Annotated in this window: 90 protein-coding genes and 2 pseudogenes (1 of these 92 only partly in view); 22 read left to right on the forward strand and 70 right to left on the reverse strand. The window is 72.6% G+C overall.

Annotated features, from left to right (window positions below; genetic code table 11):
* Positions 1-150: 150 nt before the first annotated feature.
* From ccrA to ACZ4EF_RS07205, 3 genes are all read right to left on the reverse strand, one after another.
* Entirely contained in the window at positions 151-1,491 is a 1,341-nt protein-coding gene (ccrA, locus tag ACZ4EF_RS07195; RefSeq protein WP_355332739.1) for a crotonyl-CoA carboxylase/reductase, read from the reverse strand.
* 28 nt (positions 1,492-1,519) lie between these two features.
* Entirely contained in the window at positions 1,520-4,333 is a 2,814-nt protein-coding gene (locus ACZ4EF_RS07200) for a helix-turn-helix transcriptional regulator (RefSeq protein ID WP_401721336.1), read from the reverse strand.
* A 267-nt stretch (positions 4,334-4,600) separates the two neighbouring features.
* A complete protein-coding gene (locus ACZ4EF_RS07205) occupies positions 4,601-5,410 on the reverse strand; it encodes a thioesterase II family protein (protein ID WP_467503211.1) in 810 nt (269 codons plus the stop codon).
* Between the two features lie 255 nt (positions 5,411-5,665).
* Between ACZ4EF_RS07205 and ACZ4EF_RS07210 the strand changes: the two genes are divergently transcribed.
* Together ACZ4EF_RS07210 and ACZ4EF_RS07215 are read left to right on the forward strand one after the other, a co-directional pair.
* Complete coding sequence (locus tag ACZ4EF_RS07210; RefSeq protein ID WP_401306940.1) at positions 5,666-7,297, forward strand: FAD-dependent monooxygenase; 1,632 nt, start codon at positions 5,666-5,668, stop codon at positions 7,295-7,297.
* A gap of 167 nt (positions 7,298-7,464) precedes the next feature.
* On the forward strand, positions 7,465-7,686 hold the full coding sequence (locus ACZ4EF_RS07215) for a DUF8129 domain-containing protein (protein WP_355332750.1): 222 nt from the start codon (positions 7,465-7,467) through the stop codon (positions 7,684-7,686).
* Between the two features lie 24 nt (positions 7,687-7,710).
* Here the strand turns inward: ACZ4EF_RS07215 and ACZ4EF_RS07220 are convergent, their stop codons facing one another.
* The 10 genes from ACZ4EF_RS07220 to ACZ4EF_RS07265 all read right to left on the reverse strand — a co-directional run bounded on the left by ACZ4EF_RS07220 (position 7,711) and on the right by ACZ4EF_RS07265 (position 22,931).
* Positions 7,711-9,993: an FAD-dependent oxidoreductase gene (locus ACZ4EF_RS07220; protein WP_467503213.1), complete on the reverse strand. Its 2,283-nt coding sequence runs from the start codon at positions 9,991-9,993 to the stop codon at positions 7,711-7,713.
* A gap of 138 nt (positions 9,994-10,131) precedes the next feature.
* Positions 10,132-11,823, reverse strand: a complete 1,692-nt coding sequence (locus ACZ4EF_RS07225; RefSeq protein WP_467503215.1) for a right-handed parallel beta-helix repeat-containing protein — start codon at positions 11,821-11,823, stop codon at positions 10,132-10,134.
* 317 nt (positions 11,824-12,140) lie between these two features.
* Positions 12,141-14,345, reverse strand: a complete 2,205-nt coding sequence (locus ACZ4EF_RS07230) for a glycoside hydrolase family 3 N-terminal domain-containing protein (protein ID WP_467503217.1) — start codon at positions 14,343-14,345, stop codon at positions 12,141-12,143.
* Positions 14,342-15,943 (reverse strand): FAD-dependent oxidoreductase, encoded by a 1,602-nt coding sequence (locus tag ACZ4EF_RS07235; RefSeq protein WP_467503219.1) that lies wholly within the window; start codon positions 15,941-15,943, stop codon positions 14,342-14,344. The genes ACZ4EF_RS07230 and ACZ4EF_RS07235 overlap by 4 nt, the downstream gene beginning before the upstream one ends.
* Positions 15,944-16,086: 143 nt before the next feature.
* On the reverse strand, positions 16,087-17,127 hold the full coding sequence (locus ACZ4EF_RS07240; protein WP_467503221.1) for a LacI family DNA-binding transcriptional regulator: 1,041 nt from the start codon (positions 17,125-17,127) through the stop codon (positions 16,087-16,089).
* Complete coding sequence (locus ACZ4EF_RS07245; protein ID WP_467503223.1) at positions 17,127-18,260, reverse strand: ABC transporter ATP-binding protein; 1,134 nt, start codon at positions 18,258-18,260, stop codon at positions 17,127-17,129. The genes ACZ4EF_RS07240 and ACZ4EF_RS07245 overlap by 1 nt, the downstream gene beginning before the upstream one ends.
* Complete coding sequence (locus ACZ4EF_RS07250) at positions 18,257-19,315, reverse strand: ABC transporter ATP-binding protein (protein WP_467503225.1); 1,059 nt, start codon at positions 19,313-19,315, stop codon at positions 18,257-18,259. The genes ACZ4EF_RS07245 and ACZ4EF_RS07250 overlap by 4 nt, the downstream gene beginning before the upstream one ends.
* Positions 19,315-20,214: an ABC transporter permease gene (locus ACZ4EF_RS07255; protein WP_355332771.1), complete on the reverse strand. Its 900-nt coding sequence runs from the start codon at positions 20,212-20,214 to the stop codon at positions 19,315-19,317. The genes ACZ4EF_RS07250 and ACZ4EF_RS07255 overlap by 1 nt, the downstream gene beginning before the upstream one ends.
* 6 nt (positions 20,215-20,220) lie before the next feature.
* Positions 20,221-21,264, reverse strand: coding sequence for an ABC transporter permease (locus ACZ4EF_RS07260; protein WP_391161381.1), 1,044 nt, complete (start codon positions 21,262-21,264; stop codon positions 20,221-20,223).
* A gap of 5 nt (positions 21,265-21,269) precedes the next feature.
* Complete coding sequence (locus tag ACZ4EF_RS07265; RefSeq protein ID WP_467503226.1) at positions 21,270-22,931, reverse strand: ABC transporter substrate-binding protein; 1,662 nt, start codon at positions 22,929-22,931, stop codon at positions 21,270-21,272.
* A 696-nt stretch (positions 22,932-23,627) separates the two neighbouring features.
* Between ACZ4EF_RS07265 and ACZ4EF_RS07270 the strand changes: the two genes are divergently transcribed.
* A complete protein-coding gene (locus ACZ4EF_RS07270) occupies positions 23,628-25,655 on the forward strand; it encodes a beta-galactosidase (protein ID WP_467503228.1) in 2,028 nt (675 codons plus the stop codon).
* A 163-nt stretch (positions 25,656-25,818) separates the two neighbouring features.
* Here ACZ4EF_RS07270 and ACZ4EF_RS07275 read toward each other — a convergent pair whose 3' ends face one another.
* The 8 genes from ACZ4EF_RS07275 to dnaK form a co-directional block, all read right to left on the reverse strand.
* Positions 25,819-27,495: an FAD-dependent oxidoreductase gene (locus ACZ4EF_RS07275; protein ID WP_467503230.1), complete on the reverse strand. Its 1,677-nt coding sequence runs from the start codon at positions 27,493-27,495 to the stop codon at positions 25,819-25,821.
* A 105-nt stretch (positions 27,496-27,600) separates the two neighbouring features.
* Positions 27,601-27,864, reverse strand: a complete 264-nt coding sequence (locus tag ACZ4EF_RS07280) for a UBP-type zinc finger domain-containing protein (protein WP_401306912.1) — start codon at positions 27,862-27,864, stop codon at positions 27,601-27,603.
* Entirely contained in the window at positions 27,864-28,391 is a 528-nt protein-coding gene (gene trxA, locus ACZ4EF_RS07285) for a thioredoxin (protein ID WP_467503233.1), read from the reverse strand. The genes ACZ4EF_RS07280 and trxA overlap by 1 nt, the downstream gene beginning before the upstream one ends.
* Positions 28,391-31,015 (reverse strand): ATP-dependent chaperone ClpB, encoded by a 2,625-nt coding sequence (clpB, locus tag ACZ4EF_RS07290; RefSeq protein ID WP_467503234.1) that lies wholly within the window; start codon positions 31,013-31,015, stop codon positions 28,391-28,393. The genes trxA and clpB overlap by 1 nt, the downstream gene beginning before the upstream one ends.
* Positions 31,006-31,395: a chaperone modulator CbpM gene (locus ACZ4EF_RS07295; protein WP_467348953.1), complete on the reverse strand. Its 390-nt coding sequence runs from the start codon at positions 31,393-31,395 to the stop codon at positions 31,006-31,008. The genes clpB and ACZ4EF_RS07295 overlap by 10 nt, the downstream gene beginning before the upstream one ends.
* Complete coding sequence (locus ACZ4EF_RS07300) at positions 31,392-32,369, reverse strand: J domain-containing protein (protein ID WP_355332789.1); 978 nt, start codon at positions 32,367-32,369, stop codon at positions 31,392-31,394. Before ACZ4EF_RS07300 ends, ACZ4EF_RS07295 begins: the two co-directional genes overlap by 4 nt.
* 7 nt (positions 32,370-32,376) lie before the next feature.
* Positions 32,377-33,006: a nucleotide exchange factor GrpE gene (locus tag ACZ4EF_RS07305; RefSeq protein WP_467503237.1), complete on the reverse strand. Its 630-nt coding sequence runs from the start codon at positions 33,004-33,006 to the stop codon at positions 32,377-32,379.
* 9 nt (positions 33,007-33,015) lie between these two features.
* On the reverse strand, positions 33,016-34,917 hold the full coding sequence (dnaK, locus tag ACZ4EF_RS07310) for a molecular chaperone DnaK (protein ID WP_467503239.1): 1,902 nt from the start codon (positions 34,915-34,917) through the stop codon (positions 33,016-33,018).
* Between the two features lie 238 nt (positions 34,918-35,155).
* On the opposite strand from dnaK, the gene ACZ4EF_RS07315 reads away from it, so the two are divergent.
* Positions 35,156-37,003 (forward strand): helix-turn-helix domain-containing protein, encoded by a 1,848-nt coding sequence (locus ACZ4EF_RS07315; protein ID WP_467503241.1) that lies wholly within the window; start codon positions 35,156-35,158, stop codon positions 37,001-37,003.
* A gap of 150 nt (positions 37,004-37,153) precedes the next feature.
* Here the strand turns inward: ACZ4EF_RS07315 and ACZ4EF_RS07320 are convergent, their stop codons facing one another.
* Positions 37,154-38,422, reverse strand: coding sequence for a glycoside hydrolase family 10-like protein (locus ACZ4EF_RS07320; RefSeq protein WP_391161382.1), 1,269 nt, complete (start codon positions 38,420-38,422; stop codon positions 37,154-37,156).
* Positions 38,423-38,681: 259 nt separating this feature from the next.
* Between ACZ4EF_RS07320 and ACZ4EF_RS07325 the strand changes: the two genes are divergently transcribed.
* The gene (locus ACZ4EF_RS07325) at positions 38,682-41,420 is read left to right on the forward strand and encodes a cellulose binding domain-containing protein (RefSeq protein ID WP_467503243.1); all 2,739 of its coding nucleotides are present in this window, start codon (positions 38,682-38,684) and stop codon (positions 41,418-41,420) included.
* 117 nt (positions 41,421-41,537) lie between these two features.
* Positions 41,538-42,395 (forward strand): 3-hydroxybutyryl-CoA dehydrogenase, encoded by an 858-nt coding sequence (locus ACZ4EF_RS07330; RefSeq protein ID WP_355332800.1) that lies wholly within the window; start codon positions 41,538-41,540, stop codon positions 42,393-42,395.
* 62 nt (positions 42,396-42,457) lie between these two features.
* On the opposite strand, the gene ACZ4EF_RS07335 is transcribed toward ACZ4EF_RS07330, so the two are convergent.
* On the reverse strand, positions 42,458-43,453 hold the full coding sequence (locus ACZ4EF_RS07335) for a hydroxymethylglutaryl-CoA lyase (protein ID WP_467503245.1): 996 nt from the start codon (positions 43,451-43,453) through the stop codon (positions 42,458-42,460).
* Positions 43,450-44,718, reverse strand: coding sequence for a hydroxymethylglutaryl-CoA reductase, degradative (locus ACZ4EF_RS07340; RefSeq protein ID WP_467503247.1), 1,269 nt, complete (start codon positions 44,716-44,718; stop codon positions 43,450-43,452). Before ACZ4EF_RS07340 ends, ACZ4EF_RS07335 begins: the two co-directional genes overlap by 4 nt.
* 211 nt (positions 44,719-44,929) lie before the next feature.
* On the opposite strand from ACZ4EF_RS07340, the gene ACZ4EF_RS07345 reads away from it, so the two are divergent.
* A complete protein-coding gene (locus tag ACZ4EF_RS07345) occupies positions 44,930-46,882 on the forward strand; it encodes a helix-turn-helix domain-containing protein (RefSeq protein ID WP_467503249.1) in 1,953 nt (650 codons plus the stop codon).
* 173 nt (positions 46,883-47,055) lie between these two features.
* On the opposite strand, the gene ACZ4EF_RS07350 is transcribed toward ACZ4EF_RS07345, so the two are convergent.
* The 3 genes from ACZ4EF_RS07350 to rocD all read right to left on the reverse strand — a co-directional run bounded on the left by ACZ4EF_RS07350 (position 47,056) and on the right by rocD (position 50,518).
* On the reverse strand, positions 47,056-47,880 hold the full coding sequence (locus ACZ4EF_RS07350; RefSeq protein ID WP_467503251.1) for an HTD2 family dehydratase: 825 nt from the start codon (positions 47,878-47,880) through the stop codon (positions 47,056-47,058).
* A 2-nt stretch (positions 47,881-47,882) separates the two neighbouring features.
* On the reverse strand, positions 47,883-49,121 hold the full coding sequence (locus ACZ4EF_RS07355; RefSeq protein ID WP_467503253.1) for a CaiB/BaiF CoA transferase family protein: 1,239 nt from the start codon (positions 49,119-49,121) through the stop codon (positions 47,883-47,885).
* Between the two features lie 188 nt (positions 49,122-49,309).
* The gene (gene rocD / locus ACZ4EF_RS07360) at positions 49,310-50,518 is read right to left on the reverse strand and encodes an ornithine--oxo-acid transaminase (protein WP_467503255.1); all 1,209 of its coding nucleotides are present in this window, start codon (positions 50,516-50,518) and stop codon (positions 49,310-49,312) included.
* Positions 50,519-50,528: 10 nt separating this feature from the next.
* Between rocD and ACZ4EF_RS07365 the strand changes: the two genes are divergently transcribed.
* Entirely contained in the window at positions 50,529-50,717 is a 189-nt protein-coding gene (locus tag ACZ4EF_RS07365) for an Lrp/AsnC ligand binding domain-containing protein (RefSeq protein WP_355332819.1), read from the forward strand.
* A 4-nt stretch (positions 50,718-50,721) separates the two neighbouring features.
* Here ACZ4EF_RS07365 and ACZ4EF_RS07370 read toward each other — a convergent pair whose 3' ends face one another.
* The 3 genes from ACZ4EF_RS07370 to ACZ4EF_RS07380 are packed head-to-tail and all read right to left on the reverse strand — an operon-like array spanning position 50,722 to position 54,595.
* The gene (locus ACZ4EF_RS07370) at positions 50,722-51,918 is read right to left on the reverse strand and encodes a M20 metallopeptidase family protein (RefSeq protein WP_391046365.1); all 1,197 of its coding nucleotides are present in this window, start codon (positions 51,916-51,918) and stop codon (positions 50,722-50,724) included.
* Positions 51,915-53,492 (reverse strand): hydantoinase/oxoprolinase N-terminal domain-containing protein, encoded by a 1,578-nt coding sequence (locus tag ACZ4EF_RS07375; protein ID WP_401721273.1) that lies wholly within the window; start codon positions 53,490-53,492, stop codon positions 51,915-51,917. The genes ACZ4EF_RS07370 and ACZ4EF_RS07375 overlap by 4 nt, the downstream gene beginning before the upstream one ends.
* The gene (locus ACZ4EF_RS07380) at positions 53,489-54,595 is read right to left on the reverse strand and encodes a DUF917 domain-containing protein (RefSeq protein WP_391046362.1); all 1,107 of its coding nucleotides are present in this window, start codon (positions 54,593-54,595) and stop codon (positions 53,489-53,491) included. The genes ACZ4EF_RS07375 and ACZ4EF_RS07380 overlap by 4 nt, the downstream gene beginning before the upstream one ends.
* A gap of 74 nt (positions 54,596-54,669) precedes the next feature.
* Here ACZ4EF_RS07380 and ACZ4EF_RS07385 point away from each other — a divergent pair, with 74 nt between their 5' ends.
* On the forward strand, positions 54,670-56,154 hold the full coding sequence (locus ACZ4EF_RS07385; protein WP_355332829.1) for a PucR family transcriptional regulator: 1,485 nt from the start codon (positions 54,670-54,672) through the stop codon (positions 56,152-56,154).
* A 24-nt stretch (positions 56,155-56,178) separates the two neighbouring features.
* On the opposite strand, the gene ACZ4EF_RS07390 is transcribed toward ACZ4EF_RS07385, so the two are convergent.
* The 9 genes from ACZ4EF_RS07390 to ACZ4EF_RS07430 all read right to left on the reverse strand — a co-directional run bounded on the left by ACZ4EF_RS07390 (position 56,179) and on the right by ACZ4EF_RS07430 (position 66,619).
* Positions 56,179-56,838, reverse strand: coding sequence for an FMN-binding negative transcriptional regulator (locus ACZ4EF_RS07390; RefSeq protein ID WP_355332832.1), 660 nt, complete (start codon positions 56,836-56,838; stop codon positions 56,179-56,181).
* Positions 56,831-57,697 (reverse strand): alpha/beta fold hydrolase, encoded by an 867-nt coding sequence (locus ACZ4EF_RS07395; RefSeq protein WP_355332835.1) that lies wholly within the window; start codon positions 57,695-57,697, stop codon positions 56,831-56,833. Before ACZ4EF_RS07395 ends, ACZ4EF_RS07390 begins: the two co-directional genes overlap by 8 nt.
* A gap of 8 nt (positions 57,698-57,705) precedes the next feature.
* The gene (locus tag ACZ4EF_RS07400) at positions 57,706-59,190 is read right to left on the reverse strand and encodes an amidohydrolase (protein ID WP_467503259.1); all 1,485 of its coding nucleotides are present in this window, start codon (positions 59,188-59,190) and stop codon (positions 57,706-57,708) included.
* A gap of 30 nt (positions 59,191-59,220) precedes the next feature.
* Positions 59,221-60,096, reverse strand: a complete 876-nt coding sequence (locus tag ACZ4EF_RS07405; RefSeq protein ID WP_467503261.1) for an ABC transporter ATP-binding protein — start codon at positions 60,094-60,096, stop codon at positions 59,221-59,223.
* Entirely contained in the window at positions 60,093-61,802 is a 1,710-nt protein-coding gene (locus ACZ4EF_RS07410; RefSeq protein ID WP_401306865.1) for a dipeptide/oligopeptide/nickel ABC transporter permease/ATP-binding protein, read from the reverse strand. The genes ACZ4EF_RS07405 and ACZ4EF_RS07410 overlap by 4 nt, the downstream gene beginning before the upstream one ends.
* Positions 61,803-61,804: 2 nt before the next feature.
* Positions 61,805-62,845, reverse strand: coding sequence for an ABC transporter permease (locus tag ACZ4EF_RS07415; RefSeq protein WP_355332846.1), 1,041 nt, complete (start codon positions 62,843-62,845; stop codon positions 61,805-61,807).
* Between the two features lie 4 nt (positions 62,846-62,849).
* Entirely contained in the window at positions 62,850-64,457 is a 1,608-nt protein-coding gene (locus ACZ4EF_RS07420) for an ABC transporter substrate-binding protein (protein WP_355332848.1), read from the reverse strand.
* A gap of 343 nt (positions 64,458-64,800) precedes the next feature.
* On the reverse strand, positions 64,801-65,556 hold the full coding sequence (locus tag ACZ4EF_RS07425) for an ABC transporter ATP-binding protein (RefSeq protein WP_391046702.1): 756 nt from the start codon (positions 65,554-65,556) through the stop codon (positions 64,801-64,803).
* Between the two features lie 136 nt (positions 65,557-65,692).
* Entirely contained in the window at positions 65,693-66,619 is a 927-nt protein-coding gene (locus ACZ4EF_RS07430; protein WP_355333572.1) for an ABC transporter permease, read from the reverse strand.
* 143 nt (positions 66,620-66,762) lie between these two features.
* Here ACZ4EF_RS07430 and ACZ4EF_RS07435 point away from each other — a divergent pair, with 143 nt between their 5' ends.
* Positions 66,763-67,401 carry a TetR/AcrR family transcriptional regulator gene (locus ACZ4EF_RS07435; protein ID WP_355332851.1) on the forward strand — a complete coding sequence of 213 codons (639 nt, stop codon included), beginning with the start codon at positions 66,763-66,765 and terminating at the stop codon, positions 67,399-67,401.
* A 587-nt stretch (positions 67,402-67,988) separates the two neighbouring features.
* On the opposite strand, the gene ACZ4EF_RS07440 is transcribed toward ACZ4EF_RS07435, so the two are convergent.
* From ACZ4EF_RS07440 to infC, 9 genes are all read right to left on the reverse strand, one after another.
* Positions 67,989-68,585: a hypothetical protein gene (locus ACZ4EF_RS07440; RefSeq protein ID WP_467503266.1), complete on the reverse strand. Its 597-nt coding sequence runs from the start codon at positions 68,583-68,585 to the stop codon at positions 67,989-67,991.
* A 60-nt stretch (positions 68,586-68,645) separates the two neighbouring features.
* Positions 68,646-69,800: a PP2C family protein-serine/threonine phosphatase gene (locus ACZ4EF_RS07445; RefSeq protein WP_467503268.1), complete on the reverse strand. Its 1,155-nt coding sequence runs from the start codon at positions 69,798-69,800 to the stop codon at positions 68,646-68,648.
* A 262-nt stretch (positions 69,801-70,062) separates the two neighbouring features.
* Complete coding sequence (gene pheT, locus ACZ4EF_RS07450) at positions 70,063-72,588, reverse strand: phenylalanine--tRNA ligase subunit beta (RefSeq protein WP_391046336.1); 2,526 nt, start codon at positions 72,586-72,588, stop codon at positions 70,063-70,065.
* The gene (gene pheS, locus ACZ4EF_RS07455; protein WP_391046334.1) at positions 72,588-73,718 is read right to left on the reverse strand and encodes a phenylalanine--tRNA ligase subunit alpha; all 1,131 of its coding nucleotides are present in this window, start codon (positions 73,716-73,718) and stop codon (positions 72,588-72,590) included. The genes pheT and pheS overlap by 1 nt, the downstream gene beginning before the upstream one ends.
* 186 nt (positions 73,719-73,904) lie before the next feature.
* A complete protein-coding gene (locus ACZ4EF_RS07460; RefSeq protein ID WP_467503389.1) occupies positions 73,905-74,960 on the reverse strand; it encodes a sensor histidine kinase in 1,056 nt (351 codons plus the stop codon).
* Between the two features lie 209 nt (positions 74,961-75,169).
* Positions 75,170-76,027, reverse strand: a complete 858-nt coding sequence (locus ACZ4EF_RS07465) for a TrmH family RNA methyltransferase (protein WP_401721246.1) — start codon at positions 76,025-76,027, stop codon at positions 75,170-75,172.
* A 106-nt stretch (positions 76,028-76,133) separates the two neighbouring features.
* Positions 76,134-76,517 (reverse strand): 50S ribosomal protein L20, encoded by a 384-nt coding sequence (gene rplT, locus ACZ4EF_RS07470; protein WP_018564305.1) that lies wholly within the window; start codon positions 76,515-76,517, stop codon positions 76,134-76,136.
* A gap of 98 nt (positions 76,518-76,615) precedes the next feature.
* A complete protein-coding gene (rpmI, locus tag ACZ4EF_RS07475) occupies positions 76,616-76,810 on the reverse strand; it encodes a 50S ribosomal protein L35 (protein ID WP_327291998.1) in 195 nt (64 codons plus the stop codon).
* Between the two features lie 110 nt (positions 76,811-76,920).
* Positions 76,921-77,586 carry a translation initiation factor IF-3 gene (gene infC / locus ACZ4EF_RS07480; RefSeq protein WP_355333576.1) on the reverse strand — a complete coding sequence of 222 codons (666 nt, stop codon included), beginning with the start codon at positions 77,584-77,586 and terminating at the stop codon, positions 76,921-76,923.
* Positions 77,587-77,946: 360 nt separating this feature from the next.
* Between infC and ACZ4EF_RS07485 the strand changes: the two genes are divergently transcribed.
* Complete coding sequence (locus tag ACZ4EF_RS07485; RefSeq protein WP_188281368.1) at positions 77,947-78,300, forward strand: DUF1844 domain-containing protein; 354 nt, start codon at positions 77,947-77,949, stop codon at positions 78,298-78,300.
* Between the two features lie 64 nt (positions 78,301-78,364).
* Here ACZ4EF_RS07485 and ACZ4EF_RS07490 read toward each other — a convergent pair whose 3' ends face one another.
* From ACZ4EF_RS07490 to ACZ4EF_RS07505, 4 genes are all read right to left on the reverse strand, one after another.
* Complete coding sequence (locus tag ACZ4EF_RS07490) at positions 78,365-79,123, reverse strand: MIP family channel protein (RefSeq protein ID WP_355332870.1); 759 nt, start codon at positions 79,121-79,123, stop codon at positions 78,365-78,367.
* A gap of 252 nt (positions 79,124-79,375) precedes the next feature.
* Positions 79,376-80,110: an SseB family protein gene (locus tag ACZ4EF_RS07495; RefSeq protein ID WP_401857778.1), complete on the reverse strand. Its 735-nt coding sequence runs from the start codon at positions 80,108-80,110 to the stop codon at positions 79,376-79,378.
* A 9-nt stretch (positions 80,111-80,119) separates the two neighbouring features.
* Positions 80,120-81,355, reverse strand: coding sequence for a type VII secretion-associated serine protease mycosin (mycP, locus tag ACZ4EF_RS07500; RefSeq protein WP_467503272.1), 1,236 nt, complete (start codon positions 81,353-81,355; stop codon positions 80,120-80,122).
* Positions 81,352-82,452, reverse strand: coding sequence for a hypothetical protein (locus ACZ4EF_RS07505; RefSeq protein ID WP_391160989.1), 1,101 nt, complete (start codon positions 82,450-82,452; stop codon positions 81,352-81,354). Before ACZ4EF_RS07505 ends, mycP begins: the two co-directional genes overlap by 4 nt.
* Positions 82,453-82,617: 165 nt before the next feature.
* Here ACZ4EF_RS07505 and ACZ4EF_RS07510 point away from each other — a divergent pair, with 165 nt between their 5' ends.
* Positions 82,618-83,820 carry an amino acid deaminase/aldolase gene (locus ACZ4EF_RS07510; protein ID WP_355332882.1) on the forward strand — a complete coding sequence of 401 codons (1,203 nt, stop codon included), beginning with the start codon at positions 82,618-82,620 and terminating at the stop codon, positions 83,818-83,820.
* Positions 83,821-83,898: 78 nt separating this feature from the next.
* Here ACZ4EF_RS07510 and ACZ4EF_RS07515 read toward each other — a convergent pair whose 3' ends face one another.
* Together ACZ4EF_RS07515 and ACZ4EF_RS07520 are read right to left on the reverse strand one after the other, a co-directional pair.
* A complete protein-coding gene (locus ACZ4EF_RS07515; RefSeq protein WP_355332884.1) occupies positions 83,899-84,891 on the reverse strand; it encodes a DUF2510 domain-containing protein in 993 nt (330 codons plus the stop codon).
* A gap of 141 nt (positions 84,892-85,032) precedes the next feature.
* Positions 85,033-85,992: a LysR family transcriptional regulator gene (locus tag ACZ4EF_RS07520; protein ID WP_467503275.1), complete on the reverse strand. Its 960-nt coding sequence runs from the start codon at positions 85,990-85,992 to the stop codon at positions 85,033-85,035.
* A 70-nt stretch (positions 85,993-86,062) separates the two neighbouring features.
* On the opposite strand from ACZ4EF_RS07520, the gene ACZ4EF_RS07525 reads away from it, so the two are divergent.
* Positions 86,063-87,184: a TDT family transporter gene (locus ACZ4EF_RS07525; RefSeq protein WP_391046319.1), complete on the forward strand. Its 1,122-nt coding sequence runs from the start codon at positions 86,063-86,065 to the stop codon at positions 87,182-87,184.
* A 15-nt stretch (positions 87,185-87,199) separates the two neighbouring features.
* Here the strand turns inward: ACZ4EF_RS07525 and ACZ4EF_RS07530 are convergent, their stop codons facing one another.
* Complete coding sequence (locus ACZ4EF_RS07530) at positions 87,200-87,949, reverse strand: helical backbone metal receptor (protein WP_401306835.1); 750 nt, start codon at positions 87,947-87,949, stop codon at positions 87,200-87,202.
* A 48-nt stretch (positions 87,950-87,997) separates the two neighbouring features.
* On the opposite strand from ACZ4EF_RS07530, the gene ACZ4EF_RS07535 reads away from it, so the two are divergent.
* Entirely contained in the window at positions 87,998-88,936 is a 939-nt protein-coding gene (locus ACZ4EF_RS07535; protein WP_467503277.1) for a 5'-3' exonuclease, read from the forward strand.
* A 75-nt stretch (positions 88,937-89,011) separates the two neighbouring features.
* Here ACZ4EF_RS07535 and ACZ4EF_RS07540 read toward each other — a convergent pair whose 3' ends face one another.
* From ACZ4EF_RS07540 to ACZ4EF_RS07565, 6 genes are read right to left on the reverse strand one after another with little or no spacing between them, the layout of a single operon-like run.
* Entirely contained in the window at positions 89,012-90,247 is a 1,236-nt protein-coding gene (locus tag ACZ4EF_RS07540; RefSeq protein ID WP_355332895.1) for a cytochrome P450 family protein, read from the reverse strand.
* A complete protein-coding gene (locus ACZ4EF_RS07545) occupies positions 90,244-91,545 on the reverse strand; it encodes a cytochrome P450 family protein (RefSeq protein WP_467503279.1) in 1,302 nt (433 codons plus the stop codon). Before ACZ4EF_RS07545 ends, ACZ4EF_RS07540 begins: the two co-directional genes overlap by 4 nt.
* Positions 91,545-92,171, reverse strand: a complete 627-nt coding sequence (locus ACZ4EF_RS07550; protein ID WP_355332899.1) for a GTP-binding protein — start codon at positions 92,169-92,171, stop codon at positions 91,545-91,547. The genes ACZ4EF_RS07545 and ACZ4EF_RS07550 overlap by 1 nt, the downstream gene beginning before the upstream one ends.
* On the reverse strand, positions 92,146-92,511 hold the full coding sequence (locus tag ACZ4EF_RS07555; RefSeq protein WP_355332902.1) for a DUF742 domain-containing protein: 366 nt from the start codon (positions 92,509-92,511) through the stop codon (positions 92,146-92,148). The genes ACZ4EF_RS07550 and ACZ4EF_RS07555 overlap by 26 nt, the downstream gene beginning before the upstream one ends.
* Positions 92,508-92,930 (reverse strand): roadblock/LC7 domain-containing protein, encoded by a 423-nt coding sequence (locus ACZ4EF_RS07560; protein WP_355332904.1) that lies wholly within the window; start codon positions 92,928-92,930, stop codon positions 92,508-92,510. The genes ACZ4EF_RS07555 and ACZ4EF_RS07560 overlap by 4 nt, the downstream gene beginning before the upstream one ends.
* Positions 92,927-94,552 carry an ATP-binding protein gene (locus ACZ4EF_RS07565; protein WP_467503282.1) on the reverse strand — a complete coding sequence of 542 codons (1,626 nt, stop codon included), beginning with the start codon at positions 94,550-94,552 and terminating at the stop codon, positions 92,927-92,929. Before ACZ4EF_RS07565 ends, ACZ4EF_RS07560 begins: the two co-directional genes overlap by 4 nt.
* Positions 94,553-94,981: 429 nt before the next feature.
* Here ACZ4EF_RS07565 and ACZ4EF_RS07570 point away from each other — a divergent pair, with 429 nt between their 5' ends.
* From ACZ4EF_RS07570 to ACZ4EF_RS07580, 3 genes are all read left to right on the forward strand, one after another.
* Positions 94,982-95,767, forward strand: coding sequence for a polysaccharide deacetylase family protein (locus tag ACZ4EF_RS07570; protein ID WP_467503284.1), 786 nt, complete (start codon positions 94,982-94,984; stop codon positions 95,765-95,767).
* Positions 95,768-95,934: 167 nt separating this feature from the next.
* On the forward strand, positions 95,935-96,636 hold the full coding sequence (locus ACZ4EF_RS07575) for a FadR/GntR family transcriptional regulator (protein ID WP_401721210.1): 702 nt from the start codon (positions 95,935-95,937) through the stop codon (positions 96,634-96,636).
* On the forward strand, positions 96,633-97,292 hold the full coding sequence (locus ACZ4EF_RS07580; RefSeq protein WP_467503287.1) for an alpha-ketoglutarate-dependent dioxygenase AlkB family protein: 660 nt from the start codon (positions 96,633-96,635) through the stop codon (positions 97,290-97,292). Before ACZ4EF_RS07575 ends, ACZ4EF_RS07580 begins: the two co-directional genes overlap by 4 nt.
* Positions 97,293-97,367: 75 nt before the next feature.
* Here the strand turns inward: ACZ4EF_RS07580 and ACZ4EF_RS07585 are convergent, their stop codons facing one another.
* From ACZ4EF_RS07585 to ACZ4EF_RS07600, 4 genes are all read right to left on the reverse strand, one after another.
* Positions 97,368-101,477, reverse strand: coding sequence for a carboxypeptidase regulatory-like domain-containing protein (locus tag ACZ4EF_RS07585; protein WP_467503391.1), 4,110 nt, complete (start codon positions 101,475-101,477; stop codon positions 97,368-97,370).
* Between the two features lie 240 nt (positions 101,478-101,717).
* On the reverse strand, positions 101,718-102,764 hold the full coding sequence (locus tag ACZ4EF_RS07590) for a helix-turn-helix transcriptional regulator (protein WP_391046297.1): 1,047 nt from the start codon (positions 102,762-102,764) through the stop codon (positions 101,718-101,720).
* Positions 102,765-102,959: 195 nt separating this feature from the next.
* On the reverse strand, positions 102,960-104,666 hold the full coding sequence (locus ACZ4EF_RS07595; protein ID WP_467503289.1) for an MFS transporter: 1,707 nt from the start codon (positions 104,664-104,666) through the stop codon (positions 102,960-102,962).
* A gap of 279 nt (positions 104,667-104,945) precedes the next feature.
* On the reverse strand, positions 104,946-106,631 hold the full coding sequence (locus ACZ4EF_RS07600; protein ID WP_467503393.1) for a cellulase family glycosylhydrolase: 1,686 nt from the start codon (positions 106,629-106,631) through the stop codon (positions 104,946-104,948).
* A gap of 362 nt (positions 106,632-106,993) precedes the next feature.
* Here ACZ4EF_RS07600 and ACZ4EF_RS07605 point away from each other — a divergent pair, with 362 nt between their 5' ends.
* Positions 106,994-107,932, forward strand: a complete 939-nt coding sequence (locus ACZ4EF_RS07605; RefSeq protein WP_467503292.1) for a siderophore-interacting protein — start codon at positions 106,994-106,996, stop codon at positions 107,930-107,932.
* Positions 107,933-108,214: 282 nt separating this feature from the next.
* Here ACZ4EF_RS07605 and ACZ4EF_RS07610 read toward each other — a convergent pair.
* Positions 108,215-108,484, reverse strand: a pseudogene (locus ACZ4EF_RS07610) (ABC transporter permease); the annotation flags it as partial.
* A pseudogene (locus ACZ4EF_RS07615) lies at positions 108,484-108,813 on the reverse strand (PadR family transcriptional regulator); the annotation flags it as partial. The pseudogenes ACZ4EF_RS07610 and ACZ4EF_RS07615, both read right to left, overlap by 1 nt.
* 154 nt (positions 108,814-108,967) lie before the next feature.
* Between ACZ4EF_RS07615 and ACZ4EF_RS07620 the strand changes: the two are divergent.
* Positions 108,968-110,560: an amino acid permease gene (locus ACZ4EF_RS07620; protein WP_467503294.1), complete on the forward strand. Its 1,593-nt coding sequence runs from the start codon at positions 108,968-108,970 to the stop codon at positions 110,558-110,560.
* A 96-nt stretch (positions 110,561-110,656) separates the two neighbouring features.
* On the opposite strand, the gene ACZ4EF_RS07625 is transcribed toward ACZ4EF_RS07620, so the two are convergent.
* A complete protein-coding gene (locus tag ACZ4EF_RS07625) occupies positions 110,657-110,845 on the reverse strand; it encodes a hypothetical protein (protein WP_402712379.1) in 189 nt (62 codons plus the stop codon).
* A 168-nt stretch (positions 110,846-111,013) separates the two neighbouring features.
* Between ACZ4EF_RS07625 and ACZ4EF_RS07630 the strand changes: the two genes are divergently transcribed.
* A complete protein-coding gene (locus tag ACZ4EF_RS07630; RefSeq protein WP_402712378.1) occupies positions 111,014-111,142 on the forward strand; it encodes a hypothetical protein in 129 nt (42 codons plus the stop codon).
* Between the two features lie 10 nt (positions 111,143-111,152).
* On the opposite strand, the gene ACZ4EF_RS07635 is transcribed toward ACZ4EF_RS07630, so the two are convergent.
* Positions 111,153-112,985 (reverse strand): sensor histidine kinase, encoded by a 1,833-nt coding sequence (locus ACZ4EF_RS07635; RefSeq protein ID WP_355332936.1) that lies wholly within the window; start codon positions 112,983-112,985, stop codon positions 111,153-111,155.
* A 49-nt stretch (positions 112,986-113,034) separates the two neighbouring features.
* Positions 113,035-113,763, reverse strand: a complete 729-nt coding sequence (locus ACZ4EF_RS07640; RefSeq protein ID WP_355332939.1) for a response regulator transcription factor — start codon at positions 113,761-113,763, stop codon at positions 113,035-113,037.
* A 111-nt stretch (positions 113,764-113,874) separates the two neighbouring features.
* On the opposite strand from ACZ4EF_RS07640, the gene ACZ4EF_RS07645 reads away from it, so the two are divergent.
* A complete protein-coding gene (locus tag ACZ4EF_RS07645) occupies positions 113,875-114,570 on the forward strand; it encodes a hypothetical protein (protein WP_467503297.1) in 696 nt (231 codons plus the stop codon).
* A 128-nt stretch (positions 114,571-114,698) separates the two neighbouring features.
* Positions 114,699-115,343 carry the 5' portion of a peptidoglycan-binding protein gene (locus ACZ4EF_RS07650; RefSeq protein ID WP_467503299.1) on the forward strand. It continues 813 nt past the right edge of the window, so the window shows 645 of its 1,458 coding nt (coding positions 1-645); it begins with the start codon at positions 114,699-114,701; the stop codon falls past the right edge of the window.

The raw sequence follows: 115,343 nt of genomic DNA on the forward strand, positions 1-115,343 counted from the left end.
GCCCCTGTTTACTTGCACGTATTGGTGCCAGATCACCCCCCCCCCCCCCCCCCCCCACCCCCCGCACCCCCCCCCCCCCCCCCCCCCCCCCCCCCCCCCCCCCCCCCCCCCCCCCCCCCCCCCCCCCCCCCCCCCCCCCCGCCGCCGTTGTCAGCCCACCGGGGTACGAAACCGGTTGATCTCCGGCAGGTGCCGCTCACGCGTCTCGGGGTCGGTCACGCCGAGCCCCTCCTGGGGCGCCAGGCACAGCACGCCCACCTTCCCGCTGTGCTCGTTGCGGTGGACGGCGCGGGTCGCCTCCCCGGTGGCCTCCAGCGGGTAGACCGTGGACAGCGTCGGGTGCACCATCGCCTTGGTGATGAGGCGGTTGGCCTCCCACGCCTCGCGGTAGTTGGCGAAGTGCGAGCCGACGATCCGCTTCAGCGACATCCACAGGTACCGGTTGTCGTACTCGTGCCGGAATCCGGAGGTGGACGCGCACGTGACGACGGTGCCGCCGCGGCGGGTGACGAAGACACTGGCGCCGAAGGTCTCCCGGCCGGGGTGCTCCAGCACGATGTCCGGGTCCTCGCCGCCGGTCAACTCCCGTATCCGGCCGCCGAACCGCTTCCACTCGCGCGGGTCGGGCGTCTGCGGGTCCTTCCAGAACCGGTAGCCCTCCGCGGCCCGGTCGATGACCAGCTCCGCGCCCATGGCCCGCACCAGCTCGGCCTTGCGCGGGTCGGAGACCACGCACACCGGCACCGCCCCGCCGTTCAGGGCCAGTTGGGTGGCGTACGAGCCGAGGCCGCCGCCCGCGCCCCAGATCAGGACCACGTCGCCCTGCTTGAGCGAGGCGCCGTTGCGCGAGACGAGCTGGCGGTAGGCCGTGGAGTTGACCAGCCCGGACGACGCGGCCTCCTCCCACGTCAGGTGCGCGGGTTTGGGCATCAACTGGTTGGACTTGACGAGCGTCAGCTCCGCGAGGCCGCCGAAGTTCGTCTCGAAGCCCCAGATCCGCTGCTCGGGGTCGAGCATCGTGTCGTCGTGCCCGTCGGCGGACTCCAGCTCCACGCTCAGGCAGTGCGCGACCACCCGGTCACCCGGCTTCCAGTTGCGCACACCGGGCCCCGTGCGCAGGACCACCCCGGCGACGTCGGAGCCGAGGACGTGGTACGGCTGCGCGTGGCGCGCCGCCTCGGGGCTGCTGCGCGCGTACCGGTCGAGGAAGGTGAACGTGGGCAGCGGTTCGAAGATCGCGCTCCAGACCGTGTTGTAGTTGATCGCGCTGGCCATCACGGCGATCAGTACCTCACCGGGGCCGGGTTCCGGGGTGGCGACGTCGATGGTGTGCAGGGACTTGGCGGGGTCCTTCTCGCGGGTTTCCAGCCCCTCGAACATGTCGGTCTCCTCGCGGAGCACGGCCGCGCCGCGGTAGCTCTCCGGCACCGGGAGCGCGAGGAAGTCCTCGGCTCCGGCACCCGCGCGCACGGCGTCGATGATCTGCTGCATGAGCGGTCCTCCCGTTGTGACCCGGCGGTCAGGCGATCTCGTTGGTCGGCATGTGCACTTCCAGCGGGAGTTGGTGGCGCCTGGTGATGTTGAGCTTGCGGTAGACCCGGGTCAGGTGCTGCTCGACGGTGCTGATCGTCACGAACAGCTTCGCCGAGATCTCCCGGTTGGTGTATCCGCAAGCCGCCAGGGCCGCGACCCGCTTCTCGGAATCGCTGAGCTTCGCCTCGGCCTCCGCGCCCAGCGCGTCGGCGGCGACCGGTTCGGCGAGCGCGGCGGCGGCCGGGGCGAGATCCTGGGCCCGTTCCCGCTCGCCCTCCCGCAGCCGCTGCCCGGACTCCGCGCACAGCGGTTCCGCGCCGCACTCGCGGGCCAGGTGCAGGGCCCGGCGGGTGACGGCGATCGACCGTGTGGTCTCTCCCAGTTCGCGGTACGTCTCGCCCAGCACGCCCACGGTGCGGGCCAGTTCAAGCCGGTCGCCCGACCGGTGCAGGTCCTCGACCGCCCGGGCCAGCAGCGACGGCCGGAGCTTGAGGTCGACGCTCTGCGCGCGCAGCCGCAGCGTGACGCCGCGCACCCGCGGGTGCACCGCGTCCGGCATCCGCAGCTGGTCCACGATCAACCGCTCGGCGCGGTCGGGCTGTTCGAGACGGCACAGCGCCTGCGCGGCGTCGGTGCGCCAGGGCAGCAGCACCGGTCGGTCGACGCCCCAGCGGACGGCGAAGCGGCCCGCGGTCTTGAAGTCGGTGAGCGCGGCCTCGGGTTGGCCGGTGGCCAGGTAGAAGTGGCCGCGTGCCCGCAGGTATCCGAGACCGTAGACGCTCTTGAGCAGGGCGTCGGGAATCGGCTGGTTGAGCCGCCGGGCCGCGGCCGTGTAGTCGCCCGCGGCCGTGTGCGTGAGGATCAGTACGGCCAGCGGACCGCCGACGAAGAAGCTCCCGTTGTGGGCGGAGACGCTGTTCAGCGACTCCTGCGCGTACTGCGCGGCGGCCTCCAGCCGTCCTCCGCGCAGCGCGATGTCGGCCCGCAGGCCGGCGAACACCGCCCGCCAGCCCGGCGCCCGCCGCCGGTCGGCCTCCTCCTGGAATCTGCGGCAGGCGTCGTCGGCGGCTTCCAGTCGGTCGCCGAAGTACAGCGACACCACGGCGTTGACGATCGGCGTCAGCGTCACGTCCATCAGCGGGGACACCCGCAGAAAGCGTTCGGCCGAGGTCTCCACGCCGGTGTCGGGCGACAGGACCGGGCAGCGCAGCGACCCGTCGGGGGACGGATGCGCCACCGCGTCCGCGGATATCGGGTGGTCCTGCAACCCGGGGTCGCCGCCCTCGCCGCACCACTGCCCGGCCAGGGGCGTCAGTTGACCGAGCGCCGCCTGCGCCGCGCCCCACTGGCCGGATGACGCCCTCGCCTTGAGGCCGCCGAGGATGGCGCGGGCCTCCTCGAAGCGGCCGTGGCTGATCAGCAGGTCGGCGAGACCGGCGGCGGTGTGGGCGGGCAGCCGGGTGGTGGCCGCGGAGGCGACCAGTTCCGGCAGGTGCCTGGCCTCGGCCGCGGCGGGGTTGATCCGCCACAGCACGGCGGCCAGCCGCAGCCTGATGTCCGTACGCACCCGCTCGTCGTCGCACCCCGCGCAGGCCAGCTCCAGGTAGTCGATGGCGAGCGGGGCGTCGTCCTCGTGCAGCGCGGCCTCCGCGGCCTCCCGCAGTACGGCCGCTCCCCAGGAGCCGGGCACCTCGCCCCCCGCGAGCAGGTGCGCGGCCACCGCCGAGGGGCGGGCGCCCTGGTCCCTGAGCAGACCGGCGACCTCGCGGTGCAACCGGCCGCTCTCGGCCGCGTCCAGGCTGTCGCGGACCACGGCCCGCGCCACCGGGTCGCGGAAGCGCGGGCCGTCCACGATGCCCGCGGACTCCAGTGCCTGCAACGCCTCGTCGACGCTCCAGGAGGTGGCCTCGGAGACGCGCCCGACGGACTCGGTGTCGGCCGCCTCGCCGAGCACCGCGACGGCGGCGGCCACCTCCCAGGTGTCCTCGCCTCCGCGGCGCAGGCAGGTCAGCAGCGCCTGTCCGAACAGTTCCCCGGCGAGCGGCGGGGCGATGCCCGGCGGCCAGTGGGCCACCGCGCGGTGGCAGTCCTCGAGACACGCGCGCAGCAGCAGCGGATTGCCGCCGGTCAGCCGGTACAGCTCCGCGGCGTTGACCGCTCCGGCGGGCAGGTCGGTATACGCGGCCAGGATCTGGGCCACGCCGTCCTGGTCCAGGGGCAGCAGCCGCAGCCGGTGCACCTCTGGCTGACGCAGCAGCTCGACGGCGAACTGCGGGTCCCGCGGTCCGCCGTGCAGCGGCTGGGTGAGCACCATCAGGACACGTCCGCGCCGGGTCAGCCGGGCGAGCTGGAGCAGACACCGCAGCGACTCGGCGTCGACGTGCTGGAGGTCGTCGACGGCGATGACCACCGGTGCCTGCTCGGCCATGTCCTTCACGGCCGCGGCGAGTTGGCGGGCGAACCGGCCGGTTCCCTGGTCGGTGGCCCCGTCGGGCGGTACCGGTGGCGCGGTCGACGGCGGCACGCCGTCCATCAGTTGGGAGACGGCGCCCAGGGGGGTGCCGGCCTCGGCGGGCGACCCCGCCGCGCACAGCAGGGTGACCCCGGACCTGGTCGCCTCGTCGATGACCCATTCCAGGGTCTGGCTCTTGCCGCAGGCGATCGCGCCCTCGACCAGAACCGTTCTCCCGCTGCCGGACATGACATCCCGCAAGGAATTGCTCAAAAACTCTAACTGCGCTTCACGCTGAATAAATTCCACGACAGTGAACAGCCCCCGTTCAAACCGTTCAATTCGCATTACCCAAAAGACACCGGGAACGCAACAAAGCGCCTGCGGGTATGAACCCCCTGGCACAGATGATCCTCATCTATCCCAAACAGCCAACTCCCACCGTATCCGAAAGCCGATTCGACTCTATCGCGGCTTTCCGAAGATCGGGCAACCCCGGCGCGTTAAGGAAGCGGAAGAAGTCGGCCATCTCCGACTCGGCCGCATCCGGGCCGGCCACGGCCGGCCCGGTCACCGCCAACCCGGTCACCGCCAACCCGGTCACCGCCGGATCGGTCACACCGGCACGCCGAGCCGGTCGCGTAACCCGGCGATCACCGCCGGCCCCTCGGCCACCAGGTAGAAGTGGCCGCCGGGGAAGACCTCGATGTCGAACGGGCCCGCGGTGTGCCCCGCCCACGCCTCCGCTTCCGCGATCTCCACCTGCGGGTCGCGGTCGCCGACGAACGCGGTGACCGGGCATTCCAGCGGCGGCGCCGGGCGCGGCGCGTAGGTCTCGATGGCCCGGTAGTCACCGCGGACCGCGGGCATGATCATGCGCACGATCTCGTCGTCGGCGAGCAGATCGGCGTGGGTACCGGCAAGTCGGCGCAGTTCGGCGACGATGCCGGCGTCGTCCCTCCGGTGGACCGGATCGGGCAGCGGACGGTGGGCGGAGGGCGCGCGGCGTCCGGAGACGAAGAGCCGGGTCGGCTCCACCCCATGGTTCCGTTTCAGCCGCAGGGCCACTTCGTAGGCGACGACCGCGCCCATACTGTGGCCGAAGAACGCGGTCCTCCGGTCGACCATGGGGGCCAGCGCCTCGGCGGCCAGGTCGGCCAGGTCGTGCAGGTCCTGGACCGGTTGCTCGGTCCTGCGTTCCTGCCGTCCCGGATACTGCACCCCGATGACTTCGACATCCGGTTGCAGCGCGCTGGAAACGGGGAGGTAAAAACTTGCCGAGCCTCCGGCGTGCGGAAAACAGACGAGTCTGCGGGGTTCACTTCCGGGCGGAGCTGGGTGATAGCGGCTGAACCATGCCTCGCGGTTCACACACATCTCCAATTCGTACAAATCCGCCCAACGTGCCCAAGGAGTGCCATGCATGCGGTTTCGAAACTAGTTCGGCTCCGCACTCGCCAGTAACCCCTAATCCGGCGAGCGCCACCCCTATGAACGGAAAATGGCGAGGCAGGGGTGGCCGAAACCGGCAATCCGCGAGGACCGCTCGACCGGCTGCCCGACCGGCGGCGGTGGCGCGTCGGGCCCCGGCCGAATTTGCCGCGCGGGCGGAGGGCGGGACGGGGTAGGCGAGGGCCAGGCCGTGTCGGCAGGACACGCATGAGGTCTCGCGGAGGATCGATGGAAGCGAACACCGTTGACGGCGGCGCGAGTTGCCAGGTTCTGGTGGTCGGTGCGGGGCCCACCGGGCTGTTGGTCGCCGAGGAGCTGGTCCGGCGCGGTGTGGGGGTCCGGCTGATCGAGCGGTCCACCGAGGAGAACACGCAGAGCAGGGCGTTGGTGGTGGGAGCCCGCACCCTGGAGGTGCTCGACGACCTCGGGATCGCCGAGGAGGCGGTCGACCGCGGCCGGATCCTGCGCCGTATCGACGTCCATCCCGGCCCGGACGACGTCATCCCGCTCGAACTGGACGGCATCCGCTCGCCGTTCCCCTTCGCGCTCTCCCTCCCGCAGCCGGAGGTGGCGGATTTACTGGAGACGGCCGCGCGGCGGCAGGGCGCGGTCGCCGAGCGCGGCACCGAACTGACCACGTGCCGTCAGGACGCGGACGGCGTCACCGCGACCCTGCGGATGCCCGACGGCGCGGAGCGCACGGTTCGCGCCGACTGGCTGATCGCCTGCGACGGGGCGCACAGCACCGTACGGCGGACGGCCGGGATCGCCGGCGACCACCGTGATCTGCACCGCGCCTTCCTGCTCGCCGATGTCGCGGCCGACTGGGACCTTCCCCAGGACCGGCTGCATCCCTGGCTGGGCGGCCACGGCATCCTCGTCCTGCTTCCGCTCCCCAAGCCCGGCCACTGGCGTGTCATCGCCGATGTCCCGTCCGGCTCCGACGCGCCGGAACCGGACGAGGACATGCTCAACCGGCTGCTCGCCGAGCGCACCCCGCTCTGCGGCGCCGACGGCGGCAGCGCGATCTCCCGTGTGGACTGGCTGAGCGGTTTCGAGGTGCGCGAGTCGCTGGCCGAGCACTACCGGCAGGGGCGGATCCTGCTGGCGGGGGACGCGGCGCACACCCACAGCCCGGTCGGCGGACAGGGCATGAACGTCGGCCTCCAGGACGCGCACAATCTGGCCTGGAAGCTCGCGCTGGTCGTGCAGGGGCGGGCGGGCGCGGGGCTGCTGGACTCCTATGAGCAGGAGCGCCGTCCGGTGGCGGACCGGGTGCTGCACGCCACGACCCGCGCCACGAAGGTGGCCACGACGCACGCCCCGGTCGCCCGTACGCTGCGAGCGCAGGCACTGCGGCTGATCAGCAGGACCCCTCCCGTACGGCATCGGCTGGCCCTCGGCGTCACCGAGCTCTTCGTCGACTACGAGCACAGCCCGCAGGTCGACCGCGCCCGCAGGTCCGGCGCGGGCGGCCCCGGCCCCGGCGACCTCTCCCCCGACGCGTTCGTCCACGACGGCACGGGCTTCACCACGCTGCGGCACCGGCTGCGCGGCAGCGAACACGCCCTGCTGGTGTTCCTCGGGTACGAGGACGACGAGCGGCGGATCGCGGAGGTGACGCGGGCGGGCCGCGAGGCGCTCGGGGACTTCGGCACCGTCGTCGCGGTGAGCCGGACCCGCGGGAAGGGCGACCCCGACCGGTCGCTGCTCGGCGACCGGCACGGCGCCTGCCACCAGGCGTTCGCGGCCACCGGCCCCGGCCTGTGCCTGCTCCGGCCCGACCGCTTCATCTCCCACCGCTCCCAGGGCTGGGACATGTCCGGAGTACGGGACCGGCTGGCCGCCCTCGCACGCTGACCGGGAGCGACGGCGCCTCCGCCGTCCGGGGCCGCGCGGCCCCGGACGGCGGGCGGGCGAGGTCCCGCGCACGCCGAGGAGACACCCGTGTGACGATCCCCACTCGAACACCCGTTTCCCCGGTCCTCCTCCGGGCACGCGCATACGTGACCCAAGAGGTGACTTCGTTGGACATATTCGATGACGAGACCGGCTCGCCGCCCACCGGCGCACTGCCGATCGCGGACTACAAACATCTGCCCAAGCTCACGATCGAGGGGATCGTCCCCTCACTCCAGCGCGAAGAACTGGAAACGGTGCTGCGCTACGAGAACAGCCACCGCAACCGCACGCCGCTGATCCGCCTGCTGATGTCCCAACTCCGCGTCCTGCGGCACCGCGCGCGGTAGGACGTCGTCCTCCCCGCGGTGGCGTCACGACGGTGCCGCGTAGCAGCGGACGGCGAAGAGCGCGGCGGGGGCGGCGCCGTGCGTGGACACCACCTCGACGGACAGCTCGTCCGTTTCGAGGGGGGTGTCGAAGGTGAGGACGTTGTGGGTCTGGTGGTTGTCGGCGCGTTCTGCGACCACGCGGTCCCCGGCGCGGACGACGTAATCGCGTACGCAGAACGGCACCGCGCGCTCCTGGTGGTCCCACAGGACGGACTCCATGGCGTGGTCGGCGTCGGTGTCGAAGGTCAGGTGGAGCCGGCCGATGCGTCGGGGTTCCGGCCAGCGCAGGCGGACGGTGGGACGGCGGTCCTCGTACGCGGCGGCCCACGCGTTGGGCCGCGCCGTGGGCCGGTCGTGGCCGTTGCGGACGCCCTCCACGCTCCACGCCCTGAGCGGAGGGTCGATCGTCAGGGCGAAGTTGTGTCCGCCGGGGCGCCGTTCGGGGGTCCAGAACTCCACGCGCGGCTTGCCGACGGCATCGTCCGCCTCCTGGGTGCCTGTGTGCCGGACCGAGAGCAGGCCGGTGACGCGCCGGGTGGTGGTCCGCACCGACACGTCGTCGTTGCGGATCAGCGTCAGGAAGACGTACCGCGGCCGGTCGACCGCCGCTTCGACGTCGACCTCGATCCGCTGCCCGGCGCCGGCGTCGAGACTGAACTCCCGCGCGGCCAGCACCACATCGGGGGTGTAGTCCTCCGGCCGGTTGCCGGTACGGAGCTCCACCCGCAAGGTGGTGGGCGCGGCCACGTCGACGGTCAGCGTCATCCTCGGCAGCTTTCCCGCGTCCAGCGGCAGCAGTTGGGCGCGCGAGTGGTCGAGCGGCGCCGCGGGACCGTCGCCGGGGAGCGACCCCACGGTCAGCTCGCTCGACGCGGTGAGCGCGGCCTGCCCGGCGAGGTCGTCCGGATCGTCGAGCCGCAGGTCGGGGATGTGCTGCCCGGCACGCAGGAGTTCACGCTGAAGGGCGGGCATCCGGTCGGGTTTCGTCAGCTCCGCCGGGAGTACGCCGTCACGCGCGCACACGGCGGCGGCCATCCCGGCGGCCTGTCCGATCTGGGCGCAGGTGGCCATCACCCTGGTCGAGGCGAATGCGACGTGCGAGACGCTGATGATCCGGCCCGCCAGCAGCAGATTGCTCACGTCACGGCTGACCAGGCAGCGGTAGGGCACCTGGTAGACCCCGCGCGCGTGCAGGTGGTTGCTCCCGGCGTGCTCGCTGAACACGCCGTCGGCCGGGTGCAGGTCGAGGGACCATCCGCCGGAGGCGACGGCGTCGGCGTGGGGGCGCTGGTCGACGATGTCCTGCTGGCGGAGCATGTACAGGCCCTCGAACCGGCGGCTCTCCCGCTTGCCGGGAATCAGCCCGGCCCACTCCAGCGTCAGGTTCTTCGCCTCGGGGAAGTCACCGGAGTTCTTCAGGTGGTTCCAGACGCCGTAGACCACCTTCCAGAGCTCCCACTTGATTTCCTCCGTGTCGTGCACGGTGTCGAGACGGCCGCCGTACTCGATCCACCACAGCCGGCAGCCCTGGACCGTGGTGTCGAAGCTGCGCCAGCGGGGGATCTCGGTGATGTCGTCGAGCGCGTAGCCGGGCGGCACGAAGGTCACCGGCCGTCCGACGTCCTTGCTGTAGAAGTAGATCGACTGGCCGAGCAGGCCGCCGTACGACTCCTCGGGCGCGAAGAGTTCGCCGAATTCCTCGGTGGACTCCGCACCCATCCGGTAGGCGGCGCCGGCCAGGTAGCCGAGGACGCCGTCACCCGACGCGTCGCAGAACACCGGGGCCGTCAGCTCGTAGCGCGTGGAGTTCTGGGCGCAGAAGGCGCTCACCGAGGCGATCCGGTCGCCGTCCTTGGACACCGCCGTCGCCGCCGTGTTCAGCAGGAGGGTGATGCCCGGCTCGGCGACCGCCTTCTCCAGCAGCACGGTGTCGAACAGCACGGCGTTGCCCTCGGGGTTGCGGAACATGTTCTCCACGAGGATCTCGTCGAGCACGCCGCCCTCGCGCGACCAGCGGTTGTTGTTGAACATGTGCGCGGTGGCGCCCAGCACCCAGAGCCGTATCTCGCTGGAGGCGTTGCCGCCCAGCACGGGCCGGTCCTGGACCAGGACGACCCGCGCCCCGGCCCGCGCGGCGGTCACGGCCGCACACGTACCGGCCATTCCGCCGCCGACGATCACCAGGTCGGCGCTGAGCCACTCGGTGCGGAAGTCCCGGCTGTCGCGGGCGGGTTCGGTGGTGAGGAGAGTGCGCGGTGCGGTCATGCCGTTTCAGCGCTCCTTAGGAATCTGCTGGTTGAGGTGGCGTCAGTTCGGGCCGTGCGATGGTCACTTCGCCGCGCCGGGGCGGCCCGCCGCTCATCGCGTGCGACGGGCCGCCCCGGCAGGTGCGGGGGCAGGGTGCTAACCGGCGTCGGCGCCGATGTTGGGGGTGCCGGGGATCGCGCTCTGGTAGTAGTCCACGCCCCCGTTGCCGGAGACGGCGACTCCCGAACCCGCGGCCGGGGAACCGGAGGCGAGCGTGTACGCCTGCGGGCACGGCTGCGGTCCCGCGCCGGAGGACGGCGTCCAGGCGCAGGTGCCGCCGGTGCCGGGCGAGGTGAACAGCGGGTCGCCGAAGACCGGTCCGGTCTCCACTCCCGCGGCCTGCCACGCGGCGAAGGTGCTGTAGGTGGTGCCGCCCCAGCGCCAGGCCGGGGAGCTAGCCGCGTAGTACAGGTTGTGCGACAGGGTCATGCCGGTCTGGCCGTAGGCGTTGTAGTAGAACTGGCCGGGGTGACCGTACTGGTCCCTGTTGCCCATGTCGCAGATGTTGTCCGCGATCAGTGAGCCGCCGGCCCAGGTGCCCGCGCTGTAGCCGAAGTTGAAGCAGGCGCTGGCCGTGGACTTGGTGCTCTGGGCGACGTTGGTGAAGAAGGTGTTCCCGTAGACCGACAGTGCGTTCTTCGGCGCGTTGGGCACGACGGTCATCAGGCCGCCCTGGATCTTGGCCCAGTCGTCGTTCTCGGAGATGTTGTAGCGGTAGGTGTTGGGACCCCACACCTTGGAGTCGACGGTCGAGGTGTAGGCGAGCAGGCCGCTGCCGGCGTTGTGGTGGGTGTAGTTGTACTCGACCACCGAGTTCGTCGTGCCGCCGTCGAGGTCGATGCCGTCCCAGTCGCACCCGGCCGTGAACGCCGGGTACGGCTGCACGTTGTAGACCTCGTTGTACCTGATGGTGACGTTGTTCGAGGTGTACGTCTCGATGCCGCTCGCGCCGCCGCAGGAGGTCACGTTCGCGCCCACGTCGTGGATCACGTTGTGCTGGATCACCGCGCCGTCCCAGCCGTTGCCGGTGATGCCCGCACCCGTATCCTTCGCGGGCATGCCGAGGTTGTAGACCGTGTTGCCCTCGACCGTGACGTCGGTGATGTTCTCCCCGGAGCCCCAGCCGTAGATGCCGGGGCCGTCCGGTGAGGTCACGCTCGCGCCGTGCAGCTTGTTGTGACGGATCTGGACGTCGTTCAGGGGCCCGCTGTGCCCGTTGACCGCGTAGCCGAGGATCATGATCTCCCCGCCGAACGAGCTGCTGCTTCCGGCGGGTGTGGAGAATCCGGAGATGTCGGAGCCGGACACCGCCAGCCCCTGGGTGGCGGCCGTGCCGTTCTGGTTCTCCAGCAGGACGCCGGCCGCGGTCGTGGAGCCGTTGACCACTTTCAGTCCGGTCAACTGGAAGCCGCTGACGTTGTCGGCCGTCACGGCCGCCGAGTAGTCGCCGGTGCAGTTCGAGGAGAGGGTGGCCTGTCCGGTGCCGTAGGAGTTCACCACGAACGGCGTGGACGCGGACGACGACGGCACATTGACGGAGTTGAAGACCAGGCAGCCGGTGAAGGTCTGCCCGCCTTCGAAGGAGACGGAGCTTCCCTGGGGGAAGGTGGAGCCGTTGACCTTCGCGACGGTCTTCCACGCCTGGGCGGGTGACAGTCCGGTGTTGCTGTCGCTGCCGCTCGGCGAGACGTAGTACGTCGCCGTCGCGGCGTGTGCCACGACCGTTGTGGCGGGCAGGCAGCCGAGGACGACAGGTACGATCGCGAGTGTGAGCGCCTTTGCTCTCATGGTTCTCCCTCACTGCGTGCGTATGTCGACGCACAGGCACGCAGTCGATGAATCGTGGTGGGGGCATGCCTCGGCCAACCGCGTCCGGCGTGTACCGGCGCGGTGCCGGGCAGTCCGTGTGCGCTTCCGGGCCGCGACGTTCACGGCGTCGCGGATCCCGGATCCGGCTCCACGGGACCTCGTGCGCGCTCCTTTCCGTGGGTCGAGGTGATGTGCCCGCGCGGGCGGTACGCCTCTGCGCGGAGGCTCTGGTCAGGTATCCCGAAGGTCAGGCGGGCCGGAAGGCCGGGTATCGGGATGGTCGGGTATCGCTTTGGTCAGGTGATCCGGAAGGTCCGGCGCGCTTGGGTGCGCGAGCTGTTGCCGGTGTGGACGTGGATCTCGCCCGGCTCCACGGTGAAGATCCCGGCCGGGTCGTTCGTCCAGAAGCCGACGTCGTCGGCGCCGAGGGTGAAGCGGACCGTCCGCTCCTCCCCTGCGGCCAGCCGGACCCGGTCGAAGCCCCGCAGGCGGCGGACCGGCTGGGCGATGGCGGCCACGGGGTCCTGGACGTAGAGCTGGACGACCTCCTCCCCTTCGCGCTCGCCGGTGTTGCGGACGTGGACGGTGACCTCGACCGTCTCGCCCGCCAGGAGTTCGCGCACCGTGATCCGCTCGCGGCTGAGCGTCGGCTCGTCGAGGGCGAAGTCGGTGTAGCTCAGGCCGTGGCCGAAGGGGAATCGCGGGCCGTCCTGGACGTCGAGGTACTTCGAGACGTACTTCTCCTCCGGCACGGCCGGGTCGTACGGGCGGCCGGTGCGCTCGTGGTTGTAGTACAGCGGGACCTGGCCCACCGTCCGCGGAAAGGTCACGGGGAGCTTGCCGCCCGGGACGACGGCCCCGGTGAGCACGTCGGCGACGGCCGGGCCCGCCTCGATACCGGGGTGCCAGGCCATGACGACCGCCTGCACCTGGTCCGCCCAGTCCCCGATCGTCAACGGCCGCCCGCCCACGAGCACCACCACGCACGGCGTGCCCGTCGCGGCGACCGCCCTGATCAACTCCTCCTGGCGGCCGGGAAGTCCCAGGTCGCTGCGGACCGCCGCCTCTCCGCTGATCTCGGAGGGCTCACCCACCACCAGGACGACGGCGTCGGCGGCCGCGGCCGTCGCGACGGCCTCCGGAAGGCCGGAGACGTCGGAGCCGTCCGCGGGAACGCCGGGGGCGTGGGTGACAACCGCGTGCGGCAGGGCTTCGCGCAGGCTCCGCAGGACCGGGACGGCCTCGGGCGCTCCGGGCAGCGCCCACGTGCCCAGCAGATCGCCGCTGTCCGCGAACGGGCCGAGGACGGCGAGCGTCCCGATGGCGGTCGCGTCCAGCGGCAGCGCTCCGCCGTCGTTCTTCAGCAGCACCACGCAGCGGCCCGCCACCTCGCGGGCGGCGGCCCGTGCGGCGGCGCTCGGGGCGGTGATCTCGGCGGACTCCTCGACGTACGGCCGCTCGAACAGACCGAGCCGCAGCTTCAGCCGCAGGACGCGGGCCACGGCGTCGTCCAGCCGCTCCTGGCTCAACGCGCCGCGCTCCAGCAGGGCCGGGCCGTGGTCGACGAAGGTGGTGGACACCATCTCCAGGTCCACACCCGCCGACAGCGCCAGCCGCCCGGCGTCGGCCTCGTCGGCCGCGCTGCCGTGCGCGATCAGCTCCTGGACCCCCGTCCAGTCGCTGACCACGACCCCGTCGAACCCCCAGCCGTCCTTCAGAACGCCGGTCAGCGTACGGGGGTCGGCGTGCGCGGGAACGCCGCTGACGGTGTTGAAGGCGGCCATGACGGTGGCCGCTCCCGCCGCGACGGCGGCCTCGAACGGCGGCAGGTAGAGGTTGCGCAGCCGCTGCTCGGAGACGTCCACGGTGTTGTAGTCGCGCCCGCCCTCGGCGCCGCCGTACGCCGCGAAGTGCTTGGCGCAGGCGGCCACCCGGTCCGGCGCGGACAGGTCGTCCCCCTGGTACCCGTGCACCTTGGCCACCGCGTAGCGCGCGGCCAGATACGGGTCCTCGCCGGGGCTCTCGGCGATCCTGCCCCACCGGGGCTCGTGGGTGACGTCCACCATCGGCGAGAACGTCCAGTGGACGCCGTTGGACCGGGCCTCGGCCGCCGAGACCTCGCCGTCGGTCCGCGTCACGGCCGGGTCGAAGGCCGCCGCCTGGGCCAGCGGAATGGGGAACGTGGTGTGGAATCCGTGGATCACGTCCAGGCCGAAGACCAGCGGAATGCCGAGCCGGGACTCCTCCACCGCGATGCGCTGAACGGCGTTGCTGTTCGCGGCGCCGACCACGTTGAGCACCGAGCCGAGCAGGCCCTTGCGCGCCGCGGCCTCGACCGCGCCGGTACTGCCCCCGCCGGGACCGGTGTTCCAGGCCCAGGCGAGCTGCTGCAACTGTCCGAACTTCTCCTCGACGGTCATCCGGCCGAGCAGGTCGGCGATACGGGTCTCGTGGTCGTCGGCGCGCGCCGGGTTCGGCATCGTGGGCTCTCCCTGGTTCATCGGTCCTCCGTCCGGGTCCTGACCGCCTCGGGCCAGGCCAGCGAAATGCCGAGGGTACGGCTCAGCAGCCTTTGGTAGTCGGCCAGTTGCGCCTGGTCGGACCGGACCTTGCGCGGCGGCAGCGCCCGGTCCAGGCAGAATCCGGCCAGAGCGCCGACGGCCTCGCCGATGGCCCACTCCACGGGGTGCAGGCGGTAGCAGCCGTTGGTGATGTGGGTGGTGCCGATGTTCTTGTTGGCGGGCAGCAGATTGTCGACCCGGACCGGGATCAGCGCGCCCAGCGGGATCTGGAACGGGTAGGAGTCGATGTCGATGTAGGTCCGGCCGGTGGTGGAGGGGTGCAGGTCGATGCGGTAGCTGCCGAGGCCGACGCTGTCGTGGAAGACCTCGCTGCCCGCGCCCTCGGGCCGCGCCTGGACTCCGACGTGCTGTTCGAGGACGGTGAACTCCGCCTTGATACGGCGGGATTCGCGGATGTACGGCGTCTTGGCCAGGCCGTCCGCGGTGCCGGTGACATCGGGGCGCGGGCGCAGGCCGGGGTAGCCGGTGCCGCCGTCGGAGCGCGGGGCCTCGGTCTGGAGCCAGTGCAGGAAGGACAGCGACAGGTCGCGGCTGGCGGCGAGGGCCGCCTGCCGGGCCTCGGCGCTCACACCGAGCAGCGGGGCCTCCCAGTAGTCGATCTGGGGCCAGTTCACGACGGTGAGGTCCGAGGCGAAGGCTCCGGGCGCGAACTGCTCGCGGGCCAGGACGCGCCGGAACTGCCACAGGTCGAAGTGCTCCCCCGCGCTCTGGTCGGCGCCCATCAGCGTCCAGGTGCGCTCTTCGAGGGTGATCGGAACGACGTCGGTGAGTGAGAGCTGCGGTCCCGGCCAGAAGGGCGCGGTGGTGGTGAGCCAGTGGTCGTAGGTGTCCGGCCGGTCGATGACGTGGTCCTCGCCCGGCCGGTGTTCCAGGGCGAAGCACCAGGACACGGCCTGCTGGTCGAGGGGGTCGGCGGTGTCGGGCGCGTGGGGCTCGCCGGTCTCGTCGCGGCCCTCGGCGCCGATGACGTGTTCCACACCGGCCAGTTCCAGCAGGTCGCCGAGTTCGGTGGCGTCCGCGACGTAGGAGGCGTGGACGGTGATCCGGCGGTCGTCGTGCCGTCCGGCCAGCGTGACCGCCTCGACGCGGTCGCCCTCGGTGTGCGCGGCGACGGGCTCGTACCCGGTCAGCACGGTGATCGCGCCGGAGGCCCGCCAGGGGGCCAGCATCTCCTCGATGACGGCCGCGCCCACCCGCGGTTCGTGACACATCCGGCTGACGATGCCGAGACCCGGATCGAGTCGGGGGTCCCGCGCCGCCCCAGGCGTGAGCGGGTAGTTGCGGCGGTAGTAGTCACGCACGCGTCTGCGCAGGTCGGCGTAGCCGGGTGGGCAGGCGGGGCCTTCGATCCAGGGGTGCTCGTCGGGTGGCACGGCCTGGGCGGTGAGCTGCCCGCCGAGCCAGTCGGTGGGCTCGGTGAGCACCACCGTACGGCCGAGCCGCGCCGCCGTGAGCGCGGCCGCGACGCCGCCCAGCCCACCGCCGACCACGAGGATCTCTGTTCGTATCTCTGCCATGTGCCCAAGAACTCCTTGTCACCGGTCTCTGCCGGTCGGAACGGTCGGTTCCGGCTCGGTGGTCGTGCCGGGTGTCTTCAGGGCAGCCGTGATCGACGGACGCCGCCCGCTGTCGTGAGATGCGTGCTGTGCGGCCGCTCCTGTCAGCTCACCGCCGCGATGGTGGCGCCGGGGACCAGCGGGCACGGCACGAGGACGCTCTCGGCCCGCTTGCCGGGGTCGTCGAGCATCGCGTGCAGCTGGTCCACGGCGATCCGGCCGATCTCCTTGCGGGGGATCTCCAGCGAGGCCCACTGACCGGCGAGGTCCGCGGAAGCCCCTTCCAGTACGGCGACCGAGACGTCCTCAGGGATCTTGCGGCCCCGGCTCGCGAGGCCGTCACGCAGCGCCTCCGCGAGCCGTACGCTCTCCACCACGATGGCGGTCGCGCCGCCGTCCGCCACCTCGTCCAGCCACGCCTGGTCGAGGTCGGCCGCGCCGAGGTGGCCAGGGGAGTTGTCCGTCAGCCCGAGCCGCGCGATGGCCTCGGCGTAGCCGGTGCGGCGGTCGGCGTACGGTTCCAGTTCCAGCCAGTCGCGCACGTAGCCGAACCGCCGGTGGCCGTGGTCCGCGAGGCGCTCGACGATCTGTCCGCTGGCCGACCGGTAGTCGGGGATGATCTGCGGGATCTCCGCGCCGGGCACCTCGCGGCGGCCGATGTGCACGAAGGTGTACCCCTCGTACCAGAGCCGGGCCAGCTCGCCGCGGTCGGTCGCCACACCGAGCAGGATGCTGCCGTCGGCCAGATTCAGCCGGTTCGTGCCGCCCCGGTAGATCTTGCGCTCGCCGTCGCCGCCGGCCCCGGTGGAGGTGAACAGCACCAGGTCGAAGCCGGTCTCCTCCGCGCGTTCCTCGATGCCGAGCAGGAACTCGAAGTAGAAGTCCTCGCGCGCGTGCGGGAAGACCCGCTCGAAGGTGTGCACGCCCAGCAGGTTGTTGCGCTGATTGCGCATCGCCCGGGCGGCGGGGTTGGCGACGTAGCCCAACTCCTTCACGGCGTCGAAGACCCGCCGCCGGGTCTCCTCCGAGATCCGCGCGGTCGCCGCGTCACCGCTGATCACCCGGGACACCGCCGACTGGGACACTCCGGCGAGCCGTGCCACGTCCGCCTGGTTGGGCGCCCTGCCGCGTCGTTGTCCTGTCATCACGCCCCCTGGAGTGCTTCCCGCCGGGCGGTGGTCGCCGCGGCGTGTGTCGTGTCGGCCATCACCCCGGCCCGGCCCTTGGCGTGCAGCCAGCACTTCGCCCAGTGGCCGTCGCCGAGGTCGGTGACCGGTGGGGCCTGCTCGGCGCACTCCTTCATCGCGAACGGGCAGCGGGGGTGGAAGCGGCAGCCCGCGGGCGGGTCGATCAGGCTGGGCGGCTCACCCAGTTCGTCGGCGCCCGCGAAGAACGCCTCGCGGTCGCCGACACCGCGCTCGGGGTCGGGCGAGGACTCGATGAGCAGCTTGGTGTACGGGTGCTGGGGGGACGCGATGACGTCCTCCTTCGGTCCCGACTCCACCATCTGCCCTGCGTACATCACGGCGATCTCGTCGCACAGGTAGCGGGCGCTGGCGATGTCGTGCGTGATGTACAGCAGCGCCAGGCCGTCCTCGGCGCGCAGCCGCTGGAGCAGATTGAGCATCTCCAGCCGGATGGACACGTCGAGCATGGAGATCGGCTCGTCCCCGAGCAGCACTTTGGGTTCCACGGCGAGCGCGCGGGCGATGACGACGCGCTGGCGCTGGCCCCCGGACAGCTCGTGCGGGAACTTCGCGGCGAATTCGGCGGCCGGGGTGAGGCTGACCTTCTCCAGCAGCAGCGTCATCCGCTGCTCGCGTTCGGCCGCGGACAGGTGCGGGTGGTGCAGCCGCAGCGCCCGGTCGAGGTTGTAGCGGACCCGGTGCATCGGGTTCAGGGAGCCGAAGGGGTCCTGGAAGATCATCTGGACCTCGGAGTGGTAGGCGCGCCGCCCCCGCCTGCTGCGGCTCACCGGCTCGCCGCGCAGCAGGATCTCGCCCCGCGTCGGCTCGTGGAAGCGGGCCAGCATCCGTGCGAGCGTGGTCTTCCCGCTGCCGCTCTCCCCCACCAGCGCCAGGATCTGACCGGGCTTCAGCCGGACCGTGGCGTCCTCGACCGCGCGGACGACGGAGGTACGGCCGAGCGCGCCGGGGGCGGTGAAGTGCTTGGAGACGTCCAGCGCCTCCAGTACATACGACGGCGCTTCGTGCGCCGCGTCGGGCGTGCGGGCCTCTTCGTCCGGAGCGGACACGGCCTCGGTCATGTGCTTGCTCATCGGGTCTCGCCTCCGTTGTCGCCGTCGGTCTCGTTGAGCAGGCACGCCGCTTCGTGTCCCGGCCCGGGGCCCACCGGCAGCAGCAGTGGCAGCCGCTCGTCGCACCCGTCCGTCCGCCGCGCGCAGCGCGGGTGGAACGGGCAGCCCGACGGCAGTCGGCGCAGGTCGGAGGGTGTGCCGGGGATGCCGTGCAGATCGCGCAGCGGGGCGTGCAGCGGCGGGAAGGAGTCGCGCAGCCCCTGGGTGTAGGGGTGCTTGGGCGCCCCGTAGATGGCCGCGGCCTCGCCCACCTCGACGATGCGGCCCGCGTACATCACGGCGATACGGTCGGCCAGCTCCAGCAGCAGCGACAGGTCGTGGGTGACGAAGACGACGGCGAAGCCCAATTCCTTGCGCAGGCGCAGCACTTGGGCGAGGATCTGCCGCTGCATGACCACGTCGACGGCGGTCGTGGGCTCGTCCATCACCACCAGCTCCGGCCCGCAGGCCAGGGCCAGGGCGATGGCGGCCCGCTGACGCATTCCGCCGGACAACTGGTGCGGGTAGTCGCGGATCCGGTCCTCGGAGATGCCGACCAGGCCGAGCAGTTCGGCCGCCCGCGCCCAGGCGGCCCGCTTGTTCAGCGCGCGGTCGTGGGCGCGCAGGACGTCGGCGAACTGGGCGCCGATGCGCATCACCGGGTTCAGCGCGTCCATCGCGGACTGGAGCACGATGGACAGGGCCGTCCACCGGTAGCGGCGCATCTGCTTGCCGTCGAGCGCGGCGAGGTCGACCGGTGGCGCGCCGTCCCTGCCGTGGAAGAGGATCTCGCCCGCGGTGGTGACGGCCGGCGGGCGCTGGAGCCGGGTCAGGGCGGTGATCAGCGTGGATTTCCCCGAGCCGGACTCTCCGGCGACGCCGAGGATCTCCCCTCGGCGCAGGGTGAAGGAGATGTCGGAGCAGGCGCGCACCGGATCGGCACCGGTGGCGTATTCGACGGTCAGGCCGCGGACTTCGAGGACGGTCTGTCCCGCGGGGATCAGCGGCCGGTGCTTCGGCTCTGTGTGGACGGTCATCAGGCCGCGCCTCCCGTCCGCGCCAGTTGCCTGGTGCGCCGGGCGGACACCGGGCGGGCGACGCGCAGTTTGGGGTTGGCCAGTTCGTCGATGCCGAAGTTGACCAGCGCCGCCGCGGTGCCGATCAGAGCGATGCACAGGCCGGGCGGCACGAACCACCACCACAGGCCGCGCAGGACCGCGCTCTGCTGCTGCGCTCCCTGGATCATCGTCCCCCAACTGATCGACGAGGAGTCGGAGATGCCGAGGAAGGCCAGTCCCGCCTCGGCCATGACGGCGCCGATCATCGCGTGCAGGAACATCGACGCGATGAGGCCGGTCAGGTGCGGCAGCACTTCGGCGAAGACCAGTCGGCGACCGCGCTCGCCGAGCATCCGCATGGCGCGTACGAAGTCGCGGTTGGCGATGCTCATGGCCTGGGCGCGCAGCGTGCGCGCGCCGCCCGACCAGCCGAAGAAGCCGATGATCAGGGCGATCGTGGTGAGCCCTGTGCCCTGGAGGTAACCGGCCACGATCATGATGAGCGGCAGCGTCGGCATGACGAGGAAGAGATTCGTCAGGAAGTTCAGGGCGCCGTCGATCTTGCCGCCGTAGAACCCGGCCGGTACGCCGACCAGGATCGCGATCGCCGTGCCGACCACCGCGCCGAGCACGCCGACGTACATCGAGCCGCGGGCACCGGCCACGACCTGGGCGAGCATGTCCTGCCCGTACTGGTTGGTGCCCAGCGGATGTCCGCCGCCGGGCGACCGGGAGATGGCGGTGGTGTCGTTGGCGCGCGGGTCCAGGCCGAGCAGGCTGTGCGTCAGCCAGGGGCCGAACACGGCGAGCAGGAGGAAGAGGACGAGGATGCCCAGGCCGATGCGGACTTTCCAGCCGCGGAGGAAGAGGGTACGCACGGCCGGTCACCCCCCTTCTCTGATGCGCGGGTCGAGCAGCACGTACACGGAGTCCGCCAGGAGGTTGGCCAGCAGCACGGTGAGGGTGATGAGGAAGAACACGCCCTGCATCACCGGGTAGTCGCGCTGTTGGAGAGAGGTGTAGAGCAGATAGCCGATGCCCGGGTAGTTGAAGACGACCTCGGTGAGCAGGGCGCCGCCGACGACGTGGCCGAGTGCGAGGGTGAAGCCGGTGAAGTTCGGCAGGACCGCGTTGCGGGCGGCGTAGCGGAGCATCACCCGGCGGCCGGACAGGCCCTTGGCCTGGGCGAGCAGGACGTAGTCCTCACGGACCGTGGTGACCGTCATGTTGCGCATGCCCAGCAGCCAGCCGCCGAAGGCCGAGAAGACGATGGTCGCCGCCGGGAGCACTCCGTAGTGCAGCACGCTCAGGACGAACGACGGCGAGAAGCCGATCGTCAGGTCGGCGTCGTATCCGCCGGCCAGCGGGAACCAGTCCAGTTGGAAGGCGAAGAGCCACAGGCCGATCAGCGCCATCCAGAAGTAAGGGACCGCCGAGACGAAGGTGGTCAGCGGGCTGACGATCGTGTCGAACCGGCTGCCCGCCTTCCAGCCCGCCATCGCGCCGATGCCGGTGCCCAGGACGAACGCGATCACGGTGGTGACGCCGACCAGCAGCATCGTCCAGGGCAGGCCCTGCCGGAGCAGGCTGGTGACCGGGGTGGGGTAGTTGCTGATCGAGACGCCCAGATCGAGGTGCGCCAACTGGCTGAGGTAGTCCAGGTATTGGCGGCCGATACCGGCGTTCGGATTGCCGAACACCTTCTGGATGGACTCCATGGCGCTCGGCGACATCTGCTGACCGCTGACGGTCTGGAGCTTCTCGACGATCGCGGCCGACGGATCGCCGGGCATCATCCGGGGCAGGAAGAAGTTCAGGGTGATCGCCGACCAGGTGGCGGCCAGGTAGAAGCCCAGTCGGCGCAGCAGGAATCCCCAGCGGCGCGGAATCCGGAACCGGCCGGCCGCCGGTACGGCGGAGGCGGCGATCGCGGTCACGCGGTGGCCTGCTTCAAGTTGAGCAGGGTGAGGGTGGCGTCGGGACCGTTGCCGGGGAAGGGCACGTAGGAGAAGTGCTCGGGGGTGGGCCAGCCGCTCCAGCGCTTGGCGTTGATCAGGACGAACCAGTAGCTGTTGTAGATCGGGCTGTACGGCACCTGCTCGGCGACGATCCGTTGCAGCTTCTCGCCCGCGCTCTTGGTGACGGCCGGGTCGGCCGACGACAGCAGGTCGGTGATCGCGGCGTCGGTCGGCGCGTCCTTCCACCGGCCGAAGTTGGTGGCGGCCGTCTGCCCGAGCGGCCGCGACGCCCGGCTGCTCAGGGCGCTGTAGACACCGGCGACGCCCGCTCCGCCCGAGGTGCTGATGGTGAGGTCGAACTCGCCGGTCTGCTGCTGCTCGTAGAGGTTGGCGCCGGGCGCGCCGACCGACTTGACCTTGATCCCCAGGTGCTCCTGCCAACCGCGGACCATCATGTTCGCGTAGGGGTCCCACCCGAAGTCCTGGTTGAACGAGAGCTTCGGAGCGTAGGACTCGCCGTCCTTGACGAGCTTGCCGCCCTTGACCTCGTAGCCGCTGAGGGCGAGTTCCCTCTTGGCCGCCTCGGCGTCGACCTGCTGCACCTTGCCCCGGTACTCGGGCAGGATGACGTCCCCATAGATCTGGTCCACCAGCCCTGTCGGGCCCGCCTCGGTGCCGGGGCGCTCCAGGGTGGTGACGATGTCCTTGCGGGGAATCGTCATCGCCAGCGCCCGCCGTACGTGGACGTTGTCGAAGGGCGCCTTCGCGGTGTTGTAGAAGAGGGAGTAGGCGCCGCCGGTCGCGTACTTCTGGTAGAGGTTGTGCCGGGGATCCTTGGCGGTGTACTCCTGCTCGCCGTTGCCCCAGGCCGCCAGCGCCCAGTCCACGTCGCCGCGCACCAACTGCGCGCGCAGGGCGTCTCCGTTGGTCGGAATGATCTTGATCTGCTTCACGGCGAACCGGCCGCCCCAGTAGTCGGTCCGCGCGCGCAGGGTGATCTGCTGGGGCGCGAACCGGTCCAGGGTGAAGGGGCCGGTGCCGACCGGGTCCGGGTTGGACCAGCTCTTGATGTTCTTGCCCTGCCAGATGTGCGCGGGCACCACCGGGACCTGGATGGAGGCGAGTTGGCTCAGCTCGCTGAAGGCGGCGTGCGGCCAGTGCACCGTGACGGTCGAGGAGTCCACCTTGGCGACGCGGTCGTACGTGGTGCCGCCGAGGTTGAAACTGGGGTCCTTCAGCGGGAGGTTCAGCGAGAAGAGCACGTCGTCGGCGGTCATGGGCTTGCCGTCGGAGAAGGTCACGTCCTCGCGCAGCTTCACGGTGAGCGTGGTGCCCGTCGGATCGAACTCCAGGCTCTTGGCCAGCCAGGGCTTGACCTTCGCGCCGTCGCTGTAGTCGACCCGCGCCAACGGCTCATAGATCATCTCGGCGTTGGGCGACTTCTGGATGGCGGGGCCGAAGACGTTGTAGTTGCGGATGAAGGTCGTCCCGCCGTCGGTCTTCCCGAAGACCAGCGCGCCCGAGCCCTTGCCCGCACCGCCCGTGGCGGCCGTACCGCTCTTGCAAGCGCTCGCCCCCAGCGGTATGGCGAGGGCCGCCCCGGCGGCGCGAGCGATAAAGGCTCTTCTGGTGGGCATGGCTGACTCCTGCTCCTCGTGAGTGGCGATACAGCGCACAAAAGGGGGTGCACATACGTATGAGCACGAGTGGCTGAGCTGTCATGGCCTCTGCTTCTACGTATGATCCGGAAACGTACGCACGTTGCCGGGAGGGGTCAAGACGGTGACGGGAAGATTTTCCAGCCACCTCAACGGCGCCTGGGACACGGCGGACCGGCTCCCCGGGACGTCACCCGGGGCCCTCCCGGCCACCGTCCCGTACGACCGGCGGGCGCGCCGGGGATGACCGCCGACGGGCGTTGACACCCCTGGGTGATCGCTCTAAGTTGGCGCACCGGCCGACGCACTTCACCGGCGCCTGACGTCATGGCCAGGCAGCGCCGGCCGTGCTTTCACTCGCGTTCGGCGCCCGGACACGACGTGCGCCGCGCGTTTTCACGACGCTTTCCCCGGCGCCTTTCGCATTCCCTTCCAGGTGCCTCGTCCGTTCGCCGCCGGGCGCATTCGCCGCTCAATGCTGAGGGACGGGGCACCCGGTACGCCCCTGACCCGAGCGGGGCCGGACCGGTGCCTCCACCGGCCCCGCTCGCCCACCGAGCCCGCGCGCGCCGTCACGCGTCCTCGCTCTCGTCCCCGTTCTCGTCGTTTCTCTCGTTCTCACTCGTCCTCGCATTCCCCGCCCCTTTTCGTATTCCAGGATTCAGGAGCCCCCGCATGTCGCGACCCGACCGGCAGCATTCCGTCTGGGGCCGTGTTCCGCGCCCCGCGTACGGCGCCGACTACAACCCCGAGCAGTGGGACGCGGCGACGTGGAAGGACGACGTCCGTCTGATGCGCGAGGCAGGGGTCAATCTGGTCTCGCTCGGCGTCTTCGCCTGGTCCTGGATCGAGCCCCGGCGGGACGCCTTCGACTTCTCCGGCCTCGACGAGGCCGTCGAGCTGCTGCACGCGTCGGGCATCGCCGTCGACCTGGCCACGCCGACGGCCGCTCCGCCCCTGTGGTTCTCGCACGCCCGCCCGGAGTCGCTGCCCGTGACCGCCGACGGACGGCGGCTGGCGCCCGGCTCGCGGCAGGCGTACTGCCCGTCGTCACCGCTCTACCGGGAGCGCGCCGCGATCGTCACCCGCCGCCTCGCCGAGCGCTACGGCGACCATCCCGCGGTGGTGATGTGGCACGTCAACAACGAGTACGCCAACGGCAACGCGCACTGCTGGTGCGAGACCTCCGCGACGGCGTTCCGCACCTGGCTGCGCACCACGTACGGCGACGACCTGGACGCCCTCAACGACCGTTGGGGCACCGGCGTCTGGGGCATGACCTACAGCGACTGGAGCCAGGTGACCCCGCCGCGCACCAGCACCAGCCGCCTCCCGCCCGCCCTGTGGCTGGACTTCTACCGGTTCAGCGACGCCGAACACCTGGCCTGCTTCCGGGCCGAGCGCGACATCGTGCGCGCCCACTCCCCCGGCCGTCCGGTCACCACCAACTTCATGGCAAGCGCCCTGCGTTGGAGCGACTACTGGCGCTGGGCGCGGGAGGTCGACATCGTCTCCAACGACCACTACCTCGGGTCCGAGGATCCGCACCGCGCCGCCGAGCTCGCGTTCGCCGCCGACCTCACCCGCGGGCTGGCCGGCGGGCGGCCCTGGCTGCTCATGGAGCACTCCACCTCCGGGGTGCAGTGGCAGCCCCGCAACATCGCCAAAGTCCCGGGCGAGATGGCCCGCAACACCCTGACGCACTTCGCCCGCGGCGCCGACGGAACGCTGTTCTTCCAGTGGCGGCAGTCCGCGTACGGCCCGGAGAAGTGGCACTCGGCGATGCTCCCGCACGGCGGCGAGGACACCCGGGTCCGGCGGGAGGCCAGCGCCCTCGGCAACGCCGTGTCGCGTCTGGCCGACGTCGCCGAGAGCACCTGCCCGCAGGCCCCGGTCGCGCTGCTCCTGGACTACGAGGCGATGTGGGCCCTGGAGCTGCCCGACCGGCCGAGCTCGGACCTGACTTGCGGCGACGCGCTCCGCACCTGGCACCGCGCGCTGTGGACCGCCGGTCTGGGCTGCGACATCGTCCCCTCCCCCGCCCCCGGTGCGCACCGGCTTCTGCTCGTGCCCTCGCTGTACGCGCTGTCCGCTTCGACGGCGCGCGCCCTGGAGGCGTACGTCGAAGGCGGCGGCCACCTGGTCGTCGGTCCCTTCAGCGGCGTGGTGGACCCCGACGACCGTGTCCATCCCGGGCCGTACCCCGGAGCGCTCCGCGATCTGCTCGGCCTGACCGTGGACGAGTACCTGCCGCTCACGGCCGGAGCCACCGTCGCCCTGGACGACGGCTCGACCGGGAACGTATGGGCCGAGCGGGTCGTCCCTGACGCCGGGACCGAGGTGGAGTGCCGCTTCGCCGACGGGCCCGCGGCCGGTGGCCCGGCGGTCCTGCGCCGCGGAAACGTCCGCTATCTCGCCACCCGCCCCGACGTCCCGTCCCTCCTGCGCCTGCTTCCCCGGTGGGCCGCGCAGGCCGGTTGCGCGCCCGCGCCCCGGGGGGCCGGCGACGGCGTGGAGGTCATCCGCAGAAGCAAGCCTTCCGGGGAGCGGTCCTGGCTCTTCGTCGTCAACCACACCGAGGCGACCGCGCATGTGGCCGCCACGGGGACCGACCTCCTGTCCGGCGCCCGCGTGCCGGGAGTCGTCGCCGTTCCGGCGGGCGAGGTGGCGGTGGTGGAGGAAGGCGGTACGGGTCCTCGCTGACGTGTCCCCTTGCCACGAGGTGCCGCGAGGTGCCGCGAGGTGCGACGAGTCGCCGCGAGGTGCCGCGGGGCAGGTCCGAGCTGTCCGCGGCGGTCGAGGCCCCGGCATGCCGTGTCACCCTCTCGCGGCGGGCATGGGCTGAGGTCAGCGGACAGGGCTGAGGTCAGCGGACGGCGGGTGGCCCCACCTCACCGAGGTGTTCGTGCGCCAGGCGGACGGCCATGGCGCCCTCGCCGACGGCGGAGGCGACCCGTTTGACCGAGCCGCTGCGGACGTCACCGACGGCGAAGACGCCCGGCAGACCCGTCTCCAGGGCGAGCGGGGCGCGGGCCAGGGGATTCCAGAGGTCCGCTGTCAGGTGGACCACGTCCTGCCCGGTGGGAATGAAGCCGCGCCGGTCCAGGGTGACGGCGTCGGCGAGCCAGGACGTGGCGGGGCGCGCACCGATGAACACGAACAGGGCGCGGACCGCCAGCGTCTGCTGCTCGCGGGTGCGGTTGTCCTCGACGACGAGGGATTCGACCCGGTCCTCGCCGGTCACCTCCCGGACTTCGGTATGCGGCCGGACATGGATCCGCGAGTGCCGCTCGATCCGGTCGATCAGGTAGCGGGACATGCTGTGTTCCAGGTCGTCGCCGCGGACCAGAAGGTGGACGGCGGGCGACTCGCGTGCCATGAACAGGGCCGCCTGACCGGCGGAGTTGCCGCCGCCGACGACGGCCACCGGATCGAGACGACAGGTCCGTGCCTCCCAGACGGTGGCGGCGTAGTGCACCCCGAGTCCTCTGAACCGCTCGACACCGGGGGCGGTCAGCCGCCGGTAGCGCGCGCCGGTGGCCACCACGATGTTGGCGGCGGTGACCGTGCCGCCGTCGGCGAGCCGCACCACGCTGTTCCCGTCGCGCTGTTCGAGGCCGGTGGCCTCGGCGGGGACGTCGATCCGGGCGCCGAACCGGTTGGCCTGTACGACGGCGCGTTCGGCGAGCTCCATGCCGGAGATCCCGGCGGGGAAACCGAGGTAGTTCTCGATCCGGGAGGAGGTGCCGGCCTGGCCGCCGGTCGCCACGGCGTCCAGCACGACGGTGGAGAGTCCCTCGGAGGCGCCGTACACCGCGGCGGCCAGGCCACCGGGTCCCGCGCCGACCACCACCAGGTCGCAGACGGCCTTCGCGGCGGTCCCGGCGCGCAGCCCGATGACCCGGGCGAGCGCGGCGTTGGAGGGATTGCGCAGCACCTGGTGGTCGTTCCAGACGACGATCGGGGTCTCCTGCGGAGCGATCCCCAGGCGCGTGAGCAGCGCCTCGGCCTCGGTGTCCTTCTCCAGATCGAACCAGCGGTGCGGGAGGCGGTTGCGGGCGGCGAACTCCAGCAGCCGCCGGGTGTCGGAGGAGAAGGCGGAGCCGATGATGCGGAAGCCCTTGCCCGCGCCGGCCAGCATCGTACGGCGCAGCAGGTAGGCGCGGAGGATCACGTCGCCGAGCGCGGGTTCGCGGCTGAGCAGATCGCGCAGGGCCGCCGAGCCCACCGCCAGGACCTCGCCCGGTGTTCTCACCACCGCGCTGAGGAAGGCGGTCTGGCCCTCCAGCACGCCGAGTTCGCCGAGGAAACTGTGCGGACCGTGCACCTGGACGACGTGCTCCTGGTCGCCTTGGCCTTCGACCACGGCCACCGTGCCGCTGAGGACGACGAAGAACTGTTCAGTGCGTTCGCCCGCCCGGAAGAGGTGTTCCCCCTCCCTGACCTGCCGCACCTGTCCGGCGGGGTCCAGGAGCGCGATCTGGTCGTCCGTCAGCCGCGGGTAGGCGTCGTGAACGTCGGCGGTCGGGGTCAGGGGCGGCATCACGACGGTTCGCTTCCTTCGTCAGGAACAGCGGTGGACACGTACGGCAGAGGAGGGGAACAGAGGCGGACGAGGTGTCGGAGGCGCCGTGCGAGCCCGCCCGGCTCAGACCATCGACTCGTGGACGAAACACCACCGCCAGTCCTCGCCGGGCTGGAACGACCGCACGATCGGGTGCCCGTCGGCTGCCGCGTGGGCACGGGCGTGCCGCATCGGCGAGGAGTCGCAGCATCCGACGTGGCCGCAGGTCAGGCACAGCCGCAGGTGCACCCACGGAGTCCCCATGCGCAGGCAGTCCTCGCAGCCCTGCGGTGTCCTGGGCGTCACGGGCCGGACCATGGACAGGTGCGGGTCGGGAAGAGTGGTCATCACGGCCTCCTGGTCGCGGGATCGGCCGGTCCGGGGGACATCGACAGCGACTCGTTCACCCACTGGCGGAGCGCGTTCGCGGGCGCGGCGCCGGTCTGGCGGGCGACGGGCCTGCCGTGGTCGAGGATCAGCAGGGTGGGGACGGCCTGGACCTCGAACCGTCTGGCCAGGGCCGGTGACGTGTCGATGTCGACCTTCACGAGCTTGATCCGGCCGGCGAGGTCCTCGGCGACCTGTTCCAGGGCTGGGCTCACCATCCGGCAGGGGCCGCACCAGGTGGCCCACAGGTCGACCAGCACGGGCAGGCTCGCCTGCTCGGCGACCTCACCGAAGTCGGCGTCGCCCGCTTCGGCGATCCACGGCAGCGGCGCCCGGCAGTTTCCGCAGCGCGGACTGCCGCCCGCCGCGGCGGGTACGCGGTTGGTCCGGCCGCAGTTGGCGCAGACGACGGTCCGTACCCGGGCCTGCGCGCCAGTGGTGCCGTCACGGGCCGGGCGGTCGTCGCGGCCTTCCTGAGAGGTGCTCATCACGCCTCCTGCGGCTGGTCCTGGAGGGAGACGGTCAGTTCGCCGCCCGCGGCGTCGACCACGATGGTCACGCCTTCGCGTGCCTCGCCGCTGAGCAACGCCCGGCCGATCCTGGTCTCGACCTCGTGCGAGATGAAGCGGCGCAGCGGCCTGGCTCCGTAGACCGGGTCGTAGCCCTCGGCCGCGATCAGGTGGCGGGCCGGCTCGGTGAGGACGAGCGTGACGCGCTGTTCGGAGAGGCGGTCGCGCAGTTCGTCGAGGAGCAGGTCGACGATGCGCTCGATCTGCGCGATGCCGAGCGGGTGGAAGAGGACGATGTCGTCGACGCGGTTGAGGAACTCGGGGCGGAAATGACCGTTGAGTTCGGTCATCACCAGCGCCCGCGCCTCGGGCTTGATCTCGCCGGCCTGGGTGGCGTCCTGGAGCAGGTACTGCGACCCGAGGTTGGAGGTCATGATGATCACGGTGTTGCGGAAGTCGACGGTACGTCCCTGCGCGTCAGTGATCCGGCCGTCGTCCAGCACCTGGAGCAACGTGTTGAAGACGTCGGCGTGCGCCTTCTCGATCTCGTCGAACAGGACGACGGAGTACGGCTTGCGGCGGACCGCCTCGGTGAGCTGGCCGCCCTCCTCGTAACCCACGTATCCGGGGGGCGCGCCGACCAGGCGGCTGACGGTGTGGCGTTCCTGGTACTCGCTCATGTCGAGGCGGATCATGTTGCTCTCGCTGTCGAACAGCGCCGCGGCCAGCGTCTTGGCCAGCTCGGTCTTCCCGACACCGGTCGGGCCGAGGAAGATGAACGAGCCGATCGGCCGCCGCGGGTCGCGTACCCCGGAGCGGGCCCGTATCACCGCGTCGGTGACGAGCTGGACGGCCTCGTCCTGGCCCACGACCCGCTCGCGCAGGATCTCGTCCAGCTTGAGCAGCTTCTGCCGTTCACCCTCCTGAAGGCGGGTGACGGGGATACCGGTCCACGCCGAGACGATCTCGGCGATCTCCTCGGCGGTCACCACCTCGCGCAGCAGTCGGCTCTCGCCCTGCTTGTTGGCGAGCTGTTCCTCCTCGGCGGTCAGCCGACGCTCCAGTTCGCTGACGGTTCCGTAGCGCAGCTGGGCGGCCCGGTTGAGGTCGTAGGCGCGTTCGGCCTGCTCGGCCTCCTGCCGGGCGCGTTCCAATTCCTGGCGCAGTTCCTGGACCTTGCGGATGGCCTGGCGCTCGGCCTCCCACTGGGCGTGCTTGGCGTCCACCTCACCGCGCAGGTCGGCCAGTTCGCGCCGCAGGTCCTCCAGGCGGGCGCGGCTGGCCGGGTCGGTCTCCTGGTCCAGCGCGGCCTCCTCGATCTCCAGTCGGGTCGCCCGCCGGGTGAGTTCGTCGAGTTCGGCGGGCATGGAGTCGATCTCGGTCCGCAGCCGGGCGCATGCCTCGTCGACCAGGTCGATGGCCTTGTCCGGGAGGAAGCGGTCGCTGATGTAGCGGTGGCTGAGGGTGGCCGCGGCGACCAGGGCGTTGTCCTGGATCTTGACGCCGTGGAAGATCTCCAGGCGCTCGCGGATGCCGCGCAGTATGGAGATGGCGTCCTCGACGGTCGGCTCGTCCACCTGGACGGTCTGGAAGCGGCGCTCCAGGGCGGCGTCGGACTCGATGTGCTTGCGGTACTCGTCCAGCGTGGTGGCCCCGATCATGTGCAGCTCGCCGCGGGCCAGCATCGGCTTGAGCATGTTGCCCGCGTCCATCGCGCCCTCGGCGGCGCCGGCCCCGACGACGGTGTGCAGCTCGTCCACGAACAGCAGGATCCGGCCCTCGGCGCCTTTGACCTCCGACAGAACGGCCTTGAGGCGCTCCTCGAACTCGCCGCGGTATTTCGCCCCGGCCACCAGCGACCCCATGTCGAGCGAGAACACCGTCTTGTCCCGCAGCCCTTCCGGCACGTCGCCGCGCACGATCCGCTGGGCCAGACCCTCGACGATGGCGGTCTTGCCGACGCCCGGTTCGCCGATCAGGACGGGGTTGTTCTTGCTCTTGCGGCTGAGGATCTGGATCACCCGGCGGATCTCGGCGTCCCGGCCGATCACCGGGTCGAGGCGGCCGGTGCGGGCCTCCACGACGAGGTCCCGCCCGTACTTCTCCAGGGCCTCGTAGGCGTCCTCAGGAGTGGCGGAGGTGACCCGTTGGTTCCCGCGCACCGTGGTGAGGGCGGTGAGGAAGGAGTCCTTGGTGACGCCCTGTTCACCGAGTCGCCGACCGGCCGCGCTGGTCGCCCCCTCGTCCACCAGCGCCAGCACCATGTGCTCGGTGGAGACGTACTCGTCCTTGAGCCGCTTGGCCTCCTGCTCGGCGCTGTCGAGCAGCCGGGCCAGCCGCTGGGTCACCATTACCTGGCCGGGGGCGGCGCCCGGACCCGTCGTGCGGGGGCGTTTGACGAGATCGGCCTCGACCGCGGCCCGCAGGGCGGCCGGGTCGGCACCGGCGTCGGCCAGCAGACGGGTGGTCAGGCCATCGCGCTGATCGAGCAGGGCCAGCAGCAGGTGCTCCCCGTCGACCTCGGTGTGGCCCATACGGACCGCGGCACTCTGTGCTTCCTGGAGCGCTTCCTGGGATTTCTGGGTGAGGCGATTCATGTCCATGGTGTGGGCTCCTTGGCGGCTCGTTCGCTGCGCCGCAGTGCGGTTTCCAGGCGTTCGATGCGGTCGAGCATGTCCAGGACGACGCCGATGGCCGCGTAGTTGAGACACAGTCCGTCCCGCAGCCGCTGCACTCGGGCGAGGGCCGACGGCGCGCTCGCCAGGAACCACAGCCGGCCCCGGGCGTCACGCTCGGCGTCGACAAGACCGAGAGCCACGAAACGCCTGACGAGTTCGGGCGACAGTCCACTGCGGCCGGCCACCGCGGCCATGGAGAGCTGATAGGGGCTGGTACTGGTCCGGTAGACGCGCACCAGCGGATAGGCAGCCCTGGAGCCGGGCTGTCCGGCGCCTTCGGCGGGAGAACGGTGTTCGGCTCTCATGTCTGCTTCCTCGGGTCGAAGGAGGAGACCGCGGCCAGTTCCTCGAACAACTCACGTTCACGCGGGCTGGGCGAGGGCGGCACCATCACCTGGATTTCGGCGTAGAGGTGGCCCGGGGAACCTTTGGGGCGTGGCATCCCCTCGCCGCGCAGCCGCAACCGGCGGCCGGTGGAGGTACCGGGCGGCACATGCGCCTTGACCGTCCCGCCCGGACCGGAGACCGGCACCGTCGCCCCCAGCGCGGCCTCCCAGGCGGTGACCGGCAGATCGACGTGGACGTCGTGCCCGACGAGCCGGTAGCGGGGATGGCGGGCGATACGGACCACCAGATAGAGGTCCCCGGCGGAACCCGGGCCGCGGCCCCGGCCGCCCTCCCCCGCGAGCCGGATGCGCTGCCCGTCGACGACGCCCGCCGGGATGGTGACGTCGTAACTGCGCTCCCCGCCGGGCCCGCCGAGGGTGATCTTCCGTCGGCCGCCGCGGTACGCCTCCTCCACGCTGAGGGTGAGTTCGGCCTCCTGGTCCGCGCCGGGGATCGGGCTGCCCCGCCCGGCGCCGCGCGCCCGGCCGCCGAACACGCCTCCGAAGAGATCCTCGAAGTCCACGCCAGAGGCGTCGAAGTCGGACTCGGTCCAGGTCCGGGCGCCTGCCCGGCCGTCGCCTCGGGTGCCGGCGAAGGGACTGCCGCGGTACGCGCCGGCTCCGCCGCCGAAGCCCTGGCCGGCCGCGACGCGCTCGTCGTAGTCCTCCGGGATCTGCCGGAAGTCCGGGCCGAAACGGTCGTAGCGCGACCGGGTGCCGGGGTCGGAGAGCACGCTGTACGCCTCGTTGATCTGCTTGAAGCGCTCCTCGGCGGCCGGATCGCGGTTGACGTCCGGGTGGTAGCGGCGAGCCAGGGTACGGAACGCCTGCTGGATCTCGGCCGCGTCGGCGCCGCGCGGGACGCCGAGCACCTCGTAGTAGTCCTCTGCCATGGCGGCCTCACTCCTGCTTGCGGCTGACCGCCACCGCGGCCGGCCGCAGCTGGTGACCGGGGTCGCCATAACCGGGCCGCAGCACCTGGACGACGGTGCCCGCAGGTGTGTCGGGTTCATCCACCACGGACACCACCTCGTGCTGCTCGGGGTGGAAGGGGACGCCGGTCTCCTCGTAGCGGGGGTAGCCGAGGCTTCGCAGCACCTCGACGGCCTGGTCGCGTACCGCCCGGACTCCGCTGACGATCGCGCCGCGGTCGTCGGCGCCCGCGTGGGCGAGGGCCAGTTCCAGGTTGTCGACGACCGGGAGGAACGCCGCGGCCACCTTGGCCCGCTCGGCCTCCCGTTCCCGGGGAAGCTCACGGGCGTAGCGCTTGCGGAGATTGTCGAGGTCGGCGAGGGCTCGCCGCCACCGGTCCTCCAGCTCCTCCGCACCGGGGCCGCGGCGCGTGGATTCCGCCTCCCGCTCCCTGGCTTCCGGGGCCCGCGGGGGCGTCCGCGGTGCGGCACTCCGCTCGGGCGACGTCGGCTCGGGCGGCGTCCGCTCGGACTCGGGCGGCGTCGGCTCGGGCGGCGTCGGCTCAGACTCGGGCGGGGAGCGGTCCTCGGCGGGACGCGTCTGTTCCTGGTCCGACATGTCGCCGCCTCAGCTCTTGTCGAATTCGGCGTCGATGACGTCGTCGTCGCCCCTCGGGGAGCCGCCCCCGGGCCCCTGGCCGGGCTCGGCTCCGCCGCCCCCGGCTCCGCCCGGTTCAGCGGCGTGGGCGGCCAGCGCCGCGTGGATCTGCTGGAGTTCGGAGGTCAGGCTCCGGGACCGTTCCGCCGGAGCCTCCTCCTTGACGGCGGTACGCGCCTCGTCGGTGAGCAGTTGAGCGCGGGCGCGCTCGTGCTCCGGTGCGGCGTCGCCGAGGTCGTCCAGCCGGCGCTCCACCTGGTAGGCGGCGGCGTCGAGCTCGTTGCGGGCGTCGATGGCCTCGCGCAGGGCCTGGTCGCTGGTGCGGTTGTTCTCGGCCTCGTTGATCATCCGTTCGACCTCGGACGGGTCGAGGTTGGAGCCCTCGCTGATGGTGATCGACTGCTCGGCGCCGGTGTCCCGGTCCTTGGCGCTGACCTTGAGGATGCCGTTGGCGTCGATGTCGAAGGTGACCTCGATCTGGGTCTCCCCACGCCTGGCCGGCCGCAGGTTCTCCAGCCGGAAGCGGCCCAGCACGCGGTTGTCGGCTGCCAGTTCGCGTTCGCCCTGAAGCACGACGATGTCCACGGCCGGCTGGTTGTCCTCGGCGGTGGAGAAGGTCTCGGACCGGCGGGCGGGGATGGTGGTGTTCCGGTCGATGATCTTGGTCATCACACCGCCGGCCGTCTCGACGCCCAGCGACAGGGGGGTGACGTCCAGGAGCAGGACGTCCTTGACCTCGCCCTTGAGCACGCCTGCCTGGACGGCGGCGCCCAGCGCCACCACCTCGTCCGGGTTGACGCTCATGTTCGGGTCCCTGCCGCCGGTCAGCCGGCGGACCAGGTTCTGCACGGCCGGTATGCGGGTCGAGCCGCCGACGAGGATGACCTCGTCGATGTCGTTGTCGGTGACCTTGGCGTCGCTCATCGCCGTCCTGACCGGTTCCAGGCAGCGCTCCACCAGGTCCGAGGTGATCTGCTCGAAGGTGGAGCGGCGGACGGTCTCGGTGAGGTGCTTCGGCCCGGAGGCGTCCGCCGTGATGAAGGGCAGGCTCACCTGGGTCTGGGTGACCGAACTCAGCTCCGTCTTCGCCTTCTCGGCCGCCTCGAACAGGCGCTGCAATGCCTGCGGGTCCTTACGCAGGTCGATGCCTTCGGACGCCTGGAAGCCGTCCGCCAAGTGGTCCACCAGTCGGCGGTCGAAGTCGTCGCCGCCCAGATGGGAGTCGCCCGCGGTGGCGCGGACCTCCACGACGCCGTCGCCGACGTCCAGCAGGCTCACGTCGAACGTGCCGCCGCCGAGGTCGAAGACCATGACCGTCTCGTGGCCCTGCTTGTCCAGCCCGTAGGCCAGCGCCGCGGCTGTCGGTTCGTTGATGATCCGCAGGACTTCGAGGCCGGCGATCTTCCCGGCGTCCTTGGTGGCCTGGCGCTGGGCGTCGTTGAAGTACGCCGGTACGGTGATGACCGCCTCCGTCACCTTCTCGCCGAGCGACTTCCCGGCGTCGTCGGCGAGCTTGCGCAGCACCTGCGCGCTGATCTCCTCCGGCGCGTACTGCTTGCCGCTCACCTCGAAGCGGGCCACCCCGCCGGGCCCCTCGACCACGTCGAAGGAGACCGCTTTGGCCTCGTCGGAGATCTCGTCGTAGCGACGTCCGATGAACCGCTTCGCGGAGGTGATGGTGCCTTTGGGGTTGAGGATCGACTGCCGGCGCGCGAGCTGTCCGACCAGCCGCTGGCCGTCATCGGAGAAGGCGACCACCGACGGGGTCGTCCTGGCCCCCTCCGCGTTCGGGACGACGGTGGGCTCACCGCCCTCCCAGACGGCGATGACCGAGTTGGTGGTACCGAGGTCGATGCCTACTGCCTTCGCCATAAGAATCTCCTCCGTCGCGAGGCGGAACCGGCCGGCGGGCCGCCGGGCGCACGGCGCCGGACCCGCACAGTCTGCGAGCCTTACGCAGTACGCGGTGGACTTCCTCGCCCTGGGATGACCAATCCGCGCCGCCTTTCCGGTCCCCGAGGACGGGGGGCGGCGACGGCTCGCAGGTGAGGGCCCGTGCCGAGCGGCGTACGTTGAGAGGGGGCTGATTCGAGCCGCGAATGGACCTGCGATGGACGCTCTTCCGTTTCCGACCGCCGACCCGCCTCACCCCGTGCCGCTGCCGGGGGCCGCGCGTCACGCGCTGCTACGGCTGGTGACGGTCATGCTCGACGGCGACGACGAGCGAGAGGTGCTGTGGGGTGCCATGGCGGCGATCGCCGCCGCCGGTCCCTTCGTCGCCGAAGCGGCGTACGCCGTGCACCATGGTGCGGCGCGGCGCTGCCCTCCACGCCCGGAGGCTGCCTCCGCCGACGCCCGACCGGGGAGCACCGTGGCGCGGGGGCCCGGTGCGGAGCCGAACGGCCGGGCCCCGGCCGAGGCAGCCGCGGAGATGGTGGCCGCCGATCGGCTCGACCGGCGGATCGACGCTCTCGACGGCCGCAGCCGGAATCTGTACCGGGCGGACGGACGGTGGGCGCGGGCCGTCGCGCTGCGATACGGGGACGACTGCCTCGGCTATCTCGTCGTCGGGGGCGCGACCGCACCCTCGACCGACGAAACCGCGCTGACGGATCTGCTCGCGCAGCAGACCGGGATCGCCCTGGCACGCCTCAGCGGGCGCCGGGGAGAGCCGGTCGGGGCCCGCTCACACCATTGGCCGGGGATCGCAGGGCCGCCGCCGGCAGAGAGCCTCTCGCCGGCTGCCGCCCCCGGCGCGAGCGTCTCCGCCCTGGCCGCACGGCTCGCCGCTGACCACGCGCTCTCCCGGGCCGCTGCCTCGGGCAGCGGTGAGTCGGGAGTCCTGGAGGCCCTGCGCGACCATACGGGATTCGCGGTCCTCACCGAGGACCGCTTCGGCAACCCGCGAGCCTGGGCGGGTCACGGCGGGGGCGAACCCCGCGGGCGGCCCGGGAGTGGGCCGCGCCCGGCCCCGGGACACCGGGACCGGGAGGCCCTGATCCGTGACGCGCGCCACCGTCCCGGCGCCGTCCGCGACGGGGACCGGCTGTTCGTCCCCATCGAAATGGCCGGGGAAGTGCTCGGCGTGGCCGCGTTGGTCGATCCTGACCGGCGGGCGACGGAAACGGACTGCTCAGCGCTCGAACAGGCCGCCTTGGTGCTGGCCCCCGCGCTCTCGCACGAGCGCAGGCTGGCCGAGCTGGAGCCCCTGCTGCGCCACGGCCTGGTCGACCGGCTGATTTCGGGCGAGACGACCGACGACGACTTCGCCCGGGCGGCGGTCCTCGGCCACGACCTGCACCGGCCGTACAGGGTCGCCGTACTGGAGTGGGCCGGGACGGTCGGCAGGGCCGCGCTCGGCGACGCGGCGGCGCGGGCGGCCCGGCGGCTGCGCCTGGACGTCCTCGTCGGCTCGCGCGGCTCGGCCACGGTCGTCCTGGAGCCCCGGGGAGACCGGGGTGCCCCGGAAGGCGCGCTGTACAGGGCCGTCTCGGAGGAGCTCGGCACCGGGGCCGGAGCCGTCGGCATCGGCGGCCGCTGCGAGGTCGTCGCCGATCTGCCGCGCTCCTACGACGAGGCCGTCCGCGCCCTCGCCGTCCGCCGCGGTTCCCAGGACCCGTACGGCAGCACCGGCTTCGAGGAGCTGGGCCTGTGCCGCATGCTGGGCACCGGCGAAGGCGAACGGGAAGCCGACCGATTCGTCCGCGAATGGCTGGGACGCCTGCTGGACTACGACTCCCGCCACCGCACCGGGCTGGTGACGACACTCTCGCGCTATCTGGAGAGCGGCGGCAGCTACGACGCGACCTCCGAGGCACTCCACATCCACCGCAGCACAGTCCGCTACCGCCTCCAGCGCATCTGCGAGATCACCGGCCACGACCTCGGTGACGTCGAGACGCGCCTCAACCTGCACATCGCCACCCGCATACGCAATGTGCTCGCACCCTCGCCGTGAGACGCGGACACCGGCGCCGTGATCCGGCCCTGGTGAGCCGGACCGGCGCTGCGGCGCGGCCCCGCATCGCCTGAGCCTGCCTTCTGCCGTGGGGCGGCTGACACCAGGCGGCACGGACGTGGGCGGGCAGGAAGGACCGACCGCCCGCCGTCAGCGGCGTCCGCGGTGGTGGTAGCGGGCGGCGACCAGGCTCATCGCGCCCAAGGGGTCGGCGACCACCTGCGAGGCGGAGAAGTAGATGTTGCCGCGGACCTGCGGGTAGCGGGCGCAGAAGTCGAGGTGGCGGGTCAATTCGGCCGGGTCCTGCCAGGCGTCGGGCTGGCCCGCGACGCCGACCTTGTACAGGGCCTCGCCGATGTAGAGGCGCACGTTGGTGCCACGGACGACGTCGGACCACCAGGGGACGAGGGCGGCGTAGTCGGCCGCCGCGAAGCCGATGTTCCAGTAGACCTGGGGAACGATGTAGTCGATCCACTGCTCCCTGACCCACTTGCGGGTGTCCGCGTGCAGGTCGTCGTAGGTCTGGACGCCCGCGGTGGTGGCCGAGCCGAGCGGGTCGGTGGCGGCGTTGCGCCAGACGCCGAAGGGGCTGATGCCGAACTGGGTGCTCGGCCGAATCCGCTTGATCCTGGCGGCGGTCTCGCGCACCAGGCGGTCGGTGTTGTCCCGCCGCCAGGCGTCGCGGTCGGGGAATCCGGCGCCGTACCGCGCGTAGGCGGCGTCGTCGTCGAAGACCTGGCCGGCGACCGGGTACGGGTAGAAGTAGTCGTCCCAGTGGACGGCGTCGATGGGATAGCGGCGGACGGCGTCCAGCATCGCGTCCTGCACGAAACGTCGGACCTCGGGCAGTCCGGGGTTGTAGTAGAGCTTGCCGCCGAAGGGCACGATCCACTCGGGGTGGAGGCGGGCCGGGTGGGTGGGGGCGAGCTTGGTGACGTCGGTGTCCATCGAGACGCGGTACGGGTTGAACCAGGCGTGCAGTTCCAGGCCGCGGCGGTGCGCCTCGCGCACCGCGGTGCCCAGCGGGTCCCAGCCGGGGTCCTGCCCCTGAGTGCCCGTCAGGTACCGCGACCAGGGTTCGTACGCCGACGGCCAGAAGGCGTCGGCGGTCGGCCGGACCTGGAACACCACCGCGTTGAGCCCCCGTTCGACGGCGGTGTCCAACAGGTCGAGCAGTTCCTGACGTTGCTGGTCGGCGGGGAGTCCGGGGGCCGAGGGCCAGTCGGTGTTGGCGACCGAGGCGATCCACATGCCGCGCAGGTCGCGGCCGTGACCACCGGGTCCGCCGTGACCCGCGGGACCCGGTGCGCCCTGGGGGGCGCGGGAGGGTTCGGCCGCCCGCGCCGCCGAGCCGGGGATGACGGCGGCCAGCGCGCCCGCCGCCGCGACAGTGAAGGTCCTGCGGGTGAGCCGGTCCATCCGTGCCTCCTGATCATCCGTCATGATCCGCCGATGATGGGTGACTTCCGGCGCCGGGGCAACCCGCCGTTCGGTCCACTCCCTCGCGCGGCCCCCGCCGGGACGGAGCGTTGACGACCCCTTCTCGGGCGTCGGCGCGGGCGCTAACATCATGGGAGCGCTCCCATACCTCCTATGTATAGCGCCACCGTCCATCCCCCCACCACCCGCACGCGCGGGCCCGGCGCGGCCCGCGTCCGTACGGAGAGGACGCCTTTCCATGCTCCGCAGACCACTCGCCGCGCTCGTCGCGGCCCTGTCCCTGATAGGCGGCGCCTCCGCGGTCGCCGCGGTCACCGCCACGGCCACCGCGGCACCGGCCACCGCCGCACCGGCCGCCGTCGCGGACACGTACTCCTGGAAGAACGTCAGGATCGACGGCGGCGGCTTCGTGCCCGGCATCGTCTTCAACCAGTCGGAGAAGAACCTCGCCTACGCGCGGACCGACATCGGCGGCGCCTACCGCTGGAACGAGGCCACCAAGTCCTGGACGCCGCTGCTGGATTCGGTGGGCTGGACCGACTGGAACAGGAACGGCGTGGTCAGCCTCGCCACCGACGCGCTCGCGCCCGACAAGGTCTACGCGGCCGTCGGCATGTACACCAACTCCTGGGACCCCGACAACGGCGCCATCCTGCGCTCTTCCGACCGCGGCGCGACCTGGGCGGCGACCGCGCTGCCGTTCAAGCTCGGCGGCAACATGCCCGGCCGCGGCATGGGCGAGCGGCTGGCCATCGACCCCAACAAGGACAGCGTCCTGTACTTCGCCGCGCCGAGCGGCAACGGGCTGTGGCGCAGTACCGACTCCGGTGTCACCTGGGCGAAGGTCACCGCCTTCCCCAACGTCGGGAACTACGTGGCCGATCCGTCCGACAGCAGCGGCTACCAGAGCGACAACCAGGGCGATGTGTGGGTGACCTTCGACCCGCGCACCGGCACCAAGGGCTCCACCACGCAGACCGTCTACGTGGGTGTGGCCGACAAGGCCAACACCGTCTACCGCTCGACCGACGGCGGCGCCACCTGGTCCCGGCTGGCGGGCCAGCCCACCGGGTACATCGCGCACAAGGGCGTGCTGGACGCGGTGAACGGCTACCTCTACCTCGCCACCAGTGACACCGGCGGCCCGTACGACGGCGCCAAGGGCCAGGTGTGGCGGTACGCGACCGCGACCGGCGCGTGGACCAACATCAGCCCGATGTCCGACGCGGACACGTACTTCGGCTACAGCGGTATGACCGTCGACCGGCAGCACCCCGGCACGATCATGGTCACCGGCTACAGCTCGTGGTGGGCCGACACCCAGATCTTCCGCAGCACCGACAGCGGCGCGACCTGGACGCGGGCCTGGGACTTCACCAGTTACCCCAACCGCGCCGACCGCTACACCATGGACGTCTCCTCGTCGCCGTGGCTGAGCTGGGGCGCCAACCCGTCGCCGCCGGAGGAGACCCCCAAGCTCGGCTGGATGACCGAGTCGCTGGAGATCGACCCGTTCAACTCCAACCGCATGTGGTACGGCACCGGGGCCACCGTCTACGGCACCGACAACCTCACCAACTGGGACACCGGGGCGAAGTTCACCGTCAAGCCCAACGCCAAGGGCCTGGAGGAGACGTCGGTCCAGGACCTGATCAGCCCGCCGACCGGCGCGCCGCTGATCAGCGCGCTCGGTGACATCGGCGGCTTCCGGCACACCGACCTCACCGCCGTGCCCCCGATGATGTTCACCCAGCCCAACTTCACCACCACCACGAGCCTGGACTTCGCGGCCACCAACGCCAACACCATGGTCAGGGTCGGCAACGCGGACAGCGGCGCGCATGTCGCCTTCTCCACCGACAACGGCGCCAACTGGTTCGCGGGCACCGACCCGTCCGGGGTCAGCGGCGGCGGTACGGTCGCCGCGGCGGCCGACGGCAGCCGCTTCCTGTGGGCCCCGTCCGGTACCGGCGTCAAGTACTCGGCCGGCTTCGGCGGTTCCTGGTCCGACTCCACCGGCATCCCGACCGGCGCGGCCATCGGCTCCGACCGGGTCAACCCGAAGAAGTTCTACGGCGTCTACGGCGGCAAGTTCTACGTGAGCACCGACGGCGGAGCGACCTTCGCCGCGACGGCGGCCACCGGGCTGCCCGCGGAGGCGGGCAAGCTCAAGGCGCTGCCCGGCGCCGAGGGCGACGTGTGGGTGGCGGGCGGCAGCACGGGCGGCGCGTACGGCCTGTGGCACTCCACCAACTCCGGCGCGAGCTTCACCAAGCTGGCCAACGTGCAGGAGGCCGACACCATCGGCTTCGGCAAGGCCGCCCCCGGCGCGGCCTACCAGGCGCTCTACACCAGCGCGAAGATCGGCGGCGTCCGCGGCATCTTCCGCTCCACCGACGCGGGCGCGAACTGGGTGCGGATCAACGACAACGCCCACCAGTACGGCGTGACCAACACCGCGATCACCGGCGACCCCCGGGTCTACGGCCGCGTCTACATCGCGACCAACGGCCGCGGCATCATCTACGGCGACACCTCGGACGGCTCCGGCGGTACGACTCCGCCGACCACCCCGCCCACGACTCCCCCGACCACACCTCCGACGACCCCGCCCACCACGCCTCCCACCGCCCCGCCGACCACACCGCCCGGCTCCGGCGCCTGCTCGGTGGCGTACGACGTCACCAATTCCTGGCCCGGCGGCTTCCAGACGTCGGTCACGGTCAAGAACAACGGCTCGGCGGCGATCTCGAACTGGAAGCTGACCTGGTCCTTCGGCGGCGGCCAGACCATCACGTCGCTGTGGAGCGCGAACTACACGCAAAGCGGTGCGGCCGTGACGGTCACGGCGCCGAGCTACGCGGCGGTGCTGCCCGCGGGCGGCTCCGCGACCTTCGGCTTCACCGGCAGCGCGCCGGGGACGAACACCTCCCCCGCCGCCTTCTCGCTCAACGGTTCCGCCTGCTCCGTGGGCTGACCCCGGCTCCTTCGGCTACGCGCGGGACCGGCACCCGGCCGGTCCCGCGCGTACCGGACACAGGTAACGTCTGTCCGGTACACGGAAGCGGTGCACGGAAGCGGCAGGGGCTGACGAGTGAGTGACATCCAGCGCGTCGGAGTGGTCGGCGCGGGCCAGATGGGGGCGGGCATCGCGGAGGTGTGCGCGAAGGCCGGGCTCGACGTCCGGGTCGCGGAGACCACCGGTGAGGCCCTGGAGCTGGGCCGCACCCGGCTGACGAACTCGCTCGGCAAGGCCGCGGAGCGCGGCAAGATCACCGAGGCTGAGCGCGACGAGACGCTGGGCCGGCTGACCTTCACCACCGACCTGGGCGAGTTCGCCGACCGCGACCTGGTCATCGAGGCCGTGGTGGAGAACGAGCAGGTCAAGATCGACATCTTCCGGGTGCTCGACCAGGTGGTGAGCAGGCAGGACGCGATCCTGGCCTCCAACACCTCCTCGATCCCGCTGGTCAAGCTGGCCGTGGCGACCTCGCGGCCCGACCAGGTCATCGGCATCCACTTCTTCAACCCCGCCCCGGTGCAGCGCCTGGTCGAGCTGATCCCGGCGCTCACCACCGGCAGTGACACCCTCAAGCGAACCGAGGCGCTGGTCACCGACGTGCTCGGCAAGCACGCCATCCGCGCCCAGGACCGCTCCGGCTTCGTCGTCAACGCGCTCCTGGTGCCGTATCTGCTCTCCGCGATCCGGATGTTCGAGTCGGGCATCGCGACCCGCGAGGACATCGACAACGGCATGGAGCTGGGCTGCGCGCACCCGATGGGCCCGCTCAAGCTGTCGGACCTGATCGGCCTCGACACCGTCGCCGCCATCGCCGACTCGATGTACTCGGAGTACAAGGAGCCGCTGTACGCGGCGCCGCCGATCCTTCAGCGGATGGTCGACGCGGGCCGCCTCGGCCGCAAGACGGGCGCGGGTTTCTACCAGTACTGACCGCCCGGCCGTGCTGACCGTCCGCCAGCACTGACCGCCCGCCAGCCCTGACCGCCCGCGCCTCAGCCGTCCCGGTCCCCGTCCGGCCGGTCCCCGTCCGGCCAGTCGCGGTCCAGGGCCTGGACGACCCGTGACGGGGACGGCCGGCCGAGGAGCGCGGTGACGCGGAGCCCCGCGCGCATCGCCGCGTCCAGGTCGGCCCCGGTCTCGATGCCGAGACCGGTGAGCATCCAGAGCAGGTCCTCCGTCGCGAGGTTGCCGGTGGCGGAGCCCGCGTACGGGCAGCCGCCGATGCCGCCGACCGAGGCGTCGAAGGTCGTGACCCCGGCGAGCAGTCCCGCGTGCACGTTGGCCAGGGCCTGGCCGTAGGTGTCGTGGAAGTGCAGGGCGATCCGGTCGCGGGCCACACCCGCTTCGGCGACGGCTGCCAGGACCGCGCCCACATGGCCGGGTGTGCCGACGCCGATGGTGTCGCCGAGGCTCACCTCGTGGCACCCGGCGTCGGCCAAGGCCCGGGTGACCTCCGCGACCCGCTCCGGGCGGACCGGCCCCTCCCAGGGATCGCCGAAGACCATCGAGACGTACCCGCGGACCCGGACGCCCGCCGCCAGTGCCCGCTCGGTCACCTTTCCCGCGACCTCGACCGCCTCCGAGCGGCCCATCGCCAGATTGCGGCGCGCGAAGGTCTCGGTCGCGCTGACGAAGACCGCGACGGCCGACGCCCCGGCGTCCAGGGCGCGGTCAAGACCGCGGTCGTTGGGCACCAGGACGGGGTGTCTGCTCAGGTCCGCGCCCGCTTCCCGCAGCGCGGTGAGCACGTCGGCGGCGTCCGCCAACTGCGGGATCCAGCGCGGGGAGACGAAGCTGGTCGCCTCGACCACGGGCAGCCCGGCGGCGGTCAGGTCGCGGATCAGCCGGACCTTGGCCGCGGTGGGCACCCGCGCCTGCTCGGCCTGGAGCCCGTCGCGGGCCCCGACCTCGTAGACCGTCACCCGGTCCGGCAGTCCTGGCGACCGGTGGGCGACGGGCAGTCCGAGCGCGGCCGGTGACCGGGTCACGGCCGGTCCCGCAGTTCGGCCAGGATTCGCTCGGCGGCGTCCGCGCGTACGGACCTGTCCGCGACCATCCGCGCGACGACCGAGTCGATCTCGGCGGCGGTGGCCCCCGCGGTCACGGCCACATTGCGCGCGTGCAGCGACATGTGGCCGCGCTGGATGCCCTCGGTGGCCAGCGCCCGCACCGCCGCGGCGTTCTGGGCCAGGCCGACGGCCACGATGATCTCGGCCAGCTCGCTCGCCGTCTCCACCCCGAGCAGAGTGACGTTGGCCCGCGCCACGGGGTGCACCTTGGTGGCACCGCCGACCAGTCCGACCGGCATGGGCAGCTCCAGCGTGCCGACCAGGTCGCCGTCGGCGTTCTTCTCGAAGCGCGACATCGCGGTGTAGCGGCCGTCAGGACCGACAGCGTGGGAGTGCGCGCCCGCCTCGACCGCGCGGGTGTCGTTGCCGGTCGCCAGGACGACGGCGGTGACGCCGTTCATGATGCCCTTGTTGTGGGTGGCGGCGCGGTAGGGGTCGGCGACGGCGAATTCGGCCGCGTCCAGCATGTTCTCCACGACGGCGGGGCCGCCGAGCAGGTCCGCGTCGAAGGTCGCCGAGACGCGGGTGAGGCGCAGGTCGGCCTTGTTGGTGAGGATGCGCAGGAGGGTCCGCCCGCGGGCGATCTCGGCCGCGCGGGGGGCGATGGCCTCGGCCATGGTGTTGACCGCGTTCGCGCCCATGGCGTCGCGCACGTCGACCACGAGGTGCAGCACGACGTAGGTCTGCCGCCTGCTGGGCACCAGCCGCACGGAGATCTCGCGCGCCCCGCCGCCGAACCGGACCAGCGCGGGGTCCTGTTCGTTGGCGAGCGCGATCAGTTCCCCGGCCGCGGACAGCAGCCGCACCCGCGCGCCCGCCGGGTCGGCGACGTCGAGGATCTGCACCTGCGCCTGCATGAGCGGGACGCTGGACGAGGTTCGGAAACCGCCGTGGTCGCGGGTCATCCGGGCGAGGTTCGAGGCCGCCGCGACGACCGAGGGCTCCTCGGTCGCCATGGGGACGAGGATGTCGCGGCCGTTCACCACGAAGTTGGTCGCGATGCCGACCGGGAGGCCGAGGACGCCGACGACGTTCTCGACCATGTGGTCGGCCTGGTCGAGCGAGAGGCCCCGGTCCGGCGAGAGCGCGTCGAACAGGGCGGGGGGCACCTCCATGGCCTCGGCGGCGCGGGCACGGCGCTGGTCGACGGAGAGGTTCCTGAAACCCGACAGACGGCTGGTCACGATGCCATGGCCTTCCTCCGGAAGCGGTCACGGGCGGGAGCGGTGGTGCCGAGGGACGCGCGGGGGCGCGTCCCTCGGGTGCTGGTCACGCTAATGACGGCGCGGAACCCCCCGCTATGGACCATCAGCACGCCGTACGGCACGCTGAGTGTGCGCAGCGCACAGCGGCCGACGGCAGAGGCCGGCGCGGCGCGCGGAGGGAGCGGTCGCGGTGGAGAGCGGAGCCGAGCGGGCGGACCGGAGTACGGCGGACGGCGGTACGGCGGAAGGCCGCGCGCGGGCGCTGGCGGTCGTCCTGGACGCGGCCGTCGGCGAACAGGCGGTGGACCCCTACCGGCTGGACGGCGCGCTCGCGGACCTCGGCGTGACCGGCGGTGCCGCGGCGGGCGCCGCGGAGCGGCTGTACCGGCTGCGGCGCGACCAACTGCGGCTGCGCCGCCGTGAGCACGAGCTGACCGCCCTGTTCTCCAGCGCCCGGGAGCTGGCCGAGGAGCGGGACGCCGACGCGCTGCTGGCCCGGCTGGTGGAGCGCGCGCACGACATGATGGACTCCGACGTCACGTATCTGTCGGAGTTCGACGCCGCCAGCCTGACGCTGCGGGTCCGCAAGACGGCGGGCTCGGTCAGCCCGCGCTTCCAGCGCCTGGTGGTGCCGCCCGGCCGCGGACTGGCCAGCCTCGTGGTCGAGACCCGCGCCGCGCAGTGGGTGACGCGCTACGAGGACGACTCCGCCGGGTGGCACGAGGACTCGCTGTCCGAGGCGGTCGCCGCCGAGGGCCTGGTCTCGCTCCTCGGCGTGCCGCTGCTCTCCGACGAGGACGTCCTGGGGGTGCTGTTCGTCGGGACCCGCGACGAGCACGCCTTCACCCCCGAGCAGGTCGCGCTGCTCTCGGCGCTCGCCAACCACGCCTCGGTGGTGCTCCAGACCGCGCAGCGGCTCCAGCGCCTCCAGCGCTCGCAGGAGGAGGCGCGCGACGCCCTGGAGCGGTTGAGGGAGCACCTGGTCGAGCGGGACCGCGCCAACGCGGTGCATCAGCAGCTCATCCGGTCCGTGCTGGAGGACAGCGACTTCTCGCCGATCGCGGAGAAGCTCGCCGAGGCCCTGGACCGCGCGGTGGCCGTCGTGGACGAGTACGGCGAGGTGATCGTGACGGCCGGGCGCGCCCTGTCCGCCGACGAACTGCGCCGCGCACCCGTCGCCGAGGCCGTCCGGGCCAGCCATGACTCGGGCCGCTGCGTCCTGGTCGAGGACGGCGGGGACATCGGGGCGGTCGCCGCCCTGACGACCGGCTCGTACTACTTCGGCGCCGTGCTGCTCGGTACGGGCGGTTTCCCGCTCAGCTCCGTCGACCTGCGGACCATCGAGCGGGGGGCGCAGGTCGGCACGCTCCTGGCCATGCAGCGGCAGGCCGTGTCCGACGCGGAGCACCGCAGGCAGGGCGAGTTGCTGGCCGATCTGCTGGACGGCTCGCCCGACCGCCGTCGCGACGCGGTGCGCCGGGCCAAGCGGTTGCGCGTCCCCGTCCAGGACCTCGACACCCTCGTGCTCTTCGCCGTGCCGGGCGAGCACCGGCCGCAGGCGACCCGTACGCTGCTCGGTCCGCTGCACAGCCGGGCGCTGGTGGGCGAGTACGGCGGCCATGTCGCCGTCGCCCTGTCGTCCCGGCAGCCCGGCGTCACGGTCCAGCGGCTCCACGACCAGCTGCGCGCGGCGCTGTCGGTCCCGGTCCTGTCGGTGAGCGCCGCCGCGTCCGGCGACCTGCCCGCGGCGGTGGTGACAGCGCAGCGCACCGTCCGGCTGCTCCAGGCGCTGGGGGCGGGCGACCTCGCGGCGCGGGCCGAGGACTACCACCCCTACGCGGCCGTCTTCGAGCCCGACCCCGCCGCCCTGACCGCGTATCTCGACACGATGGTGGGGCCGGTACGGCGCTACGACGCCGAGCACGGTACGGATCTGCTCGCCACCCTGCGCGCCTTCGTGCGCAACCAGTCGAGCCCGACCAGGACCGGCCGGGAGCTGGGTTTCCACACCAACACGATCCTCCAGCGGATCGAACGGCTGACCCGGCTCCTGGGCGAGGGCTGGCGCGACGACGAGCTGTTCTTCCGGCTGTCGCTCGCCGTCCGCCTGGACGAGATCGCCGAGCGGCTGCGCCGCCTCTAGAGCGTGTCCGTGAAGTCTCGTCTGGCTGGCGGCGCCTGGCACGCACGCTCGCTGCGTTGTCGGGCTCATCCGAATAGGCCCACTATGAGGACGACCCTCCGCCTTGCGATCGCACGCACCAGCCACCGCCAGCCCCGCCCTCCGGGCGGACGACGCGACTTCGCGGACACGCCCTAGCCCGTGTCCGTACGCACCCGGCCCCGGGCGAGTTCGCGATGGTCGGCGTCCAGGGCGCGGACCCGTACGCCGTCGGCGTCCTCGCGGCCGACCAGGGTCACCGGCCGGTCGACGAACGCGGGCGAGACCGAGCGCATCGAGAACTCGCGGACCGTGCGGCCGGGCAGTGAGCGCGTCGCGAAGTCGAGCAGGAGCATGCGCATCAGGGGGCCGTGCACCAGCAGGTCGGGCAGGCCCTCTACGTCCTGCGCCCAGGCCCGGTCGTAGTGCACCCGGTGGGTGTTGAAGGTCAGCGCCGAGTACCGGAAGAGCTGCCGGCTGTCCAGGGTCGCCCGCCGCGACCAGTCCCACGGCTCGGCCTCGCCCGCCGGTACGTCGGCGGGCGCGGCGGCGGGGTCGCTCGCGGGCAGGAACACGTCGTGCCAGGTGCTCGTGACCGCGACGACGCCGTCCACCAGGTAGCTCCGCTCGATGTCGGCGAAGACCAGCTCCCCCGCCCGGCCGCGCTTGCGGGTCACGGCGCCGAGCGTGGTGCGCTGCTCGACCGTGTCGCCGTAGCGCAGGGGCCGCAGGAAGCGGGTGTCCTCACCGGCGTACATGCGCCGGGGCAGGCCGGGGTCGGGCACCGTGCCGTCGCCGCCGGGCGAGCCGTCGGGGCGCAGGTCGGCGAAGGCCGCGTCGAAGGGGAAGTAGATCCCCTCCCAGCCCGGGGGCAGCGGCTCGCCGGGGACCGGCTCAGGGGCGCAGGGCGCGAAGGTGGAGCGATACGCGGCGGCGGGCCCGGTCAGCAACGGCTCGCGGCGGACGGCCTCCTGACCCATCGTCAGATCACCTTCGCCGCGCGCAGCTCTTCGATCCGCGCCCGGTCGTAGCCCGCGAAGCGGCGCAGCACCTCATCGGTGTGCTCCCCCACCTTGTTGGCCGGTCGCCCCGGCACGGCGGGGGTGGCGCTGAGCTTGATGGGCGAGCCGAACATCCGCAGCGCGCCCAGCGGGCCGTAGTCGGCCTCGACGATCATGTCCCGCTCGGCGGTGCCCGGGTCCTCGACGACCTCCCCGATGTCGCGGACGGCCGTCAGCGGGATGACATCGCCCGCGAGGTCTTCGAGTTCCTGCCGGGTCCGCCCGGCGAACCAGCCGGTGACCAGCGGCTTCACCCGGCGGTCGTACGTCTCCTTGTCGAAGCGTTTGCGCATCGTGTCGATCTCGGGGTCCGTGGCCGCCTCCGGTGCGCCGAACAGCGCGCAACTGGCCGCCCAGAGCCTGTCGGTGTAGCCGCCGAAGAACACCTGCCCGTCGGCGCACGGGAACAGCTCGTACGGCCTGACCCAGGCGTGCTCGTTCCCGGCCGGTGCCGCGACCTTCCGGTCGACGGTGTAGTCGACGACGGCCGTCTCGGTCATGGCGACGACGCTGTCGACCTGGGCGACGTCGACCAGTTGGCCGACGCCGGTGCTCTCCGCGTGCCGCAGGGCGGCCAGGGTGCCGATGACGGCGAACATCGTGGCCGACAGGTCCCCGATGGTGACGCCCACCCGCACCGGCGGGGTGTCGGGGTAGCCGTTCATCGACCACAGGCCGCCCGCGGCCTGCGCGGTGCTGTCGAAGGCCGGACGGCGGCGACGGCTGCCCGTCTGGCCGTAGCCGGAGATGGCCGTGTACACCAGCCGGGGGTTGATCCCGGCCAGCACCTCGTAGCCCAGGCCGAGCTTGTCCATGGTGCCGGGCCGGAAGTTCTCGACGAGGACGTCGGCGTGGGCGACCAGGTCCTTGAGGGCCTGCTTGCCTTCGTCACGGGCCAGGTCGAGGCAGACACCGAGCTTGCCGCGGTTGTACTGGCCGTAGTACCCGCTGAACTCCTCGTCGCCCGAGCGCAGGTACGGCGGGAAGCCGCGCGAGACATCGGGATTCGCGGGGTTCTCGACCTTGATGACGGTCGCGCCGAGGTCGGCCAGCGTCTGCGCGGCGTACGGTCCCGCCAGGACGTGGGACAGGTCGACGACGACCACTCCGGTCAGTGCGGCCCTGCCGTCGGCGCCGGTCTCCGGCTGGTCCCTGTGCATCGAGCACCCCTGCCTCTTCGTTCTCGTCGGCTCCGCCGCGTGGACACGGCCCGCGTGCCGTATGTCTGTTTCCGCCTCTGCGCCGCACGATAGCCGTGGCGCCGACCGGCGGCGATGGGCCCACCGTCCATCACCACCGCCGGATCCTGGGCCCTCGTCACTGCCGTCCCGTGGACGGCGGAACCCGCTTACGCCAGCGCCCGCAGGACGTCGGCGAGCTGGGCGACGCCCCAGGACAGCTCGCTCGGCTCGATCACCAGGGGAGGCGAGAGCCGCACGGTGGAGCCGTGGGTGTCCTTCGCGAGGACGCCGCGCCGGGCCAGTTCCTCGCAGACGGTACGGCCGGTGGCGAGCGCGGGGTCGACGTCGATCCCCGCCCACAGCCCGATGGTCCGGACCGAGACCAGCCCCTGGCCGACCAACGGCGTCAGCTCGTCCCGCAGTCGCGCCCCCAGGCTCCGGGCGCGCTCCTGGTACTCCCCGGTCTTCAGCAGGCCGACGACGGCGGTCCCGATCCGGCAGGCCAGCGGGTTGCCGCCGAAGGTCGAGCCGTGCTGCCCCGGGCGCAGGACACCGAGGATGTCGCTGTCGGCGACCACCGCGGACGCGGGGACGATGCCGCCGCCGAGCGCCTTGCCCAGGATGTAGACGTCGGGCGTCACTCCGACGTGGTCGCAGGCGAAGGTCTCCCCCGTGCGCCCCAGGCCCGACTGGATCTCGTCGGCGAGGAACAGGACGCCCCGCTCGTCACAGATCCGGCGCACCGCGGGCAGATAGCCCGCGTCGGGGATGATCACACCGGCCTCGCCCTGCACCGGCTCCAGCAGCACGGCGGCGGTGTCGGGGGTGATCGCCGCCTCCAGGGCCGCGGCGTCGTTGTAGGGCACCGTCACGAAGCCCGGGGTGAACGGTCCGAATCCGTTCCTGGCGTCGGGGTCGTCGGAGAAGCCGACGACGGTGGTCGTCCGGCCGTGGAAGTTGCCGGAGGCCACGATGATCTCGGCCCGGTTCTCGCGGACGCCCTTGACCTCGTAGGCCCACTTCCTGGCGACCTTGATGGCGGTCTCGACGGCCTCCCCGCCGGTGTTCATCGGCACCATCATGTCCTTGCCGGCCAGGTCGCAGAGGGCCGCGGCGTACCGCTCCATCTCGGTGTGGTCGTAGGCGCGGCTGATCAGGGTCATGGCCGCGAGCTGGTCGTGGGCCGCCGCGAGCAGGGTGGGGTTGCCGTGGCCGAAGTTCATCGCGGAGTAGGCGCTGAGCATGTCGAGGAAGCGGCTGCCCGAGGCGTCCGTGACCCAGACGCCCCGTGCGGACTCGGCCCGCACCGGAAGGGGCGCGTAGTTGTTGGCGAGACGGCTCACCCGGCGCTGCGGAACGGTGGTTTCTGCGTGCACAATGTCCTCCTTGAACGTTTGTTTCGAACGTGTCGGGGTGTGGAACGTGTCGGGGGACGCGGACGCCCTGGTCCGTGTCCTGGCGGGCTCCATCGCGGAGTCGGAGGACACCATCGAGCAGATCCGCCGCACCGACCGGCTCTACCGGACCCGGAGCGCGATCGTCCTCTCGCGCCTGTTCGAGCGCGCGCTCGGCTGAGCGGTCACCGCGGGCGCGGCGCCCCTCGGCCCGCGAGGCGGCGCCATGCCAGTTCCGCCAGGAGCGCCGCGTGTTCGTCGAGGCGGGAGTCGTCGAAGACCGCCCGATCGGAGTGCATCGGACCGCTCGTACCGTCCTCGGGCCGTACGCCGAGGAAGACCAGCGTGCCGGGCACCTTTTCGAGCACGTAGGCGAAGTCCTCCGAGGCCATGCCGGGGAACGGCAGGCGCACCACCCGGTCGCCGTAGCGCTCGTCGAGCACCGCGAGCACCCGCTCGGTCTCTGCCGGGTCGTTGACCGTCACCGGGTACGACTCGACGTACTCGGTGTCGACCGCGCAGCCGTGCGCCTCGCCGAGCGCGACGGCCAGCGCCGGGAGTTCGTCACGTACCAGCGCGAGCGTCGCGGGTGACAGGGCGCGGATGTTCGCCTCCAGGCTGACGGAGGCGGCGAGGACGTTGCCCGCGGCGGAGTCGGAGGAGACACGGGTCACCGAGACCACGGCCGGGTCGGCGACCGGTATCCGGCGCGCCACGAAGGACTGCGTCGCGAGGATGATCTCGGCCGCCACCGGGACCGGGTCGAACCCGTGGTGGGGGTAGGCGGCGTGGCCCCCGGTCCCGGTCACCCGGATGTGCAGCGCGCTGACGCTCGACATCATCGGACCCGGCCGGGTGACCGCCCGGCCCTTCGGCGTCACGCAGTCGACATGGACGGCGTACGCGGCGACCGGGCGCTCGCCCGCCGCGTCCAGGACGCCTTCCTCGATCATCAGCCGACCGCCCGCGTATCCCTCCTCGCCGGGCTGGAACATGAACACGACGGTGCCGGGCAGCTGCGCGCGGCGGGCCGCGAGGAGCCGGGCCGCGCCGACCAGGCCCGCCATGTGCAGGTCGTGGCCGCAGGCGTGCATGGCGCCGTTGGCCGCCGCGAACGGCAGGCCGGTGGCCTCCAGGACCGGCAGGGCGTCCATGTCGGAGCGCAGCAGGACGACGGGGCCCGGCCGGCCGCCGCGCAGCACGGCCGTCACCGACGTCAGACCGTGCCCGGTGGTGATCTCCAGGCCGAGGCCGTCCAGCGCGGTGAGGACCGCCGCCTGCGTCCGGGGCAGGTCGAGGCCGACCTCGGGGTGGGCGTGCAGTGCGCGGCGCAGCGCCACAAGGTCGGCGAGCGCCGCGTCACCCGCGGTGAACCCCGTCACCGCGCCGCGGCCCGTTCGCCGAGCCGCGCCAGCGGTCCCGCGGCCTTGACCGACACTTCCACGGTCGGCCGGTCGCTGTAGGGGACGGGGGTCTCCAGCACGTCGACGACCGCTACTTCCAGCGGGTCGGCGCCCGCCTGGATCGCCTTGGCGATCGCGGCCTCCGACGCCTGGGCGATGGCCGCCTCCCGGTCCTCCAGCGGGCTGATCTGGTCGGCGCGGCCTCCGGCGAGCGAGATCGCGGCGCCCACCGCGTTCGCCACGTCGCCGTGGTCGGGCCGCACGATGGGACCGGCGCCCGGCAGGTCGTCGGGTACGAGGAAGCCGCCGCCGCCGACCACCACGAGCGGCAGGTCGGCGCGGCCGAGGGAGAGCCGTTCCACGGCTTCCTCGATCAGCACGTGCGCGCGCTCCAGGGCGGCGCGCAGCGCCTGCTCGTTGGCGGCCGTCTGGGCGGGGAGGGTCCGTCCGGCGATCGAGGCGCCCGCGAGGGCCGCAGCGTCGGTCAGGGTCGGCGTCCGGCCGCCGAAGAGCAGGCCCTCCGTCGCGATCCGGTAGCCCACCGAGCCCGGTCCGACGGCGCCGGTCACCGGGTCGATGGTCGTACCGCCGCCCACGCCGAGGCTGAGGATGTCGGGCATCCGGAAGTTGGTCCGTACGCCGCCGATCTCGCGGGGCAGCGTGGACTCGCGGGGGAATCCGTTCACCACGACGCCCAGGTCCGAGGTGGTGCCGCCGACGTCGATGACGATCGCGTTGGTGGCGCCGGAGAGGTAGGCCGCGCCGCGGATGGAGTTCGCGGGGCCGGAGCCGATGGTGAGCACCGGGTACTGGGCCGCGTAGTCCAGCGACATCAGCGTGCCGTCGTTCTGCGCGAAGAAGGTGACGGCGTCGAGCCCTTCCTCGTCGACGACCGTCACCAGGGCCTCGGTGACCGAGCGGGCCACGCTGTGCAGCGCCGCGTTGAGGACGGTGGCGTTCTCCCGCTCCAGCAGACCGGTGGGACCGATGTCGTGACTGAGGAAGACGCGCGCGTCGGGGCCGAGGTGGGCGCGGAGCAGTTCGGCGACCTCGAGTTCCTGGTCCGGCATCGAGGGGCTGAAGATGCCGGTCACGGCGACGGCGTCGAAGTGGTCGAGGCCGTCGAGGAAGCGCAGGATGGCGTCCCGGTCCAGCGGCGCGATCGGTGTGCCGTCGACCATGTGGCCGCCGCCGACCATCGCGGACCCGGCCAGGATGAGCCCGGCGAGATCGCCCGGCCAGCCGAGCAGCGGCGGGTACTCGGTCGCCGCCGGGGCGCCGAGCCGGATGGTCGCCACCCGGTCGAGCTGCCGCCGGGCGACGATCGCGTTGGTGGCGTGCGTGGTGCCGAGCATGACCCGTGAGACCCGTGACCGGTCCTCGCCGAGCGCTGTGAGCACATGGGCGATTCCGGCCCTGATGCCGCCGGTGACGTCGTCGGTCGTCGCCTGCTTGGTGTGGGCGAGCACGGTGCCGGTGCTGTCGATGGCGACGGCGTCGGTGTTGGTGCCGCCGACGTCGACGCCGATGGAGAGATCGCGCGTGGCCGTCATCGGGTGCTTCCTTCGAAGGGGGTGTAGGTCAGCTCGTATCCGAACGCCCGCGGTCCGGCCAGCTCCAGGCCGCGCGGGGTCCGCCAGATCGGGTCGCAGGCCCAGGCGAGTACGGAGACGCGCTGGCCGTACCGCAGCATCTCGGTGGTGATCGCGTGGCCGGTCTCGGCGTCGATGATGGTGACGTTGTCGGGGACGCTCACGAGCACTTCGCCGTCCTCCAGGACGACCAGGTTCTCGTTCTGGATCTCCAGGCGCTGGAGCCTGCCGCGGTCGGTGCCCGTACCGGCGATCGTCACGGAGCCGCGGGAGAAACCGCCGACGGTGCGGCGGTCGAGGTCGGTGATCTTGCCGGTGAGCAGGATCGAGCCGCCGAGCTCCGCGGCCACGGCGGCGACCGGCTCGGGTGAGGAGAGCAGGGCGTGGCCGACGCGGATGGCGGCGCTGACCGTGCCCTCGACGACGGCGCCCTTGGCCGTCTCGGCCGTGAGGGGGTAGTGCACGCCGAGGCAGATGGAGCCGCTGGCGACGGTGAGGGCGCGCGCGTGCCGCTCCAGCCAGTGCAGGTCGACGGTCTTGAGCACCGAGACGTTGCCGACCACGTCGCTCAGGACGGAGAAGTCGCACGGGACTCCGGCGACGTTCATGGCGACCATCGCCGCGTCGGGGAAGGCCCGGCCCATGCCGTCGGCGTCGAGCAGCTTCAGCCCGAGGCGGGAGGCCCAGCCCACCGGCCCGACGCCGTTGCTGCCGCCGATCTCCGCGGCCATGAGGGCGGTGATGGGGCGGCCGGCGACGGCCTCTGCCTCGCGGACGAGGAGGTCGACCTGGCGGTTGGAGGAGAGCATCTCGATGCCCACGGTGGGGGCGCCGATGCCCGACATGAGGATCACCAGGTCGTCGGGGCCGAGATCGTCGACGGTGACCAGGGGCACCGGGCCGTTCGCGCGGAGCGCTTCCTCGGCGACGATCTGCGAGGTGTAGACCGCCCCGCCGCCCCCGGTGCCGAAGATCGCTGTGCCCGCGGCCAGCGCCGCGACGTCTGAGGCCGCGACGGCGGAGGCCCTGTGAGGGGCGGGCGCGTCGAGGGGTGTGTGAACCATGGGCCTCACGATATGGCGACGCCCTGACCGCACCTATGGCCCGAGAGTCCAGAGAATCGCGTCATACTGTGCTGATGGCACAACTGACCGTCTCCGACCTCGCCGCCCAGGGCGACCGCCTCGGCATCCGGCACCGCGCCGGGCCCGCGGACGGGCGCGCCGTCGTACGGGTGGACGTCTCGCCGCTCGACCTGCTGGGCACCGTGCCCGCCGGAACCCTCGTCATCGTGCCCGGCACCGAGCACCCGCCGCCGTACCGGCTGGACGTGGCGCTGCGTCAGGCGAGCGCGCGCGAGGTCGCGGGGCTCGTGTTCACGACCGAGCTGACCCTGCCCGACACCGCCAGGGTGCTCGCCGACCGCGGCGGTGTGCCGGTCTTCGCCGCTCCCGGCGCGCGGTCGGCCGATCTGGCCCTCGTGGTCGACCGGCTGCTGTCGGGCGGCGCGTCCGAGGCGATCATGCGGGCGACGCACGCCATCGAGAAGGCCACCGAGGCCGCGGCGGGACCGGACGGGACGCCCGAGCACATCCTCGCCGAGGCCAACCGCATGCTCGGCTCGGAGCTCGCCGTGGTGGAGGACGCCACCGTGACCTGGTCGGCGGCCGACGCGGTCTGCGTCGGCGAGGTGCCGATCGGGCGGCTCGTCGGGAACCGGTCGGACCCGGCGATGGCCATCGCCCTGCCCGTCGTCGCCTCGCTGCTGTCGCGGGCCGCCCAGCGCCAGATCAGCGACCGTTTCGCGCCCACCCAGTCGCGGTCGGACCTCATCGTCGAGCTGGTGCTCGCCGAGTCCCACCGGGTCGAGGGCTTCGTCGGCCAGGCCGCGATGCTCGGGCTCCCCCTCCAGCTCTCGCACGTCGCGGCCTGGCTGATCCCGACCGGCCTCGACAACCCCGAGGCGCGGGCTCCGCGCAGCGTGCAGCCCGCGCTTGAGCTGTTCGCGCTCCAACTGGTCGACGGCCGGGACGAGATGTGGCACGTCGCGTTCGTCCAGGACGACCTGCTCCTGGTCAGCACCGAGGAGCACGGCGCGGGCGACCACCAGCGGCGGCTGCGGGAGGTGGCCGTCCGGCTCCAGGAGTACGCGCGCGGCCTGACCGGGCACGGGTGGGAGTACACGCTCGGCCTCGGCACCCCGCAGACGGGGGCGGCGGGGCTGCGTTCGTCCGCCGCGGAGGCGCGGATCGCCGCCGGTTCCGCGATCGCGGCCGGGCGCCTCGGCAGCGTCGAACTGACGGACGTGACGGGCCTGCGCCGGGTGCTGCTCGACGTGTACGCCTCCCCGACCAGCCGCAGCCTGCTGGCGGACATCCTGCTGCCGCTGGACGCGCTCGGACCCGAGCGGGCGCACATCTCGGTGCAGACGCTGCTCGCCTACCTGTCGCACCGCAACTCCCTGGCCCACGCGGGCCGCGAGCTGAATCTGCACCCCAACGCCGTCGGCTACCGGCTCAAGCGGGTCCGCGACACGCTCCAGCTCGACCTCGACGACCCGGACACGCGCTTCGCGGTCGAACTCGCCTGCCGGGTGCGGCTGCTCGGCGCCAGCCGCCGCTGAGCGACGGCGCCGGGCACGGCGCGGTCAGTCGCGCACGGCGCGCATCCGCGCGGCAAGGCCGGGGTTCGCGTACGGGCCGTCCCCGTCGAGGGCCGCGAGGATGCGCGCGACGACCGGTTCTGGCTTGTCCTGGCTCATCTTCTCCTTGGTGACGGCGCGGGTGACCCGCATGCGGAAGCCGACCGTGCCGTGCACGATGCGCTGCGCGTAGGCGGCGTTCTCCGCCGTGCCGCGCATCAGGAACGGGTTGGGCACGGGCGCCTCGAAGTGGGCCACGAGCCGGTCGAGGACGGCCAGATTCTCCTCGTCGGGGAGGATGTCGGGCACGCCGTACAGGTGCGCGGTGGCGAAGTTCCAGGTGGGAACGGCGGTGGGCAGGTCGTACCAGCTCGGCGAGATGTAGCCGCTGGGGCCGTAGACGACCACGCACAGCTCCTGGGTGCCGAGCCGGTGCAGCGCCTCGTCGGGGCGGCCGACATGGCTGACCAGCACCAGTTCGCCGGGGGCCGTGGAGTCTTCTGGGGCCCCGGACTCCTCGGGCTCCTCGATCAGGAACGGGTAGTGCGAGACGACGGGCCCCGCGCCGTCGGCGCCGTTGGACACCATGGTCGCCCAGGGGTGTCCGCGCAGCAGGTCCGCGGCCCAGGCGAGGCCGCCGCCGGTGTACTCGGGGGTCTCACGCATGGTCGCTCCGCTCCGCTCGCGCCGCCGTGCGCGCGAACGCGCGGACGAAGTCGGGCCACAGCTCGCGCGGGATGTCGTGGCCCATCTCCTCGTAGAGGTGCACCTCGGCCCGCGGCATGATCTCCGCGAAGGCCAGCGCGGCCCGCCAGTGCAGGGACTGGTCGCCGCGCCCGTGGATGACCAGCGTCGGCACCGTGACCTCGCGCAGGTCGTCGCGGCGCTCCAACGGGCCGCGCAGCATGGCGTTCCACTGCCGCACCAGGCCGTCGGGCCGGTAGACCCGGTCGTAGTAGCGGGCGCCGAGGGCGGCCGACTCCTCGGCGTCGAAGGGGAAGCCCGGCGACTGGTAGTTCCGCTGGCCGCCGACGAACATCTCGATGTAGGCCGCGCGGTCCAGCCGTTCGGGCGCCCGCGACACCGGCTGACCGTCCCCGTGCGTCCCGACCAGGAACTCCGGCTCGCTCGACGGCGAGGTCGACATCAGGCCCAGGCTCGCGACCCGTCCGGGGTGCTCGATCGCGACCAACTGCGCGATGTAGCCGCCCATCGACATACCGGCCAGGTGCGCGCGGCCGATGCCGAGGTGGTCGAGGAGCGCGACGACGTCGTCGGCCATGTCGGAGAGGTCGTACGTGGCGGCGAACTCGTCGGGTCCGCCGGTCTGCTGGGAGAGCCCGACGTCCCGGTTGTCCGGGCGTACGACGTAGAAGCCCGCGTCGGCCAACATCGCCACGAACGCGTCGTGCCAGCCGATGAGTTGGGCGCCGCCGCCGTGCACGAGCACCAGCGGACGCCCGGCCGGGTCGCCGTCGGTCTCGTAATGGACCTCGATGCCGGCGGGTGTGATGAGGGTGGGCATCGGATCTCCTACAGGTTCGTCCAGGTGGGCCGGCCGCCCAGCACGGTGGCGGCGACCGGCAGGGTGCGCAGCGCTTCGGCGTCCAGCTCCAGCGGGTCCTCGTCGAGGACGACGAGGTCGGCCGGGTCACCGGCCGTCACGTCCATCCGGCCGCGGGCGCTCGCGGACAGGGCCGCCTCGCGGGTGATCCGCTCGTCCGGGTGCCACGGCTCGCGGCCGTCGCGGCTGCGCGAGACGGCGGCGCTGATCGCCACCCACGGGTCGAGCGGCGAGACGGGCGCGTCGGAGCCGAGCGCGAGGGTCGCCCCCGCGTCCAGCAGCGAGCGGAACGCGAACGCCCGGTCGCTGCGGCCCGCCCAGTGCGTGTCGGCGACGTCGCGGTCGTCCATGGCGTGCTCGGGCTGCACGCTCGCGACCAGGCCGAGCCGGCCGAAGCGGGCGAAGTCGGCGGCGGACACGAGCTGGGCGTGCTCGACGGTGCCCGGTATGCCCAGGCGCTCGAAGGCGTCGATCACCTGGGTGTTGGCGCGGTCGCCGATGGCGTGGACGGCCGCCGCGATGCCCGCCGCGTCCGCGCGGGCGAGCAGTTCCCCGACGCGCTCGGGTGCGACGGACTGTACTCCGCACGGGTGCGGGTGGTCGGCGGGCAGCCCCGGATAGGGGTCCCAGCACAGCGCCGTACGGGTGTTGAGGGAGCCGTCGACCACGATCTTGAGCCGCCCCATGGTGATGAGCCCGCTCGGTTCGAGGAGGTCGCCGGTCCGCAGGCCGCGGCCGATCGCGTCGTCGAGCCGGTCGGGCCACACCGACGCCTCCACGCGCAGGGCGGTCACTCCGGCGGCGACCCGCTCGGGCCAGAAGCGGGTGATGTCGGCGTTCTCGAAGTCCACGATCCCGACGACGCCCCTGGCCGCGGCGGCCCGGGCCGCGGCCCGGTGGTCGGCGGTCTCGGGCCGGTGGTCGCGGTCGAGGACGTCGAGCGTTCCGATCCACTCGGTCTCGCGCAGCACGCCGTCCTCGGGCGGCCGCACGCCGAGGCGGCGCGCGGCGGCGGAGTTGAGCCAGCCGCAGTGCAGGTCGCCGGAGACGAGCACCAGGCCGCGGTCGGCCGATATCGCGTCGAGGGCGGCCAGGCTCGGGGCGTCGGGCCACAGCGCGTCCCGGAAGCCGTAGCCGACCAGGAGGTCGGACGCGGTGGCGGCCAGCGCGTCGCGCATGATCGTGGCCGCGTGCGCGGCGGACGTGGCGGGGGCGAGGTCGACCCGGCGGCTGCGGATGACCCACTGGTCGAAGTGGGTGTGCGCGTCCCACAGGCCGGGGCGCACGAAGCGCCCGTCGAGGTCGAGGGCCGCCGCCGACGGGAGGTCGCCGCCGGTCGGCGCGACGCTCTCGATCAGGCCGTCGCGCAGCACGAGGTCCCACTGCCCCGGGGTGCGCGGGATGCGCGCGCGGCGCAGGACGAGGTCGGGCACGGGGCTCATGGGCGACCGCATCTCAGGTGTTCCTCCGGATCTCAGGGGTCTTCAGGGTCGAGGGGTGCCGTCGAGGTCGAGGCCGGTGTCGAGGTCGGCGGTGTCATCGAGGTCGGCGGTGTCGTCGAGGGAAGCGTCGTCGAGGTCGTCGAGGTCGAGCGGCCTTCCCATCACGGGGATCGACCGCAGCAGTTCGCGGGTGTAGGGATCGGCGGGGTCGGCGAGCACGGCGTCGGTGGGCCCGTGCTCGACGACGCGGCCGGCCCGCATGACGGTGACCTCGTCGCTCACGTAGCGCACCACGGCGAGGTTGTGCGAGATGAACAGCATGGTCAGGTGGAGTTCGCTCTGGAGCTCGCGCAGCAGATTGAGGACCACGCCCTGGACGCTGACGTCGAGCGCCGAGGTGATCTCGTCGGCGACGAGTACGGCGGGTTCGGCCGCCAGCGCCCGCGCGATGGTGATCCGTTGCCGCTGGCCGCCGGAGAAGCGGGCCGGTCGGTCGCCCGCCCGGGACGGGTCGATGTGGACGAGGTCGAGCAGTTCGCGGACCCGTGTCTCCCGGTCGGTCCGGTTGAGCCGCCGCCCGGTGGCGAGCAGGCCCTCCGCGACGGAGACGCCCACGGGCATTCGCGGGTCGAGCGCCGCGAGCGGGTCCTGGAAGACCATCTGCACCCGGCGGCGGGCCAGTCTGGCCTCACGCGAGCGGGCGGTGAGGTCGACGCCGTCGAGGCGTACGGTGCCCGCGTCGGCGCGCGCCAGTCCCACCGCGACCCGCGCCATGGTCGACTTGCCCGACCCCGACTCGCCGACGAGCCCGAGCGTCCGGCCGGAGCGGACGACGAGCGAGGCGTCGTCGACGGCGGTCTGGGCGGCCCGGCCGTGGCCGAAGCGCACCGTGACGTGGTCGAATTCGAGCGTGCTCACGCGGTCGCCTCCTCCTGTGTGGCGACGCCGACCACCGGCAGCGCGCGGGTCCTGTCGGTCGTCATGTCGGGCACGCAGGCGATCAGACCGCGCGTGTACGGGTGCCGCGCCTCGTCCAGCCGTCGCGCGTCCAGCCATTCGACCACCACGCCGTCCCGCATGACGGCGATGCGGTCGCAGAAGCCGCTCACCAGGGCGATGTCGTGGGAGATCAGCAGGATCGCGGCGCCGGTCCGCTCGCGGGCGTCGCGCAGCGCGCGCATCACCTGCCGCTGCACCGTCACGTCCAGGGCGGTCGTGGGCTCGTCGGCGATGATCAGCCGGGGCGTCCCCATCAGGCCCATCGCGATCATGGCGCGCTGCCGCATGCCGCCGGAGAACTCGTGGGGCAGCTGCCGGATCCGCCGTTCCGGGTCGGGGATGCGCACCAGGGCGAGGGCGTCCAGGGCCCGCTTCGTCGCGGCGCCGCGCGCCACACCCGCGTGGATCTCGCTGGCCTCGGTGAGCTGCCGGCCGACGGTGAGGGCCGGGTTGAGCGAGGACAGCGGGTCCTGGAAGATCATCGCCTGTTCCAGGCCGAGCCTGCGGCGCTCGGCGGCCCTGGGCCGCCGTTCCATGTCGATGCCGCGGAAGACCAGGCGTTCGCTCTCCACCAGCGCCTCGGGGCCGAGCAGTCCGGCCAGGGCCATGGCGGTGACCGACTTGCCGGAGCCCGACTCGCCGACGATGCCGACGACCTCCCCCGGTCCGATCGTCAGGTCCACGCCGTGCACCCGCTGGACCAGGGAGCCGTCGTCGGCGCGGAAGGAGACCCGCAGGTTCTTCACCTCGGCGACGGCGTCGCCCTCGGCCGGGGTGACGCCCGCGCCGTCCGACCGGGGGCGTACGGCGTGCACGGTCCGGGCGCGGGACTGGCTGAGCACCTCGCCCAGCAGCGAGAACAGCACACCGGTGAGCACGATCGCGATGCCCGGCCCGATCGCCGCCATGGGCGCCGAGTAGATGCGCTTGGAGCCCTCGTTGAGCAGCCGTCCCCAGTCGTACTGCGTGGGTTGCACACCCAGGCCGAGGAAGGACAGCGCGGCGAAGGAGAGCAGCGTGGCCGACGCGTGCGCGGCGATGTTGACGACCAGCGGCGGCAGGATGTTCGGCAGGACGTGCCGCCGCGCGGTGCGCAGCGGCGGGCTGCCGACCAGCCGCGCGGCGTGCACGTAGTCGGTGTTGGCGACCGACGAGGCGAGGGTGGAGACCAGGCGCGCGAAGACCGGGACGCCCGCGAAACCGATCGCGAACATCGCACCGCGCGCCGTCGCCCCCCAGATGACGGAGAAGAACAGCGCGAGCAGCAGCCACGGGAACGACAGCAGGATGTCGATGAAGGCGGTGACCAGGCGGCGCGGCGCGCGCGGCAGCACCGCGGCGACGATGCCGAGCACGACGCCGCCCGCGACGGAGATGCCCGCGGCGCCCAGGGTCAGCAGCACCGACAGGCGGGTGGCGACGACGGTGCGGGCGAACAGGTCGCGGCCGAGTTCGTCGGTGCCGAAGGGGTGGGAGAGGCTGACCGGTGCCTGGCGGCCCGCGATGTTCCGGGTGGTGGCCGCGTGGTCGAACACGAAGGGGCCGACGACCGCGGCGAGCACGACGAGCGTGAGACCGGCGAGTACGGCGATGCCCTGCGGGGTGAGGAGGGTACGGCGCAGCATGGTCATGCCTCCGCGATCGTCGAGCGCGGGTCCAGGACCGCGATGGCGAGGTCCACGACGAGATTCGCCCCGAGGACGAGCAGCGCGTACACGAGCACGATCCCCTGGATCAGCGGGTAGTCCTTGGCCGTGATCGAGGAGACGATCGTGGACCCGATGCCGGGCACGGTGAACACCGTCTCCACGAGCACGGTGCCCGCGACGAGTCCGACCAGCACCACGCCGCCCGCGGTGAGGGTGGCGGTGACGATGTTGGGCAGCGCGTGCCGCAGGTACAGCAGCCGGCCGGGCAGCCGCTTGCTGCGCGCGGTGGTCAGGTACGGGGCGTCCAGCACGCGCAGCATCTCGATGTGCACGATCCGGGCCAGGTAGGCCAGCGGCCCGATGGCCAGCGCGAGCACGGGCAGCACCGCCTGGCCGGGCGTGCCCCATCCCGCGGGCGGGAAGAGCGGCAGGCCGACGCCGAGGGTCGCGATGAGCAGCACCGCGAGCAGGAAGTTCGGGATCGCGATGAGGATGCCGAGCAGTCCCGACACCCCGAGGTCGAGGAAGCGGCGGCGACCGCTCCGGGCCGAGACCGCCGTGGCGACGCCGATCGGGAACGCGCCGACGACGGCGACGAGGAAGGAGATCACGGCCAGCAGCAGCGTGGTGGGCAGCCGCTCGCCGAGGATCTGGGAGACCGGTCGCTGCGAGGTGATCGACGTACCGAGGTCGCCGTGCAGCAGCGCGGTGACGTAGTGGGTGAACTGGGCCCACAGCGACTGGTCGAGGCCGAGCTGCTGGCGCAGCGCGTTCACCGTCGACAGCGGGGCGGTGGGCCCCAGGGCCGCTCGTACCGGGTCGCCCGGCACGAGCTGGACCATGAAGAACGACGCCACCAGCACGACGGCGAACGAGATCGCCGCGCGACGCAGTCGTTGCAGGACGAATTCGAGCCTCGGCGATCCGGCCAGGAGCCGGGGGCGCCCGGCCCGAGCGGCGGCCGGTTCGGCCTGCTCGGGGGGCGCGGCGGTGGTGACCGCGTTCGAAGGGATCGTCATGCCGTCAGCCCAGCATGCGGATGGTCGTCGGCGCGATGCCCCAGGGCACGTCGGCGGTGGCCTTGTTGAAGAAGGTCGGCGCCGCGGTCTGCGCGAGGGGGTAGGCGTCGGCCCGGTCGATCAGTTCCTTCTCCGCGCTCTGCCACAGGTCGCACGCCGCCGTGGTGTCCTTGGCGGTCATCGCCTGCTTGGCCAGGTCGTCGTACGCGGGGTTGCGCACGTCCATGAAGTTGTAGCCGCCCTTCTCGCTGGTGGCGCCGAGGAAGAACAGGCTGAGCGTGGAGGGCTTGTTGGGGGCGAGCTGGATGAAGCCGGTGTCCCAGTCGTAGGACTGGTAGAGGTCGGTGGACCAGCCGGTCGGGTCCTCGGCGACGAGCTTGGTGTCGACGCCGATCTCCTTCCACTCGGCCTGGATCTCCTCGGCGGCGGCGGAGTGGCTGGGCGTGCCCGCGTCGTACAGGAAGCGGATGGTCAGCGGCTTGCCGTCCTTGGAGCGCTTGCCGCCGGAGCCTGCCGGGTACCCGGCCTCGTCCAGCAGCGCGCCGGCCTTCGCCTTGTCGGTGGCGGGCAGCTTCCACTTCGGGCCGCCCTTGACGCACAGGAACGGCGCCTGGACGACCAGCGACTTCATCTCCTCGGAGTGGCCGTTGGTGACGAGGTCGCCGACCGAGGAGCGGTCGAGGGCGAGTGTGAGCGCCTTGCGCACGCGCTCGTCGGAGGTCGGCCGGCTGGAGCGCTCGTTGAAGAGCATCTCGCCGATCGGGTTCGGCACGCCCTTGGACGCCAGCTTGGCGGCCTGGAGGCGGTCGCGGTCGGTGCCCGCCACGCCTGCCGCGTTGAGTCCGCCGGACAGCAGCAGGTTCGCCGCCGTGGACTCGTCGGTCACGACCTTTCCGACGACCTTGTCGGGCAGCCCCTTGGTGCTGCTGGTGACGCCCTGGGGTCCCCAGGTGTAGTCGGTGCGCTTGGTGTAGACGTACTCGTTGCCCGCCTTGGCGGTGGTCAGGTGGAACAGCGCCGTGCCGTTGGTCGCGTTCTTCAGCGAGTCGGGCTTGTCGAGGCCGCCCTGGCAGACCATCTCGACCTCGCCCGTCATGCTGAGCAGGAACGGGTTGCTGGTCTTCGAGGTGATCGTGAGCTTGTTGCCCTCGGCCGTGGCCTTCATGTCGGCGGTGACGTCGGAGCCGTGCCAGAAGGTGCCGTGCTTGGCGTCCGCCTGGTAGGTGATGTTGTTCGCGGCCGTCGCGGCCGTGAACGTGCTGCCGTCGGAACAGGTGACGCCGTCCTTGAGGGTGTACGTCACGGAGGTGGGGGTCTGCGTCCAGCTCTGCGCGAGCCACGGCAGGGACTGGCCGTCCCCCGAGGTGTAGACGAGCGATTCGTAGGCGTACGGCACGAGCTGGCGCTGCACGAGCGAGACCCCGGTGAGCGGCGAGAGGCTGCCCGGGTCGTCGTTGAGCCCGACGTTGAACGTGCCGCCGGAGACGTACGAGGTCGGGCCTGCGCTCGCCTTGGCGCCGGAGCCTGAGCCGGAACCGCAGGCGGCGAGCGTTACGGCCGCGACCGCACATGCCGCGACCGCGACGGACGGCTTGAGGTGCTTCCTGGTCATTGCTGTCGTCCTTTGGTTCGACGCGGTGCGGGACGGGAGCCTGGTCGATGGGGCCGGGCGGCCCCGGGTACTCCGAGGCCCTGGGTCCGAGGCTAGAAAGCCCGGATACACCCGACAATGTGCCGACGACGCAGAGAATCGTGGCGCACTGTGCTGTGAACACAGTGGCCGGCACCACATCGGCTCGTGACCGCGAGCCGTCCGGGTACCGGTGTCCCCGCACCCGCGCCGGGTACGGGCCGCTCGAAAGCCGTCCCGGCGCGGTGATCTCCCTGGAGACGATGCAGGAGCGGGCTCCGTACTTCAAGCCCCGACGGCATCGACATGTGCCGCGACCAGCGGTTCAGCCGCCGCCGCTGTGCTCCTCGTAGGCGGCGACGACCTCTTCGGTCGGGCCGTCCATCAACAGCTCGCCCTTCTCCAGCCAGATCACGCGGTCGCAGGTGTCGCGGATGGAGCTGTTGTTGTGACTGACGAGGAAGACGGTGCCCGCCTCCTTGCGCAGCTCCCTGATCCGGTCCTCCGAGCGCTTCTGGAAGGCGCGGTCACCCGTGGCCAGCGCCTCGTCGATCATCAGCACGTCGTGGTTCTTGGCCGCCGCGATCGAGAACCGCAGCCGGGCGGCCATGCCGGAGGAGTACGTCCGCATCGGCAGCGAGATGAAGTCGTCCTTCTCGTTGATCCCGGAGAACTCGACGATGCCGTCGTACCGCTCGCGCACCTCCTCCTGGGACATGCCCATGGCCAGGCCGCCGAGGATGACGTTGCGCTCGCCGGTCAGGTCGTTGAGCAGGGCGGCGTTGACGCCGAGCAGGGACGGCTGGCCGTCGGTGTAGACCCGGCCGCGGTCGGCGGGGAGCAGGCCCGCGATGGCCTTGAGCAGGGTGGACTTGCCCGAGCCGTTGGAGCCGATGATGCCGATCGCCTCACCGCGGTAGGCCGTGAAGGTGACGCCCCTGACCGCGTGCACGGTGTGGACGTTCGGCGAGGCTCTGCGGGAGACCAGCCGGTGCAGGGCGGAGGTCGCGTTGCCCCGGCCGGTGCCCGCGCCGTAGATCCGGTAGACGACGTGCAGTCCGTCGACGATGACGGTGGGCACCAGGGGCCGGACCAGGCGCGGGGCGACCTCCGGGGCGATCTTCGGGTCCAGGGCGGCGGCCAGCTCGGGGGCCAGGCCCCTGGCGCTGTTCGGGACGGCGTTCAGCGCGGTCTCCTGCGTTGCCTCGTCCGTTGGTTCAGCCACGGCCGTACTCCTCCTCCGACGACCAGAAGAACGCGTACCCTGCGCAGGCGGCCACGGCCGCCCAGCCGACCGCGAGCGGCCAGATGTGCGGCGGGAGCTGTTCGCGGGTGACGCTGTCGATCAGCGCGAACCGCATCAGACCGACATATACCAGGGCGGGGTTGACGTTGAGCATCACCGCGACGGCGTGCGGCGCGCCGACGGTGAAACGGGAGAGGTCGTAGAAGACCCCGGAGACGTACATCCAGGTCCGCAGCACGAAGGGCAGCACCTGGGCGAAGTCGGTGGTCCTGGCGCCGACGCGGGCCAGGCCCAGGGCCAGCCCCGCGTTGAAGAGCGACTGGAGGGCCAGCGCGGGGACGGCGAGCAGCCAGCGGGTGGTGACCGGGATGCCCTCGGCGACCACGATGACCGAGAGCACGCCGAGGGAGAGCAGGAGCTGCCGGAGCTGGAGCAGGGTGGCGGCGATCGGCAGGCAGGCGCGCGGGAAGTGCAGGGCGCGGACGAGTCCGATGTTGTCGGTCAGCGAGCGGGCGCCGCCGAGGACGGCCGACTGGGTGAAGGTGAAGACGAAGACCCCGGTGCACAGGAACGGGATGTAGTCCGTGACGCCGCGGCCCGCACCGAGCAGCAGTCCGAAGATCAGGAAGTAGACGGCCGCGTTGAGCAGCGGGGTGAGCACCTGCCAGAGCTGGCCGAGGCGCGCGTCGCTGTAGAGGGCGGCCTGCCGGGCACCGGCGAAGGTGGTGACGAAGTGGCGGCGGGCCCAGAGCCGCCGGGTGTACTCCACGATTCCGGGGCGGGCGCCGCTGACGGTCAGGCCGTGGGCGGCGGCGAGCGCGGCGGGAGCGAGGTCCGCGGGGCCCGGCCGAGCGGGTGCGCGCGGGGCGGTGATCACGGCGGGAGAGGCGACGGGCATGGGCGGCTGCCTTCGGGTGACGGGCATGGGGAGACACTTGCGCAACGACGGAACGGGCCCGTATCGTCGTCACGGTCGACGGTAGAGCAGTCGCGGGATGGAACGCAACCGTTCCGTCGTCACGTCGGGTTAGGATCGCTCGCATGACCGACTCCGCCGAGGCCGCTTCTCCGTCCACGACGACCGGCGGTCCCCGCCGCGCCCCGGCGGGCGCCGCCGTGCTGCGCGAGGACGTCACCGAGGCGATCCGGGCGGCCGTCTTCGCCGAGCTGGCCGCCGTCGGATACGGGCGCATGTCGATGGAGGGCATCGCCCGGCGCGCGGGGGTCGGCAAGGCCGCCGTGTACCGCCGGTGGCGCTCGAAGCTGCCGCTGGTCCTCGACATGGTGTCCGACTTCGCCGCGCAGGGCCTTCCCGTGCCCGACACCGGCACGCTGTACGGGGACGTCCGCGCCCTGCTCGACGTCAGCGCGCGGGCCCTGCGGCATCCGGTCGCGGCGCAGATCATCCCCGATCTGCTGGCCGAGGCCGCTCGCAGTCCCGAGCTGGCCGACACGCTGCGCACCGCGCTGCGCGAGGCCCAGGGCGGGATCACCGTCGCCGTCATACGCCAGGCCGCCGCGCGCGGCGAGCTGTCCCCCAGCGCCGATCCCGAACTCGCCCTCGACCTCATCGCGGGCCCGCTCTACTGGCGTCTGGCCGTCATGCGCGCCGCCTACTCCCGAGCGCAGCTCGACGCCCTCACCTCAGCCGTCGTCGCTGCGCTCCAGGCTTCCACGTAGCGCGTACGTCCGCCCCCACCCCGCCGCCGCGCTCCCGGCTTCCGCATAACCACCGGGCCTCCGGCCCGGACCCCCACAGGACCTGCCCCGCTGAGGCCGGTCCGCACAGCGCACCACCGCCGCGGCCGCCCGCGCAGTTCCCCGCGCCCCTAAAAACCCGCCGCACCCATCCAAGCACTCTCGCCCCCGAAGGGCCGCGACCACCGGGCCTCCGGCCCGGACCCCCCACAGGACCTGCCCCGCTGAGGCCGGTCCGCACAGCGCACCACCGCCGCGGCCGGCCGCGCAGTTCCCCGCGCCCCTAAAAACCCGCCGCACCCAGCCGAGCACCCTCGCCCCCGAAGGGGCGCGGGGAACTGCGCGAGCAACCACGACGCACCGGAAGTCGGCGAACACCCGGCCGGGCTACGGCGCGTGGCCGAAGGGGCGCGGGGAACTGCGCGGGGAAGCCACCACCGGCGGGTGGTCGGGGGGATGCGGCAACCGCCCCACCGGGGCCGGTGGTGACCGGCAGGTCAAAGGCCGTCCACGTGCCGGCGGTGACCGGCAGGTCAAACGGCGGCCCCGTGCCCGTGGTGACCGGCAGGTCAAACGGCGGCCCCGTGCGGGAGCACCACGGTGCGGTGGGCGTGGTCGCCCGCCGCGTCCGCCGTGGGGGCGGCGGCGATCACGAGGATGCCCGCGGCGGCGACCCCCCGGAGGCGGCCCCAGATCCGGCCCTCGGCCGGAACGGCGAGGTCGGCGGGGTCGACCAGGAGGACGTCCGGGGCCGGGATGAGGGCCAGGGCGACGGCCAGGAGAAGCTGGTCGCAGACCCCCAGGTGTTCGAAGCGGGCGCGGCGGGGGACGACGCCGGGCCGCTCCGGGTCCGGGTGGTCGGCCAGGGTGAGCCCGGCGGCGGCCAGGGCTTCGTGGATGCGCCGGGCACCGACACGCAGGCCCGCGTGGACGGCCGCCAGGTCGAGGAGTTCACCGACGCGGTCGTACGGGTCGGGGGCCCCGGGGCCGTACACCCGCGCCACGCCGGTCCTGCGCCCGCCGGGCCGCAACCCGCGCCCGAGCGCGACCAGCATCGCGGTGCGTTCGGGACCCGCGGGGCCGATGACGGCCAGGAGTTCCGCGGCCGATACGGCGGCGGGCGCGACGCCGTGTGCGGGGGCGCTGTGCCCGGTCACTGTCACCACGCCGTCCCCTTCCTTCGTAGAGGCGAGCAATCCGCCCATATCTACCAAGGAAGGGGGCGTTCAGCGGCGCGGCACTCCGGAGAGCGCCGCCGTACGCGGCCGGGCCGCCGGCCGTACGCCGTCCCGGACGAGCACCAGCAGGGCCACGTCGTCGGCGGGACGGTCGGCCGCGTGCCGCAGGACGGCGGCGCGCAGGTCCGCGGCGACGGCGCGGCCGGACAGCGGGGTGCCGGGGCGTACGTCGGCCGCGTCGGCCAGGACGTCGGCCAGCGGGAAGAAGACGCCCTCGGCGTCCCGCGCGTCCTGCATGCCGTCGGTGCAGAGCAACAGCCCGTCGCCGGGCGGCACATGGCCGGTGGCGGCCGGTGCGGCCGTCCGCGCCGGGTCGAACAGGCCCAGCGGCGGCAGGGGTTCGCCGATCGGCAGCGGACCGGGCGCGGCGTCGAGCAGATACGGCTGCGGGTGGCCGCAGTTGACGATCCGGTAGGCGCCGTCGTCGGCGAGCTCGACGAGTTGGAGGGTGGCGAATTCCTCGGCGACCGGATCCTGTGGCGGGACACCGGCCGCCGCCGGGTGCTCACCGCGGGTCCGCTCCCGCAGATGGCGCCGCAGGGCCCCGTCCAACCGCCGCAGCACGCCCGCCAGTTCGGGTTCCTGATGGGCGGCCTCGCGGAAGCTGCCGAGCAGCGCGGCGACCATGCCGATCGCGGGCAGGCCGTGGCCGCGCGCGTCCCCGATGACCGCCCGCACCCCGAACGGCGTGGCCAGCACCTCGTAGAAGTCGCCGCCGACGTGAGCGCCCCGGCTGGCCGACACGTACTCCCCCGCCACCGTCCAGCCGCCCGCTCTGCGCGGCAGCGGCCGCAGCAGCACCTGCTGGGCGGCGACGGCGATCTCCCGCGTACGGTCCAGCTCGTCGCAGAGCAGCGACCGGCGGCGGGCGGTCCACATCGCCGCGGCTATCACCGCGACCACGGTGGCCGCGGCGCCGAGCACCGGGCCGGAGCCGTCGAAGGAGTCGTCGGCCAGTTCCGCGCCCAGCACGCCGAGCGCCAGCAGCCCGCTGCCGAACACCCAGAGCCGCCGGGCGCCCGCCGCGCAGGCCACCGCGGGTGTTACGGCGAGGGCGGGCAGCACGTCCGCGCCTTCGGACAACTGCCAGGTGAGCACGCCCATCACCGCCACCCACACGGCGGGTACCAGCGCCCACGGCACCCTTCGCAGCGCACGGACTGCCCGGTTTCGGATCATCCGCCCGGCTCCCCCCAGAAGCCGCGGTCGCGGCAGCGTCGGAGCCGCGGCCCGCATGCCCGGCTCCCGCATCCCGACCGATTCTGGCCATTCCCCGCGCACAAGTGGCCCGCCGAACGGGGTAATCACTCGAATGAGCGACGAAACCCTTGAGCGCTCCCCGAAAGACGAAGGGGGCCGCCCCGGTGCGTCCGGGACGGCCCCCCTTCTCGGGTCCTGCGCGCCGTCAGGCGCCGCGCAGCACCGCCCCGGTGAGGGCGTGGGCGCTGGCGACCGCCGCGTCACGCGCCGCCGTGGTCTCCTCGGCCGTCAGCGTGCGGTCGGGGGCCCGGAAGCGCAGCGCGTAGGCGAGGGACTTGCGGCCCTCGCCGATCTGCTCGCCGGTGAAGATGTCGAACAGCCGGAGCGATTCGAGGAGTTCACCGGCGCCGTCGCGCAGCGCGCGCTCGACGTCGGCGGCCGGGACCGAGGAGTCGACGACGAGCGCCACGTCCTGGGTCGCCACCGGGAAGGTGGACACCCGCGGCCCGGTGGGCCGGTCGCCGCCCGCGCGCTCGACCTGGTCCATGTCCAGTTCCATCGCGCAGGTCCGCTCGGGCAGGCCGAGCGCCTTGGTGACCCTCGGGTGCAGCTCCCCCGCGTTGCCCACCAGCGTCTCCTGACCGTCGACCACCGCGTACAGCGCGGCGCAGCGGCCCGGGTGGTAGGGGGCGTGCTGGTCCTGGCGGACGCTCAGCTCGACCCCGGCCTCGCGGGCCACGGTACGGGCCGCCTCGACCGCGTCGGCCCAGGTCGCCGGGTGTCCGGCGCCCCACCAGCCATTACGGTCGCGGGCGCCGCAGAGCACGACGGCGACCCGGCGGGGCTGGTCCGGCAGCGCCTCCTGGAGCCGCGCGATCTCCGCGTCCGTCGGACGGCGGTCGACCGCGAGACGCGGCGGCGCCTTCTCCGCGCCGGTCGGCAGGAAGACCAGACCGGTCTCGAAGAGCGCCAGGTCGTGCGTGCCGCGGCCCAGATTGCGGCGCAGCGTGGCCAGCAGACCGGGCAGCAGCGTCGTGCGCAGACCGGGCTCGGTGTCCGAGAGCGGGTTGGCGACGGTCACCGTGCGGCGGCGCGGGTCGTCCGCGTCGAGCCCGAGCTGGTCGAAGACCTCGGCGCTGACGAAGGGGTAGCTCGGCGCCTCCACGTATCCGGCGCCGGCCAGGGCCCGGCCGACCCGGCGGCGCAGGAGCTGCGACTCGGTCAGCCCGCGTCCGGCGGGCGGCTTGGGCAGCGTCGACGGCAGATTCTCGTAGCCTTCGAGCCGGATGACCTCTTCGGCGAGGTCGTTGGGGAAGGCCAGGTCGGGGCGCCAGCTCGGCACGGTGACGATCAGCTCGTCGCTGCCGTAGACGTCGCAGCCGATCTCCTGGAGGCGGCGGACGACGGTCTCGCGGCCGTACTCGGTGCCCGCGACGCGGTCCGGGTGGTCGGCGGCCATCGCGACGGTGCGCGGGGCCGACGGCGAGACGACCTCGGTGACGCCGGGGTCCGCGGTGCCGCCCGCCAGGCCCGTCAGCAGGTCGACCGCGCGCTGGGCCGCGGCCGAGGTGGCCTGCGGGTCGCTGCCGCGCTCGAACCGCTTGGACGCCTCGGAGCCGAGCTTGTGGCGGCGCGCGGTGCGGGCGATGGTGACCGGCGCGAAGTGCGCGGCCTCGATGACGATCTCGGTGGTGCCGGTGACGACGCCGGTCTCCGGGTCGGTGGCGGGCGCGGCGATCTCGGTGTTCGCGCCGCCCATCACGCCCGCGAGGCCGATCGCCCCGGAGTCGTCCGTGATGACCAGGTCCTCGGGGTCCAGCGTGCGCTCGACGTCGTCCAGCGTCGTCAGCTTCTCGCCGGGCAGCGCGCGGCGCACCCCGATCGGCCCTTCGATCCGCGAGCGGTCGTAGGCGTGCAGCGGCTGGCCCAGCTCGAACATCACGTAGTTGGTGATGTCCACGGCCAGCGAGATCGGCCGCATGCCGACCTTCTGGAGCCTGCGCTGGAGCCAGATCGGCGACCGCGCCTCGGGGTCGAGACCGGTGACCGTACGGGCGGTGAAGCGGTCGCAGCCGACCGGGTCGGCGACCTTGACCGGGTAGCCGAACGCGTTGGGCGCGGGCACGTCGATCAGCGCCGGGTCGCGCAGCGAGACGCCGTACGCGATGGCCGCCTCGCGGGCGACGCCGCGCATCGACAGCGCGTAGCCGCGGTCCGGCGTGACGGCGATGTCCAGGACCTCGTCGACCAGTTCGAGCAGCTCGACGGCATCGGTGCCCACCTCGTGCTCGGGCGGCAGCACGATGATGCCCTCGTGGTCGTCGCCCATGCCCAGCTCCTGCGCGGAGCAGATCATGCCGTGCGAGACATGGCCGTACGTCTTGCGCGCGGCGATCGCGAAGTCGCCGGGCAGCACGGCGCCTGGCAGCACCACGACGACCTTGTCGCCGACCGCGAAGTTGCGGGCGCCGCAGACGATCTCCTGCGGCTCGCCGGTTCCGTTGGCGTCGCCGACGTCGACCGTGCAGAAGCGGATCGGCTTCTTGAAGCCCTCCAGCTCCTCGATGGTCAGCACCTTGCCGACGACCAGCGGGCCCTTGAGCCCGGCGCCGAGCTGTTCGACGGTCTCGACTTCGAGGCCGGCGGAAATGAGCTTGGCCTGGACGTCGCGGCCGGTCTCACCGGCGGGCAGTTCGACGTACTCCCGCAGCCAAGAAAGCGGGACCCGCATCAGATCTCCATCCCGAACGGAAGGGTGAAGCGCACATCACCCTCGACGATGTCTCGCATGTCCTCGACGCTGTGGCGGAACATCAGCATCCGCTCAATGCCGAAGCCGAACGCGAAACCGCTGTACTTCTCCGGGTCGACGCCGCAGGCGGTGAGCACCCTGGGGTTGACGACGCCGCAGCCGCCCAGCTCGATCCAGCCCTCGGAGGAGCAGGTGCGGCAGGGGCGGTCGGGGTTCCCGACCGAGTCGCCGCGGCAGACGTAGCAGAGCATGTCCATCTCGGCGGACGGCTCGGTGAACGGGAAGTGGTTGGGCCGCAGCCGCGTCGTCATGCCCTCGCCGAACAGCGAGACCACCATGTGGTCGAGGGTGCCCTTGAGGTCGGCCATGGTCAGGCCCTCGTCCACGGCGAGCAGTTCGACCTGCGCGAAGACCGGGGTGTGGGTGGCGTCCAGCTCGTCGGAGCGGTAGACGCGGCCCGGCGCGATCACGTAGACGGGCAGCTCGCGCTCCAGCAGGGCGCGGATCTGCACCGGGGAGGTGTGGGTGCGCAGCACCACGCCGGACTCGCCGCTGCCGCCGGGGCCTTCGGGGCCCTCGACGAAGAAGGTGTCCTGGGTCTCGCGGGCGGGGTGGTCGGGCGGGAAGTTGAGGGCGTCGAAGTTGAACCACTCGCTCTCGACCTCGGGACCCTCGGCGACCTCGTAGCCCATGGCCACGAAGATGTCCTCGATGCGCTCGGAGAGCGTGGTGAGCGGGTGCCGCGCGCCGACCGGGCGCCGGTCGTAGGGCAGCGTGACGTCCACGGCCTCCTCGACCAGCACGCGGGCGTCGCGCTCCGCCTCCAGCTCGGCCTGCCGGGCGGCCAGCGCCTTGTTGACCGCGCCGCGCGCCTGGCCGACGCGCTTGCCCGCCTCCGCCTTGGCCTGCGGCGGCAGCGCGCCGATCTCGCGGTTGGCGAGCGCCAGCGGCGAGGCGCCGCCGGTGTGCGCGGTCTTCGCGTGCGCGAGCGCGTCGAGGTCGGTGGCGGCGGCGACGGCGGCCAGCGCCGCGTCGCGCATCCGCTCGATCTCCTCCGGCTTCAACGCCTCGACCTCCACAGGGTCGTACGACTTGTTCGGTGCCGACATCTTTTCCCGTTCCGCAGTGGATGGTGGTGGGGGCGCCTCCCAGGACGGAGTCTCCGAGTGGAGGCTCTGCCCGACCGGACACATACCGAAGCCCGATTCTACCGGCGCCGCGTGGACCGCCTGATCACGCCCGCCGGGGGTCCGCCGGGACGACATCCCCGGCGAACGCTCTGCCCGCGCGGCCGGTCAGGCCATGAAAGCGGGTGCCCCGACGGGCAGAATAAATCGGAACTGGGCGCCGCCGCCGGGGGCCCTGCCGACGGAGATGGTGCCGCCGTGCGCCTCGACGATGCCCTTGACGATGTACAGCCCGAGGCCGGTGCCGCCGCGCTTGCTGCCCCGCCAGAAGCGGGTGAAGACGCGGCCCATCGACTCCTCCGGAATGCCGGGGCCCTCGTCGCTCACGGTCACCGCTGTGCCGGTGCAGCTCCGCTCCTGCGCGGAGAACGAGGGCTCTACGTCGATGGTGACAGTCCCCTCGCCGTGCCGCACCGCGTTTTCCAGCAGATTGCCGAGGACCTGGTCGACCTTGTCGGGGTCGGCCCACAGCGCGGGCAGCGGCTGGGTGACCCGCACCCGGAAGCGGTCGGCCCGCTGGCCCGCGGCGACATGACCGTCCACGTGCCGCTGCACGGCCGCCGCCATGTCCACCGGCTGGCGGCGCACTTCCAGGCGGCCGGAGTCGATCCGGGAGATGTCGAGGAGTTCCGCGATCAGCCGGGTGACCCGGTTGGCGTCGGCGTCGACGGTCTCCAGCATGAGTTTCTTCTGATCGTCGGTGAAGCGTTCCCACTTGGCGAGCAGGGTGGCGGTGAAGCCCTTGACCGAGGTGAGCGGCGAGCGCAGTTCGTGCGCGACGGTGGCGATCAGCTCGGCGTGGCTGCGTTCGGTACGGCGGCGGGCCTCGGTGCCGCGCAGCGAGACCACCAGACGGCGCACCGGTCCCGTGGGGTATTCGCGCACATAGCGGGCGGCGACCAGCACTTCGCGTCCGCCGGACAGCAGCAGATTGCGTTCCGGCTGGCCGACCCTGATGGCCAGGCCGCCGTACGGGTCGGTGAGCGCCCACCAGCGGCGGCCTTCGAGGTCTTCCAGCGGCAGCGCGCGCTCCACGGATTTGCCGAGCACGTCGCGCGGGTGCAGGGCGGTGATCCGGGCGGCGGCGGCGTTGAAGGCGATCACCCGGCCGCGCTCGTCGGCGACCACCAGGCCGTCGGGGAGGTCGTCCGGGTCCAGGCCCAGGGAGTCGACGCCGAACGGTTCCGCGCCGAGGGGGCGGGCGGCGCGCGGCGCGGTGTCCCGCGATTCCGCTTCGGGGCCCGCGGGCCCCGGGGTCCGCGGTCCCGCGGAGCGCGCGGTCCGGCCCAGGACGGCGCTGCGCGCCTCGTCCTCTGGCACCGTCACATCCATCCCCGCCACTCCCCTTTCAGGGCCCCCGGGCCGCCACCCTACTAGGTGGATGTGACGCTGCGGCACCCTCCGGGCGCGCGCTGCGCCCGCGCGGAGGCGTAGAGGCAGACGGCGGCGGCCGTCGCGAGGTTGAGGCTTTCGGCGCGGCCGTGGATCGGGACGCGGACGACCTCGTCGGCCAGCGCGCGGGTCTCCTCGGGCAGGCCCCACGCCTCGTTGCCGAAGATCCAGGCGGTGGGGCCGTTCATGGTGCCCTCGTCCAGCTCGCCGTCCAGGTCCCGCCCGCCCGCGCCGTCGGCGGCCACCACCCGTACCCCGGCGGCCCGCAGTCCTGCCACGGCGGTGTCGACGGGCACGCCGACGGCGACCGGCAGGTGGAACAGGCTGCCCGCGGAGGCGCGTACGGCCTTGGGGTTGTACGGGTCCACGGACGCGTCGGTGAGCACCACCGCGTCGGCGCCCGCGGCGTCGGCGCAGCGCAGCACCGTACCGGCGTTGCCGGGGTCGCGGACGTTGGCGAGCACGGCGACCAGCCGGGGCCCGGCGCGCAGGATCTCCTCGAACGGCGAGTCGAGGAAGCGGCACACACCAACCAGACCTTGCGGGGTGACGGTGTCGGAGATCTCCGCCATCACCTCGGGGGTCGCGGTCAGTACGGGCGCGCCGACGGTACGGGCGGCGGCCACGATGTCGGCGTGCCGCTCGGCGGCCTCCGGTGTGGCGTACAGCTCGACCAGGGTCCTGCCGCCCTCGGTGCCGGGGTGCGCGATGGCCTCCCGTACGGCCTGCGGTCCCTCGGCGAGGAAGCGGCGCTCCTTGCCGCGGAAGCTGCGCTTGGCCAGCCGGTGCGCGGCGGTGACGCGCGTCGAACGCAACGAGGTCAGCTCGGGGGCTGGCATGGGTGACTCGCCTTCCGGATACGGGGGAAGCGGGCATGGCACAGGCCCGCAGGGGACAACCACCCGCGGGCCCGGAACCGTACCGTGAACAGGGCGCGTGTCGGCGTCAGGCCGCCTTGGGCGCGTTCACGTCGGAAGGCAGCGCCTTCTGGGCGACCTCGACCAGCGCCGCGAAGGCGTTCGCGTCGTTGACGGCCAGCTCGGCGAGGATCTTGCGGTCCACCTCGACGTTGGCGGCCTTCAGGCCCTGGATGAAGCGGTTGTAGGTGATGCCGTTGGCGCGGGCAGCGGCGTTGATCCGCTGGATCCAGAGCTGACGGAAGTCGCCCTTGCGCTTCTTGCGGTCGTTGTAGTTGTAGACCAGGGAGTGGGTGACCTGCTCCTTGGCCTTGCGGTACAGGCGCGAACGCTGACCGCGGTAACCGCTGGCCTGCTCGAGGATTGCCCGGCGCTTCTTCTGGGCGTTGACTGCCCGCTTGACGCGTGCCACTTGATAACTCCTTCTAGGGGACCGCGGTGATGCTCACACGGTCCGAAAGCGAATGAGGTCCCGGATCGGAACGGCGTGCCCCCGTCGGGGCACCGCCGTCACTTGCCGAGAAGCTTCTTGATCTTCTTGGCGTCCGACTTGGCGACCTCGACGGTGCCGGTGAGGGCGCGCGTCTTGCTGGACGGCTTGTGCTCAAGCAGGTGGCGCTTGCCGGCGCGCTCGCGCAGCACCTTGCCGGAGCCGGTGATCTTGAAGCGCTTGCTCGCACCGCTGTGCGTCTTGTTCTTCGGCATGGCGCCGTAGTCTCCTCGTCGCTGGCCCTCCCGTCCGCCGGTGGGCGCACGGAGAGCGTCAGTCCTGCATTACGGCCCGGAGCCGGAGGCTCCGGGGTGTTCGTCTCGTCTCAGGCGTCGGCCTGGGCCTCGTCCGGCACCTCGACGTCGTCGTGGGACACGGCCTCGTCGTGGGAGACGTCGTCGTCGTCGGCCGGGGCCTCACCCAGGCGGCTGGCCTTGCGGGCGGCCTGCGCCTCGCGGGCCTCGGCCATTGCCTCGGTCTTCTTCTTGTGCGGACCGAGGACCATGATCATGTTCCGGCCGTCCTGCTTCGGGTTCGACTCGATGAAGCCGAGGTCCTGGACGTCCTCCGCGAGCCGCTGCAGCAGCCGGTAACCCAGCTCCGGCCGGGACTGCTCGCGACCACGGAACATGATCGTGATCTTGACCTTGTCACCCTGCTTGAGGAACCGGACGACGTGACCCTTTTTGGTGTCGTAGTCGTGCGGGTCGATCTTCGGCCGGAGCTTCATCTCCTTGATGACCGTGTGCGCCTGGTTCTTGCGCGCCTCACGGGCCTTCATGGCCGACTCGTACTTGAACTTCCCGTAGTCCATGAGCTTGCACACGGGCGGACGGGCGGTCGCCGCGACCTCGACCAGGTCGAGGTCGTACTCCTGCGCAAGCTCCAGGGCCTTCGCAAGCGGCACGATGCCGACCTGCTCGCCGCTGGGACCGACAAGTCGAACCTCGGGAACGCGAATCCGGTCGTTGATGCGGGGCTCGGCGCTGATGGGGCCTCCTCGGTTGCACCACGCGGCTGACTGGCCGACAGCCGCGCATGAGTCTGTCTGGTTCTTCCGACCCCGTACCCAAGGCGCAAAAAACGCCCCGTACGGTACACAGGCGGGGCTCCTCACAACCGGGGAGCACCGCCGCGTTATTCCGCGGGGCGCATCGGACGGTGCCCGGTGGTGTCATGCTGACCGGAAACCGTCTGACCGGGGACCCGTCGGCCGAAAGGCCAACCAGGTGGGAGATCGGAGCCTCCACTTGATGGCCGGGACACACGGGTGCCCGGCCGGTCGTTCTCCCACCATACCAAAGGCTGACCGAAGCCCGTAATCCGCCGGACGGGGCATATCGTGTGCGGCATGAGCGACGAACAACAGACCCCGGACTTCGACAGCCTCACCCGCGACATCGCGGATGTGCCCGCCGTCGAGGTGATCACCACGGTCGCGGTGCACCTGATGAGCGCCGCCGCGGTGAATCTGGGGCTGGCCGAGGAGGGCCCGCAGCACAAGGACCTGGACGAGGCCCGCAAGCTCATCCAGGCGCTGGCCGGTCTGGTGACGGCGAGCGCCACCGAGATCAGCTCCTTCCACGCGGCCCCGCTGCGCGACGGGCTCAAGTCGCTCCAGCTCGCCTTCCGCGAGGCGTCGCTGGTGCCGGACGAGCCGGGCCAGGGGCCCGGCGAGAAGTACACCGGGCCCGTCTACGTCTGACCTCTGCCGCCGAGGGGGTCCGGGACCGGCGCGGCCGGTGCCGGGCGGCGCGGCCCGCGGGACCTCATGACGCCTCGGTCGCGCCGTCCCCCTTGTCGGCCAGCGCCTCGTCGACGGCGGCGGCCCGCGCGGCCTTGGCGGCGACCAGCGCCGGGTGGGTGACCTGGTGGACCAGGGCGGCGAGCGCGCCGCCGATCAGCGGGGCCACGATGAACAGCCAGAGCTGCGAGAGCGCCGGGCTGCCCGCGAAGAGCGCGGGGCCCAGGCTCCGCGCCGGGTTCACCGACGTGCCGGTCAGCGGGATGCCGACCAGGTGGATGACGGCGAGCGCCATACCGATGGGCAGGCCGTCGAAGCCGACCACCGCGACCCGGTGGGTCACCGCGAGCACCACGAAGACCAGCAGGAAGGTCAGCACCACTTCGGCGATGAAGGCACCCGCGGTGTTGATGCCGACCGCGGACCGGTAGCCGTAGCCGTTGGTGCCGAAGGCGCCGTGCGTCTTGAGACCCGGCACCTGCTTGGCGACCAGCAGGAGCAGCGCGGCGCCCGCGATGGCGCCGAGGAACTGCGCGATCCAGTACTCGACGGCGGTGCGCACCGTGATCCGCCGGGCGACGAGCATGCCCAGCGTGACGGCCGGGTTGACGTGGCAGCCGGATATGGGGCCGAAGGTGTAGGCCAGCGCGAGCAGGACGAAGCCGAAGGCCAGCGCGATACCGAGGGTGCCGATGTACTCGCCGGACAGCACGGCGGCCCCCACGGCGAAGAAGACCAGCAGGAGCGTGCCGAGGAATTCACAGGTCACTGTTCGCTTGTCCATCGGACCTCCTTGTGACGAGCACAGCCTGCTCACGCCATTCTCGGCCTTGCTGATGAAATCCACATCTCGGGTAATTTAGGGCAAATGAACCGGTCCGGACGGCGTTCTGGAGCGGTGCCGACCACCCGAAGGGCGTCGGCTCGACGCACGAGGTCCAGCGCACGAGGTTCAGCGCGCGGGTCTCAGCTCACGGGTCACAGCGCCCGAGGCTCAGTTCATGGGTCTCAGCGCGCGAGGCTCAGCTCACGGGTCTCAGCGCGCGAACAGCGGCTCGCCCGGCAGTACGGCGCCCGGCGGCAGCAGTGCCAGGTCGAGGCCGCGCACCAGGCCAGCCCGCAGCACCTCGTCGGCGGCCAGCGCGGCGGCGATCCTGCGCCCGGTCTCCTGGACGTCGGCGTCCGGCGCCAGCACCAGGCCGAGCGTGCCGTCGCCGTCGGTCCCCGGCGTCAGGTGCGCCCGTACGACACCGGGCTCGGCGGCCACCGCGGCCCGCAGCGCCTCCCGTACGGCGGGGTCGGCGGTCGGGTCCGCGCGGCCGGGCCCGAGGGCGGCGGCGCGCAGGGCGGGTCCGGTCAGTTCGTACGTGACCGGCCCCGCGAGGTCGATCAGCAGCGTGTCGGCCCCCTCGTGCGCGAGCGCCTGGAGGGCCTGCGACAGCGGTACGGCGACCGGCCGCGCCTCCGGCCGCCAGCGGGCCAGCGCCGCCACGGAGGTGAAGGCGGGCAGCGCCCGCCGCCCGTCCGGCGCCTGGATCGTCGGCACCGCCATGTCGCTGCTCTTCTCGCGGCGCAGCCCGTCCTCGCCGGTCTCGGCCTCGCCGAGCACCGCGACCACCGGCACCAGCAGCCGGGCCCCGTGCAGCGCGGCGACCACGGCCGCCTCCGTGCCGGGGTCCCGCGCGTAGCCGGTCAACGCGTCGGCCAGTGCCGCGTCGGCCGAGCCGTCGTCGTCGGAGAAACCGGGGTCGGGGATGTTCTTCAGCGCCACCCCGGAACCCTATCCGCCGTCCGCCGACAGACCGTGGGCGGGCCGTCCCGCGCGGCGGGGGCGGAACCACAGCAGCGCGGCGACCACGACCAGGGCGGCTCCGGCCACGGCGAAGACGGTCGCGACACCGTCGCCGAGGAAGCGGGCGGGCTCGGGCGCGCGGACCGGCGGCGCGGGGCCGGGGCTGAAGTACGTCCGCGGATAGCCGACGGCGGCCGGTACGGGGGGCGCGGGCCTCAGCTTCGCGGCGGCCTTCAGCGCGGCGGCCGGGTCGATCAGACCGGTGCCCATCTCGTCGCTGCGCCCGTCCTTGGGCCGGTCCCGCGTCGTGTCCTCCAGCACCCGCTTGACCTGGGCCGGGCTCAGCCTCGGGTCGGCGGACCTGATGAGGGCGGCGGCGCCGGAGACGTACGCGGAGGCGGCGCTGGTGCCCCAGCCCTCGTAATAGGTGCGGTCCGGGTCGGCGATCACGACGTCGACGCCGGGCGCGGAGACGGACGCGTACCAGCGGCGGGTGGAGAAGGCGGCGTGCTGCCCGTTCCTGTCGACGGCCGCGACCGCGATCACTCCGGGGTACGCGGCCGGGTAGGAGGAACGGTCGGCCTCCTCGCCGCCGTTGCCCGCGGACGCGACGACCACGACGCCCTTGCCGAGCGCGTACCGGATCGCCTCGTCCTCGGCGGCGACGGGCGCGGCGGTGGCGCTGTCGTCGCCGAGCGAGAGATTGATGACGTCGGCGCCGTGGTCGACCGCCCACCGGATGCCGTCGGGCAGCGCGTTGCCCTTGCTCGTACGCGCCTTGGACCGCTGCGGGTCCTTGTCCTCCAGGATCACCCGCACCGGCAGGATCTTCGCCTTGGGCGCGATGCCCATGACGCCCGAGTCGTGGCCGGGACCGTGGCCGTGCCCCGCGATGATCGCGGCCATCCCCGTGCCGTGCCGGGCCCAGGAGCGGTCGCCGCGGCCGGCGCCGAAGCCGACCATGTCCTTGCCCGTCAGCACCTGCCCGGTCAGGTCGGGGTGCGTCGCGTCCACCCCGGTGTCGAGCACCGCGACCGTGACGCCCGCGCCCTGGCTCGTACGCCACGCGCTCTCGGCGTGCAGGGCGCTCAGCGCCCAGTCGGCGTTGCGCACGGCGTCGGCGGCGGCGGGCTGGGCGGCCAGGACGAGGGCCGCGGCGCCCGCGGCGAGCGAGGTCAGGGCGCCGAGCAGGCGGCGGGCCGGGAGACGGGAGGGGCGGCTCATCGGGACTTCTCCGTACCGGTGGCGCCGGGACCGCCAGGGCTGCTGGACGGCCTGAGCAACGCGGTCACCGCGCTGTGCAGGCGGTCGTCGACGGCCGAGGCCAGGCCGGTTGCGTCGTAGCCGAGGCCGGCCTGGGCGGCCACGCTGGTGGCGCCGGACTTGGTGGCCTTGTCGGCGGACTGCGGGGTGAGGGTGCGCCCGTCGGCGAAGCCGGTGACCGCGTACACGACGAAGGGCAGGTCGGCGGAGACCTGCACGTCCCAGCTGCCGCGCTGCTTCACGCCGAAGGAGTCGGCGGCCGTGCCGGGGAAGGCCACCGGGCGCGGGATCAGGTCCGCGCGGTCGCCGAGGTGCTGCGAGGCCCAGCGTCCGCTGAACCCGCGCATGGTGGCCGACTCGGCGGTGGTGACCAGCAGGCCCACCGTGGTGACCGAGGTCGACGTGCTGTCCACGTAGGTCGCGCGCAGCAGGCGCGCGCAGCCGACCGGGGCGAGTACCTGCTGGAGCAGCGGGTCGAAGGCGGCGGCGCAGCCGCCGGGCGCGGCGACGCCGATCCTGGTCCACGCGCGGTCGGCCCCGCCGGGACCCGCGCCGTTGGCGGACACCGTGCGCGGGAACAGCGCGTCGACCGGTGTGCTGCGCCACACCTCCCGTACGGCGGCGAACGCCTTGACGCTCCCGTCCACCAACGGCGGCTCCGCCCGCGGCTTGTGGTTGATCGCGCTCCCGGCGACCGCCCCGCCGATCAGGCCGAGCCCGAGCACCAGGCAGAGCGCCGCCCAGATCCGGGCCGAAGCCCCGCGGGCGGCGGGGGCGACGGCCCGCGCGGGCCCATGGTCGTATCCGGCGGGCGCGTATCCGCCGGGACCGTACGCCGTGAACCGCGGCGCGGCGGCGGGCGGTGGGGTGTACGGCGGTGCGGGGGGCCGCGCCGGAGGCGGGGGGACGGCCGGAGGCGGTTCGGCCGCGGGCGGCGGAGGTCCCTCGGGGTGCGGGGGGACCGTCGGCGGAGTCTGCGGGCTCTGTTCCCGGCGAGGTTGGAGCGGGGGGAACGACGGGGACGTGGAGCCTCCTCCGTTGTCCACTCCAGTGCTCACCGGCGCCCCCTCGTGACATGTCCTCACGGCTTGCGCGTCACTCTACGGGGTCGACCGGACGTCGTGGTCCAGCAGGCCGTCCGGCATCCGTCCGCGTGACACGGCGGCGGCCGTGCCCCGTACGCCCCTACCGCCCGGTAGCCCCTGTCTGGCAAGCTTCATGACATGTCAGAACGCGCTGCCGACCGCACCCGGTACGACCGGGCCACCGCCCATCTCGACGCCCCCGTGGCGATCGTCGACCTGGAGGCGTTCGACGCCAACGCCGACGACCTGGTGCGCCGCGCGGGCGGCAAACCGATCCGGGTGGCGTCCAAGTCGGTGCGGTGCAGGGCGCTGCTGGAGCGGGCGCTGGCCCGCGACGGCTTCGCGGGCATCATGTCGTTCACCCTGGCCGAGTCGCTGTGGCTGGCGCGCGCGGGCTTCACCGACATCCTGCTGGCGTATCCGTCGGCGGACCGGGACGGCTTCGCGGAGTTGGCCGCCGATCCCAAGCTGGCCGCCGCCGTCACGGTGATGGTGGACGACGTCTCGCACCTCGACCTGATCGACGCGGCCCGCGGCGGCGGCGACGAGACCGTCCGGGTCTGTCTCGAAATGGACACCAGCCTGCGGAAGTTGGGCGGTCGGCTGCGGATCGGCGCGCTGCGCTCGCCGCTGCACGACCCGGAGCGGATGGCGGCGCTGGCCCGTACCGTCACCGCGCGGCCCGGCTTCCGGCTGGCCGGGATCATGGCGTACGAGGGGCATGTCGCGGGGGTCGGCGACGCGGTCGCGGGCCGTCCGTTGCGGTCGCGGGCCATACGGCTGATGCAGTCGGCGGCCCGCAAGGAGCTGGCGGCGCGGCGCGCGGAGGCGGTCCGCGCGGTGCGGGCGGTCGCGCCGGAGCTGGAATTCGTCAACGGCGGCGGCACCGGCAGCGTGCAGACCACCGCGGCCGAGGACGCGGTGACCGAGATCGCGGCGGGCTCCGGGCTCTATGTGCCGCGACTGTTCGACAACTACACGTCCTTCCGGGGCCGTCCGGCCGCGCTCTTCGCGCAGCCGGTGGTGCGCAGGCCCGGCGTCGGCGTGGTGACCGTGCTCGGCGGCGGCTACCCGGCCTCCGGCGCGGCCGGGCCCGACCGGCTGCCGGTGCCGTACCTGCCGGAGGGGCTGCGCTACGACCCGCAGGAGGGTCCCGGCGAGGTGCAGACCCCGCTGCTGGGGTCGCCCGCGGACGACCTGCTGATCGGCGACAAGGTCTGGTTCCGGCACGCGAAGGCCGGTGAACTGTGCGAGCGCTTCGCCGAGTTGCACCTGGTCGAGGGCGACCGGGTGACGGCGACGGTGCCGACGTACCGCGGTGAGGGCAAGACGTTCCTGTAACCGCTGAAGGCGACAGGGGGCGGCGCCCGGGGTCCGGGCGCCGCCCCGTGTCGCGTACGGCCTCGCGCGGGCCGCGGGTCAGACGCCGGTGCCGCCCGTGCCGCCGGTGCCGCCGCTGCTGTCGGCCTTGATGCCCTGGGTGATCTGGTCCATGACGGCCAGGCTCGGGGCTTTGGAGCCGATGTCGAAGCCGAAGCGGACGACCGCGATGTTCTTCGGGTCGCGGGGCGAGGGGAAGGCGAGGGACTCCACGTACCCGCTGGTGCCGGACTTCGTGACGATCTTCCAGCGGACGAAGTACCCCTTCTGCCCGGCGACCGTGACCGGCTGCGACGCGATCTGCTGGTGCGAGGTCGTGGCGCCGTAGATGTCGGTGCTGTACGCGTCGGCCGCGTTCTGCGCGATGTCCGCCTTGGCGGCGGCCTCCGCTCCGGTCGCGGTGAGCTTGAGCGCCTCGGCGGGCTGGGCGAAGACGCCGCCGCGCACGCAGTCCTTGGTGGCGTCGCCGGGGCACGGGTAGCCGCCGGTGACCACGCTGGCGCCGATGCCGTTGGCGCCCGAGGTGCCGGTCCAGCCGTTGAGCACGGGGAGCCTGATGCCGTCGTAGCCGTCCACGGCCTTGCCGTCGCTGCCGCCGTCGGGACCCTGCGAGCCGTCCGGGGAGTCGGGGTCGGGCGACCCGCCGCCCGGCGACCGCGGTGTCCGGGACTCGCCTCGGTGCGGCGCCGAGGCGCTGGGCGTCGGCGAGGCGTTCTTGTCGCTCTTGTCGTCCTTGCCCAGGACCAGGATTCCGGCGACCACGCCACCGATCAGGACGAGCGCGGCCACGATCGCGATGACCACCGCACCGGTACGGCGACCGCCGCCGCCGGGGCCGCCGGCCACGACGTCGCCCGGATAGCCCGGCGTGCCGGGGTAGCCCGCGTAGGGCTGCTGGACCGCGTCCACCGGGACGGGCGCGGTCCTGGTGTACTCCGTCCACGTACTCCCGTCCCACCAGCGTTCCATGGCCGGGCCGTTGCCTGTGTGCCCGGGTTCTGGATACCAGCCGGGCGGGGTCGTCGTCGTCACGGCCGTCACCCTATGGCCCCTGCATGAGAATCCCGTAAGGGCGTCGGTCACAGCCCGGTTACACCCGTTCTGTCACCGCGATTTCCGGCCGCACGGCCGCCCGTCCCCCGTGCTGCCCGTCCCTCTCACCCCTCGCCGCTCTTACCGCTTGCCGCTCTTGCCGCTCTTGCCTCGGGTCAGCGTCAGCAGGTCGCGCGCCGGGCCCGCCGGGCGGTGGCCCGCCGTCCACACCGCGCGCAGCGACCGGCCGAGGTCGAGACCGGCGACGGGGACGCGGACGAGGCGGCGGGCGGCCAGCTCCTCCACGACGGCGAGTTCGCTGAGCACCGCGGGCCCCGCGCCGCTGACGGTGGCGGCCTTCACGGCGGTGGTCGAGGCGAGTTCGAGCAGCGGTACGGCCGGGCCGCCGTGTCCCGCCAGGCCCGCGTCGAGCACTTGCCGGGTGCCGGAGCCCTCCTCGCGCAGGACGAGCGCGGTCGCGGCGAGTTCGGCCGCGGTCAGCGCCTTGCGGCGGCGGGCCCAGGGGTGGGCGGGCGCGACCACGACCAGCAGCAGGTCGTGCGCGATCACGACGGCGTCCAGACCCGCGGGGACGTCCACGCCCTCGACGAAGCCGAGGTCGGCGGTGCCCGCGAGCACCTGCCGGGCGACGGCCGCGGAGTTGCCCGCGGCGAGCGAGACGGCCGTGTCCGGGTGGCTGCCGTGCAGGGCGATCAGCCAGCCGGGCAGCAGGTATTCGGCGACGGTCATGCTGGCCGCGACCCGGAGCCGGGAGTCGCGCCTGCCGCGCAGCGCCCGCGCGCCCGCGTCGAACGCCTCGGCGGCCTCCAGCACCTTGCGCGCCCACTCGCTGACCAGCGCCCCCTCGTCGGTGAGGCGCGAGCCGCCGGGCGAGCGGCGGACCAGCGCCACGCCGAGCTGCCGCTCCAGGCCGCGCAGCCGCCCGCTGGCCGCGGGCTGGCTGATGCCCAGCTCCCGCGCGGCCCGCCCGAGGCTGCCGAGCCGCGCGACGGCCAGCAGCAGCTCCATGGCGGCGAGGTCGGGGACCCGGCGGGCGAGCGGAGTGCCGGGTGGGGGCGGCGTGGTGGACGGCTGAGCCATAAGCCCACGTTATGCCCTCATAGCCTCGCGGGCTCTACCGGGCCGGCCCGCGGGAGGGGAGGGTCGGAGCATGGCCACTGTTCACGCCGCGCAGCCGTTCGCCCAGGTTCGTACCCGTGTCCCCGCGGTACGGCACGTCGGTCCCAACTGGTACGCCACCGTCATGGGGACGGCGATCGTGGCGAACGCCGGGGTGGCGCTGCCGGGCGGGCAGCGCTGGCTGCGGGACGTGTGCACCGGGGTGTGGGCGCTGTCCGCGGTCCTGCTCGTCGCGGTCCTCGCGGCCCGCTGCGCGCACTGGGCCTGGCACACCGACCAGGCGCGGCGCCATCTGCGCGACCCGGCCGTGGCGCCGTTCTACGGCTGTCTGCCGATGGCGCTGCTGGCCGTCGGCGCGGGCACGCTGCTGCTCGGGCCGCCCGTGCTCGGGGAGCGTACGGCGGTCACGGTCGACGCGGCGCTGTGGGCGGTCGGGACGGCGTCGTCGCTGGTGGTCGCGGCGGCCGTGCCGTATCTGATGGTGGCCAGACACCGGATCGGCCTCGACGACGCGTCGCCCGTGTGGCTGCTGCCGGTGGTGGCGCCGATGGTCGCGGCGGCCACCGGGCCCGCGCTGATCCCGCGTCTGCCCGCCGACGCCGTACAGGCCAGGGAGGCGCTGCTGCTGGGCTGTTACGCGATGTTCGGGCTGAGCCTGCTGGCGACGCTGACGATGCTGCCGCTGGTGTGGTCGCGCCTGGTGCGCCGCGGGCCGCTGCCGCTCGCCCTGACCCCGACGCTCTTCCTGGTGCTCGGTCCGCTCGGGCAGTCCACGACGGCGGTCGGCCAGGGCGCCGACGTGGCCTCCGGCGCCGTCCCCGCCCCGTACGCGACGGCGCTGCGCGGCTTCGCGGTGCTGTACGGCGTCCCGGTGATGGGCTTCGCGCTGCTGTGGCTCGCGGTGGCGGCGGCCCTGGTGGTGCGGGCGGCCCGGCGCGGGATGCCGTTCGCGATGACCTGGTGGGCCTTCACCTTCCCGGTCGGCACCTGCGTGACCGGCGCGGCGAGCCTGGCCCGGCACACCGGTCTGCACGCGCTGGGCTGGCTGGCGGTCGGGCTGTACGCGGCGCTGGTCGTCGCCTGGCTGGCGGCGGGCGCGGGCACGCTGCGGGGGACGGTGAGCGGCCGGCTGCTGGCGGCGCCCACGGGGTGACCGGCTGGACCGGTCTCAGTACGTGCGCGCCGCCCTCAGCGCGGCCCCCACGACGGCGGGCGCTCGCACCAACGAGGGCCCGTACCAGGTGAGATGGCGACCGCTGACCAGGGCGGCGGGCAGGCCGGGGAAGGACTCGGGGCCGTCGTCGGCGGTGAAGCGGTACGGCTCGTCGGGGAGGACGACGAGGTCGGCGCCCACGGCCCGCAGCTCCTCGACCGGGACCGCCGGGTAGCGCTCGGCGTGTCCGGCGTAGGCGTTGCGCACGCCGAGCCGGGCCAGCAGGTCACCGGCGAAGGTGTCGCGGCCGAGCACCATCCACGGCCGCCGCCAGATCGGCACGACCGCCGTCGCCGTGACCGCGGGCGCCGCCGGAATCCCCCGCCAGGCCGCCTCCGCCTCGTCCAGCCACCGCGGGCGCGGCACCCCGCAGCCGTCGACCAGCATCCGGTGCAGCTCGCCGAACGCCTGGGGCAGCGTCCGTACGTCGGTGACCAGGACGCGCACTCCCGCGGCCCGCAGCGCGGCCAGGTCGGGGGCGCGGTTCTCCTCCTCGTTGGCGACCACGAGGTCGGGGGCGAGGGCGACGACGGCGGGCACGTCGGGGTTCTTGGTGCCGCCGATCCGCACCACGTCGAGGTCCGCCGGATGGGTGCACCAGTCGGTGGCGCCGACCAGCAGTTCCGGCGCGGTGGCGGCGACCGCCTCGGTCAGCGACGGCACCAGCGAGACCACCCGGCGTACGGCGTAACGGCCCTGATTCACCCGCCCACCGTACGACGGACTGTCCGACCCCCGTGCGATGCTGGCGCCGTGACTGACGACACGCCCGGCGGCAAACTGCTCCTGCTCGACACCGCGAGCCTGTACTTCCGCGCCTACTTCGGGGTGCCCGAATCGGTGAAGGCACCGGACGGCACACCGGTGAACGCGGTGCGCGGGCTGCTGGACTTCATCGCCAGGCTGGTCGCCGACCACTCCCCCACCGCGCTGGTCGCCTGCATGGACGCGGACTGGCGCCCGCAGTGGCGGGTGGACCTGATCCCGTCGTACAAAGCGCACCGCGTGGTCGAGGACACCGAGGGCGTCGAGGAGGTGCCCGACACGCTGTCCCCGCAGGTGCCGGTGATCGAGGCGGTGCTCGACGCGATCGGCGTCACCCGGGTCGGCGTCACCGGTTACGAGGCGGACGACGTCATCGGCACCCTCGCCACCGCCTCCCGCACGCCGGTCGCGATCGTCACCGGGGACCGCGACCTGTTCCAGCTCGTGGACGACGCGCGGGGCGTGCGCGTGCTCTACCCCCGCAAGGGCGTCGGCGACTGCGACGTCATCGACGAGGCGGCCATCCAGGACCGGTACGGGGTGCGCGCCGGGCAGTACGCGGACTTCGCGGCGCTGCGCGGCGACCCGAGCGACGGGCTGCCCGGCGTGAAGGGCATCGGCGAGAAGACGGCGGCCCAACTCGTCACCGAGTACGGGGACCTGGCCGGTGTGCGGGCCGCCGCGACCGACCCGATGTCCAAGCTGACCCCGGCCAGGCGGCGCAACATCGTGGAGGCCGCCGCCTACCTCGACGTGGCGCCCAAGGTCGTGGCCGTCGCCGCCGACGTACCGCTGCCGGACTTCGATCCGACGCTGCCGGGCGAGGCCGCCGACCCCGAGGTGCTGGAGTCGCTCGCGGAGCGCTGGGGACTCGGCGGCTCGCTGACCCGGCTGCTGGACACGCTCGCCGCCAAGGGCGCGCGCTGATCCTCTTCACGTGCGGCCTTGACGTGCTGCCCTTACGTGCTGGGGGCCTTCGCGCGCGGCCGTGCGGCAGCGGCGTCAGCCGTGCAGATGGACCGGGATTCGCTGCCAGCCGTAGGCGATGAAGGACGGCACCTGCTTCAACTCGTCCTGCGGGACGGCGAGTCGGAGGTCGGGGAAGCGCTCGAAGAGGGCCGGGAGGGCGGTGCGCGCCTCCATCCGGGCCAGCGGGGCGCCGATGCAGCGGTGCACGCCGATGCCGAAGGCGAGATGGTCGTCGGCGGCCCGCGTCGCGTCGAACTCGGCGGCTGTGGGCCCGTAGTGCGCCGGGTCGTGGCCGGCGGCGGCGTACGTGGTGACGATGGCGTCGCCCGCCGGGATGGTGACCCCGTCCACTGTGATGTCGCTGACCGCGAAGCGCAGCGGCAGCGCCGCGATCGAGGGGTGGACGCGCAGCACCTCGTCGATGACCGCATCCCAGCCGATCTCCCCGGCCCGTACGGCGGCGAGTTGGCCGGGGTGTGTGAGCAGCGCGACCACCGCGTTGCCGATGAGGTTGACCGTGGTCTCGAACCCGGCGCCGATCACCAGCAGCAGGGTGTAGAGCAACTCCTCGTCGCTGAGCCGGTCGCCGTCCTCGGCGCGCATCCGGATCAGCTCGGTGGTCATGTCGTCGCCGGGGTGCTCGGTCCTGTGGCCGATCAGCGCGGGCAGCACGACACCGATCTGCTCCTGAACGAACCGTCCGTGCTCCGGGGTCGGGTCGGAGGTGTCCATGATGGCGGCGATCAGCGTGCCCGTCGCCTCCGTCAAGTGGTCGGGGACGCCGAAGAGTTCGCAGATCATCCGCATCGGCAGCGGGTGCGCGTACGCGGCGCGCAGGTCGACCGGCCGGCCGTCGGCCGCCGCCAACTCCGGTGCGCTCAGCAGCTCCTGAGTGATCGTCTCGACGCGGACGCGCATCGCCTCGGTGCGCCGGGCGGTGAAGCTGGGCGCGACGAGCTTGCGCAGCCGGGCGTGGTCGGAGCCGTACGTGGAGAGCATGTTGACCACGCCGACCCAGCCGAGGACCCAGCCCCAGGCGGGGTGGTCGCCGACCTCGGACCACAGCGCCCAGTGCTGCCGCGGGTCGCGGCTGACCCGCGGGTCGAGGATCAGCGACTTGAGCGTGTCGTAGCCGGTGGGCGCCCAGGCCGGGATGCCGCCCGGCAGTTCGACCGGCACCACCGGGCCCAGCGCCCGTAACTCGGCGCTCTCCAGGGGGATGTCGGTGCCGAACGGGTCGATGGCCACACGGGCGGCGGGCGCGGTCATGCGCGGTCTCCGGTCTGGTCGGGGGTGCGCGGGGTGAAGCGGACGGGCAGCGCCGTCAGCGAGCGGTGGAACGGGCCCGGCCGCCAGGTGAGGCGTTCGCGGTCGGTGGTGGGTTCCAGGTCGGGCAGCCACTGGGTGAGGCGTTCGATGGCCTCGGTGGCGATCAGCAGGGTGTGCTGCTTGACCGGGCAGGAGTGCTCGCCCGCCGACCAGGACAGGTGGGAGGCGTCGCCCGGGTGGTGGGCGCCGCCCGACTCCTGCTCGGCGAAGTGGCCCAGCGCGCCGTAGGAGATGACGACGGGCACGGCCGCCCGCACCCACACGCCGTGGAAGCTCAGCGGCTCGCGCGCGAAGTGGATGCCGTAGTTGGACAGCGGCGTCTCGTACCGCAGGACCTCGACGACGGCGTCCATGACCGGGCGGGAGCCGCTGGTCAGCGTGGTGTAGAAGTCGGGGTTGCCGAGGATGCGCGACAGCGCGTTGGAGACCAGATTCGCGGTCGGCTCGTGGCCCGCGCCGAGGGTGAGGAAGACCTGCCAGGTCACCTCTTCGGCCGTCAGGTCCTCCGGGTGGTCCAGCAGCCAGCTTGTCAGGTCGGGGCCGCGGGTCTCGCTCTTGGCGGCGATCAGTCCGAGCACGTACGCCCCGAACTCGGCCTCGCCCTCGGCCGCTTGGACGCCGCCCTCCATCATCTTGCCGAGCGCGACCTCCAGTCGGCCGCTCTCGCTGTCCGGCAGCCCGAAGAGGTTGTTGAAGATCAGCGACATCAGCGGGCGGGCGAAGTCGGCGACGAGGTCGGCGTGGCCGACGGGTCCGAAGCGGCCGATCAGGATGTCCACCGCGCGGTGCACCCGCTCGCGCAGATCGGCGGGTTCCACCAGGTCGACCGCGTCGGCGAAGGCGCGGCGGTAGCGGACGTGCGCGTCGCCGTCGGAGAACAGGGTGTTGGGCCGCCAGCGCATCATGCCGAGGATCGGCGCGTCCTCGGCGACCGTGGACTCCCACGGGCGCGGGTCGTGCGACCAGGTCTCCGCGTCACGCAGCAGGTCGAGCGCGGCGCGCCGGTCGGTGACGACGTACGCCGGTACGCCCGGCGCGAGTTCGGCCCAGCCGAGCGGGCCCTGCGCCTTGAGCGCCGCGTAGTAGCGGTGCGGGTCGGCGGCGAAGCCGTCCTCCCAGAGCCGGACCGGCGCCGACCGGGCGAAGGTGTCGGCGGGGGTGGCGGGCGCGGAGGAGGACGATGGGGAGGAAGACGGCGCGGCGGGCGCGGGAGAGGGCGCTGCGGGAGGGTGATTCATCAGAGGGCTCCGGGCGTTGGGTCGGCGTCCTTGCGGTCGATCAGGTGCTGCACCAGCGCGAGCAGCGCGTCGACGGAGGAGTTGGTGTCGCGCGCGTCGCACGCCACCATCGGCGTGCCGGGCTCCAGGTCGAGCGCCTGCCGCAACTGGGCCTCGGTGTACGTCCGCGCGTCGGGGAAGGTGTTGAGCGCGACGGCGTACGGCAGGCCGGTCTCCTCCACCAGGCCGAGGACGTCGAAGGAGTCGTTGATCCTGCGGGTGTCGACCAGCACCAGCGCGCCCAGCGCCCCGTACGCGATGTCGGCCCACAGCGAGCGGAACCGTTCCTGCCCCGGGGTGCCGAACAGGTACAGGACGACGCCGCCCGCCATGCTGATCCGGCCGAAGTCGATGGCGACGGTGGTGGTGGTCTTGTCACGGACGCCGTCGAGGTCGTCGACGGCGGCGGACGCCTCGCTGAGGTGTTCCTCGGTGTGCAGCGGGCGGATCTCGGAGACCGAGTCGATCAGCGTGGTCTTGCCCACCCCGAACGGACCCGCCACCAGGATCTTCACCAACTCGCGGGCGCTGTCCGGCAGATGTACGTCGCCTCGGTGGGGGTCAGTGCTTGAGGGCGCGGAGGCCATCGGCCACTCTCTTCAGCAGGTCGGGTTCCGGCAGGTCGGCTACGGGTACGGGCGGACGGACGCTGACCAGCCCCCGGTCGGTCAGCTCCGCGGCGAGTACCCGGACGGCGGAGACGGGCAGCCCCAGCAGGGCCGCCGTCTCCACCACGGTGAGGGATCCGCCGTCCAGCAGTTCCAGCAACGCGTGCTGGGCGGCGGGGAGTTCGGCGGGAATCGCGCCGTCGGCGTCGGTGCTGGTCAGCACGGACAGCCGCTCCAGGCTGTCCCGGCTCGGCCGCGCCACCCCGCCGGTGGACAGATAGGCGGGGACCAGCGGGCGGCCGGTCCGGCGGCCGGTCATTCCGCGGTGCCGCCATCGCCCGCGCGGGGCGCGGCGGTCATGGCCTTCTCGCCGAGCCTGGCCACCTGCGAGTGGACCCGGTGGGCGAGCAGGTCGAGGCGGACCTCGGGACCGCCGAACGCGGCCACGCACGTGCCGTGTTCGGTGGGCGCGACCAGGATGTAGCCGTGGTCGGACTCGATCACCACCTGCCGGATTCGCGCGTCGGTCCGGTCCGCGAAGGCGGCGGCGGCCGTACGGCAGGCGCCCTGGACGGTGCTGGTGATCGCTGCGGTGCGCTCGGCGGTGGCCTGGGACAGCGCCTCCGAGTACCCGGAGACGAGACCGTCCCTGGTGAGCAGGACGGCTGCGGTGACATGCGGGATCTCCAGGATCGGATCCAGCACCCACGCGGTGTCGCCGGTGTCGCGGCTGGTCATCGCGGGTCGTTCCCTTCGGTGTCGACGGCGTTTCTGGCCGCGGCGGTTCCGGCCTGGAGGGCGCCGAGGGCCGCGGCGGCCTCCTCCGGTGTGCGGGCGGGTGCCGCGGGCGCGGCGGCGGTCCCGTTCGCCGCCGCCCTCCCGTGGGCGGCGCGGGCCTTGCGTCGCCGTTGCGGCAGCACCTCCGCGGCGGTGTCGTCGGCCCCCGTACCGCTGTCGGCCCCGGGTCCGGCGTCCGGTTCGGGTCCGGCGTCCGTCTCGGCCGCCCGCTGGTGCCCGGCCGCCGTCTCGCGTACGGCCGCGGAGGCGGATACGGCTGCGGGCTCGGTGTCCGCCGGGGACCCGGCGCGGGCGTGGGCAGGGTCGGGCGCGCCGTCGTCCGCGACGGGCGGGCGGGTGGAGCGCGGCGTGCTGGCGGCGGGCGGCTGCTCGACCGGGTCGATATGGCTGAGCAGGTGCTTCCTGACCAGCAGGACGGCCCGGACGCCGCCGTAGGGCGACGGCGAGGAGAGGTCGACGGACACGTCGAAGCGCCGGGTGAGCTGGCCGATCGCGGCCAGGCCCATGCGCGGCGGGTCGCCGAGGTCGGAGAGCAGGATCGGGTCGGTGCCCGCGACCATCTTCTGCGCGTACGCCCGCTCGTCGGCGGCCATGCCGACGCCGGCGTCGTCCACGGTGACGGAGACACCGTGGTGGACGGCTTCGAGGTTGACGACCACGGCGGTGTCGGGCGCGGAGTGCCGCAGCGCGTTGTCCAAGAGCTCGGCCACGATGATGGCGACGGGCTCGACGGCGTGCGAGACCAGCGCCGTACCGGGTTCGAGGTGGTTGTTGACCCGGACGCGGTGGTAGCCGACGAGCCGGGACTGGCCGCCGGTCACCGCCTCGACCAGGTGCGACTCCTCACGGGCCAGGCCGACCCAGGCCCCGCACACCACGGCCGTCACCTGGGCGCGGCGCAGCGACTGCTCGTTCTCGTGGTCGAGGGCGAACAGCGTCTGGGCCAACTCGGGCTCGTCGTAACGCTGTTGGAGTCCGCGCAGGACGTCCTGGAGGCGGTAGAGCCCGGCCTGGATGTCGCGGGTGGCGCCGCGCATGCCCGCGCGGGCGGCTGCGTCGACCCGCTTGCGCTCCCGGGCGGTCGCGGCGAGGACGGCGGTGAGGACGTCCCCCAGGGCGGCTTCGATGTCGGCGGGCGGGGGTCCGGGGGCCGGGCGTTCAGCGGCTGGGGGTCCGGGGTGCGGCGGGTCGGGGTGCGGGGGTCCGGGGCGCGGGGGGTCGGGGTGCGGCGGTCGGCCGTCCGGGGACTCGGCGTCCGCCGTGGCCCGGCCGCCGAGGGTTCCGGGGTGCAGCGGTCCCGGCACCCGGACGTGCGGGTGGGCGGCGCGGGTGGCCTCGGCGGGAATGCGCGCGGCGGCCAGGTGGGCGATCTCGGCGGCGACGGCCGTGGTGACCCGTTCGGTCTCCTGCCGCGCCTCGTCGAGCCGGGACCGCAGCCCGGCGATCTCCGCGCGCTGCCGGGTCCTGTGCCGTAAGGAGCGCAGCAGGCCGCCGCCGAGCACTAAGGCGGACACGGTCCCGGCGGCCAGGCCGGCGACGGCCAGGTCCGGTATCTCGATCATCGAATCGGCCTCGGAGGATCAGGGAACGGCGGGACGGCGGGCCGCCCGGGGGCGGGCCGTGCCCAGTACACACTGGAACCGATCGGTCGCGCGCTGTTTTGCGCGAAGATCCTTTTCGATATGGCCCGAGGGCGACCGGTTCTGCCCGAAGTGTCGACACAACGGACATTCATGCACCGGGGCACCCCTGTCCCACCTGCGGCGTGGCCGAAACACCCCGCTATACATGCCGTACATAGCGGGCGTGTAGGGTGAGTTTCCGTCCGCTCAGCAGACACAGAGCGGACATACAGACTTCGCACGGATGTCGCCCGGCGAGCCCGCGCGGCGGGCCGGGCGGAGCCCCGTGCCGAGCAGCCGTACGCAGCCGCGCGGTGCCGTTCCGAGCCACCGCGCGGCGCGCCCACGCACAGACCCGGAGGACCCGCCATGCCAGGAACGCCCTCAGCCATACGACGCCGGTGCGCCGGAGCCGCGGTGGCGGCGGTGGCGCTGGCGACGGCGCTGAGCGGGTGCACCACCTATGACACGCAGTCCCCGCGCAGCGCGCGGAACGCGGCGGCGAAGAAGGCCGGGGCCGACGCCGCGCTGCCCGCCGGAGCCGTCGACTGCCGCAAGGCCAAGTGCATCGCGCTGACCTTCGACGCGGGCCCCAGTGAGCACACCCCCGCGCTGCTGAAGGTCCTCAACGAGAAGAAGGTGCGGGTCACCTTCTTCCTGCTGGGCCACAACCACGTGGACAAGTACCCGGACCTGGTCGCGCAGATGGGGCGGAACGGGAATGTGCTGGGCAACCACACCTGGACCCACCGCAGGCTGACCGACCTCAAACCGGCCGAGATCCGCACCGAGTTGGACCGGCTCAACACGGCGGTCGAGAAGCTGACCGGCAAGCGGCCGACGCTGATGCGCCCGCCGCAGGGCCGCACCAACAAGGAAGTCGCCAAGATCTCCAAGGAGTTGGGCCTGTCGCTGGTGCTGTGGAACGACACGGCGAGCGACTACGCGACCACCGACTCCGCGCTGATCCACAAGCGCATCCTCAAGGACGCGCACCGGGACGGGATCATCCTGCTGCACGACCTCTACAAGGGAACGGTGCCCGCGGTGCCGGGGATCATCGACTCGCTGCGCGCCGAGGGCTACACCTTGGTGACCGTGCCGGAGCTGATGGCCCCCGCGAAGCCGGAGCCGGGGAAGATCTACAAGCCCTGAGGCCCCTCCCGCGCACCGGGCCCGTGCGCCCCTCCCGCGCATCGAGCCCGCGCATCGAGCCCCGCTTTCGGCCGCCGTCCCGCTCGGGTCGCCGTCCCTGTGGCCCCGAGTAAACTGATCTTGGGACGACTCCTCAGAGAACCTGAGACCTGCGAGGTGAGACGCCGATGACCGTCGGATCACTGCGCCCCAGTCCGCTCGTCGAGCAGGCCGCGCAGCGCCTGCGGGAACAGATCGCCGAGGGGCGCTGGCCGGTGGGCGCCAGGCTGCCGGGCGAGACGGCGCTCGCCGCGTCGCTCGGTGTCGGCCGGTCCACGGTCCGCGAGGCGGTACGCGCCCTGGCCGGTGCCGGGCAGCTGCGGACCCGGCAGGGCGCCGGGGTGTTCGTCATCGCCACGGAACCGGTCGAGGAGTGGTCGGCCAAGCTCGGCAGGGCGGCGGCGACGGACGTCCACGAGGTGCGCGCACTGCTGGAGACGCGGGCCGTACGGCTGGCGGCGCGGCGCCGTACCGGCGAGGACGCGACGGCGCTCGACGCAGCGCTGGCCTCGGCGCTCGCGGCCACCGCACGCGCCGCCCGGCCGGAGGCCGCCGCCGATCCGGCGGCCCGCGCGGACGCCGACCTCGCGCTGCACGCGGCGCTGGTGGCCGCGGCCGGCAATCCCGTACTCACCGATCTGTTCGCCGAGTTCGCACCCGCGCTGCGCGAGGCCCTGTTGGCCCTGGGGACCGCGGGTCCTGGCGGTCACGAAGCGCTGGTCGCGGCGGTGCTCGACGGCGACGCGGACGCGGCCGAGCGCCTGGTCGCGGCCGAACTCGACGTCATCGCCCGCCTGTTGCGCGAGGCGCGGGCCAGGAGCGCGGCGTGAACGCGCTCATCCCCCGGCCGCGCTCGCGGCCCGCGCCCGGCGCCGTCCACGTGCCCGGCTGGCTCTCCCCCGAGGAACAGGCCGAGTTGGTGGCGGCGTGCCGCGCGTGGGCGCGCGGCCCGGTGCCGATGCGGCGCACCCGGCTGCCGCGCGGCGGCGTCATGTCGGTGCACACGATGTGTCTGGGCTGGCACTGGAGCCCGTACGCGTACTCGCGGATCGCGCACGACGTGAACGGCGCCCGGGTCGCCGCCTTCCCCGAGCGGCTCGGCGAGTTGGGCCGCCAGGCGGTGGCGGACGCGTACGAGGACGGGGCCGCGGGGGCGGCGTACGCGCCGGACACGGCGCTGGTGAACTTCTACGGCGAGGGCGCCACGATGGGCATGCACCAGGACAAGGACGAGAAGTCCGGTGCCCCGGTGGTGTCGTTGAGCATCGGCGACACCTGCGTCTTCCGCTTCGGCAACACCGAGACGCGTGGAAAGCCGTACACCGACGTGGAGTTGGCCTCCGGTGACCTCTTCGTCTTCGGCGGGCCGTCCCGCTACGCCTTCCACGGGGTGCCCAAAGTCCTTCCGCACACCGGCGATCCGGCCGTCGGGCTGAGCGGCGGACGCCTCAATCTGACGCTGCGCGTCACCGGCCTCACCGACTGAGGCCCCTCGCACGGCGGCGCCCCCGCCGCCGGTGGGAACCGGCGACGGGGGCGCGCTGCTGCGAAGGAGTCCCGATCAGTCCTTCAGCAAGGTGAAGTTGCTGGTGACGGTCGCTCCCTTCGTGATCTTCACGGTGGCCACGGTCGGCTGCCAGCCGTCCTTGGCCACGATGAGCTGGAGCGGGTTGTTGCGGACGTCCAGCCACAGGGCGTACGTGCCGTCGGGGGCGGTCTTCAGCGTGTAGTGCGTCGCCCAGGTGTTGATCTGGACGGTGGCCCCGGCCAGCGGCGATCCGCCGCCGCTGACGGTGCCGGTGATCTTGCCCCAGGTGGCGGGCGGCTTGACGGTCAGCGACACGGGGATCGGGGCGATGCTGTACGGCGTGTCACTGGCCAGGCCGATCGAGGCCGAGTACGTCCCCGGCTGGGTGATCTCGGGGACGGAGGCGTCCAGGGTGACGGTCAGCGTGGTGCTGGCGCCGGGTGCGACGGTGACGGACGTGGCGCTCTCCGACAGCCAGGTGACGTCGGTGACGTCGGGCTGGTCGTAGCCGGGGAGCACTTCCGCGTTCTTGGCCGGGGTCTGGCCCGCCAGGCCGCCGACCGAGTAGAAGCCGGCGCCGCCGCTGCCGCGGTAGAGCGAGGCGTTGGCGTTGGGCAGCGCCGTCCAGGTGTTGTCGGTGGGCTGGTAGGCCCACGTCTGGTTGGTCAGCGCGGCGCCCGCGTTGATGGCACCGCCCTTGACCAGCAGCACGCCGTTGGCCGAGGTGTACGTGGCGCCCCACGCGTCGGTCGGCTGGTCCGCGATCGGCGACCAGGAGTCGGCGGCGGGGTCGTAGACGTACGCGTGAGTGGTGCTGCCCGCGTCCGTGGTGCCACCGGAGCAGTAGAGCTTGCCGGTGACCGCGCCGCAGGACTCCCAGGCGATGGGCTCCGGGTAGGCGGCGGCGCTGGCCCACGTGTTGGTCGCCGGGTCGTAGGAGGTGACGTCGGCGGTGCCGCACGCGGTGGCGGTGCAGCCGCCGACCGAGTACAGCTTGCCGTTGAGCACCGCGCTGCCCGCGCCCGCGTACGGCTTGGGCGAATTGGCTCCGGTGCTCCAGGTGTTGGAGGCGATGTCGTAGATTTCCAGCTTGGCGTCCGGGTTGCCGCTGGCGCCCCAGCCGCCGGCCGCGTAGAACTTGTCGCCGATCACGCCGTGGACCGGGGCCTCACGGGTGTCGGCGGCGGAGGCGAGCTTGGTCCAGGCGCCGCTGTCCGCGCTGTACGCGTACAGGTCGCTGGTGTCGGCCACGCCGGTGAAGCCGAACGCCGAGTAGACGGTCCCGTTGTGCACGGCCACCGCGTTGTCACCGGTGGGTACGGGCAGGTCGGGGATGGTCTGCCAGGCGTCGCCCGCCGCGCCCTGCGCGTTGGCGGCGGCGTCGGTGGTGGCCTTGCCGCCGGGCGACAGCGCGCCCTTCTTGGCGCTCGCGCCGTGCGTGGTGAGCGACAGCGGCGAGTAGTGGCCCTTGACGAGGTTGAGCGGGGCGCCGCCGGCCTTCTGGAGGACGACTCCGCCCGGCGTCTCGCCGAGGGTGACGGTGGCCGGGGCGTTACCGGTGTTCTTCACCGTCACGACCTGGCTCGCGCTCTTGCCCCAGGCGACGGTCTTGCTGATGCTCGCCGGGGTGACCTTGATCTGGCCCGCCTTGAGGGCGAGGTTGTGCGAACCGACGCCGTCCCTGGGGACGTTCACGGTCGCGGTCGCCGAGGTGTACTTCGACGCGGTGGCCGTGATCGGGTGCTTGCCGGTGAGGTGCGAGAACATCCAGAAGAAGCCGTCGCCCAGGTTCGGGTCGTCGGGCGTGGCGTTGGTGGTGGTGTGGTCGTCGGGCGCGTCGGTGCTGGTGACCGTGGCGCCGTTGACGCCCGCCTTGGTGTTGCTGTCGGTCACATTGCCGACGATCAGGCCGCCGCTGACCGGGTCGTAGGTCCGCTTGCCGACGAAAACGTTGTCGAGCTGCCACCAGTAGGCCCAGTTGCCCTTGTAGTGGAAGCGCAGCCGTACGTCGCTCTTGCCCGCGTAGTCGGCCAGCGGGAGTTCGACGTGCGTGGGACCGGCCACCGAGGTGGTCGTCTTGTGCCAGACGGTGGTCCAGGTGGCGCCGGCGTCGGTCGAGACGTCCACGTCGGCGGTGGAGTTGCTGAACGCCTTGTAGTCGGTGTCGAAGCCGAGCACCGGGGCGGCGACGTCGGTGAGGTCGTAGGACGGGGACAGCAGCGAGCTGTCCTGGCTGAGACCCTGGCCGATGTTGTCACTGTCGATGTTGGCGAAACCGCCGCTGCCGCCGGTCCTGTTGCCGCGGGCGCCCGGGTCGTTGAAGACCCAACCGCCGTTGGTGCTGTCCGCGTTGGTCACCGACCAGCCCGCCGGGGGTCCGGTGGTGGAGGTGAACGCCTCGCTGCTGCCGGTCAGGTGCACCGCGTAGCCGGGCGCCTGGTCGGACGACGGGTCGACGGGCACGGGGACGTTGAGCGTCTGGTCGGCGGTGCCGATCTGGAGGCTCTTGTCGACCGTCTTGTAGCCGGGGTAGTTGGCGCTGACGTGCAGGGTGTACGCGCTGCCCTGAGGGAGCGTCAGCGAGTAGTCACCGGTGACGGGGTCGGTGTAGACCGGCGCGCCGGGGACACCGTCGACGGTGATCTTCGCGTACAGCGGCCAGCCGTGGCCCGAGCCGTCGGTGACCTTGCCCGCGACGGTCTGCTTGGCCACCGCGTCCAGGGCGAAGGAGGTGGTGACGGTGGCGCCGTCGGCCAGTTCGACGGCGGACGCGGTCTTGCTCGCGTAGCCGTAGGCGGCGGCGGTCAGGTCGTAACTGCCCGGCGGGACGTCCAGCTTGTAGCCGCCGGTCGCGTCGGAGGTGGCGCTGTAGTCGCCCGCGGTCACCTTGGCGCCCGCGATGGCCGCCCCGGTGGCGTGGTCGGTGACCTTGCCGGTGAGCACACCGTGCGGGCCGCTGCGGAAGGCCGCCAGGCCGTTCGGGGTACCGAGGCCGGTCGGGCCGTCGTAGCCGGGGCCCGCGGTGCACTGCTGGGTGGGCGAGCAGGTGCCGTTGTTGCCCGCGGTGACGTCGTTGAGGGCGCCGGCCTGCGCGTACGGGTAGGAGTTCGGGTACGTGCCCGCGGCCGGGGTGCCGGCCGACGCGTACACGCCCGCGATCAGCGGGGAGGAGGCGCTGGTGCCGCCGTAGACTGCCCACCCGTTGCCGCCGTAGCCCTGGTAGACGGAGACGCCGGTGACCGGGTCGGCGACCGCGGAGACGTCGGCGACGGACCGCTTGTCACAGAAGCCGTTGGTCTGGAAGGCCGGCTTGGGCTCGTAGAGCGAGCATCCCGAACCGGGGCCGCCATAGGTGTTGTTCCACACGGACTCGGTCCAACCGCGGCTGGTGCCGGTGTCCTTGGCGAGCGCGGTGCCGCCGACGGAGGTCACGTACTGCGAGGCCGCCGGGTAGCTGACGCCGAAGCCGTCGTCGCCGGAGGAGGCGACCACCGCGACACCCGGGTGGTTGTAGTACGGGTCCATGTCCGTGGTCTCGGACGGGTCCTCGCCGCTGCCCGGCGTGCTGCTGTAGCCGGTCCCGTAGGAGTTGGAGACGTACTTCGCGCCGAGCGCGACCGCCTCGTCCACCGCGGCGCCCAGGTCCGCGAAGTTCGCCGAGTCGGCCTCGACGAGCAGGATGTGGGCGTTGGGGGCGGCTGCCGAGACCATGTCGACGTCGAGCGAGATCTCGCCCGCCCAGTCGGGGTCGGGTGACGGGTAGTCGGTGCCGCCGCGCTGGCTGACCTTCTTGAAGCAGCCGTTGGCGGTGGTGCACTCGGGCAGGCCGTACTGCGCCCGGTAGATCGCCAGGTCCGCCTCGGCGGTGGGGTCGTCGTAGGCGTCGACGATGGCGATGGTCTGGCCCGCGCCGCCGTCGGCGGGCAGGTTGTACGCGTCCTGGAGATCAGTGGCACCGAAGCCGGCCGGGGTGGCGGCGAGCGGCTGGATGCCCTTGTGCGCGGCCACGTCGGTGCGGCGCAGCGCGAAGCAGCGGAATTGACCCGGCTGGGCGTCGCCGCACTGCCGTACGACGTCGGGCCGGGAGGAGGGTGCGGCGGACGCCGTTGCCGCGGCGGGCAGTTGAAGGCCGAGCAGGGCGATGGTGGCCGACGCGAGGGCGGCTACCGCGGTAGCGGCGCGCCGACCTCCGCTCCGTCTGGGAAATATGCGCAAGGCGGGACTCCGTGATGCCGGAGGGGACCGTGCCATGACGAGGTCGTGGCCGGTTGCGGTCCGATCGAACCGCTGGCGTATACCTGTGCCTCACACGCACCACTGGAACCCGAAGTGATTGTCGGATACCTGACATCACCCACACCGGAACTGCACGTCGCGTTCACGTCAACCAGACGGCACAACCTCACCGCGTCCGTATCCGTCGTCCAGCCAGCCGTGCCGGGCCGCGTGCCAGACCAGCCGTATACGGTTGTCGACTCCGGCGTCCCGCTGCATCGCCGCGATGTGCCGCTGCACGGTCCGCACCGCGACACCCAGGGCGCGGGCCATCGCCGCGTCCGTGCTGCCGCTCACCAGCATGGCCAGGATGCGCAGTTGGACGGCGCTGCGGGCCGGTCCCGCGTCGGCGCGGGCCGGCGAGGGTCCGGCGTCGGGGCGGCCGAGCGGCACCGCGTCCGCCCACACCGACTCGAAGAGCGTGACCAGCGCGTCGAGCAGTCCGCTCGGCCGGATCACCAGCATCACCGGGTCCGGTGGCCGCGCGTCGGCGGGCAGCGGCAGCAGCGCCAGCGAGTGGTCGGCGACGCACAGCCGCACCGGCAGCCGGTCGGTGACCCGGACGAACGCCTGCTGCCGGGTACCCGGCGGGTCGAGCGCGGCCAGCGGGTCCAGGCCCATCGACTCCAGGCCCGCCCGCTCGAAGACCACCCGGCGGCGTATCCCCGGCACGGCGGCCGAGCCGCAGGCCAGCGGATCGGGGACGGCGTCGTCCGCCGTGTCCTTGTCGGTACGGACGAAGGCCATCAACTCCGAGACGGCCGAGGCGTGGAGCTGTTCCGCCCAGCGGCCGATGGCGGCCTGGCCCTCGACCACCCGGACGATCTCCTCCGCCCGGTGGCCCTCGTGCACCCGCTGGTACTCCACGCCCAGCCGGTCGAGCAGTTCCCGGCCGCGCCGCAACTGCTCCTGGGCGCGGGACACCAGCGGCAGCAGCGTGCTCTGCGGCGGCACCGGATACCAGCGCCCGTCGCGCCCGAGCTTCGCCAGGCCGCGCCCGGCCAACTCCCCGCAGGCTTCCTCCGCCCGCGCCCTCGACACCCCCATCTGCCGAGCCAGTTCCGCATCGGCCACTCCCCGCGTGGCCACCAGCAACGGGTAGGCCCGGTCCGCGTCGGCACTCAACCCCAGAGCCTCAAACGGACGTTCGCTCATGATCGGGACTGTAGCCCTCACGGGCCGCCGAGACCGGCGATTCACACAGGCGCGCCATGGCCGTCGCACATCATTCATGGGCCCGCCGGGCGCCGAGGCACCTGACGGGCCCATGACCGGGCCATTACCCCCGCATGACTGACGCTGTGTCATTTCTTGAGCACGGCGGGCGATTTCGCGGGTGTGCCGTGTGCCTCAGGCGGGTTCCGCCGCGAGCGCCGCCATTTCGCGGTCCACCGCCGCCTGGTGCTCATCGGCGTCCTGCTTGGCCCGCTTGGGACTCCAGCGACCGGCCATCACGAACACGAACGGCAGGAAGAGGACTTGGCCGCCGACACAGATCCACCACCAGGTACGCCACTGGCCGGGGCCGTCGTGCGCGGCCTTCTGCACCTTGGCGCCGTACTTAGTGAGCACCGCCAACTGCGGCTGCGCCTTCTGGACCACGGCGAGGTCGGCGGGGCCGACCTCCTGGACCGCCTGCTGGGTGAGGGCCGCGGGCGCCTTGCCCGGCGGGTACTTGCCCAGTTCCGCGAAGAGTTGGGGATGGGCGTTGACGACGGCGAGCGCGGGCGCCGCCTGCCGCTGCGCGACGGTGACCTCGGTGCCGTGGTCGACCAGCGGGGTGACGGAGGTGACCAGCACCGGGATGAAGGCGGCCGAGACCGCCACCACGATCCTGATCGTCCAGCCCCACACCGCCAGGCCCGTCGCGGTGGCCGCCGGATTGTGCTTCTCGACGGTCTCGGTGAAGCTCGCCATCCACGGCCCGTAGGCGATGCCGCTGAAGACGCCGATCCCGATGAACAGCCACGCGAAGGTGTAGTAGCCGGTGGTGGGGTGGGTGGCGCGGGAGGCGAAGATCGCGGTCACCACGATGGAACCGACCGCGCCCACGATCATGAACGGCTTGCGCACCTTGAGCCGGTCGGAGATCACGCCGATCACCACCAGGGCGATGGCGTTCGCCGCCCAGTACCAGTTCGCGACCGCGTTGGCCCGCTGCTCGGTGTAGCCGTAGGTGGTCGCGAAGTAGACGACGAAGTTGCCGACGGCCGCGAAGTACAGCAGCAGGAAGAGCGAGATCGCCAGCGCGGAGCCCGCCACGTCGAGCCGGAGCATCTGCCGCCACTCACCGCGCCTCGCGGCCTGCGGGTCGATGCCCTTGGCGCGCGCCTCGACCAGCGCCCGGTCCCGCAGCGTCACCATGATCTGGTCGCGCAGTCCGGGGGACAGCTCGCGCAGCGCGAAGATCGCGATCACGAAGACCACCAGGCCGGAGACGCCGGAGTAGCGCAGCTCGTCCTGCCAGCTCGACGTGTCCAGGGTGTTGCTGGTGACGGTGGTGACGACGAGGCTGCCGATCACCGGCCCCATCGTCCAGGCGCCCATCGCGGTGGCCCGCCCGACCTGCGGCGAGAAGTCGCGGATCAGCGCGGGCGTGGCCACGAGCACGATGCCCTCGATAAAGCTGACCAGCGCGAACAGCACCAGATACGTGGTCTTGCCGCCCGCGTTCGGCAGTCCGAGGAAGACCAGCAGCGACGCGACGAGCAGCCCGTAGACCACCAGATTCGCCCGCCCCCAGCGGTCGGCGAGCCCGGCCACCAGCGAGGCGAAGGCGCCTACCGCGTTGCCGATCACCGAGACCCACACGAAGTAGCGGTAGGTCATGTCGAAGTGCGTGATGATCGACGTGGCGACCGCGTACTGGATGTAGAGCATGTAGTACAGCACGACCGTGGTGATCACCACGGTCGCCAGATACGCCATACGACGCCCGGTGGCCGGATATTCGGCCAGGTCACGGCGGTAGAGCCGACTGAGCGCGGTACGGGCGCCTGCGGACCGGGCGTCGGGCCCGGGTCTGTCGGCGTCGAGCGGCGTCGGGGTGGCGGACATACGGCTCCTCCTGGAGATGCTTGGAGACCGGGTGGAGTGGCACGGGGACGGCACTGCTGCGGCCCCTCGGGGGTGCGGTGCGGCCGGCCCCGAAGGTGTGGCCAGAGGCTAGTACCGACTGGTCGGTATGCCTAGGGGTCTGCACGGGGTCAATTCCGCGTCGCATCAAGGCCGGGGCGGGCCGCGCCGGCCCCGCGCGCAACGGCGACCGGCGGGCCCCTGGACGGGACCCGCCGGTCGGTGGCGCCCCGCGGGGAGCGCCGGCACATCAGTGGTGCGTCAGGTGGCGGTGCAGGTCAGCGCGGGTGCGCCGAGGGTGCCGCTGGAGGTGCCCTGGAGGCCGAAGGTGGTCGTGGCGGCCGGGGCGAGCGCGGCGTTGTAGGCGAGGCTGCCCGCGGTCACCGCCGCTCCGGTCTGGTGGATGTCCGCGTTCCAGCCGCTGGTCTCCTGCTGCCCGCCCGGCCACGTCCAGGTGACCTTCCAGCTCTTGGTCGCGGCCGTACCGGAGTTGGCCACGGTCACGGTGGCGGTGAAGCCGCCGCTCCACTGGTTGTCGGTGTGCCAGGTGGCCGTGCAGCCGGAACTGCCGCCGGTCGGACCGCCGGTGGAGCCGGAGGTCGTACCGGTCGACGTACCGGTCGTCGTACCGGTGGTCGTACCGGAGGAGGTGCCCGACGAGGTGCCGGAGGACGTGCCGCTCGACGTGCCCGACGACGTACCGCCGTTGGTGGTGCCGCCGGTCGTACCGCCCGAGTCGCCGAAGCCGGGCGCCTTGATGCTGGCCAGGTAGCCGTCCTTGACGGTGTTCACCGTCGTCCAGTCGTCGTTGAGGATGCCGCCGGTGTCACCGGAGTTGGGATTCCACGACCAGAAGGTCCAACTGAAGCTGTCGCCGCCGTAGGTGCTGGTCGGCCGCAGGTAGTCCACCAGCGTCCGCAGCCAGGTCTGGTCGACGGTCGACTGGAGGGTGGTGCCGAACTCGCCGACCCAGACCGGGGCGATGTTCTGCTTGAACAGATAGCCCCAGTACTTGTCCCAGATCGCCGACATGTTCGCCGGGAAGCTCGGGTCGCTGAACCACGGCTGCTGGGCGACGCTGGTCGCGTAGTCGTGCGCCGAGTAGACCACCCGGTTCGCCACGTTCAGCTCGACCGGGTACTGCCCCGCGCCCATCAGGTTGCCGCCCCACCAGCCGGACGTCCCGTTGAAGGTCTGGACGCCCTCCACGAAGATCAGCAGATTGGGGTTGACGCCGAGGACGGCGTTGCCGCCGCGCTCGGCCGCCAGACGCCAGTCGATCGTGGTGTCGCCGCAGCCCCAACAGGCCGGGTCGTGCGGCTCGTTGTGCAGGTCGATGCCGACGACCGCCGGGTTGTTCAGGTAACGGGTCGCCATCGCCTTGAGGTTGGTGATCCAGGTCGACTCGGGGACGGCGGCGGTGTACCAGAGCGCGGACTGGCCGCCGGAGTCCGGACGGTGCCGGTCCAGGATGACCCGCAGCCCTATGGAACCGGCGTAGTTGACGATCTTGTCCATCACGCCGAGGGAGTTGAGGCCCTGGAGGTCGGCGTTCATGCCGCCGGAGTAGTTGATGCTGGAGGGCATCGTGCCCTTGAAGATGTCGTCGCTGTACGGCAGTCGGATCGTGTTGTAACCGAGCTGCTTCATCTGGTCGATCATGCTCTTGTAGTCGCGCGACCAGATGCCGTGGGCCACGTAGTTGCTGGTCTCGAAGCCGAACCAGTTGACGCCCGCGATGCGGACCGACTTGCCCGTGGAGTCCAGGATCTGGCGTCCGCTGGTGTGCCAGTAGCCGGTGGCGGCCTCGGCCGCCGCCGGAGCCGCGGGCGCGCCCGCCGCCGTGGCGTGCGTCTGTCCGGCGAGGGAGAGCAGCGCGAGCAGCGCCGCCGCGACGGCGGCGGCCAGAAAGACCCGCAGCCTGTTCGTTTTTCTCAGGGGGCTCAGCGAGCCCGGAAAGGGGACCACGGTGGCGATTCCTCTCGGTGGGGGGACGGAACGCTTCAGTTCGTGGTGGGGGTGGACGGCGGAAGCCTGGTGGGAGCGCTCCCATTCGTAACCGTATGGAAGCGAGGACACGCGAGTGGCGTCAAGAGGAAACACAGGCTTCAAGTAGTGAAGCCGGAGAGGGGGCGGGGCCGGGGGCCGCACTGAAGAGGTGCCGGAGTGGGGTGCTGGAGTCATACGAGCGGGGTCGCCGACACCTGGCCCGTAATCAGTTAGGCTTACCTAACTAAGCCTGGGGGAACAGTCCGGGCGCAGCGCGAACCACGCAGTACGGCACAGCACCGAGAGAGCGGAGCACGCCCATGGCAGACCGACCGGTGGGACGGGCGACGGACCAGCAGACGGGCGCGGCGACGCAGGACCCGCGGGCCGAGGAGCGGGCGGCACCCGCCGCCGTCGAGCGCCCCGCGCGCCGGGCCCCGCGGCTGAACCACGCCCGCGTGATCCGTTCCGAGCGCGTCACCCCGCACATGATCCGGGTGGTGCTCGGCGGCGACGGGCTCGCCGGGCTTCCCGTGGGCGACTACACCGACCGTTACGTCAAGCTGGTCTTCGCGCCTCCCGGGGTCACGTACCCCGAGCCGCTGGACATGGAGGCCGTCCGCCGCGACCTGCCGCGCGAGCAGTGGCCGACCACCCGTACGTACACCGTGCGCGCCTGGGACCCGGTCGCGCCCGAGATGACGATCGACTTCGTCCACCACGGCGACGAAGGGCTGGCCGGGCCCTGGGCGGCCGGTGTCCGGCCGGGCGACGGCATCTACTTCATGGGCCCCGGCGGTGCCTACGCGCCCGACCCCGCCGCCGACTGGCACCTGCTCGCGGGCGACGAGAGCGCGCTGCCCGCCGTCGCCGCGGCGGTCGAGCAACTGCCGCCGGGGGCACGGGCGAAGGTCTTCGTGGAGGTCGAGGGCCCGGCGGAGGAGCAGAAGCTGGCCACCTCGGGCGACGCCGAGATCGTCTGGCTGCACCGCGGTGCCCGGCCGGTCGGCGAGGCGCTGGTCGAGGCCGTCACCGGTCTCGAGTTCCCGCCCGGTGACGTCCAGGTCTTCGTCCACGGCGAGGCCGGTTTCGTCAAGGACCTCCGCCGCCACCTCCGCCTCGACCGCTCGATCCCCCGCGAGCGCCTGTCGATCTCCGGCTACTGGCGCCGCGGCGCCGACGAGGACGGCTGGCAGGCGTCCAAGCGGGAGTGGAACGAGCAGGTGGAGCGCGAGCAGGAGAGCGGCGCCGGGCGCTGAGCGCGCGGCGGGCGTGAGCGCGCGGCGGGCGTGAGCGCGCGGCGGGCGTGAGCGCGCGGCGGGCGTCCCTGACGGTGACGGACGGGGAGCGGGGCCGACCCGTTGCCCGCCCGGCCGCGGACGGAACGTCCCCCGGCCGTGGACACGCGCGGCAGCGGCCCGCCACCCGTTCGGCCCGAGTGGGTGACCGGGGGCGGGCCGTCCGCCGCGCGGGGCGAACCGCTGCCGCCGGGAGCCGCCTTCGCCACTCGGGCCGTTGATGCCGCTCGGGCCGGAGGGCTGGACCGACTTCTGGTACGAGCGGAAGGTGCGGGTCGACAGCCACACCGCGACCAGGACCAAGGCGAGCAGGCCGCCGCCGCGGCTGAGGACGTCGCCCCGGTCGGGGTCGGCGGACATCGCGGAACGGCCCGCGACCAGAGCCCAGTTGACCGGGTTGACGTCGGCGATGTGCCGCATCCAGGACGGCGTCAGGCCGGGTGCCATGAAGGCGGAGGACAGGAAGGTCAGCGGCAGCAGCAGGAACGTGTTGATGCCGATGATGCTCTCGCGACCATGTGGGCCTGGAATTCGGTCTCCACCACGAAGATCCGGGGCAGTTCACCGTCCAGCTTGTCCAGGACACCGCGCAGGGCCGCGCTGTGCACTTCCGGCGTGTTGGCCCGCTCGGCGAGCAGTTCCGCCACCTCGTCCGGGTCCAGCGCCATGATCAGCGACAGCGCGGACTCGAAGGCGGGGTACTCCCTGGCGGGCACGGCCACCATGTCGGCGAGCCAGTCGTGCATCTCGGTGCGGCCCTCGGCGGTGAGCCCGTAGAGCGTGCGCTCCGGCCGGTTGCCCTGCCGCTGGACGCCCGCGACCTCCACAAAGCCGTGCTTCTCCGCAGGCCGTCGGTACTCCCGCACGGTGAGGCGCCCGCGCGCGAGGCGGGGTGAGGACTTCGGCCCGCGCGCGACACGGCCGTGTCATTCCGGCGAAACACCGGGTCCCTAATTTCTGTCGCCCGACAGGAATTCGTGACAGGGGGCCAGGCCCATGACCGCCACCGCACCTTCCGAGGTCCGCTCAGACCCGCCGGACCACGGCACCGCCGCCGACGCCGCGGGCACCGACGCGCCGGGCACCGACGCCGCGGGCACCGACACCGCGGGGCTCGCGGGCTTCGGCTACCGCCAGGAACTGCACCGCAGCCTCGGCCGGTACGCGTCCTTCGCCGCCGGTTTCTCCTTCATCTCGGTGCTGACCACCGTCTTCCAGTTCTTCGCCTTCGGCTACTCCTTCGGCGGCCCGCGCTTCTTCTGGACCTGGCCCGCCGTCCTGATCGGCCAACTCCTCGTCGCCGCCTGCTTCGCCGAACTCGCCGCCCGCTACCCGATCTCCGGCGCCGTCTACCAGTGGTCGACCCGGCTGAGCAACGCCGTCTTCGGCTGGTACGCGGGCTGGATCATGGTCATCGGCCAGGTCGTGGTGGTGGCCGCCGCCGCGCTCGCCCTCCAGGTCGTCCTGCCCGCCGTCTGGTCCGGCTTCCAGCTCATCGGGACCGATACGTCACCGGTCTCGTCGGACGGCGCGGCCAACGCGGCGCTGCTCGGGATCGCGCTGCTCGTCCTGACCACCGTCGTCAACCTCCTCGACAACACGGTGATGTCGCTGGTCAACCGGATCGGCGTGACCGCCGAGATCATCGGCGCCGTGCTCATCGTCACGCTGCTCTTCACGCACGCCGACCGCACGCCGTCGGTGACCGTGCACGGCGGGGGCGGCTCGTCGGCGCTGCTCGTCAGCTCGATCGCCGCCGCGTACGTGATGATCGGCTTCGACAGCGCGGGCGAGATGAGCGAGGAGACCCGCGATCCGCAGCGCGTCGCGCCCCGTACGATCCTGTCCGCGCTCGCCGCGGCCGGCGCCCTGGCCACGCTCCTCGTCCTCGCCGCCCTGCTGGCCGCGCCCAGCCTCACCGACGGGCGGCTCGGCACCGAGGGCCTGTCCTACGTGCTCACCAGCCGGCTGGGCGACGGTGTCGGGCGCGCATTGCTCTGTGACGTCGCGGTGGCCGTCACCGTGGCGACCCTCGCCATCCAGACGTCGGCCACCCGGATGCTCTTCTCGATGGCCCGCGACCGGGCACTGCCCTTCTCCGGGCCCCTCGCCCGCGTCTCCCCCCGCACCGGCCAGCCCCCCGCCCCCGCCCTCGTCGTCGGCGTCCTCGCCGCGGCCCTCCTGCTGCTCAACTTCGGCTCCCCCGACGCCTTTCTCGCCATCGGCACCACCTGCATCGTCATGCTCTACCTCGCCTACGCGATGGTCACAGGCCCCCAACTCCTGCGCCGCCTGCGCTCCCCCCTCCCCCCGGCCACCGACCCCTCCGGCAACCCCCTTTTCTCCCTGGGGCGTTGGGGCCTCCCCGTCAACGCCCTCGCCCTCCTCTACGGCCTCGCCATGACCGTCAACCTCGCCTGGCCCCGCGCCACCGTCTACGACCCCTCCGGCGGCCACTGGTACTTCCAGTGGTTCACCCTGCTATTTTTGCTGGCCGTGCTGCTGGTGGGCTTCCTCTGGCGGACCCTGAGGGCACATCGGGGGCGCGTGGCCCCCGAAGGGGCAGCGGTTCCAGCGCCGACTCCATGACAGCCGCCGTGGTGTCGTCGCCCACCGGCCACAAGCCTGTGTACTCGTCGAGCGTGATCGACGGCTTGCTGTGGCCGAGTCGCACCTGAACGGTCTTCACGTTTCTCGTTGTTCTTGATCGGACACGACGGCGTACCAGTCGCGGAGCCCGTGGAGCGTCAGCTTCTCGGGCACCCGCGCCACCGATCCGACAGCGATCAGGACGCGGTTCGCGTCCTCGCGCATCCACTTCCGAATTCGTGCCCACGCCGACCGGCGGATCGGCCGCCGCCGCATCGTCGCCATCGCCCCCGCCTACGCCGCACCGATCGGCGAATGGCTCTCCGGCAGCGCCTCTGTCCGGGAACGCGTCATGCGCGGTCTCGACCCCGCGGACCGCGCCGCGGTCATCACCGCCCTGCACGCCTACGAGGCCGCAGTGGCCGCCCTTGGCGCCGACGGGTGATACCTGGGGTGACGGAGCAGCGAGACGTCTCTCGCTCCGGCCGGGACAGCACCACATCCTGGCCCGACCTCAAAGCGGCCGGGACGGCGCTGGAACCCGGCGTGATCCTGGACGGCGAGGCCGTCGTGTTCACCTGAGGTGTCGAGCTCAGCGCTCCCGGCGGTCCTTCGCCGCCCCGGCGGGGTCGCGCCGCAGAGGCGGTGCGGCGGCGGACGGCAGGTGGAGGGTGAAGAGCGACCCCGCGCCCAAAGTGCTGGACACCGTGACCCGGCCGCCGTGCGCCTCAGTCAACTGGCGAACGATCGCAAGGCCGAGGCCGCTGCCGCCCGTCAGCCGACTGCGGGACTTCTCCGACCGCCAGAAGAGGTCGAAGACGTGCGGCAGCTCCTCATCGCTGATGCCGCTGCCGGTGTCGGCGACCTCGATCAGCACCGACCGGTCCCGGACGGACGTCCGGACCTCGACGCTGCCGCCCGGCGGGGTGTGCCGGACCGCGTTGGACAGCAGGTTTCCGACGGCCTGCCGCAGCCGCAGCGCGTCGGCAGTCAGCTCCGGATCGCCTTCCGCGGACCAGGTCAGCGCGACCCGCGCGGTGCGGGCGGCGTCACGGTGGGCGGCGCAGACCCACTCCACGACCTCCGCGGCCCGGACCCGCTCGGTGTGCAACCGGAAGGTGTGCGCGTCGTCGGCGGCCACGTCACGCAGGTCGTCAATAATGTGCTGGAGCAGCAGCGCCTCACGCAGCAGCCGCGAGGTCAGGGGCCGGTCGGCGACCGCCACGCCGTCCTCGACCGCCTCCAGCCAGCCCCTGATGTTGCTCAGCGGGGTGCGCAGCTCATGGGCGACGTCCCGGACCATCGCCTTGCGCTGGTCCTCCAGGCGTTCGCGGCGCGCGGACAGGTCGTTGAAGGCGACCGCGAGCGAGCCGATCTCGTCGTCGGTGGAGACCGGGACCCGGTTGCGCGCCTGGTCGGGCCGCTGGGCGGCCTCGGTCAGGGTGCGCAGCGGCCTGATCAGCCGGGTCGACATCAGCACAGCGGCGGCGACGGTGACCGTGAGCACCAGGGCGGCGACCTCGACGATGCGGACGGCGTTCGCACCGGTCAGGGCGAAGCCGGTGGTGTCGGCGCCCGGAACGCCGGTGACGAAGAGCAGGGCACTGGGCGCCACGTAGGGAGCGAGCTGTTCGCGGCGCCCGTCCTCGACACAGCCCTCGGTGATCCGGCCTGCGTCCATGGGCGCGTAGAGCGTCTCGATCGACTGCGGACCGATGTAGTCGAGACCGATCCGGATGGGCGACATCCCCTGGCGGCGCAGACACGGGTTGACCAGGCCCTCCAGTTGGTGGAGGGCGGCGGCCTCGGTCGGGGTGGGGCGGGTCAGGATCCTGCTCTGGCCGCCGCACACGTCGGGGATCACGGGGGCGGCGGCGGTGAGGGACTCGGTGGTGACCCGGGGCCGGCCGCTGGGGGCGTAGCTGATCTGCGACGGCTCGCCCAGCTTGAGCAGGCACCCGGTGATGCTCCGCGCCGAGGCCGCGAGTGCCGTCCGCTCCGCGGCGGTGAGGCGATAGGGGCCGACAGCCCGCGGGTCGATCGGGGTGGCGCCGGTGCCACCGGTCAGTGAGGAGTCCACCGCGAGCGGGTTGACGACTGCGGACACCGCGGCGGGCAGTGCGGCGTGGTCGGCCGCCGCGGAGTCGGCCAGCGTCCGGCGCTGCGGGGTGGTCAGGACGATACGGCGCCCGGTGCGCTTGGCCAGCGACGCCACGTCGGGGGCCACCGCGTCCCAGCTGCGGTGGGTGGCCGCGTAGCCGAGCAGCGCGTCGTAGACCTGGGCGTCCCGGGCCAGTACCTGCCCCTGCTCCTGCCGCAGCGCGTGGGACGTGGTCGTCGCGGCCAGCCAGGCGGTCGCGGCGATGGAGCAGACCGCGATCAGCACGGAGGTGGCGAGCAGCCGCACCATCAGGCTCTTGCGCAACGGGACGCCGCGTCTGCTACGGGTACGGCTCCTACGGGTGCGGCGGTCGCTACGGGGCACGGTGGCCGCGATCCGTGCGGTCCCGGCCGTTCGCACCGTCCGTCAACTTGTAGCCCACCCCGAAGACGGTGACCAGGCGCGCCGGGCGGCGCGGATCGGCCTCGGTCTTCCGGCGCAGGTTCATGACGTGCATGTCGATGGTGCGCTCGGAGGTGTACGCGTCCGTGCCGGAGACCTCCCGCAGCAGTTGGGCGCGGGTGAAGACCCGGTCGGGCTTCGCGGCCATCGCCGCCAGGATCTCGAACTCGCCGCGTGTGCAGTCCACGACATCGGAGTCGATCCACACCTGGTGCCGGGCCGGATCGACGGTGAGGCCGCCCACGTGCAGGGTGAGCCGCGACCACCCGCCGGACCGTTGGGAGCGGAGCAGGAGCGTGCGTACCCGGGCCATCAACTCCCGCGGGCTGTACGGCTTGGTGACGTAGTCGTCGGCGCCCAGGCCGAGGCCGAGCAGCAGATCCTCCTCGTCCGTCCGCGCGGTCAGCATCAGCATCGGCACGTCGCACTCCCGGCGCAGGATCCGGCACACGTCCATGCCGTCCACCTCGGGCATCATCACGTCGAGGATGAGCAGGTCGGGCCGGAATCTGCGGGCCTGGTCGAGGGCTTCACGGCCGTCGCGGGCGACGACCACGCCGTGGCCCTCATGCTCCAGATACCGCTGGAGGAGTTCGGCGTGCGTCTCGTCGTCCTCCGCGACCAGGACACGTGCGCTCATGCGACGACTGTAGAGCCGTACAGGTGCGATCCGAAGAGACCGGAAATACGAAAAACAGAATTCTGACAAGTCTCTGACCAGGTGCCCACACCCCTTGTCCACGATGTGGTCATGCCGATCACGACCCCAGCCACGCCCTTCCCCCGCCGCAGCCTGTCCCGTCACGCGGCGTTGACCGCCGCCGGTCTGGCCGCGGTCACCGCGCTGGCCTCCCTGACCGCGTGCGGCGGTTCCCACTCCTCCGAGGGTGCCCGCGGCAGCGGTGTGGCATCGCTCGCCGCCACCTCGCCACCCGCACCGGGCTCGGGGCCGTCGTCGGGGTCCTCGACGTCAGCGGCGGGCGAAAACCCGGCGGCACCGGCACCCGACCCGTCCAACAGCGCCTCCGGTCGTCCCCAGATACGGCTCGACGACTCCCCCGCGACCCAGATGCGCCTCACCAACGCCTACGCGTCCTGCCTGATCCAGCACGGTGCCACCCGCGAGACCGGGGGTGCGGGCAAGGAGCAGGGCGGAATCCAGGCAATCGGCGTGAAGGACGGTGCCCCGCGGGCCGCGATCATCGCCTGCGAGTCGAAGGAGCCGCTCATGCCGACCAGCGAGGACCCGGACAACCCGCACGCCAGGGACTACGTGCGGGACGAGGTGAACTGCATCAACCGCAAGGGCTACGAGACGGTCAGAGCCTACGAGGGCGGCTTGAGCTGGACCTACGTGCGGGCGCCCCGCACCCAGGAGCAGGGCGAGAAGGCCATGGCGGCGGAGCGGGCCTGCCACATCCAGGTGTACTCGCACGTGTACCCGTAGGGAAACGGGAGCGGGTGCGCGGGGGCGGTGCCGTGACGGCCGCCGCCGACCGGGCCGGGCAGCGGCCGTGGTGAACAGGAGCTCGGAAAGTACGTGTGCGACCGATGATGAAACAGAGGGGCCGGGTCATGGCCGACAGCAAGAGCCCCAGACACCGGGCGGGCGGCGGCGGTGCGTCGCCCGGCGGTGATCTGCTCGGGGCCGGGGCCGGGGACGGGGGCGGACCGCCGGGCGACGACGGCCGCGGGGACGAGGAGTCGGCCGCGCCGTCCCGGCGGCCGGGCGGGCGGGCGCTCGTCAGCCTCGGGGTGGCGGCAGCCGTCGCGGCAGCGGCCGTGGGGGCGGTCGTCATGCACCACGACAGCAGGTCCCCCGGCCGGGGGACGGCGTCGACGCCGGTGCAGACCGTCGCCGTGGTGCGTACCGACCTTTCCAGCTCGCAGAGCCTCAGCGGGACGCTGGGCTTCGGAAAACCGGTGACGGTCAAGGGCGCGGGCACCGGCACGGTGACCCAGCTCCCCGCGCAGGGGGAGAACGTGTCCCGCGGCCGTCCGCTGCTGCGGGTGGACGACCACCCCGTCATGCTCTTCTACGGCAGCACTCCGCTGTTCCGGCCGCTGGACCGGCGGGGGCTGGTGGGCCGGGACGTGGCGATGGTCGCGGCGAACTTGAAGGCGCTCGGCTACGACATCGGCGCGCAGCCGTCCGTCGGCAGCACGATCCGGCAGGCCGACGCGCCCGCGGCGGGCAGCGGGTCCGCGACCTCCGGCACG

This window comes from Streptomyces sp. NPDC025721 (genome assembly GCF_055558595.1).

Bases quoted from the DNA above. Each gene is read 5' to 3' on its own strand.
- ACZ4EF_RS07570 (WP_467503284.1), top strand. From the start codon at position 94,982: ATGCCAGGAACGCCCTCAGCCATACGACGCCGGTGCGCCGGAGCCGCG.
- ACZ4EF_RS07645 (WP_467503297.1), top strand. From the start codon at position 113,875: ATGCCGATCACGACCCCAGCCACGCCCTTCCCCCGCCGCAGCCTGTCC.
- ACZ4EF_RS07205 (WP_467503211.1), bottom strand. From the start codon at position 5,410: ATGCATGGCACTCCTTGGGCACGTTGGGCGGATTTGTACGAATTGGAG.
- ACZ4EF_RS07225 (WP_467503215.1), bottom strand. From the start codon at position 11,823: ATGAGAGCAAAGGCGCTCACACTCGCGATCGTACCTGTCGTCCTCGGC.
- ACZ4EF_RS07375 (WP_401721273.1), bottom strand. From the start codon at position 53,492: ATGACGGCCACGCGCGATCTCTCCATCGGCGTCGACGTCGGCGGCACC.
- ACZ4EF_RS07200 (WP_401721336.1), bottom strand. From the start codon at position 4,333: ATGCGAATTGAACGGTTTGAACGGGGGCTGTTCACTGTCGTGGAATTT.
- ACZ4EF_RS07605 (WP_467503292.1), top strand. From the start codon at position 106,994: ATGGCAGACCGACCGGTGGGACGGGCGACGGACCAGCAGACGGGCGCG.
- ACZ4EF_RS07620 (WP_467503294.1), top strand. From the start codon at position 108,968: ATGACCGCCACCGCACCTTCCGAGGTCCGCTCAGACCCGCCGGACCAC.
- ACZ4EF_RS07355 (WP_467503253.1), bottom strand. From the start codon at position 49,121: ATGCACAGGGACCAGCCGGAGACCGGCGCCGACGGCAGGGCCGCACTG.
- ACZ4EF_RS07555 (WP_355332902.1), bottom strand. From the start codon at position 92,511: ATGACCGGCCGCCGGACCGGCCGCCCGCTGGTCCCCGCCTATCTGTCC.
- ACZ4EF_RS07250 (WP_467503225.1), bottom strand. From the start codon at position 19,315: ATGACCGTCCACACAGAGCCGAAGCACCGGCCGCTGATCCCCGCGGGA.
- mycP (WP_467503272.1), bottom strand. From the start codon at position 81,355: ATGAGCCGCCCCTCCCGTCTCCCGGCCCGCCGCCTGCTCGGCGCCCTG.
- ACZ4EF_RS07220 (WP_467503213.1), bottom strand. From the start codon at position 9,993: ATGACCGCACCGCGCACTCTCCTCACCACCGAACCCGCCCGCGACAGC.
- ACZ4EF_RS07295 (WP_467348953.1), bottom strand. From the start codon at position 31,395: ATGAGAGCCGAACACCGTTCTCCCGCCGAAGGCGCCGGACAGCCCGGC.
- ACZ4EF_RS07230 (WP_467503217.1), bottom strand. From the start codon at position 14,345: ATGAACCAGGGAGAGCCCACGATGCCGAACCCGGCGCGCGCCGACGAC.
- ACZ4EF_RS07595 (WP_467503289.1), bottom strand. From the start codon at position 104,666: ATGTCCGCCACCCCGACGCCGCTCGACGCCGACAGACCCGGGCCCGAC.
- ACZ4EF_RS07320 (WP_391161382.1), bottom strand. From the start codon at position 38,422: ATGGACCGGCTCACCCGCAGGACCTTCACTGTCGCGGCGGCGGGCGCG.
- ACZ4EF_RS07525 (WP_391046319.1), top strand. From the start codon at position 86,063: ATGGCCACTGTTCACGCCGCGCAGCCGTTCGCCCAGGTTCGTACCCGT.
- ACZ4EF_RS07575 (WP_401721210.1), top strand. From the start codon at position 95,935: ATGACCGTCGGATCACTGCGCCCCAGTCCGCTCGTCGAGCAGGCCGCG.
- ACZ4EF_RS07245 (WP_467503223.1), bottom strand. From the start codon at position 18,260: ATGAGCAAGCACATGACCGAGGCCGTGTCCGCTCCGGACGAAGAGGCC.
- ACZ4EF_RS07350 (WP_467503251.1), bottom strand. From the start codon at position 47,880: ATGGGTCAGGAGGCCGTCCGCCGCGAGCCGTTGCTGACCGGGCCCGCC.
- ACZ4EF_RS07545 (WP_467503279.1), bottom strand. From the start codon at position 91,545: ATGAATCACCCTCCCGCAGCGCCCTCTCCCGCGCCCGCCGCGCCGTCT.
- ACZ4EF_RS07270 (WP_467503228.1), top strand. From the start codon at position 23,628: ATGTCGCGACCCGACCGGCAGCATTCCGTCTGGGGCCGTGTTCCGCGC.
- ccrA (WP_355332739.1), bottom strand. From the start codon at position 1,491: ATGCAGCAGATCATCGACGCCGTGCGCGCGGGTGCCGGAGCCGAGGAC.
- ACZ4EF_RS07305 (WP_467503237.1), bottom strand. From the start codon at position 33,006: ATGTCGGACCAGGAACAGACGCGTCCCGCCGAGGACCGCTCCCCGCCC.
- ACZ4EF_RS07640 (WP_355332939.1), bottom strand. From the start codon at position 113,763: ATGAGCGCACGTGTCCTGGTCGCGGAGGACGACGAGACGCACGCCGAA.
- ACZ4EF_RS07325 (WP_467503243.1), top strand. From the start codon at position 38,682: ATGCTCCGCAGACCACTCGCCGCGCTCGTCGCGGCCCTGTCCCTGATA.
- pheS (WP_391046334.1), bottom strand. From the start codon at position 73,718: ATGTCGGCACCGAACAAGTCGTACGACCCTGTGGAGGTCGAGGCGTTG.
- ACZ4EF_RS07465 (WP_401721246.1), bottom strand. From the start codon at position 76,027: ATGCCAGCCCCCGAGCTGACCTCGTTGCGTTCGACGCGCGTCACCGCC.
- dnaK (WP_467503239.1), bottom strand. From the start codon at position 34,917: ATGGCGAAGGCAGTAGGCATCGACCTCGGTACCACCAACTCGGTCATC.
- ACZ4EF_RS07435 (WP_355332851.1), top strand. From the start codon at position 66,763: ATGACCGACTCCGCCGAGGCCGCTTCTCCGTCCACGACGACCGGCGGT.
- ACZ4EF_RS07395 (WP_355332835.1), bottom strand. From the start codon at position 57,697: ATGCCCACCCTCATCACACCCGCCGGCATCGAGGTCCATTACGAGACC.
- ACZ4EF_RS07485 (WP_188281368.1), top strand. From the start codon at position 77,947: ATGAGCGACGAACAACAGACCCCGGACTTCGACAGCCTCACCCGCGAC.
- ACZ4EF_RS07550 (WP_355332899.1), bottom strand. From the start codon at position 92,171: ATGGCCTCCGCGCCCTCAAGCACTGACCCCCACCGAGGCGACGTACAT.
- ACZ4EF_RS07410 (WP_401306865.1), bottom strand. From the start codon at position 61,802: ATGCTGCGCCGTACCCTCCTCACCCCGCAGGGCATCGCCGTACTCGCC.
- ACZ4EF_RS07265 (WP_467503226.1), bottom strand. From the start codon at position 22,931: ATGCCCACCAGAAGAGCCTTTATCGCTCGCGCCGCCGGGGCGGCCCTC.
- ACZ4EF_RS07590 (WP_391046297.1), bottom strand. From the start codon at position 102,764: ATGAGCGAACGTCCGTTTGAGGCTCTGGGGTTGAGTGCCGACGCGGAC.
- ACZ4EF_RS07420 (WP_355332848.1), bottom strand. From the start codon at position 64,457: ATGACCAGGAAGCACCTCAAGCCGTCCGTCGCGGTCGCGGCATGTGCG.
- trxA (WP_467503233.1), bottom strand. From the start codon at position 28,391: ATGAGCACCTCTCAGGAAGGCCGCGACGACCGCCCGGCCCGTGACGGC.
- ACZ4EF_RS07235 (WP_467503219.1), bottom strand. From the start codon at position 15,943: ATGGCAGAGATACGAACAGAGATCCTCGTGGTCGGCGGTGGGCTGGGC.
- ACZ4EF_RS07430 (WP_355333572.1), bottom strand. From the start codon at position 66,619: ATGCCCGTCGCCTCTCCCGCCGTGATCACCGCCCCGCGCGCACCCGCT.
- ACZ4EF_RS07540 (WP_355332895.1), bottom strand. From the start codon at position 90,247: ATGACCGCGCCCGCCGCCCGTGTGGCCATCGACCCGTTCGGCACCGAC.
- ACZ4EF_RS07380 (WP_391046362.1), bottom strand. From the start codon at position 54,595: ATGGTTCACACACCCCTCGACGCGCCCGCCCCTCACAGGGCCTCCGCC.
- ACZ4EF_RS07280 (WP_401306912.1), bottom strand. From the start codon at position 27,864: ATGACCACTCTTCCCGACCCGCACCTGTCCATGGTCCGGCCCGTGACG.
- ACZ4EF_RS07315 (WP_467503241.1), top strand. From the start codon at position 35,156: ATGGACGCTCTTCCGTTTCCGACCGCCGACCCGCCTCACCCCGTGCCG.
- ACZ4EF_RS07625 (WP_402712379.1), bottom strand. From the start codon at position 110,845: ATGGCGACGATGCGGCGGCGGCCGATCCGCCGGTCGGCGTGGGCACGA.
- ACZ4EF_RS07300 (WP_355332789.1), bottom strand. From the start codon at position 32,369: ATGGCAGAGGACTACTACGAGGTGCTCGGCGTCCCGCGCGGCGCCGAC.
- ACZ4EF_RS07400 (WP_467503259.1), bottom strand. From the start codon at position 59,190: ATGCGGTCGCCCATGAGCCCCGTGCCCGACCTCGTCCTGCGCCGCGCG.
- rpmI (WP_327291998.1), bottom strand. From the start codon at position 76,810: ATGCCGAAGAACAAGACGCACAGCGGTGCGAGCAAGCGCTTCAAGATC.
- ACZ4EF_RS07520 (WP_467503275.1), bottom strand. From the start codon at position 85,992: ATGGCTCAGCCGTCCACCACGCCGCCCCCACCCGGCACTCCGCTCGCC.
- ACZ4EF_RS07415 (WP_355332846.1), bottom strand. From the start codon at position 62,845: ATGACGATCCCTTCGAACGCGGTCACCACCGCCGCGCCCCCCGAGCAG.
- ACZ4EF_RS07275 (WP_467503230.1), bottom strand. From the start codon at position 27,495: ATGCCGCCCCTGACCCCGACCGCCGACGTTCACGACGCCTACCCGCGG.
- ACZ4EF_RS07240 (WP_467503221.1), bottom strand. From the start codon at position 17,127: ATGACAGGACAACGACGCGGCAGGGCGCCCAACCAGGCGGACGTGGCA.
- clpB (WP_467503234.1), bottom strand. From the start codon at position 31,015: ATGGACATGAATCGCCTCACCCAGAAATCCCAGGAAGCGCTCCAGGAA.
- ACZ4EF_RS07490 (WP_355332870.1), bottom strand. From the start codon at position 79,123: ATGGACAAGCGAACAGTGACCTGTGAATTCCTCGGCACGCTCCTGCTG.
- ACZ4EF_RS07510 (WP_355332882.1), top strand. From the start codon at position 82,618: ATGTCAGAACGCGCTGCCGACCGCACCCGGTACGACCGGGCCACCGCC.
- pheT (WP_391046336.1), bottom strand. From the start codon at position 72,588: ATGCGGGTCCCGCTTTCTTGGCTGCGGGAGTACGTCGAACTGCCCGCC.
- ACZ4EF_RS07385 (WP_355332829.1), top strand. From the start codon at position 54,670: ATGGCACAACTGACCGTCTCCGACCTCGCCGCCCAGGGCGACCGCCTC.
- ACZ4EF_RS07565 (WP_467503282.1), bottom strand. From the start codon at position 94,552: ATGATCGAGATACCGGACCTGGCCGTCGCCGGCCTGGCCGCCGGGACC.
- ACZ4EF_RS07390 (WP_355332832.1), bottom strand. From the start codon at position 56,838: ATGCGTGAGACCCCCGAGTACACCGGCGGCGGCCTCGCCTGGGCCGCG.
- ACZ4EF_RS07210 (WP_401306940.1), top strand. From the start codon at position 5,666: ATGGAAGCGAACACCGTTGACGGCGGCGCGAGTTGCCAGGTTCTGGTG.
- ACZ4EF_RS07560 (WP_355332904.1), bottom strand. From the start codon at position 92,930: ATGACCAGCCGCGACACCGGCGACACCGCGTGGGTGCTGGATCCGATC.